The following is a 115343-nucleotide window of genomic DNA, read 5'->3' as shown; positions in this document are numbered from 1 at the left end:
GCATTGTGAAGATCCCCCTTGTGTGCCTGTATGCCCTACTGGGGCAAGTTATAAACGGGCTGAAGATGGCATTGTTTTAGTTGATTACGATAAATGCATTGGCTGTAAATATTGTGCTTGGGCCTGCCCATATGGCGCACGCGAGCTCGACGAAGAACGTCAGGTAATGACTAAATGTACTTTATGCGTTGATCGCATCTATAGCAAAACTTTGCCCGAAAGTGAACGTAAACCTGCCTGTGTATTAGCCTGCCCCACCAGTGCGCGTATTTTTGGTGACGTGCATGATCCCCTATCAGAAGCCAGTATCGCCATTAAAGAACGCGGTGGATATTCGCTAATGCCCGAATGGGAAACACAACCAGCCAATCAATATTTACCCCGCTCAATTATGGACACCATTCAAGCTGTAATGGATGAAAACTAATGCAACCTAATTTTTCTCTCATTTTTTTTACTACCTTAGCGGGAATGGCTCAAGGTTTAATTATTTCTATTGCCCTTATCAATTTGCGCACTGTAATATTGCCGAGTGAATTTCTTGCTTGGCTTGCTTTGCCAGTAGCCTTAGCACTACTATTGATTAGCTTACTAGCCTCATTTTTTCACTTGGGTCACCCCGAGCGCGCTTGGCGGGCTATGCTAATGTGGCGTACTTCATGGCTTTCTCGTGAGGTGCTAGTTTTACCCCTATTCATTGCCGTTACCGGCTTAGCTTGGCTCTTTACAATTAACCAGCAACAACCAACTTGGTTATGGCTTGCTCTAATTATTCTGGCTATTGCCTTGTGGGTTTGTACTGCGCAAATTTATCAATGCATTCGCTTTATTCAAGAGTGGGCCAGCCCCCTAACCTTGGTTAATTTCATGGCGCTAGGCCTCACATCGGGCTGGCTCTTATTCGCCAGCTTAATTGCTATTTGGCCCTCTGTCATTCCAGCAATCGAGCCATCACTTCTAGCGGGCTTTGGTTTCATTTTACTTTTCGCCTGTCTCAACATTAAGTTATGGATTTGGCGCCGAAATCAACGCCTAAAGCCTATTTCGAATTTAAATTCTGCTACAGGAATTAAAAATCCTCAACTTCGGCAAACTTCCATGGGCTTAATGGGTGGCAGCTTTAATACCCGCGAATTTTTTCATCAGCAAAGTAATTTAGTAATCAGTAATTTACGAAAAATTATTTTCTTTAATGCCTACTTTGTCCCGATGATCGCCTTAGCATATGCTATTTCCGCACAAAGCTATAGCTGGATCATGGTCGCTTTTATCATTCACTGTAGCGGTTTAATTGCGGAGCGTTGGATGTTTTTTGCTGAAGCAAACCATCCGCAAAATTTATATTATCAACGGGTTTCATAAAAATAATTAACGCTGTCATTAAAACAAAGCTTAAAAAAAACCGCCAGCAGATGGCGGTTTTTTTATTAAGAATTTAAATTTACTTACGCTTATTAACCGCATCTTTAAATGCTTTACCTGCTGAAAATTTGGCGGTCTTCGCAGCGGGAATCTTAATTTCTGCACCAGTAGCAGGGTTACGCCCTAGTCGAGCCGCTCTTTTACCCGATTTAAAGGTGCCAAAACCAATCAGTTGCACTACGCCACCTTTAGTAACCGCTTTAATAATATTGTCGATAACCGAACTTAGAACACGGTCGGCAGATGCTTTAGATAATTCGGCATCTGCGGCAATTTTTTCCACTAATTCTGATTTATTCAATTGAAACTCCTTTATTTAATTTTTGGCGCGCTGAAACAGTAAATATCGTATCACTAGCTAGGGTTATTAACCCTAGGGAATATCCCTAAGCGATAACTCCCTAGAAAGCTTAGCTTTTAAGGGCTAAGCCTGCATCGATACCGCTAAACTTACACGTAATCTTGGTATTTTTCCAATAAACGGACCGGTTTTGATAAAGCATCGCGACGGAATGGATCACCTAATTCACGGGTGCACATAATTTCTATTACGCAGGTTTTCCCTTCCTTCATTTGCATCTCAATTGCTTGCTTTAGGGCTGGCCCTACTTGATCTAAGCGATCGACCACAATACCTTCGGCGCCCATCGACTTAGCAATTTCAGCAAAACTGGGGCTCTCCAATTCACCCGCAACAAAACGCCGATTATAGAAATCGACTTGATTTTTCTTTTCAGCTCCCCACTGGCGATTATGAAAGACGATTGCTGTTACAGGTATGTTGTGCCTAACCGCTGTTAAGATTTCGACCATACTCATCGCCCAGGCACCATCGCCAGCATAGGCAATTGCGGGGCGATTGGGCGCAGCAGTTTTGGCGCCCATAATAGTTGGCAGAGCGTAGCCGCAGTTACCAAAACTCATTGGCGCGAAAAAACTGCGTGGCTTTTCAAAGCGTAAATAGCTGTTGGCAACCGAATTAATATTACCAATATCGGTTGAAACCATCACATCTGCGGGCATTGCTTTCTCTAATTCACGCAGTACCTCACGTGGATGTAAATATTCCCCGCCCAGCGGTGTCTTTTCTTTTTTCTGCTCTTCAATCATGTCAAGGCTAAAGGCATCTTTTTCATGAGTCCATGCGTCTAATTCTTTTTCCCACGCAGCCTTTTCGGCCGCAATGATTTTCGCCCGCTCTGCTTTATTGGCATCAGCTACTAAGGTTTTCTTTTCTAAACGCTTACTTAAGGCAATCGCTGCCGCTTTGGCATCGCCACAAATACCTACGGAAATTTTCTTCACTAAACCCAGCATCTTATTGTCTGCATCGATCTGAATAATCTTGGCATGCTTGGGCCAGTAATCCATGCCATGCTGGGGCAAAGTGCCAAAGGGGCCCAAGCGTGAACCTAAAGCCACCACCACATCAGCCTGAGAAATTAATTTCATCGCCGCCTTAGAACCTTGATATCCCAAAGGACCACACCACAGCGGATGACTAGCAGGAAAGGAGTCATTGTGTAAATAGCTATTCACCACCGGCGCACCAAGGCGCTCAGCTAAGGCTTTACATTCTTCAACGCCATCGGCCATAACCACACCACCACCCGAAATAATCACGGGAAACTTGGCATTTGCTAAAAGCTCGGCGGCAGCATCTAAGCTAGTCTCTCCACCGGGCCCACGATCTAAGCGATTGGGCTGAGGAATCTCGACTTCAATTTCACCATAAAAATAATCGCGGGGAATATTGAGTTGAGTTGGCCCCATTTCCGACATGGCCCGATCAAAACAACGCCCAGTAAATTCAGCCATCCGCTTGGGATTATTCACATGCCCTTGATATTTGGTGAACTCTTCAAACATCGGTAATTGGTTCGCTTCCTGAAAGCCACCTAAGCCCATTCCCATCGTGCCGGTCTCAGGGGTAATAATCACCACGGGGCTGTGTGCCCAATAAGCTGCTGCAATTGCAGTAACGCAATTACTAATGCCTGGGCCATTTTGACCAATGACTACCCCATGCCTGCCGCTGACTCGCGCATAGCCATCTGCCATATGCGCAGCACCCTGCTCATGCACTACCGGAATTAAACGAATGCCTGCAGGCGCAAAGATATCCATCGCATCCATAAATGCCGAGCCCATAATGCCAAAAATATCCTTGACATCATTGGCAGCCAGCGTCTCGACAAAGGCCTCTGAGGGCGTCATTTTGTGGGGGCCACTACTTAAATTGGGCATATTTTTAGACATGGGGATGATTTCCTATTCGATTAAATGGAACAATTTGTTCTATAATTTGCATAATAATCAGGGATTTTAGCTTAAGTCAAGCGATTAAACCATTATATGGAATATATTGGAGTAGAAATTTGGATCGATTCGATGATGGTCTTTTGGAGAAGGAAGCATGTCCAGCCCCAGTGTTTTAGCAGATTTAAGTCTACTGCAACCCGATCGGCAAGTGGAAGCAAAAGAGGCCTTTCCTGAATGCGCATTGAGGGCTAATTTTGTCGTCCCCGCTTTCAGTCAGCCGAATGAATTCGTGCCCCCAATTGATCCAGCCTACTGCCTGAATGCAGACGTCACACTGGCGGTGCTGGCGGGATTTGCTTTTAATCGGCGGGTTTTATTGCAGGGGATGCATGGCACAGGGAAATCAACCCATATTGAACAAATTGCTGCGCGACTCAATTGGCCTTGTTTACGAATTAATCTCGATGGCCAAATTAGCCGCATGGATTTAATTGGCAAAGATGTGATTGCTCTCCGTGAGGGTAAACAAGTAACCGAGTTTCAGGAGGGCTTAATCCCTTGGTCCTTACAGCGCCCTATGGCGTTGGTGCTAGATGAATACGATGCGGGGCAGCCCGAGGTTATGTTTGTAATTCAGCGCATGTTAGAGCGCGAAGGGCGGCTGACTTTATTAGATCAAAATCGGGTCATTGCACCCCACCCCGCGTTTCGTATTTTTGCGACGAGCAATACTGTTGGCTTAGGTAATTGGAATGGCTTATATCATGGCACGCAATTGCTCAACCATGGCCAAATGGACCGCTGGGATATTGTTGCTGCACTCAATTATCTTTCGCCTGATCAAGAGGCTAAAATTGTCTTAGCTCGCGTACCAGAAATGGCTTCTCACCCCATGCAAAATGTAGTCGACTCAATGGTGCACCTAGCAAGTCTCACGCGTAACGGTTTTGCGGCAGGCGATTTATCAACCCTCATGTCTACCCGTACATTAATTACGTGGGCTGAAAATTGGCGCATTTTTAACGATTTGTCGATGGCTTTTCGTTTAGCATTTTTGAATAAATGCGCTGCTGAAGAGCAATCTCTAGTAGCCGAGTACTATCAACGTTGTTTTGATGCTGAGTTACACAGTTAAATAAATTTAAATTGTGCAAAATCAATCGCATCATGATTTTCAGCGCCAAGACCAATTCGCGGCAGTTATCCGCTCCTTATCTGGCGATTTAAGTACAGAAATACGTAATTGGCAGCTGTATCAAGCCGCCAAACCTTTTGGCCAGTTAGCGCCCCATCTGCTCTTAGAGCATCAGCAGCCATCGTGGTTTCAGGCGCGCGGCATACTCGATGGAATTGCCTTGCGTTTACGGTATTCCGATCATGCTTTACATCGGTCCCTGAGCCCAGAAGATCAATTGGGATCTTTTATTTTCGAAGTTTTAGAACAAATACGGGTAGAAAGTATTTGTCCTAATTACTTAGTTGGCAGTAAAAAAAATTTACGTCAACAATTTATTGCTTGGCTTACCCAATGGATGACATCGGGCCAAGCTGAAGGCAGCATTGGCTTACTCTTACTAGCTATTTTTAGTATGGTCTGGATGCGGCTGAATAATCAAGAGTTACCGCAACTGATGCAAGATACGGTAGAGGCAACCCGTGCCGGCTTATCTACAGATACTGGCCCCATTCTTAAACAACTTAAAGCCTGTCAAACCCAACAGGAAGCTTATGCAGAGCAGGCCCTCTTATTAGTAGCTATGGTCTGCACGCTCGTACGTAACGAATATCAAAGTCAACCTAGCTTGCGGTCAAAACGCAAACAGGCCAATACGACTGCTTTATTAATTGATTGGCTACCACCGCAGGAAACTAACACTAGCATCACCGAGAAACCGCATACTAGCAGTAGTAAACAAGCCCAATTCAGAGAAACTCAGGCAATACTCAATCAGTATCACATTTATAACTCTGCTTATGATCTTGAAATAAAGGCAGAAACTGCGGTGCGGATGGCGCAATTACACAGTTATCGCACTGAAATAGATCAGTGTATTCAGGCTTGGCAAATTCCTTGGGGGAAATTTATGCGGATCTACACTGCCCTCCTAGCTCAGCCCCAATTGAGTCAGTGGCAAAATACAGTCAATGAAGGACTGCTCGATCGTCGCCATCTCATTCGCGTCATTTCTTCACCTTTGCAAGCGCCCGTCCAAAAGCAACAGATTACAAAACCGCTGGCGCGCACTCAAATTACCTTTCTATTGGATTGCTCAGGCTCAATGAAAGCACAGCGTCTCGCACTGGCTAGTTTTATCGATGTCATGGTGCGAATACTAGAGTCTGCCGGTGTAGCTACAGAAGTCTTAGGCTACAGCACACTGGCCTGGCAAGGTGGCAGGCCTTTTAAAGAATGGCAAAAAGCAGGCTCTGGCGCAAACCCAGGGCGCCTCAATGAACGTGCGCATTGGATTTTTAAAGATCATCAAACCAGTTGGCGTAAGGCCCGTTTAGGCATGGCCGCCCTATTAAAGCCCGACCTCTATCGCGAGAGCTTAGATGGCGAAGCTTTGCTCTGGGCTACAAATCGCATAGCTAAGAGCGTCTCAGCTATTCACGATAAAAAAATAATTCTGCTATCAGATGGTTGTCCAATGGATCGCGCAACCCAGCAGGCTAACGGTGAAGCATTTTTGCTCGACCACTTACTTCATGTCTTGGCGTGGACCCAGCAAACAAAAATTCAAGTCTGGGGCTGTGGTATCGGTGAAGAAATGCGTAGCGCATTTAAACAACGCTTAAGTTGGGAACTTCATACAAGCAAAGACAGTCAGCTCCCTGCAGCTGCGCTAGTCGTTACTGCAATTAGTAATTGGGCTCAAGAGTTAGCAGATCAAACTAAACGGTAGACCCTAAACTACTAGCTCATTAAAGTATTCATGCTGCGTGGTATTTACGGTTGAAATACGCCACTCAATCGGCTCATCTTGTAAATTAAAAGCGACTCGACGAATCGTAATTACAGGCGATTGGGGTTTTAACTCTAGCCAACTTGCAAATTGCTTGCCTGCTAACCCAGCCCTTAAGCGTTCACGCGTGCGCGCTACCGACTGGCCATACTTCACTTGGTATAACTGATAAATACTGCCTTGGCGATTTTCAAAGATCGTTCGGGTTAAATTTTTAAAGCGTTTTTTATCAAGCGTAATTTGATCAATCATCACGCACTGCTCTTCTAGGTAAAGTCGATTGACAATACGCCAAACGGGCGTTCCCTCTTTAATGTCCAGCTTCATTGCCTCCTCACGACTTGCTAAGGCGCTATTTAATGAGGCCAGCTCAACGCGCGGAGTAATTTTTTTATCGGCATCATGCCGCACAACATGAAAGAAATAATACAGCTGACGCTTCGAGTCATGCTCGGCCTGAAAAGTACCCTTCCCTTGCCGCCGAATAACAATTCCTTCGGCTACTAACTCATCGACTGCCTTGCGTAATGTTCCAATCGAAACATCAAACTCTTGAGACAAATCTTTTTCTGCCGGCAAGGCCTGCCCAATGGGAAAACGGCCCCTGACCAAATCAGCGGTGATTTTTTGCTTCACCTCTTGATAGGCGGTCAGGGACTTCATACCGTTATAGCTTAAGCAGATTCATATAAACGCGTCATCACAAATTCACGGTGACCTAAAATTTCTGCTGCCGTTAATTCGCCATTAGCTGTACGCATTAAAGCATCTAATAATTTATCACCCGCAGAATCTAAGGTTTCTTCACGCCGCAATATTCCCGACACATCAACATCAATATGCTCTGACATGGTACGTACTGTCATTGGATTAGCGCAAAGTTTAATCACCGGTAGAATTGGATTACCAATTACATTACCTTGGCCAGTAGGAAACAAGTGGGCTGCAAAACCAGAAGCGGCACATAAAGTGACCATTTCGGCAGCGGCTGAAGAAGAGTCCATAAAATGCAAGCCCTTCATTGCTGGAACTTCAGCTTTATCCAATACGCCATCTACAATGCATTTCTTACCGATTTTCTGAATATTGCCTAAGGCTTTTTCTTCAATCGTGGTTAAGCCGCCAGCAATATTGCCTTTGGTTGGTTGTGAATCCGATAAATCGCTGGTTTTATTCCGCTCAATCACATCTTGATAGCGATCGAACATAGCGCGAAATTGTTTTTTAACTTCTGGTGTGCGGCAACGTGCCTCAACCAAGTGCTCACCACCAGTTAATTCAGTAGTTTCACCAAACACAAGCGTTGAACCAATTTCATATAATTTATCGAAAGCATTGCCTACTGCTGGGTTTGAAGCGCAACCTGAAGTGGTATCCGATTCGCCGCATTTGGTTGAAACCCATAACTCCGATAATGGCGCTGAGACACGCTGTTGCTTAGAAGCATGCTTCATCATCGCATAGGCGGCTTTACTCGCACTAGCAATGGTAGCCGTATCGCCATTACGCTCGATCCAAAACCCTTCAACTGGTTTGCCCGATTTTTTAATACCCTCAACTACTTTGCCAGTCCATTGGGGCTCGATACCAATTACCACCACGCCTGCTACATTCGGATTACAGCCTGCGCCAATTAAGGTACGGAAATGCAATTCCAAATCGGCACCAAACTGCAAGCGACCATAAGGATGGGGAATGGCAATCGTCCCTTTAATATTGTTAGCCACCGCTTCGCAGGCAGCATTCGACAAATCATCCAAAGGCAGGATGATGACATGATTACGAATACCCATGCGGCCATTTTCACGACGATAACCCATGAAACTTGCGTCTTTTAAATTCATCATTTTTTATCTCTTTCTTTTACTCTGATCAGGCGTTTATCAATTACCAGCGCTTGGTCTTTACATTTTGAACATGGGTATGCTCGCCTTTTTTAATCGGCGCAACCACCTTACCAATATCAACCCCATATTTAATAATGGTGTCGCCGGTCTTTAAATCTTGGAGGGCAATTTTGTGCCCAATAGGAATATCGCTCTCAGATTTAATTGTGACAGTGCTGTCTCCATCCATCACCCAACCAGTTAAGTCGGTACCTGCTTTAACACCCTCAACCACCACTACGCCAACGACGTCTCCTGGCTCATGCACGACGAAATGTATCATCAACTTCTCCTTTAAAAATCATTTAATTATTAAATCTTCCACAACTGCTGAATGCCAGCCTGAATTTCCTCCAGTAAAGCATCGGGTACTTCGGTTCCAACTAAAAATGCTGCTGCACGTAAATTAAAACGGCGCTGCCCTGGCAAGCGCACGGCACGATCTTGTGCTACTTGCGCAAGAAAATTGTTCATGCGGCTTTGAAAAATACCTTTGCCAGAAAGGCCGGGATCAATCGTAATCAGTAGCTGACCAAGGCGCGGACGATTGCCTTTAGCGTTAAAAAAGGAATCAGCCTCGTATGAAAATTGACTGCCAGATAAGCCAACTACCAGTAACTCAATGACAAGTGCTAATAAAGCGCCTTTGTCTCCACCTAAAGGCACCATTAAACCTTGTAAACCGGCCTGCGGATCCGTCGTTGGCTTGCCATCAGCAGTGAGCGCCCAACCTGCGGGTATCGCTTCGCCTTTTTTGGCTGCAAGCAACAATTTACCCCGCGCCACTGCTGAGAGCGACATATCGATGACCAATGGATTGCTGTTGAGTACAGGAAAAGCAGCGGCCAAGGGATTAGTACCAAAAATGGCCTTACTTCCACCTGCCATCGGCATCGCTGCAGGGGTGTTGCCAAATAATAATGAAATATAACCAGCTCGTGCCGCAGCCTCGGTGTAATGCCCTGCCACGCCAAAATGATGGCTATTTGTTACAGCAACTATACCAATACCAAAGTTTGCAGCTAAGTTAACCGATAGGTCAGTGGCAAAGCGTAAGGCAGGAAAAGCTAAGCCGTCGCGTGCATCAACTAAAGCTGCCGCCGATTTGAACATTTGTACTCGGGGACTTGCCTTGAGTGCAATCCGTCCACTCTTCGCATGCCCCGCATATTGCGCTACGCGCGCTAGGCCATGGGACGCTAGACCATCGGCTTCAGCTAGAGCTAAAAATTGCGCAGTTTCATATGCTGATTTAGCATCAATCCCCGCCGCTTGCAAACCTGAAGAGGCTAAATCAACGATTTGCTGAAAAGTAAGTTTCATATCGCCAAAGACCGAAAAAATTGGTTAACTTCAGTAGCAATCAATTGGCTCACCCGCTCATTACTTTCCACTGTCACGCCAGCAATATGCGGGCTTAAAATGAGATTTTCTAAGCTGGAAAAATGGCTTAAATTTTTGGCAGGCTCGCCCTCAAAGACATCGAGTGCAGCGCCGCCTAATTTTCCCGAGCGCAAATGTTCAGCCAAAGCGAGTTCATCGACAATACCGCCGCGCGCGGTATTAATGAGTAAAGCGCCTTGCTTCATCAAGCCCAAGGTTGCATGAGAAAACAAATTTTTGGTAGCGGGCAAAAGTGGTAAATGCAAACTAATGACATCACTACTAGCAAGCAAATCATTCAGGGGTAATAAAGGGATAGCCTGCTGCCCAATTTCAACCGCAGCTCCCGTTAACATCGGATCGTACGCCACACATTGAAAGCCAAAGGCATGCGCCTTATGAAATACCACCCTACCAATACTGCCAAATCCCACAATACCTAGCGTTTTGCCTGCCAATTCGTGGCAAACAGAAAAACGTGGCCGCGGCCACTTCCCTGCAAGGGTTTGCTCGGTAGCTGGTAAAAAACCACGGCCCAAAGCAATAGCTGCCCCCAGCACGTATTCAGCAACCGATTCAGCATTTGCTCCAGTTGCAGGTATGACCTTGATATTGCGCGCAGCGCAAGCAGGTAAATCAATGTTTTCTAGACCCACCCCTAAGCGCCCTACCACCTTTAAGTTTGGTGCAGCAGCTAATAATTCAGCATTCACTTGAGTCAGATTACGCACAATTAATCCCTCAACATGCTGCAGTGAAGCAATTAAAGTTGCGGGCTGTTGATAGCTCTCCGGCTCATAATGGACTTGATGGTGGGTTTTCAGGGCTGCCAAGGCTTGGCTAGAAATAAACTCGGAGATAAAAATAATTGACATATCTAAATCATATAGATGATTTAGATCACTTGCAATACCTAAGGATATAGTTCATAGTTACTGTAAGTGTTAAAAAGTAAGAAAATAAAAAGGTATTAATATAATTTATCCTCATGGAGACATCAAAATGCTGTTAAATCAACTACTTAGCAAACTTCGTACACAGCTTGCTTTTATCTTTACGCTGTTTGGCGGAATTTTTTTACTCAGCTATGGGCCTTTAGGCCAAGCGCAAAGTTGGCCCGATAAGCCGATCAAGTTAATTATTCCATTCGCCCCAGGGGGAACGACAGATATTTTGGGTAGGGCTTTGGCGCAACAACTCTCCATCGTCCTGAAACAAAATGTCATTATTGAGAATCGGGCTGGCGCGGGCGGTAATATTGGCGCTGAAGCAGCAGCAAAAGCTCCGGCCGATGGCTATACCCTGATTTTGGCTTCAGGCAGCATGATGACTGTTAATCCATTTTTATATAAAAAAATGCCAGTTGACTATGCGAAAGACTTAACTTACATCACGACGGTTGCTGGCGGCCCCATGGTCTTGGCCGTCAATCCCAAATTACCAGTCAATAATGTCAAAGAATTAATTGCGCTAGCTAAAACGAAGAACTTAAATTTTGGTTCAGCAGGAATTGGCAGCCAAGTACATATGGCAGGTGAAAATTTTATTTATGCTGCCGGCATTCCTGCTACGCATATTCCTTACAAGGGTGAAGCGTTAGCAATGAACGACCTCATTGCTGGGCAAATTGATTTTATGCTGGGAAATTTTCCAGCAACCAATGGTTTTGTTAAATCCGGACAAGTTAAAGCATTTGGTGTCACTAGCAAAGCGCGCATGAAACAATTGCCTAATGTGCCTACCGTTGCAGAGGCTGGTGTACCTGGATTTGAAAATAATGGTTGGTTTGCCTTAGCTGCACCCATGGGCACACCGAATGTAATTCTTGAAAAGATTTACAATGCCACCGGCAAGGCCCTAGAGTCTGAAGCAATGCAGGCTAGCCTAGAGCAAAATGGTTATGTTGGTTTTCTAACTAAGCCAAAAGAACTTGAGGCGCTAATTAAGGCCGAGTCGGCTACTTGGGATAAGGTAATTAAAGCCCGCAATATTCAGGCGCAATAATTTTGATTAACCCTTTCAGCTAAGCTGATTCATTTATTTGTATAAAGCTTAGCTGAATTACGCCTCTAATTTAAGCTTCTAATAAGATAGTTTCGCCAGGTTGAACACGCGTAAACATCACCTGGCGATTTTCAATATTGAGTTGGCCCTGGCGTAGATTAACTACAGTGTAATAAGAGCCTGCTAAATCACCCGCTTCTGGGAAGTCTTCACGATAATGCGAGCCTCGGGAATTTTCACGAGCGATCGCAGCTTCATTAATAGTGCGACTCACTAAAATTAAATTGCGTAAATTTAGCCAATCTTGCCAAGTCAAATTGAACTCGCGAGAATCGTTACCTACCCCAATGTCATTTAATTCTGCAGCCAATTGATCTAATCGCGTACGCGCCTGCAATAGACTTTCTTTGCTGCGCGAAATACCCACATCGTTCCACATACAATCTGCCAAGGCATCGCGCACCGATTCAATATTGCCCTGCACTGGCCTTAAAGGGGCTTCGTGTTCTTTCATACTGGTGATTACCGCATTCATATCGCAAGGTAATAATGATTTACCCAGTACATATTGCGCCATCGTCTCGCCAGCAATACCGCCAAAGACAGTGGAATTAGCCACCCCATTGCCGCCCAAGCGATTGGCACCGTGAACACCGCCAGTATCTTCACCTGCCGCAAATAAGCCTGGCAAAGCAGTGCTGCAATCGGCGTTAAAGACTAAACCGCCCATCATGTAATGTGCAGTTGGTACGACCTCAACTAAGTCACCCGCCAAATCAAAACCACTATCAGCGCAACGCTCTACCATGCCTTTAAATAGTTTGCGTACATTCTCCGGCCCTAAGTGGCTCATTTGTATATAGACCCCGCCGTGCGGAGTGGCGCGCCCTGAACGAATTTCAGTATTAATGGCCCGTGACACAATATCCCGCGTGGCCCGTTCATTGCGAGAATCGTAATTACTCATAAAGCGCTCTTGCTTGCCATTTAACAAATATCCGCCTGCGCCTCTTAAACCTTCTTCTAAGACCGTCCCCGTCATTCGTGTTCCTGGGCCAGCTAACAAGCCGGTAGGATGAAATTGCACCATTTCCATATCGCGCAATTCAAGGCCAGCACGTAATGCCATAGCTAAACCATCGCAACTCTTGTCACCAGAAGGTGTGTGGTATTTATACATAGTAGGACCGCCACCAGTGGCTAACAAAACTGCCTTCGCGCGCACCAAGATAAATTCACCAGTACGCATATCGAGCATCAATACACCCGCTAACGATGTCCCATCGGCACTACGAATTAACTCGATAGCCCGATATTCTTCGAGGCGGTGAATGCCGCGCTGCCACACCTGCTCAGCTAAACGATTAATAATTTCAATACCCGTTAAGTCACCTTTATGTACCGTACGATCAAAAGTTTGGCCAGCAAAGGCTTTTTGATGAATCGTCCCGTCGGGGTTGCGATCAAAGAAACATCCCAGCTCATTTTCTAACTCATGAATACGTTCAACCGCAGTACTGACTAAAGTCCACGCTAAATCTTGGTCTGAGAGCCATTTACCACCCTCGATCGTATCCATAAAATGCCGCTCTACCGAATCACCTTCGGCTAGCGCAACGTTATAGCCGCCTTGAACCATGCGGGTACAGCCGGATTTTCCCAATAAGCCCTTCACGGCAATCGTAATTTGTAAATTCGGATTTGCTTGATGGGCATGCAAAGCGGCAAATAAACCAGCACCACCTGACCCTAAGATGAGAATATCGGTTTCAATTATTTTCAATGGAAGAGTGGCATTCATCAAGAATCAATTCCCAAACTTTTCAATACTGCTAGCTTATTAATATTTACTTCGCTTTGAACATTTTGATAGATGCTGCCACCATAACTATCCATCGCTACTAATAAAGGGCCAAAATCACGAATCTTAAAGCGCCATAAGGACTCAGGATTTAAGTCATCAAGATCGACATCTTCAATTTGCTCAATCCAGGTCGTTTCTAGCGCAGCGGTGCCCCCAATAATGGCAAGATAAACGCCGCCAAATTCAATAAAGGCTTTTGCTGAGCTTTCACGCAAACCGCCTTTCCCAATGATGATGCGCACGCCATTTTCTGCCATTAATGGTTGGGTGAAGCGCTCCATCCGATCTGAAGTTGTGGTGCCAATGCAAACAGGTTCATAGCCTACGGGAAACTCTGTGCTAACTGCTACCTTACGAACATTGGGTGCAGTATGAATAACTGCATGACCATGTAAATCAAAACGGGTTTTTCGGCCCCGATCAAATAAATGAATTTGCGTAGCATCGCGAATACCGAAGAGCGTATTTTGCAGCGTCACCGTATCATTAATTCGTAGCTGACGAATCGCGGCTTCACTAACGGGAGTAGCTAGTTCGTAATGGGCCATTATTAACTAACCTGCGAGTGTTTAATACCCATATACAAGACCAGCTGGCGTAAAAGTAGCCCGCGCACGACGGGCTGAATGACATTGCATATTTACAGCTACAGGATTCATCGTAATATGGGTTGCAGCTACTTCAACCTGCACTGCAAATGCCGTCGCATCCCCCCCTAAGCCTTGCGGTCCAACTCCCAAATGATTCACCGCAGCGCTTAATTCAGTTTCCAATAAAGCGCCGTCAGTATCACTACAGGCTGTTCCCAATGGCCGAGTCGCAGCTTTTTTTGCCAATGCTACACATTGGTCTGAAGTTCCACCAACCCCTACACCCACAATGGTTGGTGGGCAAGTTTTACCACCAGCGGCTACCACACACTCGATCACAAACGCTTTAACACCTTTCATGCCCTCAGCTGGAATCGCCATTTTCAAGAAGGAATTATTTTCTGACCCGCTTCCCTTGGGAATCATTTCAATCACCAATTTTTCCGCATCCGCCATAAAATCAAGATGAATTGCTGGCATTTCAATACCGCAAGAGGTATGGTTGTTTTTTCGAGTGATTGGATGAACCACTGAAGAGCGCAGTGGATATTCACGGGTGGCACGTTCACAACCTTGTCGAATTGCCGCTTTTAAAGCCATGCCATCAACCTGTACGTTACTGCCAATCTTCACATTATAGATTGGTAAACCGGTATCTTGACAGAGCAAATTATCGTCGCGCTCGGCAATTTGAATATTGGTAACCATCGTTTGTAAAACGACTTGTGCGCGGGCATCGGTCTCGATCGCTTTTAGTTGTGCTATGCCCTGCTTAATATCATCGGGCAGCATCTTGAGCGCGCGAATATATAGCTGCTTACAGGCTTCTTCAACTTCCTTAAGATCAACTTGCATAAAAGACTATTCGCTTCCAAGATATAAAAATAATAAGCCACAGGCGATCGCCAAAATAATGCCCAACTGAATAGAGCCTTTACGTAAGCCCCGCCAAGGACCAAACTCAATCATTAATAAACGAATACCGCCAGTTAAATGTAAAGTTAAAAACATCACTAAAATCCATTCGCCAATTTTAAAGATAGGCATCTCTGTCAGACGTAAATATTGCTCAAGACCAGCCTGGCCTCGCAAGGACTGAGATAAAACAAAAAAATGGAGAGGAATAAACAAAGCTAAAGCTAAGCCAGATAAGCGATGTAATAAATACGCCCAATACGAAAGATGCGTTTTAGAGCGGAAGGAAACAACTGGCCGACTTTGCATTAGCTTGCGCCTCCTACTGCCAAACCCCATACTGCTGCGCTACCTAAAACAAGAATTAATCCGGCTAATAACCAAGCAAAAAAAATACTCCATTTCGACTGCGGAAAATGTTCTTGCAGAATATTAGCTAGGCCAATGGGCGCATGAATAAAGCATGCTAAAACAAAAATTTCATAAAAGATGGCGAACAACCAGTTCCCTTGAGTGCGCCCTAAAATTTCACCTGCCGTAAGACCGCCTCGAATAGCATAAAAAATAATCGCTAGGTGAATTGCAACGCAGATACCTAAAACCATCGCGCTAATACGTTGCAGGTACCAGAGCTTAGCTTGCCTTACCCCGCCAGCTATCGATAACTCCTTGCTTAAGTTTAGAGCTTGCCCCACTGGCTTCCCTTCATCGCCGCACGGCCAACTAATTTCTTTAGGCCAGCAATGCCAGCAGTAGGCTCTAGGGCCTTCGGGCAGCGCTCTGAACATTCTCCTTGGGTATGGCAGACATGACAACCCGCATCCCCAGCTACCGCTCTTAAGCGCTCGAGCTGCGAAGTATCACGCACATCATTGACTAATGTCCAAGCCCGATTCAATGCTGCAGGCCCTAAATAGGCTGGACGCAAGGCAACCACATCGCAAGAGGCGTAACACACTCCACAGCCAATACATTCAATACCGGCATTCGCTAACTGGCGCTCAGGGGAATCAGGTACCACAGTCGCAAAATCATCAAAACGGGATTTATTACCTTTAAAAAATCCGCGCGCATCAGTCCATTTAGTAAAAAACTCGCGCATATCGGTAGCAAGGTCTTTAATCACTGGCAAGTTATTGAGGGGGGCAATTTCTAGGCTATCGCCATCGACGATATGCGAGACATGGGTACGACAGGTCCAACGCGCTTTACCGTTAACTGTCATAGCACACGAACCACACATTCCTACTCGACAAGCAAAGCGATAGCTCAATGTAGGATCAAGTTTACGTTGAATATAGGTAACCACATCCAAAACGGTTTGATTGGGGTTACGCGGCACTAAATACTCGACAAATTCGCCAGTTTCAGCACCACGCCAAACTTTAACTTTCAAGGCTTGCTCAGACATAAAGCAGATTATCGCAAATTAATTACAAAAATGGTTTAAGTAATACCTTTGCAGCGGCAGTTTTACCGGCATGAAGGTCAGCAAAGGCTTGGGGGCCCTCTTGTAAACCCCGTTTTTCTAGCCAACTAAGGTCGCCAAACACCCCATCATGGAGGAATTGCACCGTGGCCTGTAAATCAACGGTGGAATAGGTATAGGTTCCTAGTAAAGTAATTTCTGCGAGCGTGAGTTTACGCATATCGATTTCACTAGCCCAATCTTGTAGACCGACATGCATGACCACTCCACCTGGCTTCACACTGGCAAGAGCCAACTTGCGTGTTGCTGCACTACCAACACAGTCCATCACAAAATGATAATAATTTTCTTGCGCTGGTACTTCGAGTGGATTAAAAGTATTGCATGCCACTTGTTTAGTAATTGAGGCTCTGCGCAAAGCATTCACTTCAGCTAAATCTAAATACAACACACCATCATGTTTTAGAAGCAGTGCTGCTAACATCCCAATAGCACCACCACCGATAATCAGTACGCGCCCCTCTTGAATCGGTCGCTGTAAGGCCTTCACCGATAAATTGATAGCATGTACTGCCGTTGCAGCTGGTTCAGTTAACGCTGCCGCATCAATATTCATATCCACCGGCAAAGAAATTAAAGAGCTTGCGGGAATACTCATAAATTCAGCAAACGCGCCCGGTCTGGTCATACCCACCATCGTACGATTGGCGCATAAATTATTTCTGCCCTGCAAGCAATATTCACAAGTGCCACAGGTAATCAGGGGATTTCCTGTTACGCGTTTTCCCACAGGAAAAGCGGCAGCAAGACTCTCGACTACCGTTCCAGCAAATTCATGGCCCATCACTAATCCAGGATTTCGCCGCGGGTCGTGGCCATGAAAGGCATGCATATCACTGCCACAAATCCCAACAGATTCAATTTTTAATACCACTTCATGCGGCACTAATTCTGGATAAGGGCGCTCTAGAAATTGAATTTCATTTGGCTGGGTATAAACCAAGGCTTTCATGGGAAATCCTAACTTGAGGTATAGCCACCATCGAGCATGATGGTTTGACCAGTTAAATAGGCAGAAGCATCGCTAGCAAGAAAAATGGCTAGGCCATATAAATCTTCTAATTTGCCATTTCTACCGACTGCAGTGCGGCTAGCGTGTAATTGGACTAATTCAGGATTAGCAAATACAGGTGCGGTTAAGGCTGTCGGAAAGAATCCTGGGCCTATGGCATTGCAAGTAATGCCATGCTTAGACCATTCTTGCGCAATGGCACGCGTTAATTGCAAAATACCACCCTTAGCAGCGCCATAGGGAGCGCTATTTGGAAATGCCCGATAGCTTTGCAAGGAAGCAATATTAATAATACGGCCCCAATGTTGCGCTTTCATACTTGGAGCAAAAGCTTGAGTGAGAAAAAATGGTGCCGATAGCTGGAGATGAATTTGTCTTTCCCAGGTAGATGCTGAAACCTGCTCAAAAGATTCCCGTAAATTAATGCCAGCTGCATTCACCACAATATCAACTGTTGGATGTTGAGCCAAAACTGTACGACCTAATTTTTCAGCAGCAGCAATGGTTTCTAAATCGGCCACATAATATGATGCCTTAATACCCGCTTGAGTTAATTTAGCGACCGCCTCAACTAATAAAGACTCGCGCCGTGCTACCAAGATCACTTCTGCGCCCGCTAGGCCAAATGCTTGCGCCATTGCCTCACCAATTCCACTGCTACCACCAGTAATCAGCGCAGTACGATTTTTTAAAGAAAAGAGATCGAGGGGATTCATAATTCGACAGGCACCCCTAAATCATGTTGTTCGCCCGGAAAATATTTCGCCAAGCGGTCATCGGCTGTTCTGGCATGGGCTTCCATGCCTTCTAAGCGACTAATACGTGCAGTTACTAAGGCCATCTCTTTACTTGCGGCACGTGTCATTGTTTGCCAAGTCAAGGTTTTCATAAACTTATGTACCGACAAGCCACCCGAATATCGTGCCGCTCCTTTCGTCGGTAAAACATGATTGGGGCCGCTCGTTTTATCGCCGAAAGCAACCGTCGTTTCTTCACCAAGAAAAAGCGATCCATAGCAAGTTAAATGCTCTAGCCACCAATCAAGCTCTTGTGCGTGCACCTCAAGGTGTTCACTCGCATAGCGATCAGAGATGGAAACCATCTCATCTTTAGAGTCACACAAAATGACTTCACCGTAATCGCGCCATGCGCAAGATGCCGCATCTTTAGCAATGGGAGGCAAGGTATTAATCATTTGTGGCACCAACTCCATGACCTGCTTGGCTAAGACCGCTGAAGTGGTAAAAAGCCAAGCGGGTGACTCATGTCCATGTTCTGCTTGACCAACCAGATCACTCGCAACAATGTTTGGATCCGCAGTTTCGTCGGCAATGATGGCGATCTCCGATGGCCCTGCAAACACGTCAATTCCGACTTTGCCAAACAAAGCGCGTTTGGCTTCCGCCACAAATTTATTGCCAGGTCCCACCACTACATCTGCCGGCTTTCCAGTAAAAAGTCCAAAGGCTAATGAGGCAATGGCCTGCACACCGCCCAAAGTCATGATGACATCAGCACCAGCGGCTTTAAATGCATACAAGACATAGGGATGAATTCCGCCGCCACGAAATGGACTCGAACACGCAATAATATTTTTAACTCCCGCCGCCTTTGCAGTCGCTACAGTCATATAAGCTGAGGCAATATGAGCGTAACGTCCAGCAGGCGCATAGCAACCAACTACATTTACTGGCATTACCTTTTGGCCGGCAGTAACACCTGGATGTAATTGGGTTGAAAAATCTTGAATACTTTTTCTTTGGGCCACGGCAAAATCATGCACCTGCTTCACCGCAAAGTCGATGTCGCGCTTAACCTCAGCAGGCACAGTCTGAATAATGGCCGCAATGGCCGCTTCACTCATTACAATCTCACCAGTCCAATGATCTAACTTCTCTGCATACTCTCTTACCGCCGCTTCGCCCTCCCGCTCAATGCGCGTCAGCATGGCATGAGCCACTTCTTGAGCTGTGGATGTTTCGGTCTCTGGAGTTTTGCTCGCTTTTTTTAAAAACTGGATTGCCATTTCTAAACCCTTAAAAATCAATATAAGACTAATCTCAAAACTAGGGCAAACAACACCCTAGCTTCAAAATTAGCAAATTCAGCGTTTCACCATATTGATCTGGTGAAGATAAAAGATAAATTATTTCGCGTTATTGGCAAACTCACGTAATTTTTTATCTGCATTAACCATCTTCATATACTCATCGGTTATGTATTCACTAGCAGGCGGAACTGCTTGAATTGCACCAGTGGCAAGCATGAAAGCGCCAATTGCTGTGAACCAATCATCCATTAATGAAGGCCCTTTAGCACGATCCATCACCTTAAGCTCACCAGCCAGATCAAAAGTCGGACGTGTATCAAATTCTTTACGCATCGAGGCTTCCGAAATTGTTACACCGCCCTGCTCATAAAATTTCTTCATCAAAGCAATGGCTTGAGGTTTATTAGCATTCATCCATTTCCAAGTGTGCAAATATACTGCTAAAAATTTTGCAACCATTTGGGGATTTTCTTTAGCGTAATCGCCGCGTGCAATTAAAGCCCCGGGAACCACTACACCCCCCTCTTTACCGCTACAAAGAACTTTACCGCCAGCCTTTTCTTCTAGGGTATAAATATTTGGTGCCCATAAGCCGCCAAATTCAGCATTTCCAGAAGACATGGCAGAAATAATTTCCGCCTGACCCATATTCTTAATAGTGACATCAGTTTTACTTAAGCCGTATTTCTTTAAGCAAGATTGCACCGCATAGTCACCGGTGGAGTTACCAGTTAAGACAATTGCTTGACCCTTAAGTGCTTGCTGGGGATTTTTTGCAAAAGCCTCAGCCCCTTTAGCGGTTGCTACTAACGCATTACCCGCAGACTCATCATTCGAGATACCAATGGTTTTAATGCCGAAGCGAACAAAGCCAAGGACAGCTGGAACGGATCCTGTAGCGCCAACATCCCACGATTTCGATGCCGAAGCAGCAATTTGCGGAACACCCGCTGGAAAGGTACTAAATTCGGGCTTAAGGCCCATTTCTGCCCACCAATTTTTTTCGCTGGCAATATAAAAAGGTAAGGCCCAATAAACCGCAGGCTGATAACTCACTTTAATTTCAGTTAGTTTTGGTGTCTGCGCTTGCGATAAGGTACTCACCGTCAGCAAGGTGCTACCAATAATGCTCACTGTAAAGCCTAATGCAATTTTCTTCAACTTCATTTTGTCTTCCTCCGTTTACTTTTTAAATTAATGATCACTGCCTAAATTATGTTCCCGCAACAACCTCCAAATCGAACTACGTAATTTCACAAAAGAGGGTAAATCCATCACATCTTCAATCCGTGAATGACTATCCCAATTTTCAGCATCACGTATCGATTTAATGTCGATAATCTCTCGAATTAATCCTGGATGCCTTGACATAACAACGACCCGGTCAGCCAAATATACTGCTTCCTCAACCGCATGAGTAATAAATAAAACCGTTTTGGGATTTTTACGGGCCAGCCGAATTAATTCTTCTTGCATCACTACCCGGGTCTGTGCATCTAACGCCCCGAAAGGCTCATCCATCAACAATACCTCAGGATTTAAAACATAGGCTCGGGCAATGGCGACTCGCTGTTGCATGCCACCAGATAATTGATGTGGATAAGCGAGCTCATAGCCATCTAGGCCCATTAATTTAATTGCATCAGCAGTTCTGATGGCTCTTTCGGCTGAATCGACGCCATTTGCTCTAAGGCCAAATTGAATATTTTCTGCTACTGTTTTCCAAGGAAATAATGCAAATTGCTGAAACACCACAGCGCGATCTGGTCCAGGGCCTTTTACTTCCTTGCCTCCTACCAAGACTTTGCCTTTAGTAGGCATATCCAGTCCCGCTACCATGCGCAAACAGGTGGTCTTACCGCAACCAGACGGTCCCACTATGGCAACAAACTCTTTATCGGCTACGGTTAAATTAATTCCACCAACGGCTAATACTTCTTTACCGCTTTGCTTGAAACTGCGTTGGGTGTCTTCAAAAACAATATTTGCCATAACTCAAATCTCTTGGTAACGGGTCGAAAATTTTTCAGCCTGACGTAACAAAATATCAATCACCAGACCTACTAAACCAATCGCAATCATGCCACTCATCACAATATCGGTACGAATATTCGATTGGCCATTGACCATCATGTAGCCTACGCCACTAGAGGCGACAATTAACTCAGCGCCTACCATTGCCTGCCAGCCCGTTCCCGTCGAAATACGTAAACCAGCCACAATCGCTGGAATGGCTGCAGGAAAAAGGACCTGCGTCATCAGTCTAATTTTGCCCGAGCCCAACATTCGGGCTGCTTCAATATATTTTGGCTCAACATAGAGGGCGCCGCGATATGTATTAATTAAGACCGGTGGGAATGCGCCCATAAAAATAATTAGGATCGGTCCACCTATACCAGTTCCAAACCATAAAGCAGCAAATGGGATCCAGGCAATTGGTGCAACGAAGCGGATGCTTTCAAAAAATGGCGTAATGATGCGATCAGCCCATTTAGACAGCGCCATTAATAAACCCAGTGGAATGCCAATCGCCACCGCTAATAAAAAACCATACAAAAACCGTTTAAAACTAGAAACAATATGGGTTAAAAGTGTGTAGCCAGAAAAGGGCTCATGAAGTAGCTTAATAAAAGTCAGTAAAACCTCATGAGGGGCAGGCAAAAATTGCCGAGGAGTTACATTGGCTGCCACTACTCCATACCAAAAACCAAAAAAACAGAGCAGGCCGACAATGGTATAAAACCACCACTCGCCTCGCCCTAGGTACTGAGTCATTTTCATACGGGCTTCCAAGGCATCGCCCACCGCTCTGCTTTAGCTAAGATCAGGGTCATTAACCAGCCGCATAGTGCCACAGTAAACATGCCTACTAAGATCATGCCTGGATAAATATCTTGCGCAGCTTGGTGCAAAATCGAACCCAGACCAAAAGTGGCGCCAATTAATTCAGCAGCTACTAAGGTTGTCCAGGAGGCTTGCAACGATAAGCGCAGTCCTGTAAAAATCATGGGGAGCGCCCCTGGTAATATCACTTCGCGGTAATAGGTTAATTGCTTGATGCCTAACATTGCGGCTGCTTCACGCTGCGGCACCTCAATTGAGCGAACCCCAGTATAGGTATTAATCACTGCAGGAATAAAAGCGGCAATAAAAATCACCATTATTTTGGCCGCATCGCCTAAGCCTAACCAAACAATTGCCAAAGGAATCCAAGCCAATGGCGGGACGGGTCGTAGAGTTAAAAAAATCGGATTGACGAAAGCTTCAATGCGCTTATTAGCTCCCATCAAAATCCCCAACAAAACACCTAAAGATGATGACACTAAAAAACCTAAGGTTACCAAGAGGACACTCTGCAATATATGCTGATAAAGCAAGCCATCGCCATACCCCTTAAAGGTAATAATATTTAAAGAGTTCCAAGTTTCAGTGGGCGATGGAAAACGAAACGGCGCGATCAAGCCAGACCATTCAGTCAAAGCGAACCAAGCCACTAAGACACCTGCTATAAATAAAATAGGCCTAAGCAACTTTTTATAAATTTTGCCAACCCCCAAAAACAGAAAAATAGAAAATAAATGTAAGCGCTTTCATTTTAAGCATAAAAATGCTATAAATTAGCTCTATTCCTTAATAAATTACTTAGTATTTTCCCTAATACTCGTCTTCACTTGTACTTTCTAATAGCGTACGTCTGGCATGAAAAAACTGGCTAAGTCGATCACCATAAACCATGTGGCTAAAGCTGCGGGGGTCTCTACCGCAACTATTTCGCGTGCCTTAAATCAGCCCGAAGCTGTACGTCCAGCGCTGAAAGAACATATAGAAAAAACAATTAAAAAACTAGGCTATATACCCAATGCAAGCGCCCGCTCTTTAATGTTGCGCCGCTCAGGCACGATTGGCATGATCGTTCCAACTTTAGATAATGCAATTTTTGCCCAAGGTCTAGCTGCCTTCCAAGAACAACTGCTAGAGTCGCACTACCAGTTACTAGTGGCGAGCAGCAACTACGACCCTTATATTGAAGCCAATCAAATTAATAATTTATTGCTACGTGGTGTTGAAGGCATGGCTTTTTTTGGCATTAGTCAGCAACTCGAAACACTGCGGCTATTACAAAATCGGGGGGTGCCCTATATTCATATTGGCGCTTTAAAGGCGCCAATTTCAGGATTTTGTTCGGGCTTTGATAATCAGCAAGCGATTCAACTCGGTATCCAGCATTTATTGGACTTAGGACATATCAAATTTGGCATGATAGCGGGAATTACCGCAAATAATGATCGCGCCCGCGATCGCGTAAAAGGGAGCGTCAGTCTTTTAAAGAAAAATAAAATTGATTTATTGCCTAGCTTAATTATTGAATGCCCGTACACCATTGAAGCAGCACGCGATGCATTAAAGCAATTGCTACGGATTGAGCCAAAATTGACTGCCATTATTTGTGGTAACGACGTTTTAGCCCTCGGCGCCTTACTAGAGGCAAGTAAACAAGGGATCGCTGTCCCTAAAAAATTATCTATCATGGGCTTTGATGATCTCGAGCTTTCGCGTCACCTCATGCCCAGCCTAACCACTATGCATGTAAATGCAAATTCAATGTGGCGAGAAGCAGCAAAGCATTTAGTTGAACAAATTAATGGCGTTCATGGCCTACCAAAAGAAATTAAAACGCCAGTTAACTTAGTCATTCGTGAATCGACTGGCAAAAGCCCAAAAAGCTATAAAAATTAGTGGTTTTCTTTAGCGTGATTAATAGAGTATTTAGGTATCTCAATCACTAAATCTTTTTGCCCCACAATGGCCTGACACGATAAACGGGACTGACTACTTAAACCCCACGCCCGATCTAACATATCGTCTTCATTATCATCAGGTGGATTCAAGCTATCAAGACCTTCACGTACGATCACATGGCATGTAGTACAAGCACAAACCATGTCACAAGCATGCTCAATTTCTACGCCGTTTTCCAATAGCGCTTCACAAATACTCGTACCAGGAACAGTTTCGATCACTGTACCAGCTGGGCAATATTCACTATGCGGTAAAACCACAATTTGCGTCATCGCGACCTTTTAAATTTCAGTAACATTTTTGCCTTTAAGGGCTTTTTGAATGCTCGCATTCATTCGCTTTTCTGCGAAGCCATCACTAGCCTTTGCTGCTCGATCAATGGCTTTACGCAAAATATCGCTATTCAGCTCTTGGCTTGCTGTTATTTTTAAGAGTTGCAATTCCACTTCCAGAGCAGCTCGCTCAGTCGAAGATAATAAATCGCCATCGCTTATCAGCGCAGCTTCAATTGCCTCAAACAGGCGTTGCGCACTAACCTGCTCTTCACGTAAAGCGCGGGCTTGAACGTCAATTTTGGCTGAAGAAAAGCCATCTTGTAGCATCCGCGTAATTTCACTGTCTGTTAGGCCATATGAGGGTTTGATATCAATCGCCGCATGAGCGCCTGAGCCCTGCTCAACCGCCCTCACAGCTAAAAGACCGTCGGCATCAACCTGAAAGGTTACCCGAATACGTGCTGCCCCCGCGACCATCGGCGGAATGCCACGCAATTCAAAGCGACCTAAGGAGCGGCAATCTTGCACCAAATCACGCTCACCCTGGACGATATGTAAAGATAGGGCAGTTTGACCATCTTTAAAAGTTGTAAAGTCTTGGGCGCGCGCAACGGGTATTGGCGTATTACGGGGAATAATTTTCTCTACTAAGCCCCCCATGGTTTCAATCCCTAAAGATAAGGGAATGACATCCAACAATAACCATTCGTTATTTTTCGTTTGATTGCCTGCTAATAAATCCGCTTGCATCGCAGCACCTAGCGCTACGACTTGATCTGGATTTAAATTATTTAATGGCGCGGTACCAAATAGCTCGCCCACGGCGCGTTGCACATTGGGCATCCTAGTGGCTCCACCTACCATGACCACGCCTTTAACTTCATCTGCTTTTAAGCCAGCGTCACGCAATGCTTTGCGTACAGCAACTAAGGTTTTACTCACTAAATTTTGGGTCATTTCAAAAAATTGGGCTTGGCTCACACCCACATTTACCACCGCGCCATCACTTAATCTCAGATGTACTCTGGTTAGAGCCGCATGACTCAAATGCTCTTTTGCTGCTTTACAAGCCAATAAGAGTGCCCGTTGATCATGCAAAGATAATGGTGGTAATTTAGCCTGTTCAATAACCCAACAAAATAAGCGCTGATCAAAATCATCTCCACCCAAGGCGGTATCACCACCAGTCGAAAGCACCTCAAAGACCCCTTTACTCATGCGCAAAATCGAGATGTCAAAAGTACCGCCGCCTAAATCGTAGACCGCATAAACACCTTCCGCACCATTATCTAAACCATAAGCAATCGCTGCTGCAGTAGGCTCATTCAGTAAGCGCAACACCTCAAGCCCAGCCAATTTAGCGGCATCCTTGGTAGCTTGGCGTTGTGCCTCGTCAAAATAGGCGGGTACCGTAATGACAGCACCCACAATGGGCTCAGCAACAGAATCTTCTGCTAATTGCCGTAACCTTGCCAAAATTTCTGCCGATACTTCAATCGGGCTTTTATCACCTGCAATGGTTCTCAACTTGAGCATGCCAGGTTGATCGACAAAGTCGTAAGGAGCATTTTCTAAATGAGCTATATCAGTCAAACCTCGCCCCATATAGCGCTTAACCGACACGATGGTATTTTTAGGATCTGTAATCAAGTGCTCTAGGGCCTCGAAACCCGCTTGAGTTTGCCCATTCGGCAAATAACGCACGACTGATGGCAATAATTCACGCCCTTGTGTATCGACTAAAATTTGTGGCAAAGCATTTCGCACCAAAGCCACTAAGGAATTAGTAGTACCCAAATCGATGCCAATGGCAATGCGCCGCTGATGCGGTGCAAGCGACATCCCAGGTTCAGCGATTTGTAAAAGTGCCATAATTGATTGTCAATAGACTGAATTAAAAATATGCTCGCTTATGCTAAATCAGCAGTTGCATCATCGAGCTCGGTGGCAAATTTATCAATAAATAATAATCCACGCAATAGCTCAGCTGCGCGTACAAAATTACCTGCCCGATCAATTGCCTCAGTAAGCTCAGCCATCGTGTCTTGATACGATAAACGCACTTCTTGACTCAAAATAGCTAATGCAGCTAAATTGTCTTCGTGCTCTTCTAAATTTTCTCGCCAAGCAATTTGTTGTAATAAAAAAGCTGCTGGCATTGCGGTATTGGTTTCAAGCTGAGCATTTACTCCATGTAATTCGCATAAGTAAAGTCCCCGCTGAATTGGATTTTTTAAAGTTTGATATGCCGTATTGGCTAAGGTGGCTAACTGCATGGCAAGCCGTTGCTCACTTTCGGTACCGCGGGCATGCCGATCAGGGTGAACCTCTTTTTGCACAGCTAAATAGGCGCGATCAAGCTCAGCCACATTCACTTGGAATTGCGGATTTAGCCCAAAAAACTGGAAGTAATCTTCAGACGCGGAAAGATTCGCCACAACCACACTCGTCTTTTACGTTTGGATTTTGGAACTTAAACCCCTCGTTCAAACCCTCACGCACAAAATCAAGCTGGGTACCATCGATATAAGCCAAACTCTTCGGATCTACAAATACCTTCACGCCATTCGATTCAAACATCTGATCTTCTGGCGCTGCTTCGTCTACGTACTCCAACTCATAAGCCAAACCCGAACAACCCGTAGTACGCACACCTAAACGCAAGCCGCAGCCTTTACCGCGCTTTTCAATATTATGAGCGACGTGAGCTGCTGCTTTTTCAGTGAGAGTGATTGCCATTTACTTTTACCTTGCTTATGCGGGATGTTTATCTTTGTAATCTTTAACAGCCGCTTTAATCGCATCTTCAGCTAAGATCGAGCAATGAATTTTAACGGGAGGTAAAGCCAATTCTTCAGCAATCAAGGAATTTTTAATTTCAAGCGCTTGGTCTAAAGTCTTTCCCTTAACCCATTCGGTTACCAAAGATGAAGAGGCGATAGCCGAGCCACAGCCATAAGTCTTAAACTTCGCATCTTCGATGATGCCCTGCTTATTTACACGAATTTGTAGCTTCATCACATCGCCGCATGCTGGCGCGCCAACCATCCCTGTGCCCACTTGATCATCGCCCTTGGTAAACGAGCCCACATTGCGTGGATTTTCATAATGATCAATTACTTTATCGCTATATGCCATGATATTTCCTTTATTAGTGAGCAGCCCATTGAATGGTGCTGATATCAATACCGTCTTTAAACATTTCCCATAAGGGCGAAAGTTCGCGTAAACGGGCAATTTTTTCTTTCACTAATTGAATCGTGAAATCAACTTCTTCTGCAGTGGTAAAACGACCAATCGTAAAACGTATTGAGCTATGGGCTAATTCATCATTACGACCAAGAGCACGTAAGACATAGGAAGGCTCAAGCGAAGCTGAAGTACAAGCTGAACCCGAAGAAATGGCAATATCTTTTAAGGCCATCAACATCGATTCCCCTTCAACATAATTAAAACTAATATTTAAATTATGGGCAACTCGTTGATCCATATCGCCATTCACATACACTTCCTCAATATCTTTCAGCCCTGCTAATAAACGATCGCGTAAAGCCCGAATACGTTTATTTTCTGCCACCATTTCAATACGCGCAATTCGAAAGGCCTCGCCCATGCCTACAATTTGATGCACGGGTAAAGTGCCAGAGCGCATGCCACGCTCGTGTCCACCGCCATGAATTTGTGCCTCGATTCGCACGCGGGGCTTACGCCGCACAAATAAGGCTCCCATTCCTTTAGGTCCATAGGTTTTATGGGCTGAGAAACTCATTAAATCAACCTTTAATTTCTCTAGATCAATTTCAACCTTACCAGTTGCCTGTGCCGCATCGACATGCAAAATAATGCCGCGTGAACGCGTTAAGTCGCCAATGCGGGGAATGTCTTGCACCACCCCAATTTCATTATTAACAAACATCACCGAAACCAAAATCGTATCAGGACGCATGGCTGCTTCTAATTGGGCAAAATCAATTAACCCGCTGGGCAGAACATCTAAATAGGTAACATCAAAGCCTTCGCGCTCAAGCTCACGGCAGGTATCTAAAGTGGCCTTATGCTCCGTTTTCACCGTAATGATGTGCTTGCCTTTTTCTTGATAGAAATGGGCTGCACCTTTTAGGGCTAAGTTAATACTTTCGGTTGCGCCACTAGTCCAGACAATTTCACGCGGATCGGCATGAACCAACTTAGCTACCTCAGCACGCGCCTCTTCAACCGCCTCTTCAGCAGCCCATCCAAATGCATGGCTACGCGACGCGGCATTCCCAAATTGCTCCCGCAAATAGGGCAGCATCTTGTCAACCACACGGGGATCAATCGGCGTAGTTGCTGAGTAATCCATATAGACTGGGAAGTGCTTTGGACTAAACAAAGAAACGGGTTGTAAAACTCGACTTTCTGGGGCATTCATGGCGTTTATATGTTCTAAAAATAGTATGCGTTAGATAAATTGAATGTGAGTTATGGGTTTATTAATTTTGTCCTGCTAAATTAAAAACGGAATTCACAATATGTCGCTTGGGGGCAACCTCGGTTTTAAGTGCTTGCGCAGGAGCTAGCTTGGTGGGCTTAGTCACGTTAAGCTTGATTTTCTTATCACGCAAATCGTGCAAGACAACTCCGCGACCTTCTTGTTGCTGCATCAGATCACGCAAGCTAACCGAATTCAGGTACTCAACCATTTTGGCATTCAGGTTAGTCCATAGATCGTGCGTCATGCAACGGCCCAGATGGTCCTCTTCATTATGGCAATTGCCCTTGCCACCGCATTGCGTTGCATCTAGAGGCTCATCAACTGCAACAATAATATCGGCGACACTAATTTGTTCGGCCTTCAGCGCCAAGGTATAGCCGCCACCGGGTCCACGCGTACTTTCAACAATGTTGAAGCGACGCAACTTACCAAATAGTTGCTCTAAATAAGAAAGCGAAATTTTCTGTCGTTGACTGATGCCAGCCAAAGTCACAGGGCCGTGCGCTTCACGCAAAGCCAAATCAATCATCGCGGTTACTGCAAAACGACCTTTAGTTGTAAGTCTCATAAATCACCTATGTTGTGGGTTGCTATGGACAGCTCATAGCCGGACGGATAATATCCGACTAATCCACTCAAGTTTAGCAGATACCCGACTAATTTGCTCAAGCTTTGCCTTCTCACTGAAAGGGTTATTTTACTAGGGCGTTCTTACTAAGACAGGGCTAGAGAGTTAAAGCCTATCATGAGAAAAGGCGCCAAAGGCCATTTCTTTCACTTTAGTTAAGCGATCGCGGGTGGCAGCGGCCTTTTCAAACTCTAGATTTTTGGCTTCTGCATTCATTTGCTTCTCTAAGCTCTTGATTTCTAAGGATAATTGCTTTTCACTCAAGCTTTCATAGCGGGCTCGCTCTTCCGCGACCAAATATTCACTACGCTTTTCACTCACGTCATAAACCCCATCAATAATATCTTTAATGCGCTTGCTCACGCCCTTGGGTTCAATCCCATGAAGGGCATTAAAGGCCACCTGCTTTTCACGGCGACGATTGGTTTCGCCAATAGCTCGACGCATCGAATCGGTCATTTTGTCGGCGTACAAAATGGCCTTTCCCCGAATATTGCGGGCTGCTCGGCCAATTGTTTGTATCAAGCTACGCTCAGAACGCAAAAAACCTTCTTTATCGGCATCCAAAATGGCTACCAATGACACCTCAGGAATGTCTAAGCCTTCGCGTAATAAATTAATCCCCACCAACACATCAAAAGCGCCTAAGCGCAAATCACGAATAATTTCTACCCGCTCTACCGTATCAATATCCGAATGCACATACCGCACCTTGACCCCGTTATCCCCCAAATAATCGGTTAACTGCTCAGCCATGCGCTTCGTTAATACCGTAACTAAAACTCGCTCGCCGACTTTAACGCGCGCCGAAATTTGCATTAATAAATCATCTACTTGTGTGCTAGCTGGTAAAACTTCTATCTCGGGATCAACCAATCCTGTTGGTCTAGCAACCTGCTCAACCACTTGTCCAGTTTTGCCTTTTTCGTAATCAGCTGGGGTTGCCGAAACAAAAATGGCTTGCCGCATCTTGGTTTCAAACTCAGGAAATTTCAACGGTCGGTTATCTAGCGCTGAAGGCAAACGAAAGCCAAACTCCACTAAAGTTTGTTTGCGTGAGCGATCACCGTTATACATACCATTAAATTGGCCAATAAGTACATGGCTCTCATCTAAAAACATGAGTGCATCAGGCGGCAAATAATCTACCAAGGTAGGTGGGGCTTCGCCCGGGGCAGCGCCAGATAGATGGCGCGAATAGTTTTCAATACCTTTGCAAAATCCCAACTCGCTTAGCATTTCTAAGTCAAAACGCGTGCGCTGCTCAAGTCTTTGGGTCTCAACCAACTTACCTGCCTGCACAAATTCTTCAAGACGCTCACGTAGCTCGACTTTAATTGTCTCAATGGCTTTCAAAATAGTCGCTCGCGGCGTCACATAATGAGAACTTGGATAAACCGTAAAGCGCGGAATTTTTTGCTTTATACGCCCGGTTAAAGGGTCAAAAAACTGCAAGCTTTCAACCACATCATCAAAGAGCTCAATGCGCACGGCTAGTTCATTATGTTCGGCCGGGAAGATATCAATCGTGTCGCCACGGACCCGAAATACGCCCCGCTGAAAATCCACCTCATTACGCTCATACTGCATCGCAATTAAGCGGGTGACGATATCGCGTTGACTCATTTTGTCGCCAGGCCGCAAAGTCATGACCATACTGTGATAATCGCCTGGGTTACCAATGCCATAAATTGCCGAGACTGTTGCCACAATGATGACATCACGTCGCTCTAATAAACTCTTGGTTGCCGACAAACGCATCTGCTCAATATGTTCATTTATTGAAGAATCTTTTTCAATAAATAAATCACGCTGGGGAACATAGGCTTCAGGCTGGTAGTAATCGTAATAACTAACAAAGTATTCCACCGCGTTGCGGGGGAAAAATTCGCGGAATTCACTATACAGTTGCGCCGCTAAGGTTTTATTGGGTGCAAACACAATGGCTGGGCGCCCCATTCTGGCAATGACATTGGCCATCGTAAAAGTTTTACCCGAACCAGTAACGCCCAATAAGGTTTGAAATGACAAGCCATCCTCGATACCACTCACGAGCGCCTCAATTGCTTGAGGCTGATCGCCGGCAGGAGGAAAAGGTTGATACAACTGATAGGGAGAATTGGGGAAAGTCACAAACTTGGCGGGATCTAGCTCATGGCTGGCATCGACAAATGCCATACTTTTGCCTTTTTCCAGCAACAAGGCGCTCTCAGGCTCTGGCTTGGCTAATTTAGGCGGTTTAGGGAACTTGGGGGGCATCTCAGCTATCATTTCATTTGTGAAGCGTTTCAACACAAATTTTGCACAAACGGTGATTTTGCCGTTTTTATTTCAATTTGGGCGAAATGCTTTGAAAACTTGTTTTTGTTGCCCCCTTACCCAGAGCCCTTAACCCGAACTATAGCGATCCAATGACCCTGTTTTCCTCTGTTGAGTTAGCCCCAAAAGACCCTGTTTTTGGCACAACCGAAGCCTATACGGCCGATAAAAATCCCACTAAAGTCAATTTAGGCGTCGGTGTTTACTACACTGATGAGGGGAAAGTACCTGTCCTTAAAGCAGTCGTTGAGGCAGAAGCCACTCACGTAGCCAAACGCACCCCCCGGAGTTATGTTCCTATCGAGGGTCCGCTAGCTTACAACTCCGAAGTGCAAAAATTACTCTTTGGCGCAGATTCCCCTCTCCTTAAAGAAGGTCGAGTGGTCACCGCAGCATGTTTAGGCGGTACGGGCGCCCTCCGAGTGGGAGCTGAATTTATTAAGCGTTTAGAGCCCAACGTACCAGCGGCAATTAGTGCCCCGACCTGGGAAAATCATCGCGGTATTTTTGAGTCGGCTAACTTTAAAGTGCTGGAGTACACCTACTTCGATAGCAAAACCCGTGGCGTTGATTTTGCCGGCATGGTGCAATCCCTTGAATCTTTCCCACCACGCACTGCAGTCGTCTTGCATGCCTGCTGTCATAACCCTACTGGTGCCGATCTGACGCTTGAGCAGTGGCAACAACTGGTCACCATTTTTAAAACACGAGACTTAATTCCATTTTTAGATATTGCCTATCAGGGTTTTGCAGCCGGCATCGAAGAAGATGGGCTGGCGGTACGATTATTTGCTGATTCAGGCATGTCATTTTTTGTATCGAGTTCCTTTTCAAAATCATTTTCCTTGTATGGCGAACGAGTTGGAGCAATCTCAATCGTCACCCAAAGTCGCGATGAAGCGGCACGCGTTCTCTCCCAACTAAAACGGGTCATTCGGACGAATTATTCAAACCCGCCAACCCATGGTGGCGCAGTCGTTGCGACCATTTTAAGTTCACCAGAGTTAAGAAAAATGTGGGAAGATGAGCTGGCGGAAATGCGTCTGCGCATCAAGGCCATGCGTACTCAACTTGTTGCCAAACTCAAGGCAGCCGGAGTAAAACAAAACTTTGATTTCATTCAAACGCAACGGGGTATGTTCTCGTACTCAGGGCTTACCCCTGAACAAGTTCATCGCCTGCAAGTAGAAGATAGTATTTATGCTTTATCCACTGGCCGTATTTGCGTCGCCGCCCTCAATACAAAAAATATTGACAAAGTAGCGCAAGCCATTGCTAAAGTTTTAGCAGCCTAAGCCTTAATATTAGTCGCCAGGAGGCCCTATGCTCTATCAAATGTACGAATTTCAAAAAGCGCTTTTACTACCGATGAGCTCTTGGGCCAAAGCGGCCGCCGATACTTTCATGAATGTATCGAACCCCTTATCAAAAATCCCTGGATCTGAACGTTTAGCAGCCAGCTATGAATTGCTTTATCGACTTGGTAAAGAATATAAAAAGCCCGAATTTGGTATCCGCTCCGTGCATGCTTATGGTAGCGAAGTGGTCATTCATGAAGTCACTAAAGTTGCTAAACCATTTTGCAAATTAATTCAATTCAAACGCTATTCAGATGATGCGCAAGTAATTAATCAGATGAAGCATGATCCGACGATTTTATTGGTTGCACCGCTATCGGGCCATCACTCCACCCTTTTACGTGACACCGTGCGTACTTTATTGCAAGATCACCAGGTCTTTATCACCGACTGGGTCGATGCTCGCCAAGTTCCCTTGAGTGAAGGGGAGTTTGGTTTAGATGACTATGTTCATTACATCCAAGACTTTATGCGTGATATTGGCGTTGCAAACCTACACGTCATTTCAGTTTGCCAACCAACCGTACCCACCTTAGCAGCAGTTGCTTTAATGGCTTCTCAAGGTGAGCCATTGCCGCTGTCAATGATTATGATGGGCGGACCAATTGATGCACGTAAATCGCCTACCGCGGTGAACTCATTGGCTGATAAAAAATCGTATGAATGGTTTAAGAGTCATGTCATATATAAAGTACCCCCACCCAATCCGGGGGTTGGACGTAGTGTCTATCCTGGTTTCCTACAGCACTCTGGCTTTATTGCGATGAATCCACAGAATCATCTGCAATCCCATTGGGATTACTTCCAAAATTTGGTGCGTGGTGACGAATTAGATGCTAAGCAACACATTCATTTCTATGATGAATATAACGCGGTCTTAGATATGGATGCCAAGTATTACCTCGACACAATTAAGACAGTTTTTCAAGACTTTGCTTTACCTAATGGGACGTGGGAAGTGGCCGGAAAACGCGTTAAGCCAGAAGACATTAAAACTACAGCCCTTCTCACGATTGAGGGCGAGTTAGATGACATATCTGGAAGCGGCCAAACTCGAGCAGCACATAAATTATGTAAAGGCATTCCACTGGAGCAAAAAGATCACTATGAAGTATCGGGGGCAGGTCATTATGGTATTTTTTCTGGCCGCCGTTGGCGCGAAAAAGTCTATCCACGCATCCAAGCCTTTATTCGAGCACATGAAGATACCCGTCGTACGACACCTCCACGTGCTAGCAAAGCGCCTGCTAAATTGGCTTAACTTGCCCTCCCTTGTCTCACTATGAATGCAGTGGAGTTGGCAGCGCTTTTAGAAAACGCCTTGCCACAAACCCAATGCACTAAATGCAGTTATCCAAATTGTCGTGGCTATGCAGAAGCGATGTCTACAGGGGCTGCTCCCCCCAATCAATGCCCGCCAGGGGGTGCTGAAGGTATTACTCGCTTAACTCGTATTTTAGAAATCAATCTTCCTCAAGCCCACTTTCCGCAGCTCGAACTAAATCCAGTCAATGGCATAGAACGTCCGCGTGCCGTGGCATACATTCATCCCGAACAATGTATTGGCTGTACCTTATGCATTCAAGCCTGTCCTGTCGATGCGATTGTTGGCGCATCAAAACAAATGCACGTGGTACTTACCGAATGGTGTACTGGCTGTGATTTATGCATTCCACCGTGCCCAGTCGATTGCATCAGCATGGTAGACGTGACTGGCGAAAGGACAGGTTGGGACGCCTGGTCACAACCCCTCGCTGATTTAGCCCACAGCCGCTATTACCAAAGGGAAACACGCTTAGACCGCGAGCAAAAAGATAATCAAGTGCGCCTCAGCTTAAAGGCGCAAGCAAAGTTGGCTGAATTAGATTTAACTAAGGCACAGTCTAGCGCTGAGCTCACTGAAATTGAACGTAAACGCGCCATCATTGCTGCTGCTATTGCACGTGCCCAAGAACAAACGAAGGCCGCTGGCAACCCATGATGAATCGAACGCAACGCGAAACATTTTTTCAGCAATTAAAAAACAACAATCCACATCCAGAAACTGAGCTTGAATATAGCTCGCCTTTTGAACTGCTTGTAGCCGTATTGTTGTCAGCACAGGCTACTGATATTTCCGTTAATAAAGGTACACGCCAACTCTTTAAGGTAGCTAATACACCCCAAGCCATACTAGCCTTGGGTGAGGCCGGCGTTCAGCCCTACATACAACATATCGGCTTATTTCGCACTAAAGGAAAACACTTGCAAGCGACCTGCCAACTACTGCTTGATCGGCATGCTGGGGAAGTGCCACGTGTTCGCGCAGATCTTGAAGCTTTACCTGGGGTGGGTAGAAAAACGGCTAATGTCATTCTCAATACGGCGTTTGGCGAACCCACTATTGCAGTTGATACCCATATTTTTCGAGTCTCGAATCGTACTGGCTTAGCTCCTGGCAAAGATGTGCAAGCCGTTGAACAACAATTACTCAAGCGTGTACCAAAAGAATTTTTACTCGATGCGCATCACTGGCTCATTCTGCATGGTCGTTATATTTGTAAAGCCCGTAATCCCGATTGCGCGCATTGTCTGGTAGAGCCACTCTGCCAATATCCCCATAAAACGAGTCAAGGAAAAATCCGTGGCGCTCTTTAATCCAAGCCGAGAAGAAGTACGGCGCTTCTTTTGCGAAACGTGGCAAAAACAAACTCAAAGCCAAATCTTGACGCCCTTGGAGACGCTGGCTACTCAATGGATTGCACAACATCCTGAATACCACTCCCTCTTGAGTAATACAGAAGCAGCACTCCAGAAAGACTACACACCTGAAGGTGGGGTTACTAATCCTTTTTTGCATCTTTCCATGCATTTATCGATTAGCGAGCAAATTTCCATCGATCAGCCGCCAGGGATTCGCGACATTCAACAACGCTTAGTGCAAAAATTGGGCTCAGAACATGAAGCCCAACACCAAATCATGGAGTGCCTTGGTCAAGTGATGTGGGAGGCCCAGCGTCTTGGTGGAAACCCTGATGCGCAAGCATATTCATTAGCCTTGCAGCACTTACTTTAAACAATTTCTCGCAAACCCTAATTTGGTGCACTTCATTTAGCCAAATGGCTCAGTGAAAATGTTACTATTTTGAATCGCGGCTTAATATAGGCGCCCTAGAGGAGACTTTAATCATGAAATCGTTGCAATGGTTTTTTAAAATTAGCTTAGCAGCATTACTTATTGCGCCGTTGGGCTTAACCCAAGCGCAAACTAAATGGGATTTAGCTAGCGCTTACCCAGTGAGTAATTTCCACACCCAAAATTTACAAGCATTAGCAGCTGATATTGAAAAAGCGACTAATGGCAAACTCAAAATTGTGGTTCATCCTAACGGCTCACTCTTTCCTGCCAATGGCATCAAGCGCGCAGTTCAAACGGGTCAAGCGCAAATGGGTGAAGTTCTCATTTCTTCTTTAGCAAATGAAAATCCCATTTTTGGAGTCGACTCCATTCCGTTTTTAGCGACAAGTTATAAAGAGGCAGCCAAGCTTTGGGCTTTATCAAAAGAACCTACTGAAAAAGCTTTACAAAAACAAGGTATCAAAGTTCTTTATGCAGTTCCTTGGCCACCCCAAGGTCTTTACTCTAAAAATCCTATCACTACGGGTGCTGATCTCAAAGGCTTAAAATGGCGCGCCTATAACCCTGCTACTTCAAAGATCGCTGAATTAGTCGGTGCCCAACCCATTACTGTGCAAGTTGCAGATTTAGCCCAAGCATTAGCAACAGGTACCGTCAATGCCATGATGACTTCTGGCGCAACGGGCGTGGATATTAAGGTTTGGGAAAGCTTAAAGTATTACTATGAAGTAGATGCATGGCTGCCAAACAATATCCTTATGGTTAATCAAAAAGATTTTGATTCTTTAGATAAACCCACTCAAGCGATTCTGGTTAAATTAAGTGCGGAGGCACAAAAACGGGGCTGGGATGTATCAGAAAAGAAGAATAAGAGCGATAAAGAAATCTTGGCTAAAAATGGCATGATCGTTGGTCCACCCTCTCCTGCACTCAAAAATGATTTAGATCGTGTTGGTCGCATTATGGTGGCCGAATGGATTAGAGCTGCAGGCGAAGAAGGGCAAAAAATTATTACTGCCTTTAAAAAATAATGCGCCTAAGCCAACCCAATTGAGTATGACGGAGACTAGACGAACTCGATTGGGTCGCTTACTTGATGTCATTATTAACGGAGCCGCCATACTGGCGGCTTTGTGTATTTTGACCGTTGGCGCATTAATGATGGCGATGTCACTATCACGTGAATTTGGTATTAATTTACGTGGCGCCGATGATCTGATCGCTTGGCTCTGCGCCGCCTCTGCCTTTCTCATTTTGGCGCAAACCTTTCAGCATGGCGGTATTGTGCGTGTCGAAATTATGTTGAATCGCCTTAACCCCTTGTGGCGTTGGCGTATGGAGTGGATCTCGTTGCTCTTCTTATTAGGATTTTGTCTTTTTGCGCTCAGCGCATTTACTTTATTTACGTATCAAAGCTGGGCATTTGACGATGTCTCACAAGGTCAAATTGTGGTGCCTTTGTGGATCCCGCAAATTTTTGTCGCAATCGGTAGTCTTATTTTTACACTTGCCGTAATAGATGAGTTAATCCGTGTTCTGCGACATCAGAAACCACGTTATCAAGCGCTCCAAGAAGAGCGTTTAGCAGCTGGTGATTTTGGAGAAACCTTGTGAGCATTGTCACTATCGCGCTTTTGCTGTTGGTGCTGATGACCGTGTTATTGATGATGGGTATTTGGATTCCGGCTGGCGTAGCCATTACCGCCTGGATTGGTTTGGGGCTTTTTTCCAACAAAGACACCATGATTAATTTAGCCAATGCTTGGTGGAATTCGAGCTCCTCCTATACTCTGGCCGCTTTACCCTTATTTGTATGGATGGGCGAAATTTTATTTCGCACCAAGCTCTCAGAGCAAATGTTCACTGGTTTGGCGCCTTGGCTTAATTGGCTACCTGGCAGACTTATGCATGTGAATATTTTAGGCTGCGGTATTTTTGGCTCAGTCTCAGGCTCATCTGCAGCAACATGCGCCACGATTGCTAAATCGGCCTTACCTGAATTAACCAAGCGCGGATATGACCCAAAAATTACTTTGGGCTCATTATCCTGTGCGGGCACACTCGGTATTTTGATTCCACCCTCAATCATCATGGTGGTCTATGCTGTCGCAGCCGATCAATCCATCATCCGAATTTTTTTAGCGGGCTTTATTCCTGCGGCGATTTTGATGCTTTTGTTCTCTGGCTACATTGTCGTTTGGGCACTGCTCAACCCGACTAAAACACCAAAGGCTGAAAAATATTCTCTGCGCCAACGCATCCATTCAATTGGTCAGCTGTTGCCGTGTACAGCACTAATTGTTTTCATTACTTGGGTCATGTTAAAGGGCTACGCAACAGCCACAGAAGCTGCAGCCTACGGAGTCGTTGGCTCGCTAATTTTAGCTGCGCTGGGTAAAAGCCTCACCTGGAAAAACTTTTGGGAGAGCCTTTTGTCGGCAACCCGCTTAACCGCAATGATTATGTTTGTGTTGGGTGCAACCTCATTTTTATCGATCGTCATGAGTTATACCGGCATCCCACGCGGCCTAGCTGAATGGGTGGCGAGCTTACATTTAAGTCCTTGGGCGCTGATTGCAGTATTAACTGTGATTTATATTTTATTGGGCACTGCGCTGGATGGCATTTCAATGATTGCACTGACTACAGTAACGGTATTACCAATGGTGCAACTTGCTGGCTTTGATTTAGTCTGGTTTGGGATTTTTATTGTGCTCTTAGTGGAAATTGCCGAAGTAACCCCACCAGTCGGTTTTAATCTTTTTGTGCTGCAAAGTATGACAGGCAAAGATAGTAACTATATTGCTAAGGTATCCTTTCCTTTTTTCATGATGATGGTCATTGCAGTGGGCTTAATTACGATTTGGCCTGAATTGGTTACTTGGTTGCCAGATCAAGTGATGCAAAAAGAAATAAAGTAGCGCAATTAGCCACTAATTTTTTCCTGAGTTTAGATAATGGTCTCGGTAAATAAAAACCAAGTCAATCATACTGCTGCATCGATTCCCTATTTTAATCTGGGAGATAGCTGTCTTTTGCTGGATTGTTCACAGACCAGCACACCCATTAAAGCGGTGCATGCACTCACCCAGACGCTCTTTAAAAATCATCCTGAGTGGGCACTTGATATTATTCCAGGTATCGAAACTCTACTCATTCGCTATCACTTTAAGCAGCGCGCTCCCGAGGAGGTGCGAGCCCTTGCCAAACTCGAAATGGATCTTTTATTGCAAAATTTTTTGCCCACACTGGAAAATAAACCACCAACAAACAATCAAGTACATACCATTCGAATTTGTTATGACGAGCGCGTAGCGCCTGATTTAGTAACCAGTGCAGCGCAATGCAAATTAACTACGCGTGAGTTCATTGAATTACATCAGCAGTCTAATTTTACGGTCGATATTGTCGGTTTTATGCCTGGCTTTGCATATTGCAGTGGCTTAAATCCGCAACTTAAATTACCACGGCTGAAGTCGCCTCGTGCTGCAGTTCCTGCTGGTTCAATCGCTATTGCCGGCTTGCAAACAGCAATTTATCCCCAAGCTACACCAGGTGGTTGGAATTTAATTGGTAAGTGCCCCGAGACCTTATTTGATGTCAATCGTAATCCTCCCGGGCTCTTCATGCCTGGCGATCAGATCCAGATTGAAGAAATTACCTTTGCTGAACTGCTAGAAATTGAGGCGGTAGAGGCGACTGCTAACAAACACAACATTGCCCTTGTGCAAAGTCATGAACCCAAGCCAATTGATCTTGAAATCATGAATTCCGGCACGCTCACCACGATTCAAGATGCTCCTCGATATGGTTTGATGCATTGGGCTGTAAGTCCTGGTGGTTCTGTAGATCAAGCCGCCATGCAGTTGGCGAATGCTTTAGTTGGTAATGCTCCCGATACTGCTGTACTGGAAATTACTTCCATTGGACCCCGCCTTATTTTTCACAACGCAGCCATCATCGCTTGGATTGGTGGTATCTGTGAGGTAAAAATTAATGGACAACTCACTCCCGGTAACCGTCCCATTTCGATCAAGGCGGGCTCAAGAGTCGAATTTGCTGAAATTGCATCAGGCTACCGGCTGATCTTGGCTATTCGTGGCGGCATCGATACGCCAACAATTCTCGGTCGTAAGGGCTCCTACTTAAGTGCCAATATTGGCCCTAAAAGACTGCAGAAAGGCGACGTTCTGAGCTTAATACAGTCGTCTCAAGTTGATATGGAGCATGCGCTGCAGGCCTTAGTTGATCAATCCAAGCCGCAGCACTATCCCAAATGGTCGATCCAATCACCCTATATCGCTAATCAAAAAATTGCTGTAATTGATGCTTTACCAGGGCTACATTTGCAACAACTGAGTAAAAAGGAGCAAGCGCTATTCTGGCAGACAGTCTGGACTATTTCCCCCCAAAGTAACCGAATGGGGATGCGCCTACAAGGTGACTTTGCTTTGAAAATACCTTTTCCTGAAATTGCTTCGCAAGGCATGATGCTAGGCACCGTGCAATTACCTGCATCTGGTGAGCCCATTATCATGATGGCTGAGCACCAAACGACTGGGGGTTATCCCCGTCTTGCTGAAGTTATTCGTAGTGCCCAAACTAAATTAGCTCAGTTAAAGCCTGGGCAGCAGATTCGCTTGAACCCAGTTACCTTAAATGAAGCAGATGCAATAAACTTACATGCTGATGAAGAGCTACAAACGACGCTTGCAGCAATTAAAATAGCTCTTGGAGGCAAACCATGAATAAAAAAATTGATCTGAATAGTGACATGGGCGAAGGCTATGGCGTATGGAATATGGGCCATGACCTAGAATTGCTGAACTATATTAGCTCGACCAACATTGCCTGTGGTTGGCATGCTGGTGATGCGCGGCGAATGCGTAATTTAGTGACGGCAGCAGTCGAAAAAAATGTGCGCATTGGCGCTCATCCTGGTCTACCAGATTTAAATGGTTTTGGGCGACGCGAAATGGCCATTACAGCTGAAGATGCCTACGATTTTGTGATGTACCAAACCGGGGCGTTGCAGGCATTTGTGCTCGCTGCTGGGGCTAAGTTGCATCATGTTAAGCCGCATGGTGCTTTGTATACTCAAGCAGCTAAAGATCTCGAACTAGCGCGTGGTATTGCTAGAGCTGTCCATGATCTTGGTGACGACATCATCTTGTATGGCCTAGCATCAAGTTGTTTTGTACAAGCAGCCGCAGAATTTAAAGTGCCCTTGTGGCAAGAAGTCTTTGCCGATCGACGTTACTTAGCTAGCGGCTTATTAGTTCCTCGTAGTAATCCTCGCGCGGTACTATCGGATGAAGCTGAAGCGCTAGCACAGGCTATCGCGATGGCCCACCAAGGAACCGTGCAAACGATCGATGGTACTACTATTCAATTGCAGGCAGATACGCTGTGTATTCATGGCGATAACCCGCATGCATTGGTATTTGCCAAGGCCATCGCTAAACAATTACTCGCATAGAGAGGGGTAGTATCGGGATTGCTTAACTAGTGCAAATTAGCGATCGTTTCGCGAATCATTTTAGGTAGTTGTAAAGCCAATTGCTGTCTAACTAAAAGCGGATTATTTTTTTCACCCCGCTTACGCTGCGACCAAACAGAGTCAGGGAAAAATGGATCATCCTCATAACGCGGAATAATATGCCAGTGCAAATGAGGCACTTGATTGCCTAATGATGCTAAATTAACTTTGTTTGGTTGCATCACCTGACGCATTGCTTCTTCAACGGCAAATACAATGGTCATCAAAATTTCCCGTTCGGAATAACTTAAGTCGGTCATTTCAGCGACGTGGCGATTCCAAATCACACGGCATAAACCAGGCAAATCAGGGTCTGCTACCTGCACTACGCGGCAATCATCACCACTCCAGATGACGATACCGCCGTCTTGTTCACATAAGTTGCAATTAGCCATAACTAAGAATGTAATAGAAAAAGGCGCTCAAGTCACCCTTGTAAGGTTTCTTGAGCGCCATCACAACAACTTTAGGCGCTTTTATGGTATTTGCGCTTACTTTAGGAAGCTAAATTTAGTGAAATTGCTCTTCTTCGGTTGAGCCTGTTAAAGCGGTTACCGAAGACTTTCCACCCTGAATGACCGTTGTTACATCATCGAAATAGCCTGTACCCACTTCTTGCTGATGTGAGACGAAGGTATAACCCCGCTCACGCGCAGCAAATTCTGGTTCTTGTACTTTTTCTACATACGCTGTCATGCCGCGGGTTGCGTAGTCTTGTGCTAAATCAAACATGTTGTACCACATCGAATGAATGCCAGCTAAGGTTATAAATTGGTACTTATAACCCATTGCACCCAACTCGCGTTGGAACTTGGCAATTGTCGCGTCATCTAAATTCTTTTTCCAGTTAAATGAAGGTGAACAGTTGTAGGCCAACATTTTTCCGGGGAATTTAGCCCGCACCGCTTCAGCAAACTTACGGGCAAAATCCAAATCGGGCGTACCTGTTTCACACCACACCATATCGGCATAGGCAGCGTAAGCTAAACCTCGGGATATTGCTTGATCTAAGCCTTTGCGGGTTTTATAAAAGCCTTCAGGCGTACGTTCACCAGTTAGGAAGGGTTGATCATTTTCATCGTAGTCAGAAGTAATTAAATCGGCTGCTTCAGCATCAGTACGCGCCAAAATAATTGTTGGCGTACCCATCACATCGGCTGCCAAGCGCGCTGAAATCAGTTTTTGAACTGATTCTTGAGTGGGCAATAAAACTTTGCCACCTAAGTGTCCGCACTTCTTCACTGACGATAATTGATCTTCAAAATGGACGGCGGCTGCACCACTTTTAATTAAGGCCTTACTTAATTCATAAGCATTTAACACGCCACCAAAACCAGCTTCAGCGTCGGCAACAATCGGCGCATAGTAATCGATATAACCCGGATCGCCAGGATTAATTCCCTTTGACCACTGAATCTGATCAGCCCGCTCAAAGGTGTTATTAATGCGTTCTACGACTTTGGGTACCGAATCAACTGGGTATAAAGACTGGTCTGGATACATCGCTGCATACGAATTATTATCGGCAGCTACTTGCCAACCTGATAGGTAAATGGCTTTAATGCCTGCCTTCACTTGTTGCATGGCCTGGCCGCCAGTTAATGCCCCCAAAGTACTGACATAGGCTTCGTTATTAACTAGATTCCATAATTTCTCAGCACCAGTCTTCGCGAGGGTGTGTTCAATTTTGAGTGAGCCACGTAAACGCACGACATCATCAGCGGTATAGCCACGCTTAATACCCTGCCAACGAGGGTTGGTATCCCAATCCTTTTGAATTGCTGCTGCCTCTGCTTTGCGTGTACTCATCATGCTCTCCTTGGATAAATAAAATCAGTCTTATGTCTTATATAAGAGTGTAGAGATTACAAGCCAAGTTGCAAGCCTTATAACAACAGAATATAAAAATATTTAAGCCAACATTATCAATAACTTACAGTTATTAATTCACTATATGAAATGATAATTCAGTGCTTGAAATAAATTCGAGCAAGTTTGTTGCGCTGCATTTTAGCCAGGGAAATGCCATTCCATATGATGAAATGGCACCATCAAGCTTAATGCACTTGCCGCTTAAAGCTAAATTCACCTTTTTTATCGACATCCACTGGCACTACGTCCTTCGGTCCAAAGGTGCCTTCCAAAATCATTTTTGAAACTGGGTTCTCAATGTATTGTTGAATGGCCCGCTTTAATGGTCGCGCACCATAGACTGGGTCAAAACCTACTTCAGCAATCTTATCTAAGGCGGCGTCACTCACCTCTAGTTGCATATCAACCTTTGCCAAGCGATCGGCTAAGTTTTTCAAGAGAATCTTGGCAATGGAAGCAATGTTCTTTTTATCAAGTCCATGGAACACCACAATTTCATCGATGCGATTCAGAAACTCAGGGCGGAAATGATTTTTCAATTCACCAAAGACAGCTTCTTTGATGGCTGCTTGTTTTTTACCTTCGCTGGACATCGATTGAATTAAATGCGAGCCAATATTACTTGTCATCACAATCACGGTATTTTTAAAGTCAACCGTTCTGCCTTGCCCATCAGTTAAGCGACCATCATCCAATACCTGTAACAGTACATTGAATACATCAGGGTGGGCTTTCTCAATTTCATCAAACAAAATCACGCTATAGGGCTTGCGTCTTACTTGCTCGGTAAGGTAGCCGCCCTCTTCGTAACCCACATAGCCAGGGGGCGCACCAATTAAGCGGGCCACACTGTGTTTTTCCATGAACTCACTCATATCAATCCGAATTAAATGATCTTCACTATCAAACAAGAAACCCGCTAGTGCTTTACAGAGCTCGGTTTTGCCTACGCCGGTGGGGCCTAAAAATAAGAATGACCCATAGGGCCTATTCTCTTCTGATAAACCTGCACGTGAACGACGAATGGCATCAGAGACAGCTCGAATCGCTTCTTCCTGGCCCACGACGCGATTGTGTAATAACTCTTCCATTTTTAATAATTTATCGCGCTCACCTTGCATCATCTTCGATACGGGAATGCCAGTAGCGCGCGAGACAACTTCAGCAATTTCTTCAGCGCCAACCTGTGTACGTAGGAGTTTATTTTTAACTACGCCGTCTTTATCGCCCTTTGCCTCTGCTGCTGCGGCGGACTTTAGCTTTAGCTCTAACTCGGGCAATTTGCCATACTGCAGCTCGGCCACTTGCTCTAATTTACCTTCACGCTGCAGTTTCGTAATTTCCGCTTTAATCTTTTCAATTTCCTCTTTCAGGGTAGCGGCGCCTAAAACTGCTCCCTTTTCGGCCTTCCAAATCTCTTCTAAATCGGCATATTCAGCGCCCAAACGTTTGATTTCTTCTTCAATCAAATCTAGGCGCTTTTTGGATGCCTCATCTTTTTCCTTCTTCACCGCTTCGCGTTCAATTTTGAGCTGAATCAGGCGGCGCTCTAATTTATCCATTACCTCTGGTTTGGAGTCGATTTCCATACGAATGCGTGAGCCTGCCTCATCGATTAAATCGATGGCCTTGTCTGGCAAGAAACGGTCGGTAATATACCGATGTGACAACTCAGCCGCAGCAACAATGGCGGGATCGGTAATTTCAATACCATGATGCAATTCATAACGCTCTTGTAAGCCGCGCAAAATTGCAATCGTTGCCTCAACACTTGGCTCATCCACCATCACTTTTTGGAAGCGACGCTCTAATGCAGCATCTTTCTCAATGTATTTACGGTATTCATCGAGGGTAGTTGCGCCAATGCAATGCAATTCACCGCGCGCTAAAGCCGGTTTAAGCATATTGCCTGCGTCCATTGCCCCATCGGCCTTGCCTGCTCCTACCATCGTATGAATTTCGTCGATGAAGATAATGGTATTACCTTCATCCTTGGCAACATCATTTAGCACAGCCTTCAAACGTTCTTCAAATTCACCACGATATTTAGCGCCAGCTAATAACAAAGCCATATCTAACACTAATACGCGTTTATTTTTTAAAGTTTCTGGAACTTCACCATTGACAATACGCTGTGCCAAGCCCTCAACAATGGCAGTCTTACCTACGCCTGGCTCGCCTATTAAGACGGGATTATTTTTGCCGCGGCGTTGCAAAATTTGAATCGTGCGACGAATCTCATCATCGCGCCCAATTACTGGGTCAAGTTTGCCAAGACGAGCTCGCTCAGTTAAATCTAAGGTATATTTTTTTAAGGCTTCACGTTGACCTTCAGCATCGGCACTATTCACAGACTCTCCTCCTCGGACTACATCAATTGCGGCTTCTAAGGCTTTACGGGTTAAACCATTTTCGCGAGCAGCTTTGCCTAACGGACCCTTATCATCAGCAATCACCAATAAAAAAAGTTCGCCAGCAATAAATTGATCGCCGCGCTTATTCGCTTCTTTTTCAGTGAGATTGAGCCAGCCCGATAAATCACGGCCAACCTGCACTTCTCCATTAGTCCCCTGCACTTCCGGAAAACCATCAATGATTTTTTGAGTCGCTTTTTCTAATCCGGCAACATTGACTCCAGCGCGGGTTAATAAGCTTCTTGCTGCGCCATCTCGCTCGCGTAACATGGCCATGAGCAAATGCGCTGGCTCAATGTATTGATTATCTTTCGATAAAGCAATGCTTTGCGCCTCGTTGAGCGCCTCCTGAAATTTACTAGTTAATTTATCGATTCTCATGATTTACCTTAAAGCGACAAAAATTAATATCATATGAGAATATAAGGGCAAATCCCCTAATTGCAAGCTGAAATATGCCTAAAACTACCCATTTTTCTTGGTATGTCTACCTCTTAGAGTGTAGCGATGAAACCTACTATGCCGGCATCACCAATCGCCTTGAGCATCGCTTAGAGGCCCATAATTTAGGACTTGGTGCTCGGTATACCCGCTCCCGCAGACCAGTGATTTTGCTCGCCAGTCAACCCCATCCTGACCGCTCCAGCGCCTCAAAAGCAGAAATAGCCCTCAAGCGCTTACCTCGGTCAAAAAAAATAGCGTTTTTTAAGCTTTAATCGACGCCCTACTATAAATCCTACAGGTGGAATGTTGATAATATTATCTAATGTAATTGAGGCACGTCAAAAATAACTGGCAAGCTTACTGTAGCACCTGTAAGCTTAGTTGCTAATTCGTTTCTCGCATTTGCAGCTTCAGCTAAATTAGAAAATGTGGCTGAGACAATCTTTAAGTTGTCATAAACTTTAACTGAAACAATTGAAGCTTGATACGGATCGAAAGCCTTCTTGGCTAGATCAGTAGCAATACCTGAAATAAGCACTACTCCATCGCATTTGCCAACTTGACCCCGATCATCGATGACATAGCCACCGCCACCACTACTGGCCGACACAATACGATAGGTTGCCTGACGTGCTGAAATAGATCCTGCTGCACTGATCTTGCGGGTCGGGTCATTCTGATTAGCAGCAGCAACCGCAGACGCAGAAGATGTGCCCGAACTCACACTAAACGATTTTAAATTACCTAAGGCACTAATCTCTGCAGGGCTTAATTTTGTGCCTAGTTCATATTTACTTTGAGCAAAAACCAAGCCAGAAAAACTCAAACCAATTGCAGTAGCGATTATTATTATTTTGTGCATGATATTAAATTCCCGATTTATTCTGCGTTATAGATACGATATTCCATAGCAAGCTGTGGATTGGGTGCGCATTCGGAATCTGCTAATGGTGTGCCGCTCACTGCGTACACCGTCCAATCGCCTTTAGGGTTTTCGCCATAAAACGCATATGAGCCTAAAGCATAAAGAGTCTGTGAGCTAATCTTGCCACCGTCCCGCTTATCTTTTGGATCGCCTGTGTCGTCATAAAACATGTTGTAGGGTGTGCTTAGAATAGAGACGGTACCTTGAGGCGACTTTAAGAAAATACCAGCGCTGCCCATACAAACCTCCGCGCTTCCTACTGCTTGCATCTGAAGTTGCACCATATCGATGGCGCCTTCTGTTGATGTCCTAAATTGCCCCAACTTTTTGACTTTTCCGTACTCCACTGCACTAATAATCTCAACACTTTTCCATTCTGGTTGAACTAAGGCGGAAGGCTTGTAGCTTGTATAGTTCCTAGCCATTTCAACCGCTGCCCTAGCATTGACTAGTCCAAATCCATACCAATTCGAATAGTAAATTCCGGCTTGGTTCTTTTGCCAACCATAGTCAATTCTGGCTGAGGTTTGTCCATCAACCAATTCCTTACTGGTTTGATTTGAAATCGTCGGGTTTAATGTCAAATTGACCTGATGATTGCGATACCCTTGATTGCCGTAATCAACATCGATAAGCCGTGCTGTTTTTCGCAAAATATCGCGCACATCTCGCCAACCCAAATTTGGATTAGCGCTTAACATTAATGCTACAACTCCGGTAACAGTGGGTGCTGCAGATGAAGTGCCGTTCATTTGATCAAAATCACAATTTGGGTTTTTTTCTTTATTAATGGGCGAGCCACCAATCATGAATTGAGCAGTATCAACTGCAGACAACCCATTCTTGCTATCGCCTCGCTCACAGCCCATTAAATCCGTAGAATAAATCTGTGGCCCCTGCTTATTGGCTGCGCTACCTGCCTCACCGTAATTACCAATTGACGAATCCTCTCCACCAAGCCCTGTAATCCAGATCACTGAGCCTGCCGAGGAATAGCTTGATTTGTAACCCATGGCATTAGCCGCTGCAGTGACAATGACCGGGAAAGTAAGCCTCTCGGTATCAGAAGATGGATTTACACAACTGACAAGGCGATAGAAAGAGTTGCCGTATTGAAATTGTGGGCAATTGTAAGTGATTCTGAGTCTGGTATTCTCATAATCCTCGTACGCATTGCCCGCAGACTTAACCACCACAGCACCTTTGCCGCCCCGCAAATTCGGCAAGCTCTCAAGCCATGACGAACGTCCGAAATTTAGTGGTAATGGTGGTACACTTCCAAAGGACGCATTAAATACATCCGTATCCTTTGACCATTCTGCGCCACCGTAAGCGTCAAGGATATTATTTGTAGTAGTCACAAAACCCACGAATCTTGCTCCGCCCAGCGTAGCTCTAGGGGCGATTCCCATGACACCAATCCCATTTTGGGCGGCTGCAATCATCCCGGCAACATTAGTGCCATGGGCATCGTCTGGATTTGAAGGCGTTGAATCGGAAGTGCCGGTTTCAAAATTCCATGTCATTGCCGGATTGATATTGGCTTTCAGATCAATATGATTGATCTCCATCCCATCATCCAAGACCATGACATTGATGCCTTGCCCTTTAATGCCTAGCTTATGTACTGCCTCAACATTTAAATCTGTAAAACCATCGGCAACAAGGGGAAATCCAGCAAAGAAACTTTGCGCAGCATTTAAGGCCCATTGATAGGTATATAGGGGTTCTGTAGCTCCTGTTTGACAGGCATAGGGACCAGATTCAGAGCAAGATGAAGTACTATTGTTATCTCCGCAAGATACGAGCTGTGTTCCCAGCGTAACAATAACGAGCAACGCTAAAAAAGTCTTTATCAATTTATCCTCCGCCAAGCTAACAGACTAGTTCAATAGATAGGCATGATTTATCCTTTAACTATTTGTTTACTAAAACTTATAGCCAATACCTACTAATAGGTTATAGACATTGGCACTAAAGGTGGTTGAAAGAGACGCTGCTGTTCCGCTAACTTGGGCTTTGCTAGTAGAGGTTAAATTTCCATAAGTAAAGTAGTTAACTTCACCAAAGCCATACCAATTACCCATAAAGAATTGTTTATAGCCAAGGCCTAATGAATAACCTGTTAAGGTGTCGGTCGAGGTGTCACTTTGTAAAGTATATTTAACCGAACTGCCCGTGTAGCCAACTTTGAAATATCCCAAACCATCCTTACCGATATTCATACCCGGGGCTAGGTAAATGTTATAGACATTTTGTTTTTGGTAGGTACCATTAAAAGTATTACCAAGTGCGGTGGCAGAGAAGTTACCCGACTGACTATTCACGGGATAGTACTCAACCCCAAGGGCTAAAGTGAAGTCCTTATTAACTGCGGCGGTATAACCAACGGCGACATTTCCGGTAGCCCCTGATGTTGTACTAGCAGAAGTAGAAAGGGGAATGGTGCCAGTATTAGCTCCGCTAATTACCAAGGGAGAGTTTGTCAGGCTAGGATTAATGCCTTCAAAGCCAACGCCGACCTGACCATAAAAGCCTTCAAATTTAGACTGAGCAAAAGATGGTGCTGTAAGGCTAATTAATCCAACAGCTAGTATCAGTAATCTAACCTTCATATAACCTCCATTAGTTATCATTTTTATGAAATATGGTAAATCCACGACTAAATCCTAGTATAGGTTAAAGAGAATAAAAAGACGGAATTTCACTAGATTAGCCAAGGGCCTACACCAAAATATTAAATAATTAGAAAAATATCACCACCTTTTTTTGCTTTGAAATATTGAAGGGGGAGGTGTTGCATCTGAAAGTCCTTTCAGATGATCTTGGGAATTTGCACCCCCTGAGCAAAATACTATGTATAGGTTGGCTTAGTGAAGTGGTCGATTTAGGCTAGTGGGGGTACGGTGGGGTCTTGGTTACGGCAAAGCGTTAAGGGGGGTGCGCTGTCACCTTAACATTGTTAGAGTGAGGAAAATAAGTTGCTACTTCAAGCTCACAGGTGAATGATGTGTGAATTACCGCTTTAAAATTTATGGGCTGTTGGCGGAGAGAGCGGGATTCGAACCCGCGGTAGGTTTAACCCTACGCACGCTTTCCAGGCGTGTGACTTAAACCGCTCATCCATCTCTCCGGAACCCGTAATTCTATACGCTTATCGGAATCCCAAGAGAATGGATGGCACTTCTTGCCTGATCTTCTGCCTTTATATCGGCTCTTTTAGCTGATCCAAAATAGCCGGATTTTCTAAAGTCGAGGTATCTTGGGTAATCTCCTCTCCTTTCGCAATCACCCTGAGTAAGCGACGCATAATTTTGCCCGAGCGAGTTTTAGGTAAATTATCGCCAAAACGCACATCTTTTGGTTTAGCTATCGGCCCAATTTCTTTGCCAACCCAATTACGTAGCTCAGTCGCAATCATTTTGGCTTGGTCACCAGTCGGCCTGCCACCCTTGAGCACTACGAAAGCGCAAATGGCTTCACCGGTCATTTCATCGGGGCGCCCTACGACTGCAGCTTCGGCAACTAAGGGGTTAGCCACTAAGCAAGATTCAATCTCCATCGTGCCCATGCGGTGACCAGACACATTAAGCACGTCATCAATCCGTCCGGTAATAGTGAAGTAGGTCGTCTCTTTATGGCGTATCGCGCCATCGCCAGCTAAATACAAGGTACCACCCAATTCTTCAGGGAAGTAGGCTTTGACAAAACGGTCGGGGTCGCCCCAAATGGTCCGAATCATTGCGGGCCACGGCCGTTTTACAACCAAAATTCCACCGTGGCCATTGGGTACATCATGACCAGCCTCATCCACAATCGCCGCCATAATGCCGGGCAATGGCAAAGTGCATGAACCAGGTACCATGGGTGTAGCTCCGGGCAGCGGAGAAATCATATGGCCCCCGGTTTCAGTTTGCCAGAAGGTGTCTGCAATGGGACAACGCGAACCACCGACTTGTTCGTAGTACCACATCCATGCCTCAGGATTAATCGGCTCACCAACAGAGCCCAATAAGCGTAGTGAGGATAAGTCATATTTATTCGGATGTATTTTCTCGTCAACGCTTGCTGCTTTAATTAAAGAGCGAATTGCAGTTGGAGCAGTATAAAAAATACTAACTTTATGTTTTTGAATCATTTCCCAAAAACGGCCGGCATTGGGATAAGTGGGGACGCCCTCAAACACTATCTCAGTCGCACCTACCGCTAAGGGGCCATAGGTAATATAAGAATGTCCTGTCACCCAACCGATATCAGCGGTACACCAAAAAATATCATTTGGCTTAATGTCAAAAGTCCATTTCATGGTGAGAATTGCCCACAATAAATAACCACCAGTAGAGTGTTGAACGCCTTTGGGTTTCCCAGTGGAGCCCGAGGTGTAAAGAACAAACAAAGGATGTTCTGCACTAACCCATTCAGGCTCACAGCTAGTGGGTTGGCCGGCCATCGCATCATGCAACCAAGTATCGCGCCCAGCCTGCATAGGAATGGTTCTGCCAGTGCGTTTATAAACTATGACATTTTTTACTTTTTCACAATCGCCCAGCGCTAATGCTTCGTCAACAATCACTTTTAAAGGCAACTCTTTACCGCCGCGCATTTGCTCATCAGCAGTAATCACTGCGACAGCGCCCACATCAACAATGCGCTCTTGTAATGATTTTGCTGAGAAACCGCCAAATACCACCGAGTGGGTTGCACCAATTCGTGCGCAGGCTTGCATTGCAATCACGCCTTCAATGGACATCGACATATAAATAATGACGCGATCGCCAGATTGAATTCCCATCTTGCGTAAGGCATTAGCCAGTTGGCAAACCCGCCCGAGTAAATCCTCGTAACTTACTTTGGTAACAGTACTATCGTCCGCTTCAAAAATAATCGCTGTTTTTTTACCATCACCTTTTTCAATGTTCCGATCGAGGCAGTTATAAGAAGCGTTGGTTAAGCCATCTTCAAACCATTTATAAAATGGTGCTTTTGACTCATCAAGAACTGTAGTAAAAGGTTTTTTCCAATACAAATTTTCTCTTGCTAAGCGCGCCCAAAATCCCGCGTAATCTGCCTCAGCCTCGGCACATAATTTCTGATAGGCGGCCATCCCGGAAATTGCCGCATTTTTGGCAAAATCGACTGGTGGTTGAAAAACGCGGTTTTCATTGCTCATTGCTTCCATTGGTGCGGCCATAGTTGCATTACCCCTAAAAAAACTCTGATGAAATTAGTACTAGTTTTTGTACTATTAGTAGCTATTGTATAAATAAAGCAAAATACCTTGAAATCTGACTTACATAGACCCTCGAAGATAATTCAAATCAATTTGGATTTGCCCTATGGCAAACCCTTAAAATAGGCTTTTAGTAAAAAATTCACCTCAATTTGGGCCCCAAACCATGACTAATATCAAGCAAGCCGACCTGATTAAAAGCGTTGCCGACGCCTTTCAGTTCATTTCCTATCTGCATCCCAAAGACTTCATTCAGGCAATGGGCAGGGCTTATGAGCTCGAAAAAGGCGAGGCGGCGAAAGATGCAATTGCCCAAATTCTGACCAATAGTAAGATGTGCGCGGTCGGAAAACGCCCGATTTGCCAAGATACAGGTATTGCGGTGGTCTTTATTAAAGTTGGTATGAATGTGCAATGGGCTGATGCCACGATGAGCGTAAGCGATATGATTAATGAGGGTGTACGCCAAGCCTATTTGAATCCTGATAATCCTTTGCGTGCTTCGGTACTAAGCGACCCAGCCGGTAAACGTAAAAATACCGGTGATAACACCCCTGCTGTTATCCATTATGAAATCGTACCGGGCGATGGTGTTGAAGTCACCTGCGCAGCTAAAGGTGGTGGCTCAGAAAACAAAGCGAAGTTTGTAATGTTAAACCCCTCCGATTCAATCGTCGATTGGGTAATAAAAACAGTGCCATCCATGGGCGCTGGCTGGTGCCCCCCAGGCATCTTGGGAATTGGCATTGGCGGTACACCCGAAAAAGCCATGATCTTAGCCAAAGAATCCTTAATGGGTCCGGTTGATATTCAAGAATTAATTGCGCGTGGACCCAAAAACCGAACTGAAGAATTACGGCTTGAAATTTATAAGCAAGTAAATAATTTAGGTATTGGTGCGCAAGGCTTGGGCGGTTTAACCACGGTACTTGATGTGAAAATTTTAGAGTACCCCACCCATGCGGCGTCTTTACCAGTAGCGATGATTCCGAATTGTGCGGCTACGCGCCATATTCATTTTTATTTAGATGGAAGCGGTCCAGCTATTTTAGAAGCACCTACCCTTTCGGATTGGCCAGACGTTTTATGGGTGCCGGATATTGAAAAATCCAACCGCATCAATCTCGATACCCTTACCGCTGCAGAAGTGGCTAGCTGGAAACCGGGTCAAACTTTATTACTCAATGGCAAAATTTTGACAGGTCGCGATGCGGCCCATAAACGTATTCAAGATATGTTGGCAAAAGGTGAGCCTTTACCAGTGAGCTTTAAAAACCGCGTTATTTATTACGTTGGTCCCGTTGATCCCGTGCGCGAGGAAGCAGTTGGTCCTGCTGGTCCCACTACCTCAACGCGGATGGATAAATTTACCGAAATGATGCTTAGTCAAACTGGCTTAATTGCGATGATTGGTAAAGCAGAACGTGGGCCGGTGGCAATTGAGGCGATTAAAAAACATAAATCGGCTTACTTGATGGCAGTAGGCGGGGCAGCCTATTTAGTCTCTAAGGCAATTAAACATGCAAAAGTAGTTGGCTTTGCAGACCTAGGCATGGAGGCAATTTATGAATTTGATGTCGAAGATATGCCTGTGACGGTTGCTGTTGATTCTACGGGGGTATCTATGCATCAGGCAGGTCCACGTGATTGGCAGACCCGAATCGGCTTAATTCCGATTACCGAACTGCATGACGCAGCCGAGTCGCATTAAACCCTGAATCCAGAGATTATTTTCAGTGGCGCTGATTGGCGTATTCGATTCTGGTGTGGGTGGGTTATCTATCTTGGATGAAGCGCTAAGGCAATTACCCCAAGACAATTTTATCTATTTAGCCGACTCAGCAAATGCGCCTTATGGCGAAAAATCAGCCGAGTGGATTGCACTACGCAGCCTTGAGCTATGCCGCTATTTAGTCGCGCAAGGCTGTGAAGCAATTGTAGTCGCTTGCAATACCGCGACCGCTGAAGCGATTGCACATATTCGGCTGGCTTTGCCGCAAATTCCGATTATTGGTGTCGAGCCAGGTATTAAGCCAGCAGCGATGCAAACCCAAAATGGCATTGTGGGCGTGTTGGCAACTCAAGCAACCTTAAATAGCGATAAATTTAATGCCCTACTTGCAACCTTACCAGGGAATTGCCAATTTATTAAACAGGCCGGCGCTGGCTTGGTGCCCCTCATTGAAGCTGGTCAAATTAATAGTGCCACGACCTTAACTTTACTCGAGCAACATCTTACGCCCATTCGTTTAGCAGGTGCTGATACTTTAGTATTAGGCTGCACCCATTACCCTTTTTTAAGTCCATTAATTCGAAAAATTATTGGCAATAAAATTAATTTAATTGATACAGGTGATGCGGTTATCAAACAATTAGCGCGGCAATTATTATTGCTAATACCAGGCCGAAATAGTTCAAGTCAAGCTAATGCTACAAACTTAGGTACGCTTACCCTTATCACTACAGGCGATCGCAATAAACTCCTTCACATGAGCGAACAACTACTCCAGTCGCCATTGCTGCGGCGTCAAGTCAGTACTCTACAGCTGCTGGTGCAATAACTCGGTCTCTATGAGAGCCTCTACTAATCCCTCAGCTAAGCGCCGCTTTTTACTCATTAGTCGTGATGAGTGGATCATCATTGCGATTGTGGTGTTGGTGCACGTATTATTTTTCGTGGTGCCATACCTTGAATTTCCTTACGAAAAAAAAGCGCCACCCGATGACACTCGGGTTATGGCTAATTTAGTCAGCCCCGAGCCCACTAAAGCCGACACCCCCAAACCACCCGCTCCACAACCCAAACCCAAAAAGGAAGAGCAAGCCAAAAAACCGGTTGAACCTAAAGTTGCAGAAGCGCCATCGCCCAAGCAAGCCGAGCAGCCTCCCTCACCCCAGAATAAGGCGAGCGATTCACCTATAGCAAATACGGCTGTAGCTCCCTCATCTAGCGGCGGGGCAAGTGGCACGCCGATTCAGACTGATATTGGTAAACTAGTCGTTTTATATCAACCTGATGCCGACCCCTACTATCCCTCATTCTCAAAGCGCGCAGGTGAACAAGGCGCGGTAGTAGTGCGACTCATTATTAACGAAAGCGGGGAAGTTTACGAAGTAGCCTTATTACAATCAAGCACCTTCCAACGCTTAGACCGTGCAGCAATTGAAATTGGTCGACGTTATCGTTTTAAACCTTTTTTAGTAAATGGCGCACCCGTAAAAATTTCTACTAACTTACTCATTAAATTTAACTTAAAGTAATTAACATTATGAATACTGCATTTGGCATGGCAAATCTCTGGCTCGAAGGCGATGCAATTACGCGCTTTGTCGCGGTTCTTCTAATCGCTCTGTCGATAATCACTTGGGTGATTTTATTGTCGCGCTACTGGAGTTTGCGCAAATTAGGTCAAGTAAAATTACAAACTGAACAGTTTTGGCGCGCGACTTCATTCGACGATGGGCTTAATAGCTTTACTGACCCCGCCATCAACCCTTATTACTTTATTGCTAAAGGCGGCGCCAATGCCTCGACCCACCATCAAAACCAAATGTCGAGCCGCCGTGAATTACTGCAAACCTTGAATTATTCTGAATGGATGGCTCGCTCGATTAAGACCAGTGTTGATCGCTGCGCAGGGCAATTACAAAAGGGCCTCACCTTCCTTGGTTCAACTGGTGCAGTAGCCCCGTTTATTGGCCTCTTTGGTACAGTCTGGGGCATTTACCATGCTCTTATAGCAATCAGCAGCTCTGGTAGCGCGCAACTTGATCAGGTAGCGGGCCCCATTGGTGAATCACTCATCATGACTGCCCTTGGTTTGGCAGTGGCAATACCAGCGGTTTTAGGTTTTAACGCCATTAATCGGGCTAACAAGTTAGTTATGGCTGATCTCAATCGATTTGGCAATGATTTGCTGGCTTATTTCGTGACCGGTGCACGTGTTATTAACCCAGAAATTGAAGCTTAATCATGTCATTTAATCAACTCTCCAACGAGGATGATGATTCCAACATCATGGCGGAAATTAATATGACGCCCATGGTCGACATCATGCTAGTTTTGTTGATCATTTTTATTATTACCCTGCCCGTGATCCAACAGGCTGTAAAAGTCGAGTTACCGAAAGCCAATAGTGCTCGCAATGAAGTTAAGCCTGAGTCAGTCCAGCTCACCATTAATGCAACAGGGCAAATTTTTTGGAATAGCGCACCCATCGACTTAAAAACCTTTACAGGCTACGCTGAAAACGCTGCCAAGAAAGAGCCGCAACCTGAAATTAATTTACGTGCAGATAAAGCGGTACGTTATGAAACGGTTGCCCAGGTCTTAGCTGCCTCGAGACGTGCGGGTTTAACTAAATTAGGCTTTGTCACTGAGCCTGATTAATTAGATTGCTTTACACTCACACCTTAATTGTGAAGAGATCTATTTTTAGCAACTAAACTGGGGCGCTGCCATGGCAAGACAAAAGCTGCTGATCTTTACTGCCGTATTTGTTACTAGTTTTGCGGCCAATGGGCAAAGCTCTCAATTTATTGGCGCCTATGGGCAAATTGGCGTTGGTTATCAAAACGCCTCTCCCGCCTTTTCTAATTCTTCCCTCTCTGCTGGTGGTCAAACGCTCACACCAAATATTTCTGCGACCAATGCGACTGGTTTTACTGGAGCTGTTAGCGCTGGCTATAACTTTCAAATAGCACCCCAATTTCTGCTGGGGCTCGGGCTCGACTTCAATCCGATTGCTACCCCAAATGCGACAGCGACTGCAAGCTATAAAGGAATACAGGGCAGCTACCAGCAATCTGCATCAGTGCACATCAATAACTCACTTAACCTTTTTGTGATGCCGGCAATCGCCCTTGATCCCAGCAAATTACTTTATGGCAAAGTTGGGTATTCAGGCGCCAGCGCCAATGGAGTCGATACTGATTTTTATATGGCCGGTTACTCACTCGGACTTGGTTACAAGCAAATGATTAAAAATGGATGGTATGGTTTTGGTGAATTTAACTATGCCAATTATGGCAGCCTCAGTCGCTCGATTACTGGCACGCTGGTAAGCCCTACTGGTCTTCGCACTCCAGCAACTTTGAGCTCTACTGTCAGCGCAAGCTCTTCAAATCTTCTGTTTGGTATTGGGTATCAATTCTAAGATTTATTGCTTAGCGGGCATCTCTCTCACTAATTTATAGGCCACCGAGTATTTATAAATATTACTCACATACTGCACCGTTTCACTCCCAATCCGGTCTGCCACCACTCTTTCGACATTATCAAACCAGACATTAGGATCTAGCCCTCGTTTGGCGGCCTCCAAACGCATTTGCTGAATCTTACTAGGCCCTGCGTTATAAGCCGCAAATGCAAATAGCACCTTATCGAGCTCGGTCATTGGCTCATTGACAAAATACTTTTCTATTAAGTAGCGGACATATTTAACGCCGCCATTAATATTATTATTGAGGTTATGAATATCACCAACCTTTAATTCTTTTCCAGTTGCTGGCATCAACTGCATCACGCCTACTGCGCCCACTCGACTTTTCACATTTTGATCAAGTCTAGATTCCTGATAGCCCTGCGCCGTCATCAATAGCCAATCAATCTTATATTGATCGCCATATTGTTGAAAAATACTAGCCATCGAATTAAATTTTTCAATTTCTTGGGGATTTGTTGCCGCCTTAACCCACTTTACCGTCTTTAAATAAGTCTGTAATTTTTGATTACCAAAACTAGTGCCAATTTTATGATTATCAGTAAAGGCATCCAGCGCAAGCTTTAACTGTGGAGATTTTTTACGAAATGCAAAAGCAATATCACCCCCACTACGAATCACTAAATCCTCGTGGATTTGAATATTAGGAAAAATATTTTTCCAAAATTGAGCCAAATAAAGGTCACTCACCGTAATTTGCACTAAACCAGCCTGGACCATTTCTAAGATATCGTCAGTCTCAAAAATGCCTGGTGCTTCTTTAATGTTAATAGGTGCTAATTTTTCTTTAGCAAAATCGGTATTAACTTGTTTAAGGCTCTGGTAATAGCTCGAAGTGGGATTAACAAATACCATTTTTCCTGATAAATCATCAAGCTTATTTAATACTGGACCTTTTGCCGAACTGACAATGACTTCTTTAACTCCCTTAGCAAGCGGTGTTGAAAAATCGACTTGCGCTTCACGCTCGGGGGTAACTGTAAAGTTGGCAGCAATAATATCGCCGCGACCAGCAATTAAGCTGGGTATTAGCTGATTACGGGTGGTGGGTATAAAAATAAAATGAAGCCGTAAATTTTTCTTTGCATACTTTGCATTTAATTCCTTTTCAAATTCCGTCATCATGTCGTACATGAGTCCGCGTTGCTGGCCGCCTTTATCGAGAAAATATAAAGTTTTGTTATATGGCACTAATACCCGAATAATGCGGCGTTTCACCATGGCATCTAAATCACCTAGCCAAACTTGATTAGGCGAGCTAATCGTTAGGTGATCGCCAGGCAAAGGCTTTGCCAGTGCTAAATGGCAAATAAGTATGCCGCTGATGAATAAAGCAGCAAAGGAAAATCGCGGTAAAGTCATATAAGCGAACAAATGACAAAAAGATGGTGCCCGAGGCCGGAATCGAACCGGCACGACCGTTTTATGGTCGGCAGATTTTAAGTCTGCTGTGTCTACCGATTTCACCACTCGGGCTTGATACGAAGATACGAATACTAACATTTTCGGACCATCATCCTCGAAAACTGGGGCTTTTCGAGCCTAAAATAGAGGGATGATTCAGTCTTACCAACGTTCCCGTGCCCAATCCTTCTGGCGCATCACATTATTCAGTGCCCTAGCCCTAATTACCGTATTGGTCATTATTGTTGCCACTTACTTATTATCTGCCCACACTGAACTCAGCGGCAAGCGGGTGATTCAGGGCTTAAATGAGGCCGTCTCAATTCAATTTGATACTAACGAAATTCCCCATATCAAAGCAAAAAATCCCAGTGATGCTCTCTTTGCCCTAGGCTATTTACATGCCAGTGAACGCTCTTGGCAAATGGAAATAAATCGGCGCCTGGCGGCTGGGCGTCTATCTGAAATTTTGGGGGAAGAAACCGTCAAAATTGATCGCTTTATGCGCACTCTGGGTATTAAGCGTGCCGCAGAAAATCAACTTGAGCGCTATCCGATTGAAGCCAAACGGCTTTTACAGGCCTATGCTGATGGCGTTAATGCGGGTAATACCAATTTAGGTTGGGCTTTACCTCTTGAATATTTTTTGACGCGCTCTAAACCTGGTTATTTTTCCGCTGCAGATAGTGTCGCTTGGATGTTAGTAATGGCACTGGATTTGGGAGGTAATTGGCAAAAAGAATTGCAGCGCCTAGGGCTAGCCCAATACCTTACGACTGCCCAAGTATGGGAAGTGATGCCGCCTTATCCTGATACAAAACCGGTCAGTAATGTCGATTTTTCGAAACTCTATCAAGACCTACAAGTTTACCCAGCAACTAAAACTGCACAGACTAATGCGGCGACGGTTACGCAAGATAAAGCGAATTTACAACTCAGTCATTTTTTACCTGGGGGCAAAGATGGCATCGGCTCAAACAACTGGGTAATCAGTGGTAATAAAACTGCTAGCGGCAAACCACTCTTAGCCAATGATCCCCATCTAGGTTTAAGCGCCCCTTCAGCCTGGTATTTTGTCCATATTGATGCGCCTAAATTACAAGTGATTGGCGCAACCATGCCCGGCATCCCTGCTGTCATAATTGGCAGAACCAAGCAAATTGCTTGGGGCTTTACCAATACCAACCCCGATGTACAAGATTTATACCTGGAGCAATTCGACCTAAAAAGTAGTGGTCTCTACCGCGGACCAGATGGACCACTTCCATTTCGGGTGCGCGAAGAAATTATTGATATCAAAGGCGAAAATTCCTTCCGTTTTATCGTTAAAGAAAGCCGCCATGGGCCAATTATTTCTGATGCCTATGAACTAGCTAAAAATACTATTGATGCCAAGCGCTATGCCCTTGCACTGCGTTGGACTGCACTCGATTTAGAAAATCAATCTCTGGCAACTCTGCTAGACATGAATCGCGCTGAATCGATCGATGAACTTAAAAATAGTCTGCGTCATTTTTATGCGCCGATGCAAAATATTGTTATGGCGGATACCTTAGGTAACATTGCTTTGCAGGTTGCTGGAGTTGCCCCCAAAAGAACCTTGTATCAAGGTTTATATGGTATTGCGCCTGTGCCAGGCTGGGACCGCCAATACGACTGGACAAGCTACATCCCTTTTGATCAGTTGCCAGCGATTACGAACCCTACTGAAGGCTGGCTGGCAAGTGCGAATCAACAAATTCTTGCTGACTATAATTCCAACCCCCTCACAGCGGATTGGGAACTGCCGTTTCGCTACGACCGCATTAAACAACTACTAGAAGCACAAAATAAACACGATCTGAACTCGATGCGCGCGATACAAGGAGATACTTTGTCACTTGGGGCAACGCCGCTACTGGAACTATTTAAGAGCGTGCAATCGACTCATCCATTAAGCAATAGTGCCAAGCAAATTACCAATACCTTTGCTGGTGACATGGTGGCTAATTCAGCAGCTCCCACTATCTTTAATGCTTGGGTCGATCAACTGACCCGCTTACTGTTCTCGCGCTTAGGTGACTTATTTAAGCAGGAATACGGTAAGCGGCGACAATTTCGTGAAGCCTTAATTTTACAACTTGCTAATCCAAATAGTCCTTGGTGCGACCAGCCCTCAAGCACCACGGTTGAAAATTGTGCCGAGACTGCAAAGCTTGCTTATGATTTAGCCTTAGATCAACTAAGTAGCGCTTACGGACCAGACCCGCAAAAATGGCTTTGGGGTCAAGCCCATTTAGCAGTTGCTGAACATCGTCCCTTTAGTAAAGTACCCTTACTCAATAAAATCTTTAATCTCGTGAATCCATTTCCAGGTGATAGCTTTTCGGTAAACGTGGGACGACTCGAATTAGGCAAATCAGCGTCGCCATTTAATACGAAACAAGCAGCTAGCATGCGGATTATTTTCGATTTTGCTAATTTAGACCAATCAACCTTTATTTATCCTACGGGCCAGTCGGGCTGGGTGCAAAGTAGCCGGTACCGCAACTTGAACGCGTTGTGGGCCAATAATGAGGCTTTACCCCTCACTAGTAAGCCAACCAGCTATTCGCGTCAGCTCGACCTCGCCCCTAAATGACAATGCTGTATAAAATAACTCGATTAAAATATCCCCTTAATAATAGAAAGATTCTAATGAAAAAAATACTTGCTCTAGCCGCTGGTTGTTTTGCTTTCATGTCCTGCGCGCCCGCATTTGCTGCTTGGCAAGAAATTGGCTTTAATGATCAAGTGACTATTTATGTTGATCCTGAAACGATTAAAAAAACGGCTGGCGACAATCTGCAAATACTGTCAATGCTAGATTTAAAAACCCCTGGCAAAGATCCAAAAACCGATAAAGCCTTGAGCTCGATTATTGGACTTAATGAATTTGCTTGTGGTAAGCAGCAATATCGTCCTTTGGAAGTGAAACTATTTACGGGGAATAAAGGGGGTGGCAGCCTTATTTCTGATGAAAAATTAAGCAATAGCCCTTATGAGCAGATTGTTAGTGGCTCGTGGGTGGTGGGGGTTTATAAAACCGCCTGTGGTATTAAATAAGAACCAAGCACGGTCTTGCTGTCGCGCTTTGCTGCTGCTAGGCTTTTTGCTGCAAGGCTCTGCCTGCGCCCTACCAGCAACACTGTTTGCTAGTGGCACTACCTCTGCCACTGCCACCGCGACCGCCTACCCCATTACTACTGCAGGTGTAGCTACTACCGTAACTACCGGAAAATCACCTACTGAACATGCGGTCTCTCACTTAACTCAAAAAGATTGCAGCCTTTTTCATCTTTTTACTTTTGATAAAGACTTCTGTATCGAGATACCGGCCGTTATTATGATTGATAAAAGTGCCCCTTATCAACTGCGCTAACGTCATTGAGCTTGAACCTTGATTTAGCACTATCATCTAAAAAATTACCAGCCTAAGAAAGAGATGAGTTGAAGATCTATAAAATTGCATCAATTCCCGGTGACGGCATTGGCAAAGAAGTGATTCCTGAGGGTGAAATTGTTTTACAAGCGCTAGCTGTAAAACAAGCACAAATTGCCTTCGAATTTGAGCGCTTTGATTGGGGTGGTGATTACTATCGCCAGCACGGCATCATGATGCCCGTTGATGGCTTAGAACCCCTGCGTAATAAAGATGCCATTTTATTTGGCTCGGCGGGCGACCCCAATATTCCAGACCACATTACCTTATGGGGGCTACGTCTCAAAATTTGCCAAGGGTTTGATCAATACGCTAATGTGCGACCGACCCGAATTTTACCGGGCATAGAAACACCATTACGGAATTGCAAACCGAATCAACTGGATTGGGTTATCGTACGTGAAAATTCGGAAGGTGAATACGCAGGTTTAGGGGGCAGAGCGCATCAGGGGCACCCCATTGAGGTAGCTTCTGATATGAGTATTCTGACCCGCGTTGGGGTTGAACGCATTCAACGTTTTGCTTTTAAGCTTGCCCAAGCTCGCCCCCGTAAACACCTTACGGTTATTACTAAATCTAATGCCCAGCGCCATGCAATGGTCATGTGGGATGAGATCGCCCGTGAAATTGCCCGCGAGTTTCCCGATGTAACTTGGGATAAAGAACTAGTTGATGCGGCTACTGCCCGAATGGTTAATCGCCCTGAATCGCTCGATACCATTGTTGCCACCAATCTTCATGCCGATGTTTTAAGTGATTTGGCAGCAGCATTAGCAGGCAGTTTAGGAATCGCGCCAACAGGCAACATCGACCCCGAGCGCCGCTATCCATCGATGTTTGAACCGATTCATGGTTCGGCCTTTGATATTATGGGAAAAGGCTTAGCTAACCCGATAGGTACTTTTTGGTCTGCAGTAATGATGCTCAACCATTTGGGTGAGCCAACACTTGCACAGAAACTAATGCAAGCAATTGAAACAGTTACCGCTAATCCTAAGTTACACACCCGCGATTTAGGCGGCAATGCCATGATGAAAGATGTCACTAACGCAGTTTGCGAGGAAATATCAAAATGAAAATACGTCGCTGGATTCCGCTATCTGTACTATGCACCTTTGCTCTAATTAATCTAAGCGTATGGGCGCAACCGTTGCCTGATAAAACCATTCAATACATTATTCCGTTTCCAGCTGCAGGTGAATCAGATTTAGTGGCACGTTTACAAGCCGATGTTTCTGCTAAAAAATATAATCAACCGATGATTGTGGTCAACCGTGCTGGCGCAGGGGGCGCCCTTGTGTGGTCGCAACTCAATACCTATGCAGCCGATGGCACAATCGTAGTGGGCGTCAATATTCCGCATATTATTTTGCAACCGCTCGAGCCCAGCACCCAATATAAAACCGATGATATTAATGCAATTTATTACTATCACTTCACCCCTGATGCATTAATGGTCTCGGCTGATAGTCCATACAAAACGTATCAAGAATTTATCGCTGCTGCCAAAAAGAATCCAGGAAAAATGACCTTAGCCGGCTCAGCCCAATTTTCTGCCAATCATATGGCGACTGAACGCCTCAATAAATTAGCTGGCGTCAATGTACAGTACATTCCTTTTAAAGGCACGGGTGATTTAATTTCCTCGCTCATTGGCATGCATGTGGACGGTGCAATGGGCTATTTACCTTTAGCAATTCAACAAAAAGGGAAGGTTCGTACGCTCGCAGTAGCTACTGAAAAGCGTCATCCCTCGCTACCCGAGGTGCCAACCTTCAAAGAATTAGGCTTAAGTTGGATTGATGGTGCCTATCGCGGAGTGGCGATGCCCAAAGCAACGCCGAAAGCATTGCAACAGAAAATGTCAGATTATTTTGCGCTCTTGAATGCCGATGCAGACAACAAAAAGCGGCTTGAAGAAGCTGGATTTGTCTTGGTTGACATCCCCCTCAACAAAATACCCGCATTCATGAAAGAAAAAACACCTGGCGCCCTAGAAGACGCGAAGAATGCGGGCTTACTTAAATAAAAAAACCTACAGTAACTAGATCTTAGCTGCCTTGATAACGCATTTAGCCATTTGATCGAAATAGTTACAGGTCTTTTGGGTTGGCTCAATATATTTTCTGCGGCCATCACTAGAATCGAGAACTATTTTTACCATGCCTTTTTTCTTTAATTGTTTTAAGCGACCATGTAAGGTTGCTTGTGAGGCAATCTCTTTTAAAGAAATGGCATCGGCAATTAAAATTGGTTGATCTTTATTCCAGCGCAATGCCAACGCACTTAGCACCTCACGTTCAATTAAGTCAAGACTGGGAGCTGCAGGCGTTGCTTCAATGCTCTTAGTTAAGTTTAGGTATCGAAGATAGGCTACGCTTGATTTCATAGTAAGTAATAATCCAAAGTTGTTGTTAAGGTATTGCACTATAGCATTATCTTGCTATTTTTTCTGCGTGCGCCATTCAAAGTTGTCTAACAAATGTCATCTAAGAATTATTATTTTTAATATTTTTGGTAGATATGGAAAATAGAATCATTTTTGCCCGCCTCAAATCGTGATTCAAAGCAATTGCTTCTCTAATTAACCCTATTGCAATCATTAGTATTTTTTTCAAGATCCTGCCAGAGGATTAAGCCCAATGCGGAAGGTAATGTATTGGAAAAAATTGCTCCAAAGAGCCCGCGATCAGTAGCCCCTCCCAGTCGAGGATAATATTTTTACGTCAGCAACAGAGTTAGCAAACTACACATAACCCTAGTATGTATTTCTGCTTAAAAAATATTTTGAGAATTTTAGGTAATTTCCACTTTATTACTAAATTCATCACAAGATAGTATTTAATTTAATAAGCACAATAAATAGACTATAGTACACGCATGGCTTTACAAACAACCCACCCCTCTTCAGGTCCGGTCGGCGATACCGAGCTGGTAAGCCTAAGCTATGTGAGTGAACTGAAACAGCCCCTCGAAACTCTTGAATTAATGCAATTAGTCGACCTGGCTATTGCGCGAAATATCAGTCTCAATATTACGGGCGTTTTATCTTGCGAGGGAAATCGCTTTTGTCAAATTATTGAAGGGCCAGCTGCTGCAATTGAGACGCTATGGAGTTCAATTAAAAATGACCAACGTCATTACAATATTTTTACTTTAGGTACTAAAAAAATTAAGCAACGCGCTTTTGCAAATTGGTCGATGCGTTTAATCGATAGTAAAAAAATGGCGACATTCAACCCTAAATTAAAAAATGGCGACTAAATTGATTTGGGGTGGCTGACGGGACTCGAACCCGCGACAACAGGAATCACAATCCTGGACTCTACCAGCTGAGCTACAGCCACCATCGTAGAAATCAAATTATAGGGCAGTTTCTAGGTCAAAGGCAGCCCAATCGCCAAGCTCAAGGCTAGCCTCAAGGAAAAAGTCGGCAATGGCGGCTTTACTCTGTACCCGCGCTAGCGCATGATGATCTGATAAACGCTGTCGCCAATATCGTGAGCCTGCTCTGCCGTGTGCCAAGCCAATAATATGGCGGGTTATTGCCCCCAAATAAAAGGGTTTATTTGCCTCATTGCACCAGTCAAACCAAGCTTGAGATTGGCGCACTAAACCGATTTGAATGCGGTGCCACTCGGTTTCGCAAAGTAAATATCCGGCAGCCTCCCCATTGCTCTCAAGTAAATCATCCCAACCCAATAACATAGCGGGAAAGTGATAGGCGGAGCGCCCCACCATAAAACCATCAAAGTCTTGCCAATGCCCAGCGATTTGTGCATTATTTTCAAGCCCCCCATTTAGTAAAACCTTGAGCGCTGGAAAATGTGTTTGGGCATCGCGCCGCAGTTGCGCTGCTACCGCGTAATGTAGTGGCGGTTTGGTGCGATTTTCTTTAGGCGATAAGCCTTTTAATACAGCATTGCGCGCATGAATCGTCACTTGCTGAGCCCCCGCATCAGCCACGGCCAAAATGAAGTTCAAGGCAAATTGATAATCATTTGGCGAGGTAGAGGCATCCATTTGATTTAAACCTAAGCGCTGCTTTACCGAAATGGGTAAATGTGTAGCCTGGCTCATAGCCCGAACACATTGAGCCACTAATTCAGGTTCGGCCATTAAGCACGCGCCAAACGAGCCCCGCTGGACTCGCTCTGAAGGGCAACCACAATTCAAATCAATTTCACTATAGCCCCACTGCTCGGCCAAGACTGCGCACCGAGCTAAATCATCTGGCTCACTACCGCCCAATTGCAAAACGAGGGGGTGTTCTGTAGCAGAATAGTCAAGATGGCGCGGAATATCGCCATGCAATAAAGCACCCGTTGTGACCATTTCAGAATACAGCACTGCTTTTTTTGAAAGTTGACGATGAAATGATCGACAATGCCGATCAGTCCAGTCCATCATCGGGGCAACCGCTAAGCGTTTACTCGCGGGAGGCTTTCTTACGCTCATGCTCTTTAAGATACCGTTTACGTACCCGCACACTTTTGGGAGTCACCTCTACTAACTCATCATCACTAATAAACTCAACTGCATATTCCAAAGTTAAATCAATTGGGGTAACGAGGCGCACGGCCTCATCAGTTCCTGATGAGCGCACGTTGGTTAATTGCTTGCCCTTAATGGGGTTGACCACAATGTCGTTATCGCGACTATGAATACCAATTACCATACCCTCATATACAGGGCTGCCATGGCTAACAAACATCCGCCCACGATCTTGTAGTTTCCAAATTGCATATGCCACAGCCTCACCATCATCTTGGCTAATTAATACCCCATTATGACGCTCGCCTAGAATGCCATCTTTAGCAGGATAGTAGGCATCAAAGGTATGACTCAGCAAGCCATTGCCGCGGGTCATTGTCATGAAATCGCCTTGAAAGCCAATCAGGCCACGTGCGGGAATGCGGTACTCTAAGCGGGTGCGGCCTTTACCATCGCTTACCATGTCGAGTAATTCACCTTTACGCTTTCCCAACTCTTCCATGACGCTGCCCTGAGTCGCATCTTCAACGTCAACGGTTAGGTTTTCAAAGGGCTCCATTTTTACGCCATTTTCTTCGTGAAAGACAACACGCGGGCGAGAAACGGCCATTTCAAAGCCTTCGCGGCGCATGGTTTCAACCAAAATCGTTAAATGCAATTCCCCGCGACCTGAAACTTCGAACACCGTGTCGTCATCGGTTTCCCGGACCCGTAAAGCCATATTCGATTTTAATTCGCGATCTAAGCGCTCACGAATTTGGCGACTCGTCACAAACTTGCCTTCGCGACCCGCTAATGGGCTGGTATTTACCATAAAGTTCATAGTTAAAGTAGGCTCATCAATTTTTAGCATCGGCAATGGGTCCGGGGTATCCGGTGAGCAAATCGTCGTACCAATGGCTAACTCATCAATGCCGTTAACTAAAGCAATATCGCCAGCAATCGCTTCATCCACAACCTCGCGCTCAAGCCCCTTAAATTTCAGCACCTGATTTACTTTGCCCTTAAATGGCAAGCCATCTGGGCCATTCATGCAAATGACCTCCATACCTGGCTTAACACGGCCACGATTAACCCGACCAATACCAATCTTGCCAACATAGCTGTTGTAATCAATTGACGAAATTTGAAATTGCAAGGCGCCGTCGGGATCATCATCGCGCACTGGCACATGCTCTAATACGGCATCAAATAAAGGGCGCATGTCGCCCGAGCGTACATCCTCAGTAAGACCAGCGTAGCCATTTAAACCCGAAGCAAAGATTACTGGAAAGTCGAGCTGCTCTTCAGTGGCGCCCAACTTGTCAAACAACTCAAATGTGGCATTAATTACATAATCGCAACGGGCGCCAGGGCGGTCGACTTTATTTACGACCACGATTGGCTTTAATCCTAGTGCCAGCGCTTTCTTGGTCACAAAGCGGGTTTGTGGCATGGGGCCCTCAACCGCATCGACTAACAACAACACGCCATCCACCATCGAGAGCACGCGCTCTACTTCGCCGCCAAAGTCTGCATGGCCTGGCGTATCGACAATATTAATATGCGTACCATCGTATTCAACTGCACAATTCTTCGACAAAATCGTAATACCACGCTCTCTTTCAAGATCGTTCGAGTCCATCACCCGTTCAGTCATTTTTTCATTGCTACGGAAAGTGCCAGACTGACGCAGCAGTTGATCTACTAAAGTAGTTTTACCGTGGTCAACGTGAGCGATGATGGCGATATTACGAAGGGCGCGTTTGGTCATGTAATGCTTCTATCTAAGGAAAGGGAAATAAATTAAGAAACTTGGGAAATCAGGCGTCGTGGATGAAGGACGCCAGAGCGCCAATCAGCAGTGCCAATAAAATTATGGGGCGCAGAAGTAGCACGATAAATGCGCACTAAAACATCGGCCCAAGGGATGGCATGGCTTAGTGCTAACGGGACGCGCTGGCCAAGACCGAGACGTTTTGCCTGAAACTCATCGACCGTTAATTGTGGCAAGGTTTGTAACAAAGCGTCAATGGGAAGTAAGTCAACTCCTTTTTCAGCTCCTTTGGTTTGCAAGGCATCTAAAGTAATCGATTGTTGTAACGATAAATGACCCACAGCGGTGCGACGTAAGCCGACTAAATGCGCCCCGCAACCCAACATCGCGCCAAGATCTTCAGCCAAAACGCGAATATACGTACCCTTACTACAACTTACTTCTAGAGTCGCTTCAGGCCATTGAATTGCAAGCCAGCGAATGGAATGAATGGTAATATCGCGCGCAGTGCGCTCTAATTCAACCCCAGCGCGAGCATACTCATACAAAGGCTTGCCATCCCGCTTAAGCGCAGAATACATGGGCGGAACTTGTAAAATAGGTCCAGTAAAGCGGGGCAAAAGCGCCTCTAAAGCCGCTTGCAAAGCTGCCGCATCAGCAAATTCCGGTAAGACTTGCTGTTCAATAATGTCGCCTTCCGCATCGCCCGTGCTGGTACGAATACCAAAACGAATTTGGGCGATATAGGTTTTATCGGCATCTAATAAATCTTGTGAATATTTAGTCGCCTCTCCCAGACAAATCGGTAAGAGTCCGGTAGCCATTGGATCGAGGGTGCCCGTGTGGCCGGCTTTCTCAGCCTGCAAAGCACGCTTCACCGCAGTGACCGCGCCTTGGGAGCTAAGACCCACAGGCTTATCTAGCAATACCACTCCATCAACCCGTTGTGACATAAGAATCTCGGTCTTCGCTTAGTCTTTAGTCTCGCCAGCTTGATCACTTTGCACAGCTTGATCAATTAAGCGCGACATCTCAATACCACGCTCAACGGAAGTGTCGTGTACAAAATGCAAAGTAGGAATAGTGTGAATATGCAGGCGTTTAAATAAGATGGAATGCAAGTAGCCAGCTTTTTCTTGCAAGGCGGCTAAAGCATGATCGGGCTCAGCACCTAATACAGTAAAAAAAACTTTGGCATGGGCTAAATCGGGTGATAACTCAACCCCTTGCAAGGTAATTAAACCCAAAGATTTATCACGCAGTTCACGGGGAATCAGCTCAGCCAAATCACGTTGAATTTGGTCGGCTAATCGTTCATTGCGATGCGGGCTCGTTTTATGCATAGTATTGGCTGGAACTTAAAGTGTTCTAGCGACTTCAGTGACTTCAAAAACTTCGAGTTGATCACCCTCTTGAATATCATTTTGGTTTTTGAGTGACAGGCCACATTCAAAGCCGCCTTTGACTTCTTTCACGTCATCTTTAAAACGTTTAAGCGAATCTAATTCACCAGTCCAGGTAACGACGTTATCGCGCAGTAAACGGACTTTTGAATTGCGTTTAATTACGCCCTCTAAAACCATGCACCCTGCAATCGACCCAACCTTAGAAACGGTGAAGACTTGGCGAATTTCTACTAAACCGGTTATTTCCTCTTTCTTATCAGGTGTGAGCATGCCGCCTAAAGCCAATTTAACTTCATCGACTGCGTCATAAATAATGTTGTGATAACGAATATCAACACCATTGTTTTCGGCCAATTTACGCGCTAAGGCATCGGCGCGAGAATTAAAGCCAATAATGACGGCTTTCGAAGCTACCGCTAAGTTCACATCGGTTTCAGTAATGCCGCCTACACCTGCGTGCACAATTTGCACTTTTACTTCAGGGGTAGATAACTTTTGCAATGATTGTGATAAAGCCTCTTGTGATCCTTGAACGTCAGCCTTAATAATAATGGGCAAGAGCTTAGCCTCAATTGCGCCTTCACCCATATTTTCCATTAAGGTTTCTAACTTAACCGCTTGGGCTTTAGCTAACTTCACATCGCGGAACTTGCCTTGACGGAACAAAGCAATTTCGCGCGCTTTGCGCTCATCAGGAACAACTTGGACCGCTTCTCCAGCATCGGGAACTTCTGACAAGCCTTGAATTTCGACTGGAATCGATGGGCCGGCCTCATTACAAGGCTTCCCGTTTTCGTCTAACATGGCGCGCACGCGGCCAAACGATGAACCTGCTAACAACATATCGCCGCGACGTAAGGTACCCGATTGCACCAAAATTGTCGCTACCGGGCCTTTACCTTTATCTAAACGTGCTTCAATGACTAAGCCTTTGGCTGGTGCATCACGTGGTGCTTTGAGTTCGAGCACTTCAGCTTGCAGTAATACGTTTTCAAGCAAGGCATCGATACCTTCACCCGTTTTGGCAGATACCTGAATAAAAGGTGAGTCGCCGCCATACTCTTCGGGAACCACTTCTTCAGCAACCAATTCGGTTTTCACCCGATCAGGGTTTGAGTCGGGCTTATCAATTTTATTAATCGCGACGACTAAAGTCACTCCAGCAGCGCGAGCATGGTGAATCGCTTCTTTGGTTTGCGGCATCACACCGTCATCAGCTGCAACTACCAGAATAACAATATCCGTGGCCTTGGCGCCACGGGCGCGCATCGCTGTAAAAGCTTCGTGACCAGGGGTATCAAGGAAAGTAATGACGCCACGGGGCGTATCAACGTGGTAAGCACCAATGTGTTGGGTTATGCCGCCTGCTTCGCCAGAAGCTACCTTTGCTAAACGAATTTTATCGAGCAGTGAAGTCTTGCCATGATCAACGTGACCCATTACCGTTACTACTGGAGGGCGAGGTAATAATTCAGCGTCTTGCCCAGTAATACCTAAATCGAGATCAGGATCATCGAGTTTTGAGGCAATTGCTTTATGACCCATTTCTTCAACCAAAATCATCGCTGTATCTTGATCAAGCACTTGGTTAATGGTAACCATTTGACCCATACCCATCAACAGCTTAATTACTTCCGCACTCTTCACTGCCATACTATGTGCCAACTCTGCAACCGTGACGGTTTCTGGAACGTGTACATCGCGCACGATAGGCTCAGTGGGCGCTTGAAAATTCGTTTCGGGATTGCTCTCAGCAGCTGGAGTTGCGTGATGTTGCTTCCTGCGACCACCTCCGGAACGCCACCCACCACCAACACCACCCGAACTATCGCCGCGAGTTTTTAAAGTTGTTTTGCGTTTAGCTCCTTCTTCTTGCCAAGTTGAGGAAGTTTCGGCGGATTTAATTAACTTGCCGCCTACTTTAGCTGGCGTTTTTTTCTTGTCGTCCGCACCATCAGCTTTTAGGGGTTTATGTAAAGTGCCTTTTTTATCTTCTTCAGCGGCAATTTCACTGGGGGCTTTTAGTACGCGAGCTGGGGTACTCATCATTTCGCGAATGGCTAAAGCCTCGGTTTCGGCAGCCGCACGCCGTGTACGTAAATCGGTCAGCTTTGCTTCGGCCGCATCATGCAATTCTTTGGCAACCTTTTTGGCGGCCTCTAATTTCACTTTAGCAGTGGCAGCCTGTACACCGGGAGTCGCTTTTTCTTCGGCTTCAAAAGCATCTTTTTGACGCTTTTCTCTTGCCTCTTCTGCCGCCTTCATTTCATTTTCTTGCAAAGCCAAGAGTTCAGCTTGACGAGTTGCTTCAGCGGCGCGTTTTTCTAACTCTTCCTCAGAAAGAATCGATTTTTTATCTCCGCCAGTAGGTGATGCAGACTTTACGATAGGCTCTTCAACTGCCGCTTTAGCAGCCTCATCACCGCGCTTTACTAAGACTCGCTTTTTGCGCACCTCAACTTGAACGGTACGGGTACGACCAGCAGAATCGGCCTGACGAATTTCGGACGATTCACGCTTAATTAAGGTAATCTTTTTACGATTGCCTGTATCGGCATTACCATGCTCTTTTTGTAAATGCTCTAACAAGACGGTCTTATCCTTTTCAGTGATCTTATCGTCCACTGATTCTTTCGTAATTCCAGCCGCGTTTAATTGCTGCAAGAGCTCAGCTGCCGAGCGTTTGAGCTCTTGAGAGAGTGCTTTTACTGTGGTTGTTGCCATACCCTGCTTCCTCTCATGAAGTAAACCAATGTTCGCGCGCTTTCATGATGAGCGTTTTCGCAGTTTCTTCGTCAATCTGGGTTGCCTCTACCAGTTCATCTACCGCCAGCTCAGCGAGATCATCACGAGTGTGGACATTGTTTTGAGCTAATTTAGCAAGCAACTCTGGCGTAACGCCATCGAGCGACAGTAAATCTTGAGATACTTCGCCCAAGCGTTCTTCTTTAGCAATTTCCATGGTTAATAAAGAATCGCGCGCACGGGTACGAAGCTCATTAATCGTATCTTCATCAAAGGCTTCGATTTCTAACATTTCAGTGAGAGGAACATAAGCCACCTCTTCTAAAGTATTAAAGCCTTCTGCGATCAAAATCTCAGCCACCTCAAGGTCGACGTCGAGTTTATCGATAAACAATTGACGCGTGACAACTGCCTCTTTCTCGGTTTTCTCAGCCGACTCTTCAGGCGTCATGATATTGATTTGCCAAGCTGTTAATTCGCTGGCTAAGCGCACGTTTTGGCCGCTACGGCCAATAGCAATGGCGAGGTTCTCTTCGTCAACCACCACATCCATGGCATGGCGCTCTTCGTCAACCACAATAGATGAAACCTGTGCTGGTGCTAATGCGCCAATGACAAATTGGGCCGGGTCTTCGGACCACAAAACAATATCTACCGCCTCACCAGCAACCTCGTTGCGCACCGCAGTCACGCGCGTACCACGTACGCCAACGCAAGTGCCAATTGGGTCAATTCGTTTGTCGTAAGTTACGACCGCAATTTTGGCACGAATACCAGGGTCACGAGCAGCGCCTTTAATTTCCAATAAGCCCTGCTCCATTTCAGGAACTTCGTTTTCAAATAATTTTATTAAAAACTCGGGACAAGTGCGTGAGAGTTCAATTTGCGGGCCCCGTGCCTCACGGTCAACTTTGAGAATATAGGCTCTAACTCGGTCGCCCGAGCGTAAATTTTCTTTTGGAATCATTTGATCGCGACGTAATAAGGCTTCTACTCGACCAGACTCAACAATCAAACCATTTTTATCAGCACGCTTAACTGTGCCCGTCATAACCTTTTCGCCACGCTCGAGATAATCATTCAAAATTTGTTCGCGTTCCGCATCACGAATGCGTTGCAAAATAACTTGTTTGGCAGCTTGCGCACCAATACGCCCAAAAGCCATCGATTCAATTTGCTCTTCAATGAAGTCGCCAACTTCCATTTCAGGAATTTGTTCTTGCGCTTCAAAATGCAGAATTTCTTTATCTGGCTCTTGCAATCCAGCTTCGTTGGGCACAACTAACCAACGACGAAAAGATTCATACTCGCCACTTTCGCGATCAATGGATACGCGAATATCGACACCTTCGTCGTACCGTTTTTTTGTTGCTGATGCTAGCGCTAATTCAAGGGCCTCGAAAACAATTTCGCGATCCACATTCTTTTCGCGCGCTAGCGCATCTGCCAACATGAGAACTTCTCGACTCATGATTTTTTTCCTTTGAAATCAATAACAGGGACTAACCGAGTTTTTTCTACCTCGGCCAATGAAAAAACCAACTCTGATGGCGTACCATCACTTGCTGCAAAAATTAAACCAAATTTGGCATCGGCAGAATTCAATTCACCACTCACCAAACCTTGCAATACCCCTTGGAAATGCTTACGGTTCGCAACCGCTACCCGTAATTTCAAATCGACTTCAAAACCCACAAACCGCATAAAATCAGCGGCTGTTTTTACTGTGCGATCGAGACCTGGCGAGGAAACTTCCAAACGCTCGTACGGAATGTTTTCCACTGGCAGGGTGTAAGTCAATTGATGACTTACCTTTTCGCAATCTTGCACTGAAACTAAACGTTCAAAATCGGGGTTTTCAATCGTGATGCGCAGCAAACCGCGGCCCTCACGCTCAATATCAACGAGCGTATAGCCTAAATTTTCCACCTCGGCAGCAATAACTTGCTGTTCTTTCACGCGATTCCCCAAAAAAAAATGGGCTTCAAAGCCCATATTCTTAAATTCAGAACAGGCCAGCTTACGTTGATCGCAACATCGGCTGGTTACTACAAACAAACTACGAGAGCGAAATTATAGCTGATTTAGGAAAACCTGAGTGAAATCAGAAGCTTTCGCTGGGGGTGCGTGGCTTTCTGGGGCCTTTATGAAAAGGCTTGCGTCCTTTAGGGCCGGTTCTTTTAGGGCCATTTCCAGGTGAACCACCGCCTAGTTTGCCTCCTCCCCCAGTACCTGGTGGATTAAAGGCATGCCCATGGTGCACCTTTTTCCCTTTGTATTTACTGCTGCCGTTACTGGCTCCATGGCTATTACCGCCATTACCCGAACGACCTTGATGGGTTAAGCCGCGATGTTGGCTCGCTAACTGTAAGGCCTCTCTTGAACCCCAATAAGAAACTGAGGTTTGCATTGGATCAGGCTGAAAATCAGGGCTATCGACTGAGTTTGCGCCGCCAATGCGGCCGTGGGAACCTTGACCAGCCCCCTGGCGGTGACCTTGCCCAGAACGACCTTTGTCTTGACCGCCCTGTGGCACCTTTAAACCCGCCGCTTTCATTAATTGGGTAACGCCTTCAGGGGGAACCTCCTCCCATTTGCCCCGTCGTAAACGGGGTGGCAAGAGAAAAATACCGTAGCGCGTGCGAAGTAAACGCGACACAGTATGTCCCGTAGCTTCAAACATCCGGCGTACTTCACGATTTTTACCTTCAGTTAAGGCCACGTGATACCAGCGGTTAGCGCCCTCGCCTCCACCAGCAGAAAGGCGTAAAAAGCGAGCCTGCCCATCGTCAAGTTGAATGCCACTTTTCAGCTCAGTTTGTTGCTCATTACTCAGTTCGCCCAAAATGCGCACAGCGTATTCTCGCTCAACCCCATAACGTGGATGCATTAAACGGTTAGCTAGCTCACCGGAAGTGGTAAATAGCAATAAGCCTTCAGTATTAAAGTCTAGGCGCCCAACCGCAATCCAGCGACCCTGTCGGGCTTTAGGCAAGCGGTCAAAAACAGTAGGACGACCCTCAGGATCAGATTGACTCACAATTTCACCAGCGGGCTTGTGATACAAAATAACGCGCGGTGGTTTGGTATGAATTTTGCGATGTACCGGCTTGCCATTAATTCGGACTTGATCGGTAGGGCCCACCCGCTGGCCAATATGCGCCGGCATACTATTGACTGAGACGCGCCCTTGCACAATCAAGTCTTCCATTTCGCGACGGGAGCCCATGCCAACATCAGCTAAAACTTTATGTAATTTAATCGTATCTTCGTCATCCGCATCATCATCTAAACCGTCTAGATCTGACCAGACTTCATCGCGCATGCTTAAGGGCAAATCATCCACATTAGAAAACTGCAGATTACTTAAATCGTTGTTTGCGCTGTCTTCATCCTCAGAATCATCGCTGATATTTAACTCATTACTTTTTATTTCGCTAGCTTGATGTGAAATTGCAGATTCATCCTCATCATTTAATAAGGGCGTAGCAACGGTTTCCAATTCAGGGGCATCTAGAGCAGCATCAAATTCTCCCGATACAACTGCATTAAATAGGGCTGCGCTTTCTGCGGCCAAAGCTGGATCAGCTTTCGCTACCGCATGATTGGGTTTGTGGTTAGACTGATGATTAGGCTGGTGGCCACCTGAGCGATCGCCTTCGCGCTTCGCTTTATCACGAAAATTGCGTGATTTAAATGGATGCTTACTCGGGCGTCGAGGACGAACTGCTGAACTCGTATCACCACCTTCGCTATTTACTGCAGTTGCGCTAGCAGGGGTGGAATCAGCGGGCGCTGCATTCGCGGGTACTGCACTGGTGGGCGCTGATCCTGCTGCGGCGTCGTTGTTATCACTACTCATTGGGGCGGTCTATTGGGTTGGTTTCAATCACATCGGTAACGCTTAACTTCGTTTCAAACTCAATTACCGCTTGCGCCAAAGGCTCCATAGATGGATTAGCGTCTTCTAGCATCGGCAAGCTTTGTAAATTGCTTAAACCAAGATCATTTAAAAATTGTTTGGTCGTCGCGTACAAGCCAGGGCGACCGATCGTCTCTTTATGGCCAATGACCTCAACCCAAGAGCGGTCTTCTAACTGTTTCATCACATTGGTACTGACGGTAACACCACGAATTTCTTCAATCTCACCACGCGTGACGGGTTGACGGTACGCAATAATCGCCAACGTCTCCATGACTGCCCGTGAATATTTAGGGGGCTTCTCCGGCGTGAGGCGATCGAGGTATTCGCGCATCGATAAGCGGCTTTGAAAGCGCCAGCCGGTAGCAATGCGGACTAATTCCATACCACTCTCTTGCCACTCTCCTTGCAGTTCGAGCAAAATAACTTCCAACTCTTTGGCACTCACCTCTTCGACAAATAGACGGGTTAAATCAACCGTGGTGATGGGCTCTTGAGCACAGAGGAGCGCAGTTTCAACAATGCGCTTAGTTTGAATTGCATCCATAAAATTCTGCCATCAGGGTAGCCTGAAAAGCATTTAAAAAGGTAATCTGTTCAGGTTTATTGGGGGTGATTTTCTTTTACTTCGCGCCACATACACAAAATGCGATGCTTGTAGCTATGTGCTCTAAATTCACCAATTGGTGAGTATAAAGGAGGCTTAGAGATTACGGGTGGTTTTCTTAAGGGCCTTAAATTCTTTCATCAGGGCATTGCGCTCTTCATCACTGAAGGAATCGGAGCCATCTAAACGTCGAGCACCATCAAAACGCTTATCCCAATAGACCTCTCGCATATCGTCAACCCGCACACTGGCATTTTTGGCGGGCGAATGTAAAAACTTGTTATCCCCCACATAAATGCCAACGTGAGAAAAGGTTAAACGCATGGTGTTAAAGAATACCAAGTCCCCAGGCTGCAGTTCCTCACGGGAGACTGGCTTACCCACTCGACTCATTTGGGATGACTTGCGGGGCAGCAAAAAGCTCAACTTATCATTAAAAACATAACTTACGAAGGAGCTAGCGTCAAAGCCAGACTGAGCAAACTCACTACCCCAACGGTAGCGCACACCAATCATTTCCATCGCCTGATTAATGAGATTTTCCGAGTTACCGGTAACCGAACCAACGAGCTTATCTGTGACCCGCGCGAATAGACTTTTACTGCTGTCCTTGCCAGTGTCTTTATACGCGTCTTTCGTCGTCTCGCTAATGGCGTCTTTATTCGCTTCTTTACCGTTATCGGCTAGCGATTGAGCCTGTACCGCGGCCGAAAACACAAAAGCCAAGCAAATTATTCCGGCTAAAGGCTTGAGGCAATTTATAAGCCCTTGATTTGCAAGGGTAATCTGTTCATTTTTCAGTGACATTACTCGATTCTATCAAAAAATAAAGGGGCTGGGGAAGATTAAGTGAGTTCCGCAGCTTTAAACAGATCGCGCGTGTAAGCATGGCGCGGGTTAGCGATGACCATTTCAGTATCCCCCCGCTCGATAACCTTGCCCCCTTTTAGAACCATAATCTCATGCGACATAGCCCGAATCACGGCTAAATCATGGCTAATGATGAGATAAGCCAAATTATATTTGTGCTGCAGTTGGCTGAGCAAGGCCAGAACTTGTTTTTGAATCGTCACATCGAGTGCAGAAGTGGGTTCATCTAACACTAAAATTTGAGGTCGCAAAATTAAGGCTCGCGCTATAGCGATACGCTGGCGCTGACCTCCCGAAAATTCATGGGGATAACGATTTAATACTGAACGATCTAAGCCAACCTCGCGCAAGATATCTACCACCCGGGCCTCACGCTCAGGCGCACTTAATTTTGGAAAATGCACATCAAGACCCTCGGCTACTATTTCCATCACCGTCATGCGGGGAGATAAAGAGCCAAATGGATCTTGAAAAATCACTTGTAAGTTTGAGCGCATTGCGCGGCGTTGGAGCGCGTTTAACTTGCCCCACACTTGCCCCAACACATCCACCTCACCCGAGGTCACGGCACTTGAATCACCTAATAAACCGAGAATAGCCATTCCTAAAGTTGTTTTGCCAGAGCCAGATTCGCCAATCACGCCAATCGTTTGACCTTGCCGTAAGGTCAGACCAACCTGCTTTAAAACCGTATGTCGCGGCGCTTTGGCAAACCAGCCCTTACGCGCAGAGCTGGGATATGAAACGGATAAATCATGCGCTTCTAGCAAAACCGGTGCTAATGGCATCAGTGGTAATAATTCCCGTACAGGTTCGCTATTTACTAAAGCTGCGGTATATGCATTCTCTGGATGCTTAAACACTTGCTCGGTTGGTCCTACTTCCATTAGGCAACCTTGATTCAGTACGGCAACCCGATGCGCAAAGTGGTGCACTAAATTCAGATCATGGGTAATTAATAAAATAGCCATGCCACCATCCGCCTTGGCTTCTTCTTGTAAATCTTTCAACAAATCTAAAATTTGTAATCGCAAGCTCACATCTAAAGCGGTAGTCGGTTCATCGGCGATTAAAAGTCGGGGCTTACAAGCCAGCGCCATCGCAATCATCGCGCGTTGACGCTGCCCACCTGATAACTGATGAGGATAGTCGTAAAAACGCCGCTCGGCTTCTGCAATGCCAGTTTTTTTCAAGAGGCTGATTGCTGCACTAACGCACTGGGCCTTCGAGAGTAGCGGTTGATGAATCAATACCGCTTCTATTACCTGATTGCCAATGGTATATAGCGGATTTAGCGCTGTCATTGGCTCTTGAAAAATCATCGCAATTTCGCGCCCCCGAATCGAGCGAATTTGCTCAATTGGCAAACTTAATAGATTCACTTCGCGGCTGGCATGGGCATCTAACCCAGCATCGCCATGCCACCAAATTTTGCCGCTGACCTTAGCGCCTTCGGGCTCTAATTGCAAAGGTGCTAAAGCAGAAAGGGTTTTACCAGAACCCGACTCGCCCACTAAGGCTACCCGCTCGCCAACGCCAATGGATAAATTAAAGTCGCGGAGGGCAAATTTTTCACGGCGCCCAACACCAAAAGAAATGGACACATTTTCATAGCGCAACAAACTGGTTCGATCTAACTCAGACACCACTCGGTAACCCCGCTAAAGAACCACTTTTCCGCGAATCAAATGCGTCACGTAAAGCCTCGCCCATAAAAGTCAGTAAAAGTAATAGGGCCACTAGCACAATAAAAGTTGAAATTGAAATCCACCAGGCATCTAAATTTCCTTTGCCTTGGGACAGTAATTCACCCAAGCTAGGAGTACCAGGGGGAACACCTAAGCCTAAAAAGTCTAGGCTGGTTAAAGAAAGAATCGCCGCACTCATGCGAAATGGTAGGAAGGTAATAACTGGTGTCAAACTATTTGGCAGAATATGACGCCGCATTATTTGTAAATTGGTGAGCCCAAGGGCCCGCGCAGCACGTACATATTCAAGCGCACGATTACGAAAAAATTCAGCGCGTACATAATCGGAAAGCCCCATCCATCCAAAAGCAGCTAATAAAATAATTAATAACCAAATACTCGGATTGAAGATCGAGGCAAAAATGATAAGTAAATATAATTCGGGCATTGCCGACCAAATTTCAATGAGACGTTGCGACACTAAGTCAAACTTACCGCCAAAAAAACCCATTAAGGAGCCTGTGATAATGCCTACTGAGACACCCACTACCGTTAAAGCAATGCCAAACAAAATGGATAAACGTAAGCCGTAAATTAAACGTGCAAGCACATCGCGACCACGATCATCGGTGCCAAGCCAATTTTCAGCCGAGGGGGCTGCAGGATTTGGTTCGCGGGAAAAATAATTCAGCGTCTCATAGCTATAGGGAATTAGTGGATAGATTGCCCAATTCCCATGCGTCGTGATATTGCGACGAATATCGGGATCTAAAAAATCAGTTGGGGTAGCAAAATCGCCACCAAACACTGTTTCCGCAGGGTTATGGGCAATCGGAAAATAAAACTGGCCTTGATAGCGAACAATCAATGGTTTGTCATTGGCAATGAGTTCTGCACACAAACTTAATCCAAAAAGAATCGTAAAAATCCATAGGCTGGCATAGCCAATACGATTGGCTTTAAAGCGCGCCCAGCGATTCAAGAGCCTCCTCCAGCACCGAACTGAATACGCGGATCAATGAATACATAACAAAGATCAGAAATCAACTTGGTAAATAGCCCAATTAATGTGAAGAGATATAAAGTACCAAACACCACGGGATAGTCACGGCGCATAACTGATTCATAAGATAACAAGCCTAAGCCATCAAGTGAAAATAAGGTTTCGATGAGTAATGAGCCAGCAAAAAAAGCGCCAATAAAAGCCGCTGGGAAACCCGTCACCAATGGTAATAAAGCATTGCGAAATACATGCTTCCACAAAACCTGACGCTCTGTTAAGCCTTTAGCCCTTGCCGTAAGAACGTATTGTTTTCGAATCTCTTCCAAAAAAGAATTTTTGGTCAGCATGGTAATGACCGCAAAACTGCCTAAGACCATGGCCGTAATGGGTAAGACTAAATGCCATAAATAATCTAGAATTTTACTGAGAAGATTTAAATCATTCCAATTGTCAGAAGTAAGTCCTCGCAAAGGAAATATTTGTAAAAAACTGCCCCCACCAAACAAGACTAAGAGTAAAACGCCCAAAACAAATCCTGGAATGGCATAGCCCACCAAAATCAGTAAGCTAGTCACCGCATCAAAACGCGAGCCCTCACGCACTGCCTTCGCAATACCTAGGGGGATCGAGACTAAATAGGTAATAAAAAAAGTCCATAAGCCAATACTGATTGAAACCGGTAGCTTCGTCACAATTAAATCCCAGACCCGTTGGTGTTGGTAATAACTTTCACCCAAATCAAATTGGATAAAGCGTTTTAGCATGGTGAAGTAACGCTCTAGAGGCGGCTTATCAAAGCCATACAAGGCTTTTACTTCCGCTAAACGTTCAGCATCTAAACCTTGACGTCCCCGATAATTACTGCCACCGCCGGATGACTCAGCGCTCACCGCTGCGTCGCCCTTCCCTTTTAACTCCATCATTAATTGCTCAACAGGACCTCCAGGCACAAACTGTACAACTACAAAGGTGAGGGTCAAGACCCCCAAAATTGTGGGGATCATTAACAGTAAGCGCTTCAGAATATAGGCCCAGATTTGTCCGCGCATTATTTTTCCTCTCGCCACCAGTTCGATAAAATCCAGCCCTCAGCCATGTAGTACAAAGGCGGCTTGGGAAAGCGCATCTCTTTACGATAGGCGATCCGATGCGTGGGGTTGTACCACTGCGGAATGACGTAATAACTATTCCACAAGACGCGATCGAGAGCACGACTAGCCGTGGTCAGTTGTTCACGAGTTTCGGCTTTTACAATTGCGTCAATGAGTGCATCGACTACTGGTGATTGCACCCCGATGACGTTATCAGAACCCTTTTCTTTGGCCGCATTACTACCAAAACGATCCCATAACTCATTACCAGGGCTTTGCGAATCAGGAAAACGAATGGTGGTCATATCAAAATCATACTCATCCATACGCTTTTGATGCAAAGCAAAGTCGCTAGTGCGAATTTCAACTTTAATGCCGAGCTTCTCTAAATTGCGCACATAAGCTGAGATGACACGCAAAAAGAAGGGGCCATCTTCAACCATCTCAAAGCGAAACTGTTCGCCTTTGGCATTACGTAAGGCCCCATCCCGATAAGTCCAGCCCGCTTGGGCTAACAAATCACGAGCGCTACGTAAGTTTTGTCGCAAACTGCTTGGCGGAGCAGTTGACGGAGCCGCAGGCATCGCACCAAAAACTGCAGGGGGAACCCACTGGGGATAGCGCGCCTGCAAGGGTAGCAATAATTTCATTTCAGCAGCAGTGGGAACCGTTTCGCCAGCAAAATTGGCACTCAAATCACTATTGGTAAAGTAACTATTAATACGACTATATTGATTATAAAAAAGCTGTCGATTAAGCCATTCAAAATCTAAGGCGTAGCCTAAGGCTTGGCGTACTCGTGCATCTTGAAATAGAGGTCGCCGCAAATTCATCGCGAAGCCTTGCATGCCAGCGCCATTAAAATTCGGAAAATCTTTTTTCAATAAAGTGCCATCATTAAACTTCGGCCCGACAAAACTTTTCGCCCAATTCTTGGCGCGATACTCGACTAATGCATCAAACTCTCCAGCTTTAAATGCTTCTAATCGGACGGCATCATCGCTATACAACTTATAGACCACGCGGTCGAAATTAAAGAAACCGATCCGGACATTGACCTTGAAGTTGGGTTGATCAGCCCAGTAGCGGGGGTTACGTTTAAAGATCATGGTCTTACCCGCTTTATATGACTCAATTAAATAGGGTCCGCTTCCCAAGGGGATTTCAAACGCTAACTTATCAAAAGCAGTTATCGAGCCATCAGGTCGCTTGCCCCAGAAGCGTGAAAAAATAGGTAGGGAGCCAACCATAACCGGTAACTCGGTATTGCGATTTTTAAAATCAAACCGAATCTCGCGCTCCGAAATCACGACTGCTTGTTTTACATCGGCATAGACGGTGCGAAATTGGGGGTTAGCTAGCTTGCTCATTAAAGTGTCGTAGCTATGTTTCACATCAGCCGCCAAAATAGGGCTACCATCTGAAAAACTCGCTTGCGGCCGAATTCGGAAAGTAACTGACATTTTGTCTTTGGCCACCGCAATATCTTCGGCAATGAGGCCATAAGCGCTAGATACTTCGTCGGCACTGCCTACTGTCAGCGATTCAAACATCAGTTGCGCTACGCCTGGAGCGGTAACCCCACGCAGCGTAAAAGGATTGAACTTATCAAAACTCGTGCGCCGGTCCGGATTGGGCAAAGTTAAGGTGCCACCCCGTGGCGCTAGGGGGTTGACATAATCAAAGTGGGGAAACCCAGTGGCATACTTAGGGTTACCGTATTGGGCTATTCCCTCACTGGCTAAGGCTTGGGGCACCGGTAGTAATAAAGCGAAGCTAACTGTCAGATAGCTCGCTAGGGTGCGAATTGGGGGTTTAAGACGAAGCATATGCAACAATTGTAGATAGCAAACCACATTTGATGCAAAGGATCTAAGATGGGCTTTCTCGCTGGCAAAAAAATTCTCATTACCGGACTATTGTCAAACCGCTCCATAGCCTATGGCATCGCCACTGCCTGCAGGCGTGAAGGGGCTGAACTCGCCTTCACTTATGTCGGCGAGCGCTTCAAAGATCGAGCCGTTGAATTTGCTAAAGAATTCGAAACTAGCCTCATATTTGACTGCGATGTTAGTAGCGATGATCAAATAAAAGCCTTGTTTGTGGATTTAGGCAAACATTGGCCCCAATTCGATGGGCTAGTTCATGCGATTGGCTTTGCCCCACGCGATGCAATCGCGGGCGAATTTTTAGACGGCTTTACCCGTGAAAATTTTCGTATTGCCCATGACATCTCGGCCTACAGCTTCCCAGCTTTAGCTAAAGAGGCCATGCCTTGGCTTAGCGCTGATGCCTCTTTACTAACCCTGACTTATTTAGGCGCTTTGCGCGCGATTCCGAATTACAACTTAATGGGGCTGGCGAAAGCCTCCTTAGAATCGTCGGTACGTTATTTGGCAAGTTGCTTAGGACCCAAAGGTATTCGCACCAACGGAATTTCAGCTGGTCCAATTAAAACACTTGCTGCCTCTGGTATCAAAGACTTTAGTAAGCTTCTCAATATCGTTGCTAGCTCGGCCCCCTTACGCCGCAATGTCACTATCGATGATGTTGGCAATACGGCAGCCTTTTTACTGTCGAATTTATCGAGCGGTATCACTGGCGAAATTATTTATGTCGATTGTGGTTTTAGTCACACCGCAATCGATTCAGGATCAGTTTGAAGCCAGTCGCACTGCGCGAGGCGCTCAGTTTTTGGCTTAAGCTCGGTTTTATTAGTTTTGGCGGCCCCACTGGACAAATCGCTATCTTGCATCAAGAAGTCGTTGAAAAACGCCACTGGATATCAGAGCGCCGTTTTTTGCATGCGCTAAATTACTGTATGGTTTTACCGGGGCCCGAAGCCCAGCAACTAGTAACTTATATTGGCTGGTTAATGCATCGCAATCTTGGTGGAATTTTAGCGGGTAGTTTATTCGTGCTGCCATCCTTATTTATTTTAATTGCGCTTTCGTGGGTTTACATCCGCTTTGGGCAAGTACCGATTATTGCGGCGATTTTTTTTGGCATCAAACCCGCCGTTACTGCAATAGTCATTCAGGCAGTTCAGCGCATTGGCTCACGAGCGCTTAAACATCAAGCGCTTTGGTACATTGCAGCAGCCTCCTTCATCGCCATCTTTATTTTCAATTTAGCGTTTCCAATAATTATTATTTTGGCTGCGCTAATCGGCATGTGGGGAGGCAAGCGTTATCCCACTGTGTTTGCCATCACAGGAAGTTCCCATGGCAAAAAATCTGACGGGACAACTGTACCGGCCCTAATTGATGATGACACGCCAATACCCGAACATGCCCGTTTCCATTTAAAAAAATTCATCATGCACTCAGTTGTTGGTCTTGGTCTATGGATTGCCCCGATAGCCTTACTCATTGCACTCTTTGATTGGAAATCACTTTACCCGCAACTGGCTTGGTTTTTTACCAAAGCTGCCCTTCTCACTTTTGGCGGCGCTTATGCTGTACTACCCTATGTTTATCAGGGCGCGGTTGATCAATACCATTGGCTTACTGCAGGGCAAATGATTGACGGACTTGCTTTAGGTGAAACCACGCCTGGACCTTTGATTATGATTGTGGCCTTCGTTGGTTTTTTAGCGGGCTACGCCCAACATCTTTTTGGCAGTATGAATGCCTTTTGGGCTGGTGCCTTTGCTGCGACTGTCGTTACTTGGTTTACTTTTTTACCATCTTTCTTATTTATTTTGCTTGGCGCACCGCTCATCGAATCGACACATGGCAAGCTGAGTTTTACAGCGCCCCTAACTGCAATAACCGCAGCAGTCGTTGGCGTGATTGCCAATCTTGGCCTGTTCTTTGCCTACCACGTCTTCTTTCCCCATGGTTTAGCAGGTACGATTTCTTGGTTCAGTATCCTGATCTTTATTGGCGCAGCCATTGCCCTGTTACGCTATAAAAAAGGGGTCATGCCAGTTCTGGGTTGCGCAGCACTAGCGGGGCTGGCAAGCTTACTATTGCCGTAGCACAATAGCGTATGCGCATCGAACCGAATACCATCAAACACCTGCAAGAGTGGGTTGGCAAAACTGAAGTCGTCCATGATCAAGTTACCGTAGCGCCAATCAATTGCTTGGCTGCCACACTCGATTACCCCGATCTCGTCAATTCCTCTGAGCCTACAGCTTTAGCGTTACCCGAACTATGGCATTGGCTTTATTTTTTGCCGCATGCACGCCAAACAGAAATTGGTCCTGATGGTCATCCCCAACGCGGTGGTTTTTTACCGCCCGTGCCATTGCCACGACGGATGTGGGCAGGTGGGCGCCTCGACTGGCCTAACCCTCTTAACCCATTACTTGTCGGCGATCAAATTGAAAAGGTATCAACTATTGAATCAGTAACGCATAAAGCAGGCCGCAGCGGCGATCTTATATTTGTCTTGGTACGCCATACCATTTCAAATCAAGCGGGTTTAGCTTTAATCGAAGAGCATGATATTGTTTACCGCGATTCGCCTAGCGCTAACGAAAAACCGATCGTTCCTACCCCCGCACCCCAAAATGCGCGCTGGACTAAAACAATTACCCCGACCGATGTCCTTTTGTTTCGTTATTCTGCCCTTACTTTTAATGGCCATCGAATTCATTACGATCGACGCTATGTCACTGAGGTTGAGGGCTACCCTGGCTTAATCGTGCATGGGCCCTTAATTGCAACTTTACTAGTTGATTTAGTGCGGCAAAGTATTTCAAATTGCACCCTCAAGCATTTTGAGTTTCGTGCCATCCGACCTAGCTTTGACCTTAACCCATTTACCGTTTGTGCGGTTCCAGATATCACTAGCGATCCTAGTGGTAAAACCATTCAGGTGTGGGCACAAGATCATGAAGGCTGGCTCACCATGCAAGCTACTGCAGTTTTAAATTAAATATCTCCCCTTTCAACCATGAAAAATTACTCAGCTGAATTAGCCCACTTCGCGGCAAACTTATCTGCTCAAGCAATTCCTGCCAGCGTCATGAATCGCGCCGAGGATTTATTAGTTGATTGGTTTGGTTCAGTAATCGCCGGAAAAAGTGCTAAGCCAGTAGAAATCATCGCGCAATTTGCCCAACAAATGGGGCCCCATTTCAGTCATTCCCAAACTAATCTTGCAGGTACTGCAGAAATACTCTTGACGCGTCAACCCTCTAGTCCCTACTTAGCAGCCATGGCTAATGCTGCGGCTTCACATGTGGCCGAGCAAGATGATGTGCATAACGGCTCAGTTTTTCATCCCGCCACCATAGTCTTTCCAGCAGCGCTAGCCTGTGCTCAGGCCTTAGGTCGGTCAGGCGAAGAATTGTTAGTGGCGGCAGTAGCAGGTTATGAAGTCGGCATTCGGGTGGGAGAATTTTTAGGTCGATCGCACTATAAAGTCTTTCACACTACGGGCACTGCTGGCACCCTCGCCGCGGCAGCAACCGTAGGTCGCTTACTCAATCTCTCTACTGCGCAAATGCTGCATGCCTTTGGCTCTGCAGGAACCCAATCGGCTGGTTTATGGGAATTTTTACGCGATGCTGCAGATTCAAAACAATTACATACCGCGCATGCCGCAGCGGCAGGCCTCATGTCTGCCTATCTAGCCCAAGCCGGCTTTACTGGAGCGCAACATATTTTGGAAGGGCCGCAAGGTTTGGCGGCAGGCACGTCGAGCGATGCCGATCCTAAAAAATTATTAGATGGCCTCGGACAACGGTGGGCCTTAGCAGAGACCAGCTTTAAATATCATGCCTCGTGCCGCCATACGCACCCTGCGGCTGATGCCCTTCTTCAGGTCATGCAGAGGTATCAACTGCAAGCGAGTGATATTCAGCGCATTGAAGCATTGGTGCATCAAGGTGCCATTGATGTTCTCGGACTTGTAATTGATCCAAGCTCAGTCCACCAATCCAAATTTTCAATGGGCACAGTCTTAGCTTTAGCGGCTTACTATCAATTTTTAGGCTTATCTGAATTTGCCACCCACTATCACGATGAGGCCATTTGTAATTTACGTGATCGTGTAACCATGATTTTAGATGACGAGGTTGATCAAGCTTACCCCCAACGTTGGATTGGCAAAGTCAAAGTCTTTTTGACCGATGGTCGATGCCTTGAGGGGCGCGTCGATGAACCCAAAGGCGATCCTGGCAATACCCTTAGTCGCCCCGAAATAACCGCAAAAGCCATGCGCTTAGCACAATTTAGTGGCGGGGCAAGTGCAGCTGAAATGACTGCAGCGATCGAAGCCCTTTGGCACATTCGTAGTTGTCCTAAAATAGGTTTTTTATTAAAGCCCTGTGATCATGAGCCCTCTTGAAACTTCGCTCGCCTTTTGTACCAACTTTTTGTTTGTCCCTGGCACTAGGTCTGATCGCTTTCTTAAAGCCCTTAATAGTGGGGCTAGTGGCGTCATTATTGATCTCGAAGATGCAGTTGGTCCAAATGATAAAGAAACTGCGCGAACCCAATTACGGGAAGCTTGGGGCACGTTTAGCGCGGCTCAAAAAAAACAGCTGGTCATCCGTATTAATGCCCCAGGAACAAAATATTATGGTGCCGATTTATCCCTGGCACAGGAAATCTATGCGCCCTGTTTACTAATTCCAAAAAGTGAATCGCTCGACCAAATTAATGGTGTTGCGCAAATTTTACCCAACACTGCCATTATTCCTATGATAGAAACTGCGCTCGGCCTTGATCGACTCAAAGAAATTGCCAATGCCCAACAAGTTTTACGTTTAGCTTTGGGTAATTTAGATTTACAAGCTGATTTAGGAATGGTGTGTGATGAGCAAGAAAGTGAACTACTCACTGCCCGTTTCCAATTAGTCTTTCAATCACGGGTGGCCGAAATTGCACCCCCAATTGATGGCGTAACAACTAGCACGACCGATGAAAACAGGATTAGCGCTGACGCTGCCCGGGCTAAACGCATGGGCTTTGGCGGTAAATTATGTATTCACCCTAAACAAATTGGCTTAGTACGCCAAGCCTTTGACCCTAGTAGTGCCGAAATTGAGTGGGCTAAACGGGTTATAAAAGCGGACTATGAATCCCACGGAGGAGCTGTCAAATTGGATGGGCGCATGATCGATCGGCCAGTCGTAATATTGGCGCAAAGAACCCTCAATCAAGCCAAATAGCCCTTATTTTGGCGCTGAATTGCTGGTAAACACCTATCTTTTCAAATCATTGCTAGTGGCAGAATAAACGAGTTATCTATCGGAGGCCTGCCCAATGAAATTACTAAAAATGCGCCACCATTTTGCGAAGCCAGTCTTTTCTCTACTTTTAGGTATTAGCGCCCTATCATGCCTAAGCTTGGCCTACGCCCAAAGCAAAGCCGATGAAAAATTTCCTACTCGGCCCATTAGCTTAATCGTCCCCTTTGCGGCAGGTGGGCCAACGGATATTGTGGCGCGCCTAATTGCAGTGCCAATGGGTAAGTCACTGGGCGAAACCATCATCGTTGAAAATGTCTTGGGGGCTGGCGGTACGGTTGCTGCTAATAAAGTCGCCAAAGCTAAACCGGATGGCTATACCTTATTTATTTATCACATCGGCATGGCTACTGCGCCTGCTCTAAATGATAAATTAGCGTATGACCCAATGAAAGATTTCGAATACATCGGTCAAGTAGTCGATGTACCCATGGTGCTATTAGCACGTAAAGATTTCCCTCCTAATAATCTCAAAGAACTCATTGCTTATTTGAAAAAGAATGAGAAAAAAGTCACCATGGCTAATGCTGGCCCAGGAGCAGTTTCACAATTATGTGGCTTAGTCTTTATGGATGCAATTGGTGTAAAACTCACAACCATTCCTTATAAAGGCACTGGCCCCGCATTCAACGATCTTTTGGGAGGGCAAGTGGATTTATTATGTGATCAAACTACCCAAACCTTACCGTTTATTAAATCCGATAAAGTCAAAACCTATGGGGTCACCACACCAAAACGGTTACCCAGCATACCCAATATCCCTACTTTAGATGAGTCTGGATTAAAAGGCTTTGATGTCAAAGTGTGGCACGGTATCTATGCACCTAAGGGCACGCCTGCGCCCGTACTAAAAAAACTCAATACGGCTTTGAAGGCGGCTTTAAGTGACCCCACCATTAAAGCGCGCATGGATGAATCGAGTATCGATATTGTGCCAATGGCAAAAGTATCTGAGCAGGGCCTAAAAGATCACCTTGAGAAAGAGATCAATCGCTGGGGCCCACTGATTCGGAAAGCCAATATTCCTGATTAAGCTTCATCTGTAAATCCCTTTATTGGGTTTGGCCGGTAGTAGTTAATTGCCAAACTCAATAAAGCCCAAAGGCACAAAAAGGGGTCGATTAAGTAGTCCCATAAATTGCTCGACTCATGCCATTGAAATGCCCACGCTGCTAAAGCCAGTGCGATTGCCAATACCAAGCCATAGCTACGCGCCCACCAAACAATTAAGGCTACTAGTAGCACAGCCAGCAAAAAAATCCACGACCCATATCCCCATGCATACGGGTCAAACATACTTAAACCTAGGGCGAGTGGATAAAAAACCAGTGCGATAAAAACTAAGCCTAATTTGAACTGCAGCGGTAGCAATAATTTCTCGCGCAAGAAAAAACTAGCCCATAATAAAAAGAGTGTAAGCACACTCAAATCACCAACCATACCCCGTACATATGCAACTAAAGGTAACTCGAGGGGAGCGCCTAAATAATTCCAATACTCGCTGGGCAAAAATAAAGTCCCGGTTAAGCCACAAAGCAATAAGCTACGCATGAGTAATGAGAAACTTTGCGCAAAAATCAACTCACTAAACCAAAGTAAAATGATTGAACAAGTGATGGCCATTTCTAACAAAGCGAGTAATTGCTGTCCTGACAATGCGTTAATGGTATTGATAAGTGTGCTCATGATGGGCTGAGGTCACTCCGCCGATTTTTAAGCCACTCTGCAGGCAGCTGTAAGTGACGAATTTTTTTTCTATCCCAGGTGTAAACCAAATGCGCATCGCCATTGCTGGTCACAGTTAAAAATGGATAGGAAAATTCGCGGCGTTCGGCTTCAGGTAATTTGCTATCGTCTTCAAGCACAGAAATTAAGCGCCATGAAGAATATCGAGTCTCTTGCGGAGTCGCCATCAATAAGACTAAGCGATGCCGACCCACTGCCAAATCATTTAATACCAATAATCTAGTGCCATCGGGTAATTGCACTCCGGCAATCGCAGAATTGGGATTAGGCAACAGCAGGTCACTAGCCTGCTCCCACCAATAACCAGCGGAATGGGTCATACTAATTGGAATTTGGGCTGGCCCAATGCTACGCGCTTGTCGAAAAAAAGCTGTAGCTTGTTCGGTCGACTCAATAAAAACAAGCGGCTGTAGGCTTGTTCTTCCCGAGCTCATACGACGCTTATCAATGACTCGGTGCGCATCAAGACGCAGGAACTCACCAAACTTACCCAGCAATTCATGATAAGAAGGTAAGCCTAAACGACCATCAGCAAAACGGATAGCAGATGATTTCACTAAAGAACTGAGGTTTAAGAAAGGCGAAGTAATTAAGCGGTTTGGCCGCTCCCAATTAATACCTTCATCATTAGATACGATCGTGCTAATTGAACTACCAGCCCAACCACCCACAGATACTGTGACAAAAAATAGTCGTAAGCGTCCATCGGTATCCCATGCTGGAACTGGGTTACCCAATTTAGCGATATAACGCGATAGCCCTTTTTCGGCAGTAACGCGATCCATTACTACGGTTGGCTCACTCCAATGACCCGTTTTGGTATTGAGCATCGAAGAAAGAATCACTACATCAGCCGCCCCCTCACGGCTTCCAGCAAACCAAAATGCCCTTAAATTACCATCACTTAATGGAATTAAAGATGCTGCGTGCACAGAGGCTGCCATTGAGCTAGCAACCCAAGCACCAGTCTGCTGAGGATCAAACGCGTTCCACATTAGATTCGCAGCTACATTACTAGGCGTTTTTTCTCTGACTGCTGCCCCAACATCAAACAAGGGTGGCCTAAACTCAGACCAAACTGGTAAGCCATTCAGATAAAAAATGGCATAAGCAGCAGCAAGCAATAAAGCCGTTAAACTAAAAATTCGCTTCATCGACAAGCTTCCTTTAGTCGCAGGCTAGTTGATAAATCAACAGCAGGTGCGGCAATCAGGTATTCGTTCAAAAATAAATTTTGGTTAATTTGACCTAACAGAATCGCCAAAATTTCATCCTCGCTTTGCCGTGCGCGCATTTCACTACGCTGTCCAATAATTTTACAACCCTCGCACAAAACCAATTGTTCTGCAGGTGATGAATGCACGGCAAATAAAGGATATTGGCTGCTGAGCTTAGCTATATTGTGGGCTGCATCTTGTTGATAGCCATGAATTCGAGCGCCAGGCATAAGCAAGCGATATTCTTCATCTTTAGCCCGATAATCACACGGTACCCATACATCTTGATTCTCGATTGCTGCAATTGTTGTCGGACTATAACGCCCTAATTGCGACTCTAATGGCCCAAGGCTGCTAGCTAGCAAGGTGCAAGCAATAAAACTGCTCACTAAAGCGCTTAGTTTAGTTGCCTCCCGGCGCCAGAGCCCGATTAACACAGTGCCTAACGCGGCAGCCAATAGAACCCAATGCCAAAAAGCAAACGGCCATGATAAATTCCACCCAAACCAAACGAATGCCAGCACTATCAAGAGCTCAAGCAGTAAGGCAAGTTGAAATCCCCAGAGCGGCAAACGATTCCAATGTATAGCAATGAGGGCAGCAACAGCTGGCATGACCGGCAATAAATATCGACCGGAGCGTTGACTTGGCAAACTAAAAATTAAGAGGAAAGTAAGGATGAGTAACCAGAGGAGCACTTCTTCCATGCTGCTACGATGGCGCTCGCGCCAACTTTGCGCCAAGGTAGAAAGCAAAACAAAAATAAATAAACCCGTGTTCGCGAGGAAAGCCACTAGTAGCATCCATAGGCTATCTCCACCCCATAGCAAATCCTGTAGATAGGCAAAATTACGTATCTCAAATTTACCCGCATTTTCGCCGACCACGAATTCACGCCAAACTGCTGCCGGCTCTGGATCAATTACAAACCATAAAGAAAAAATTGCTAGCGCTAGAATGCCAATGCCGATGATCTTTAAGCCATCGCTACGCATGACTTGAGTAATAGAACGATGTCGAAAACGCCAATACCAAAGGCTTATAGCAAGGCATACCGGTACAACATAGGCAAATGACTTATAAAGAAAAGCAATGCCAAAACACCCCGCTGCGCAAAATGGAAAAAGCCATTTTGATTCAAACGCTGCGCGACCCCAATACAACAAAGCAAAGAACGGTAAGGTAAGCCAAAAGACTTCGGGTGGATCGGTGAGAAAGGGGCGCCCATATCGATAGCTCGCAAAAAAACTGAGCCAAATGAAGGCTGCCAAACAGCCAGTACGCCAGTCGCGGGTAAAGCGCCGCACCGCTAGGAATAGAAAAAATGCGGTAAGGCCAGTATATAAGACACTCGGCCAGCGCAAATTCCATAAAGACCAATGATTACCCCAGCCCGCTGTGGCGATGCCTTGCCAAAATAATAAGGGGGGCTTAGTATTTTGCATCCCCTCTAGGGCCGATTGCAGTGGCAACCAGGTCTGCGCTTCTGCAGTCATACGCGTAATATGCATATACACATATTCGTCACCATTTTTGGGGGCAAAGCGACTATCTAAGCCAAAAAGGTAGGTGAAAATAGCCAGAGCCAGTATCAGCCAAGCTACTCGAATCGATATTTGTCCCCGCATCCCCCTAGTTTATCTAGTTATCGCTTGTGCCTCTTTTTAAGCGGTTGTCATACCCGCAAAATACCCCTAGTAAGAGTCCAAATAACAACGAATAGGACTCAATTAAGGAGAAACTGCGTTCTATTAGCAGTTTTTGGCCGAATCGTTTAGCATCATCAATGCCCAATATAAATTCAACCAGGCACCATGAAAGGAGTCTTCATGCAATCCGATACACCACGTGAGGTTTCAAAGCTAGAACGCAATTTTGAGCGCTGGTCGATTCCGTTTGGCAACCTACTGGTCTCTATTTTTCATCGGCTGGCTTTATTTGCTATTGGTATGGCTACGGTTTGGTCAGCGGGAGACGCCTTTATTGCCATGTTCCAAAAAGGCTTTGCCACTGTTGGTGAACTCATTTTGCTATTTATCTATCTAGAAATTGGCGCCATGATTGGGGTTTACTTTAAAACCAACCGGATGCCAGTTCGCTTTCTCATAGCCGTGGCAATAACGGCAGTGACCCGTTTGATCATCGATATAGTTAGCACTAATCATGAAGCTAATCTGCAGATATTAATTATGGCGGGAGCGATTTTATTATTAGCTTTTTCCAGCGCAATCATTCAATACTCTTCAACTACATTTCCTGATAAAGTCGACCCTAGTTAAAGCATGCAATTACTCCGTAAGTCAAACGAACGTGGTTATGCAGATCATGGTTGGCTAAAAAGTTTTCACTCTTTTTCTTTTGCGGGGTATCACGATCCCCGCTTTATGGGCTGGGGCAATTTAAGGGTGATTAACGAAGATTGGGTGGCAGCTGGCAAAGGTTTCGGTAAACACGCTCATCGGAACATGGAAATTATTACGTATGTACTCGAGGGTGTGCTTGCACATGAAGATAGCATGGGTAATGTCGAAGGCATTCCACCAGGTGACGTACAACGGATGAGTGCAGGCACAGGAGTAACCCACAGCGAGTTTAATCATGCGCACGATACCACCACCCACCTCTTACAAATTTGGCTTGAGCCAAGTACAGCAGAAATTACCCCTAGTTATGAGCAAAAAACGATTCCCACCCTAGGAAAAGAGGGTCAGCTGCGCTTAATTGCTTCGCCTAATGGTGCTCATAATTCAGTAGTTATGACGGCTGACGCCAAACTCTATGCTGGTTTATTTTCTGGTGCGCAAACTGCTGATCTCAAACTTAATCCTCAGCGTAAAGCTTATGTTCATTTAGTTCGGGGAACATTAATGGTTAATGAACAGCTTCTACAGGCAGGTGATGCCTTACTCATTGCCGAGGAAGAACATCTCCACCTTAGGCAGGGGCAGGCTGCGGAAGTGCTAGTGTTTGATCTGGCACCTTAAAAATTATCTGTAAAATCAAACCATGAAATTTCAGGACTATTACGAAACGCTTGGTGTTGCCCGCACCGCAACTCAAGATGAGATTAAACAATCCTACCGTAAACTGGCGCGCAAATACCATCCCGACGTAAGCAAAGAAGCAGGCGCCGAAGAGCGCTTCAAGCAAGTTGGTGAAGCCTTTGCGGTACTCAAAGACCCAGAAAAACGGGCAGCCTACGATCAAATGGGCAGCCAATGGAAAAGCGGTCAAGACTTTACTCCGCCACCCGATTGGAATTCAGGCTTTGAATTCAACGATGGCAACTATGGTGGTGACCAAAGTGAATTTTTTGAATCCTTATTTGGGCGACAAGCACGTGGAGGTCAACGTCAACAAAGACGTAGTGCCAATATGAACTTTAAAGGCCAAGATCATCACGCCAAAATTATGATTGATCTCAACGATGCCTTTCAGGGTGCTAAGCGCAGCATTAGTCTGCAAATGCCTACTTATGATCAGAATGGTAATTTAGTCGCACAGGAACGCAAACTTGATGTCACTATTCCCAAAGGTATTCGCGCTGGGCAAAGTCTTCGCTTAGCGGGGCAAGGTGGGCCAGGCATGGGTGAAGGTGGAGCTGGCGATCTCTACTTAGAAATTGCTTTTCATCCTCATCCGCTTTATCGCGTTGATGGCCGCGATATCTATATGGATTTACCGCTTACGCCATGGGAAGCTGCGCTGGGCGCTAGCGTCACCGTACCCACTCCTGATGGTCCAGTAGCGATGAATATTCCCGCCAACTCGAGTGGTGGTCGTAAACTCCGCCTCAAAGGTCGCGGCATTCCTGGTAAAGAAGCGGGTGATCTTTATGCCGTGCTCACCATTACTTTGCCGCCAGCAGATAGCGAAGCCCATAAAGAGGCCTATAGTAATTTTGCCAAAGCATTTGACTTTAACCCACGTGCGTAGAAAAAGGGGAAGATGCCATGATTCAGACTAATATCACTATTTTTCAAACCAGTGTGGTCGAAGAAGAAGTACACATGACCATTGTGGAATTATGCCAAGCAGCAAGCACGCCTGCAGATCAAATTATGTCTTGGGTTGCTGAGGGCGTTTTAAGTCCAGCAGGCTCTAGTCCGCAAGATTGGCGTTTTAGTGGCAACTCCCTCCGTCGTGCTCGCTTAGCCGCTTCGCTTACTAAAGACCTAGAACTCAATACCCCAGGAGTTGCCTTGGCGCTCGATTTATTAGAAGAAATTGCCGAGTTGCGCGCGCGTATGCTACGCAGTAATTTACTTTGATAAGGCTTTCTTTTTTGCCATGGATGGTGCGGCAGTTTTGCTCGCCAAAATAGCATCAGCACGGGCTTTCTGAATCTTCCAATCCTCATAACCACCCTCGTACTCGCGCCAAAAGCCTTCGCCTTCGTTCGCAATAATGCTGGTGACTACGTTGTCTAAAAAATAGCGATCATGGCTGACAAGAAAAACTGTACCTTGGTAATCTTGTAATAATTGTTCCAACAAATCTAAAGTATCAATATCTAAATCATTCGTTGGCTCATCTAACACCAATACATTGGCAGGTCGAGCAAATAAGCGCGCCAATAATAAGCGATTCCGCTCGCCGCCCGAAAGTGTACTCACGGGTGAGTTCGTTCTTTCGGGGGAAAATAGGAAGTCATTCAAATAGCTCTTGACATGTTTGCGATTACCGTTAATTTCTACCCATTCACTTCCAGGGCTAATGTAATCTTCCAGTGAAGCATTCAGATCAAGGGCTTCACGCATTTGATCAAAATAGGCTACTTCAATTCGGGTTCCCATTGTTACCGTTCCAGAGTCTGGCGTAATTTCTCCTAAAATTAACTTGAGTAAGGTTGTTTTACCAGAACCATTAGGGCCCAGTAAGCCCACTTTATCGCCGCGTAAAATCGTCGCAGTAAAATTACTCACAATCGGCCGCTCATAGGCTTTAGAAACAAATTGCAGATCGGCGACAATTTTGCCACTGCGCTCACCTGCCGATACCGCTAGCTTCACTTGGCCCATCGCATCACGACGTTCTGCCCTACTTGCGCGCAATTTTTCCAGACGCACAATGCGGCTCATGCTCCGAGTTCTGCGCGCCTCAACCCCTTTGCGAATCCACACTTCTTCTTGGGCTAATAACTTATCTGCCCGCGCATTAGCAAGCGATTCAGACGATAACTCATCTTCTTTCAGTTTTTCATAAGCCGTGAAGTTGCCAGGATAAGTACGAATAATGCCTCGATCGAGTTCAATAATTTGGGTACAAACGGCATCCAAGAAAGCCCGATCATGTGTCACTAACAAAATGGCGCCATTAAAATCGTTTAATAAACTTTCCAGCCAGCTAATGGAATCTAAATCTAAATGGTTGGTAGGTTCATCCAAAAGCAAAACATCGGGCATGGCCACTAAGGCTTGTGCTAAAGCAACCCGCTTTTTATTCCCGCCCGATAAAGTCGCAATTTGTGCCTCGGGATCTAAATGCAAGCGATCCAGAGTTTCATATACCCGTTGCTCCCAATTCCAACCACTAATAGCTTCAAGCTTCGATTGCAATTCATCAAGGCGGTGATGTGCTGCATCATCCCATTCGCCTACACTCAATTCTTCGTACTCTGCACGCAAGGCCTTGGCGATAGCCACGCCTTCTGAAACAACAGTAAACACTGATTCATGAGCTTCAAAAATAGGTTCTTGAGCAACATAAGCCATGCGTAGACCTTGTTGATATTGCAAGGTACCATCATCAAGCTTCTCTAGGCCAGCTAGAATTTTTAGTAAGGATGATTTGCCAGTGCCATTGCGGCCAATTAATCCTACGCGCTCTCCTACTTCTAAGGAAAAAGCGGTGTTTGCTAGTAAGTCCACATGGCCAAAAGCCAGTTTTGCATCAGTGAGTACGATTAAAGCCATGGCGCATTATCGTCGGTTTACCAAATCCAGCGCTAAAGCTTCGGCAACCCGAATACCATCTACTCCAGCGGATAAGATTCCGCCAGCATAACCAGCCCCCTCCCCTGCAGGATATAAGCCCTTGATGTTAACACTTTGATAGTTAGTGCCACGCGTAATACGTAGAGGAGCTGAAGTCCGCGTTTCAACGCCAGTCAGAACAGCATCGGCCATGGCAAAGCCTTTAATTTGCTTTTCAAATGCCGGAATTGCTTCCCGAATTGCTTCGATTGCATAGACTGGCAAACTCGTCGATAGATCAGTGAGATGAACACCCGGCTGATAGGACGGCAAAACAGCACCGAACTCTTTAGATGGTCTTGCAGCTAAAAAATCGCCTACCAACTGGCCCGGTGCCTCATAAGTCGAGCCACCCAGAGCATAAGCCTGAGACTCTAGAGTGCGTTGAAATTCTATCCCCGCTAAGGGGTGGACTGGCCCAGAACCTGATGCGTTAGCTGGTAAAAAATCAGTGGGAGTAATTCCAACGACGATGCCGGCATTGGCATTGCGCTCATTACGTGAGTATTGACTCATACCATTCGTAACAACACAGTGAGGCTCTGAAGCGGCAGCCACCACCATGCCGCCTGGGCACATACAAAAACTATAAACCGAGCGCCCATTTTTGGCATGGTGAACTAATTTGTAATCAGCAGCACCAATTAAAGGATGACCAAGATGCGAACCTAAGCGGGCACGATCAATGACAGACTGTGGGTGTTCAATACGAAACCCCACCGAGAATGCCTTAGCCTCCATAAACACTCCTGCTTCATACAATACCTTGAAGGTATCGCGAGCACTATGACCTAAAGCTAAGATAACATGATTTGCTAATAGCTCCTCACCGCCTTCTAATTGCACTGCCTGAATCGCCTGAGCTTCGATACGAAAGCCCACAACTTTGCTTACAAAACGAATTTCGCCGCCTAAGCGAATGATTTCTTGGCGCATTTTTTCCACTACACCCACTAAGCGGAAGGTACCAATATGAGGTTTAGCCACATATAAAATTTCTGCAGGCGCGCCAGCTCTCACAAACTCTTGCAACACTTTGCGCCCGTAAAATTGAGGGTCTTTAATTTGGCTGTATAGCTTTCCATCTGAAAAGGTTCCTGCACCCCCTTCGCCAAATTGCACATTCGATTCCGGATTTAAACGATTTTTCCGCCATAAACTCCAGGTATCCTGAGTGCGCTCGCGAACTGGCTTCCCGCGCTCAAGGACAATGGGCTTAAAGCCCATTTGCGCCAAAACTAGTGCGGCAAAAATACCGCAGGGCCCAAAACCAATGACTACCGGGCGCTCAGTATTAGCTGCTGAAGCCTGCGTTACAAAGTGGTAACTGGTATCGGGTGTTAGTCGAATCTGCTGATCACCCTTAAAGGTCTTTAAGATTATCTGCTCATCACCCACCGCAACATCAACGGTATAGATAAATGCAAGGTCAACATTTTTGCGGGCGTCATAACTACGTTTAAAAATGGAGAATTCGGGCACCTCAAATGCATGCAGTTTAAGCCGTTGAATAATTTTCTTAACCAGATCCTCGGGGGAATGGTCAATAGGCAGGCGCAGTTCAGTAATTCGAATCATTAGGGGGTATTTAACCATTCTTTGGCATACTCAAAAGATGAAACTGCTAATTCAATCATGGCAAGAGGCGGAAGCCCTTGCGGCTCCAATACGCCGTGAGGTCTTTGTAGAGGAACAACACGTGCCAATTGAATTAGAGCTAGATAGCATCGATTCTCATGCTTGGCATGCCCTTGCCTTCCTCAATGGGGTCTGTATTGGCACGGGTCGCCTATATACAATAGATGGTATCGGCCAGATTGGGCGCATGGCGGTATTAGCGGCTTGCCGTCGACAAGGCGTAGGAAGTGCGCTATTGTCGACACTCGTGCAATACGCCCAATCGCTTAATATTCATTCCATTTACTTAAACGCCCAAATAGCGGCTATACCCTTTTATGCCAAATTCAATTTTATTCCTGAGGGAGCCATTTTTAACGAAGCTGGCATTCCCCATCGCACCATGCGCTTAGATTAACAACTATGGCCCTACGCGCAACGATCCATAAAGTTGAACTACACCTGGCCGATGCCGATCGCAATTATTATGCGAGCCATACATTAACGATTGCCAAACATCCATCGGAAACCGATGAACGTATGATGGCGCGTTTAGTTGCATTTTCACTGCTTGCACAAGAAAATTTAGTCTTTAGCAAAGGGCTAAGCGATACCGATGAACCAGATATTTGGGTCAAAGATTTAACGGATGCAATTCAATTATGGATTGAAATTGGTCAACCTGAAGAGCGCCGTATTCTCAAAGCCTGTGGTCGATCAGATCAAGTCGCGATCTTTTGCTATGGCGGCCAAGCAAGTAAAATTTGGTGGCAAGCAATTCAACATAAAGTGACGCGTGCGCAAAATTTAAAGGTTATCGCGCTACCTAAGGAAGCAATTGAAACACTTGGTAAGTGGGTTGAACGCGGCATGACTATGCATGTTAATGTACAAGATGGTGAAATGCTCATCTCAACAGAGCAAGGCCAAATTACCTTAAGCCCTGAACTTTGGTACCAAGCAAAAGAAAAGTAATCTGCTGCTTAGTGTGCCAAAAACTTAACGATCAACGTGCTTATCGAGCTGCAGATTCAATTCTCGAGCAGTTTCAAGTAAACCCTCATAGCCAGAGCGTACATGGGCTGGCAAATCGACGTCACCAATCATCGAACCAATAGTTTCAGTCAAGCTATACAAAATACCTTTCGCGGCACCAAGAGCAATGCTCTGACTAGCAATTAAATCGCCAACATGGTTAACAGCGGCATCGAGTTGTTCAAATTTGGGCTTTAAATTTTGCACAGAATTCCTTGTTGATTTGCTTTTGCCTAGTTTATCAGCGCCAGCCGATAAAATACAATAACTAACCTTCAATTACCTTGCTGAGCCCCACCTCATGAACTTTACCCTTGTTTAAAGCCCAAAAACAGTATCTTTCCAGTATTGTGATGGCGAGCATAGGAGCTGTACTCTTTTCTGGCAAAGCCATCATCATTAAATATGCCTATCGCTATGGTGTTTCGCCTGAAGCCCTATTAGCCCTTCGCATGCTGATTGCATTACCGCTATTTTGGTGCGTCTACTGGTTTGTATCTCGCAATAACAAAAAACCAGCGCTTTCCAAAACAGATTATCTTAAATTGCTCGGTTTAGGTTTTATTGGTTATTTTTTTTCGAGTTACCTTGATTTTTTAGGACTGCAATTTATTTCGGTAGGGCTAGAAAGAATTATTTTGTATCTCACGCCAACTATTGTCATCCTCATATCTTATTTTTTTCTGCATAAAAAAATTACTCGTCTGCAGTGGTATGCAATGATTGTTGGCTATCTCGGGGTGATTCTGGTCTTTTTGCAAGATGCCGGCTCCAAGGGAGAAAATGCGTGGCTCGGGACGCTACTAGTCTTAGGTAGCGCCTGCATGTATGCTGCATATTTAATTGCTGCGGGCGAAATGGTAAACCGCATTGGAAGTATGCGTCTTGTTACTTACGCTACTTCCGTTTCTGCTCTCTTTAGCGCAATCCAAATTGGCTTCCATGAACCAAGCGCCCTATTTACGCAAATGCCACAAGTTTATTGGTTGAGTTTAGTGAATGCCAGTATTTGTACGGTCATTCCCATGTTTTTAGTGATGCTGGCAATTCAACGGGTCGGCTCTTCAGTAACGGCACAAGCAGGTATTTTGGGGCCCCTAGCAACTATTTTAATGGGCTGGTACTTTTTGGATGAAACCATGACCCTCATGCAAGTTTTTGGTATGGCGCTAGTCGTGGCTGCCATGTGGTTACTAGTTCGTAACCGGGAAACTATCACCAACTGAAATCTACTTGAATTTATTAATCTACTTTAGCGCCAGATATTTTGACTACTTGCGCCATCTGCTCATAGTTGCGGCGCAAGAGTTGATTCAATTCTTCTGGCGTCATGGTACCAACCTCAATACCTTGTGCTTTAAAACGTTCGCTTATCTCAGGCCGCTTTATGAGCTGGGAAATATCGGTCGAAATTTTATTAATCACCTCTTTCGGGGTAGCTGCTGGCGCCAACAAAGCAAACCAGCTATCAAAAACATAACCTTTAAGGGTATTGTTAATTGGCTGTACCCCAGGCACAAAGGGAGTTAATTTTTCTGAAGTTACCCCCAGAAAACGAATTCGGCTATCTTTAGCAAATGGCAAAGCAGAAATATTCGCAGCTATCACAGCTTGAGAGCGACCCGCTAATAATTCATTAATCGCTTCGCCAGTTCCCTTGGTTGGAATATGCGTCATCTCCAAGCCAGCTAACCCAGTAAAATAAGCCATCGCTAGATGTGAGGCGCTGCCATTTCCAGCGCTAGCATAATTAAATTGTCCAGGCTTCGATTTCACTAAAGCAATGAATTCGGCTACTGTCTTGGGTGGAAATTCGGCATTTGTCATCAATACATATCCCGTATTTCCTAGATACGCTGCCCCCGTAAAATCTTTCAAGGGATCGTAAGGCATTTTAGAATAAAGTGAGCCATTGATATTGTGGCTTGCAGCTGCAACCACTAAGGTATAGCCATCGGGTGCAGACTTCGCAACCAAGTTGGTGCCAACTGTACCGCCTGCACCAGCCCGATTTTCTACTATCACCGATTGGCCAGAAACAGTAGCTAGCTCATTTGAAAATGAACGTGCCAATAAGTCTTGCACTCCGCCAGCAGAAAAGGGTACGATTAGCTTAACAGGCCGAGACGGCCAAGCGTCGGCAGCATTAACTTGGAGGCTAAAAAAAGCCAAAATAACTAGTAGAAAAGTACGCATAGCCTCTACAGTAGCAGAAATTACCTGAGCTGTAATGATTATTGCCCTCAATTCTTAGGCCTTAAATTAGTCGACCCCTTTTTGCTGGGCGTTTTTAACTGAGAAGAAATCACAATGCCCGCGACAATTAATCCAAACGCAGCCGCATGAAATAAATGGGGCATATCCCCCAGCAAAGCGGCGGCAAAAAGTGCCGTGAATAAAGGAATTAAGTTGCCAAAAAACCCCGCTATATTAGGCCCGGCAATTGCTACCCCTGCACTCCAGCATCGATAAGCAATTAAGGCTGGGCCAAGGCCACAAAAAATAAGTAAAGGCCAAGATAGACTCGGGCTTAAATCAATTTGCGATAAGCCCAAACTAAATTCAAAGCCCGCAAATACTAGTGACCAAATTAGACCCAAGACAATTTGCGCTAATAAAAATTCAGTCCACGGCCATTGCTTTTCTGGGCTTTTACCAGGCTTGCTTAGCATCCAGCTATAACAGGCCCAAAGCAAGGTGGCTGCAACCATCAACATATCGCCAGGCACAAACTTAAGCATCAAAATACCATCTAAATTGCCTCGGGATAAAACAACCGTCACGCCAATGATAGACACTACCGCGCCAAGCATTTGCCAAGGGTTGACTCGATTTTGATAAAAAATAGAACCAATTAACAACATCCAAATGGGCATACTTGCGCCAATTAAGGTGACATTAATCGGCGAAGAAGTTTCGAGAGCGATATATAAAAAAGCGTTATAACAACCTACGCCCAATAAGCTTAAGGTCAAGAAACGTTTTTTATGCTGCCACAATAGACTTTGGGGTAATAAAATTTTCCACGCAAATGGCATCAGAACTGCTGCAGCGATTATCCAACGAAATAAATTAAGTAAGGCTGGTGACAGATGCCCAACAAACCATCGCCCCACTATTGCATTTCCGCCCCATAAAATCGTCGCCAAAATTAAGTAGGCTGCCGCATTTAAGGTTAAGCGCTGATGGGTTGAAGACATGTTAAAAACCGCCATTAGGCGGTTCAATTACTTTCAAAATCAAACAAATTTACGGTTTTATTTGGCTAATGCTTTAGCAGCCGAGCCAATAATAACCAGCGACCAACCCTGCAATACAAGCTCAATGGCAATTAACATGCCCGGAACCCACAGGCTCGAAGAAGGCCAACTACTCATAATTAAAGCAGCCAGAATAATAGAAATTAAGCCCGAAATTGCGGCCCAAACCCAGCCATTCATCAGCCGATGCTGAAATGCTGTAAAAATACGCAGCAGGCCAGAGAAGAAAAAGAATACTGCTAACCAAAGCGTTAAGCCCGCCAAACTAGCTAGGGGGAAAAAGCATACATATAAGCCTGCAGCAATATAGAGTAGCGACATAATCAATTGAATACTTACAGATTTCCAGCCATGTGATTGCAGCGCATGGTAGCCTTGTAGCAAGCCTGCAGCGATCGCAAAACCGCCCAACACACTAACCGAAATCAGCGAAAATACCGTTTGCCCAAAAAAACCGATTGTGCCTAAAACCAACATCATCACACCAAGACCAATGAGTAAATTAGCATTATGCGCAACCTTGCCTAAGACAAGGCCTTGTAATGCAGTAAGTTCTGGGATTTGAGATGATGACATGGTTTTCCTTGATGAAGTGGGTAAAACAAATATCTTACTCGGTATTTGTGAACCCAATTTAATTAATCGGCTTCAAGCGTTTAGAGCGATAAACTTCTCGACGCGAGCGTTTACTTAAGACTAATTGCCACAATTGACCTTGGCGTGAACGAAAAAAACCAGCGCAGGACAGCAGATAGTATGACCACATCCGATAAAATCGCTCACTGTATTCGCTTGCTACCTGCGGCCAAGTTTGCACAAAGTTAGCATGCCAAGCAAGTAAGGTTTTATCATAATCTTGGCCAAAATTATGCCAATCCTCAATTAAAAAACGGCCATCTAAAGCTTTAGTTAATTCAGCTGAGCAAGGAATCTTGCCATTCGGAAAAATATAACGATCAATCCATGGGTCAGTACGCGTTACTTCTACATCACTGCCAATGGTATGCAATAAAAATAAACCATTGTCTTTTAAAAGTCGCTTGGCAGCATCAAAATAAGCCAAGTAATTTTTTTCACCGACATGTTCAAACATGCCAACCGAAACAATTTTATCGAAGGTGCCTTGTAAATCACGGTAATCAATTAACTCGATCGTTACCGGTAGGCCCCTGCAACGCTCTTGTGCCAATGCTTGCTGCTCTTTAGAAACCGTAATACCAAGCACCTCTACACCATAGTTTTTAGCTGCATAGGCAGCTAAGCCACCCCAGCCACAGCCAATTTCTAATAATTTTTCACCTGCCTTGAGTTCTAATTTACGACAAATCATTTCTAATTTATCGTCTTGTGCTTGCGCCAAATTATTAGCCTTCTCCCAATAAGCGCAGGAATACATCATGCGGGGATCTAACATCCGCTCAAAGATATCATTGCCAATATCATAGTGTTGCTCACCAACCTGAAAAGCACGCTCTTTTGATTGCAAATTAAATAATTTGGCACGTATTACTTCGCCAACCATTCTAATTCGTGCAAACCCATGGACCGTTTCATTAAGGTCTTGACTAAGTAGGCGACAAATCATTTCATCGAGTTGGGCACAATCCCAATAGCCGTCCATGTACGACTCACCCAAGCCAAGCGACCATTTTGATAAAATCGCGTCATACGTCTTTGGGTTGTGTACCTGAATATCCCATGGCTGCGGACCATTAATTTCGATACCGCAATTGGCAAATAACTCCACCAAAATAGGGGGAGGGACATTCCGCTCGCTTAAGTAGGGCTGACTAATAGAATTCATTGTGAAATCAATAGATTAGACTAGACAAGTTGGTTTTCCATAATCATTCTACAATTGATCTTTGGATTTTTAAAGTAAAACTGTGAAACAGCGTTATACCCATATTGCTATTGCCCTACACTGGATTATGGCAATAGTGGTGCTCACGACTTGGTCGATCGCCCTTATTGCAAACGATATGCCCGTGAGCCCCGAGCGTATTTTGGCGATTAGTTGGCATAAATGGCTTGGGCTGACTGTTTTATGGCTGGTTTTTGTGCGCCTCTTTTGGCGTGCGACCCATCCCGCACCAGAATTAGCCGTTCGGCTACCAGCCTGGCAAGAACACATCATGCAACTTACCCATTTAGCCTTTTATCTACTGATGATTGCCATACCTATCTTGGGCTGGCTAATGAGCTCGGCGAAAGGCTATACCGTTAATTATTTTGGGCTCTTTGAATTACCCGATTTAGTACTTAAAGATAAAGCTACGGGCCGCTTACTGAAACAAATTCATGAAGTGCTCGCTAATCTTCTCATTAGTTTAGTGGCCTTACATGTACTCGCTGCCTTAAAGCACCATTTTTGGGATAAGGATGGCTTACTTAAACGCATGTCTTTTTTTAAATAATTTTAGAGATCAATTCAAGATGCAAATTTTGCGAGCATTAACTGCCAAATCAACTCTATTAATAAGCGCCATTTGTAGCTTAATAAGCTTATTTTCTGGGCCTGTTCTGGCAGTGGATTTTAATTCGCTTGATACCGCTAAAAGTAAAATTACCTTCACCTGCAAACTAATGGGCTCGAGTATTAATGGTAGCTTTGACCAATTTGGGGGGATAGTGAGTTTCAACCCAGATAGCCCCGAAAAGGCGAAAGCAGATCTATGGATTGCGTTGGCAAGTTTTAACGCTGGGGGCGATGAATTGCGCGACGAGGCTCAAGGCAAAGAATGGTTCAACAGTAAAGCATTTCCCAAAGCGCAATTTGTATCTGAAAGTATTAAAAATTTGGGGAATGGTAAGCTCGAATTAAAAGGTAAGCTCACGATTAAAAATAAAACCCAACCCCTTACAATTATGGCAAGCTATCAGGCCCAAGGTAAGCAAATGACCTTTAATGGTAGTTTTGAGTTACTGCGCCTGAATTACGACTTAGGAGCAGGGGCTTGGGCTGATACCAAGTCGGTTGCCAATGAAGTACCAGTAAAAATTTACCTCGTTTTAAATTCAAAATAAACTGACCGAATTTTTTATTACTTACGGAGAAATCAATGCAATCAAAATTATTTATCAATCTATGTAGTACCGTTACCTTCATTTGCAGTTTGAGTTTCAATATGCAGGTTATGGCAGCAGCCGAAAATTACGTCACAGAGCCTAATCACACCTTTGCTGAGTTTTCTTATAACCATCTCGGTTTATCTAACCAAACTAGTCGCTTTAACACGGTTAGTGGCACTATTACGATTGACCCCGTTGCCAAAACGGGGAAAGCAGATATTACGATCGATACTAAGTCGGTTGATACAAGCTCTAGCGCGTTCAATAACCATATTCAAGCTGAAGACTATTTATCCACCACGCAGTTTCCCACCGCAACATTTAAATCCGATAAATTTACTTTCTCAGGTGATAAATTAACGGGGATGCAGGGCGTTCTTACTTTAAAAGGTGTTAGCAAGCCTGTAACGCTTGAGGTTTCTAACTTTGATTGTAAAAAACATCCCATGATTGGGGTTGATTTTTGTGGCGCAAATGCAATCACAAAAGTAAAGCGCTCGGAATTTAATATGGGCAAAAATGTCCCTGCGGTAGGTGATGATGTCACGATTCGAATTGCTATTGAGGCTAAAAAGAGTAGTTAATAGCCAAACAAAAGCCGCTGACCTATTTCAGCGGCTTTTTTTATCGACGGGTTTAACTCCCTATTGCGACCATCTACCAGGTACTGTCTAAAAAAAATCCCTAAGCAGGGGCTGTCGTAAGCTGTTCAACTGCTCTCACTTGTTCGATCGCAGACTCCAAATGAGCGACAGTGCGCTCAATATGTTGCAATTTTTCTAGGCCAAATAAACCCACTCGGAAGGTCCGAAAATCGCTACGTTCATCACATTGCAAAGGTACCCCTGCGGCAGTTTGCATGCCTAGGGCCATAAACTTTTTTCCATTCTGAATTTCAGGATCAGTGGTGTAACTAACCACTACCGCTGGAGCTTGAAAGCCTTCTGCAGCAACTGAACTAAAACCATTTGCTACCATTAAGGCGCGTATCTTTGCGCCTAACTCAATTTGTTTCGCCTGCAGGTTGGCAAAACCTAAGGCTTGGGTCTCTTGCATTACATTGCGCACTAAACGTAAGGTATCTGTTGGCATCGTGGCATGGTAAACATGAGCCCCTTTTTCATAAGTCTCCATCGTAACTAACCACTTCTTTAAATCAAGTGCAAAACTATTACTTTGGGTTGTCTCTATTTTTTGACGAGCGCGTTCGCTCATACCAATTAAGGCGCAGCATGGGGGCCCGCTCCAGCCCTTTTGTGGCGCACTAATGAGAATATCAACATTACAGGCTTTCATATCGACCCACATCGCACCAGAGGCAATGCAATCCAATACAAATAAGCCGCCCACTGCTTGCACCGCTTTGCCTACAGCTGTTAAATACGCATCAGATAACATTAAACCAGCCGAAGTTTCTACATGGGGAGCAAAAACAACTGCGGGTTTTTCCTTCAAAATAAGGGCAACTACTTGATCGATTGGCGCAGGCATAAAAGCCCCATCAATCTGATCGGCTACTTGACGTGCTTTAAGAACCTGTAAGTCAGTTGTGATTTGCGCCATTTCAAATATTTGCGTCCAGCGATAACTGAACCAACCGTTACGCAAGATAAAGCATTTTTGATTCACGGCAAATTGACGTGCAACAGACTCCATGCCGAAGGTGCCGCTACCCGGAACAATTACAGTTGAATGGGCCTGGTAAGCACATTTGAAGATGCGCGAAATATCGCGCATCACTTGACCAAAATCATGCGACATATGATTGAGTGAGCGGTCGGTGTAAACCACTGAAAATTCGAGTAATCCAGCTGGATCAACGTTGGGAAGTAAGCCTGGCATAGGAATTCCTTGAAAATAAGGGAAATGCGGGTTAATTAAGGTTCATTTTACTGGTGCCCAAAAGCAAGAGCCAAACTTCTATAATGCACCTATGAATCTAATGCGCCCAATTCTTGATCACCCCTTATGGGTACTACTCATCACCTTTTCCGTACTTTCTGCAGCCGTTTCGCTTGGCGCCGCCTTGCGTCGCATCGAAGTGAAGCGCAATCCCCAAAGTACGGCCGATGCATCGATTGTGCAAAACGCCACACTTACCTTATTAGCCCTCATGATCGGTTTTACCTTTTCCATGTCGATTAACCGCTATGACCAACGTAAATTGTATGAAGAGGCTGAGGCCAATGCAATTGGCACCGAATATCTGCGCGCCGATCTATTGCCGACCGCCTATGCTACAGCGACAAAATTAAACCTCAAAAAATACTTGCAATATCGCATTGCCGAATATCAAGCACTCGCTCCCAGCGACATTCAAAAACTCGATATCGAACTAGAGCGCCAACAAAATCTACTATGGACCACTGTTTTACCCGCACTGAAAGAGCACCAAACGCCCATTCATGCCTTAGTGGCTGCTGGCATGAATGATGTCATTAATTCTGCTAGTTATACCCAAGCTGCCTGGCTCAATCGTATTCCTGCTCCCGCCTGGGCTTTATTGTTTATTATCGCTATCTTTGCGAGCATTGCTGTGGGTTTTAGCGCCAATAGCTTTAAAGCGAATCGCACGCTTTTTTTATCAATTCCGCTAGTGGTTTCAGTATCGTTTTTTCTGATCGCGGATATTGACGGCCCTCGTCACGGCATCATCAAAGTTTTGCCCGTTAATTTAATTGGCCTTGATCTGCAACTCAATAAACCTTAATCATGAATCTGTCCGAAATCGATTTCACTCGCATGCAAAATATCATTCTTACTGCGGTAACTGATATTGGTCTAAAAATTGTTGCGGCGATTTTATTTTGGTTTATTGGACGAGCTTTAATTCAGTTTACTGTTAAATTAGTTCGCGCTTGGATGGAAAAAAAAGTTCTAGACCCAACCGTCGAGAACTATGTGGCCGCAGCAATTTCAGTAATTCTGAATATTCTGCTAATCATTGGCATCTTAGGTAATTTTGGCCTCCAAACCACGAGCTTTGCCGCGCTATTTGCCACCCTTGGTATTACCATTGGCGCCGCCTGGGCGGGGTTGTTAGCCAACTTGGCAGCGGGTATTTTTCTCATTGTGCTTCGTCCATTTAAGGTGGGCGACTACGTGGTAGCGGGCGGCATTAATGGCAATATTACGCAAATTGGGCTCTTCTCTACTACCATTACTACGGCTGATAACGTCGCAACGCTAATCGGGAATAATAAAATTTTTAGTGATACGATCCAAAATTTTAGTAGCAATGCTTATCGACGACTTCACCTTAAGGTGCAGCTCACTAGCGGAGTAGATTATCAAGCGGCGATGACTTTATTACGTGAAAAAGTTGCGGCCATACCTGGTGTTCTGGCTAACCCAGCGGTAGTAATTGATATCGGCGACCTGAATTTAGTTGGACCCGTTTTAGTCGTGCGTCCTTGCTGTAGTGCGTTTGATTACACCCCGGTGCATTTTGCCACCAACCGAGTCATACTTGAAACATTAGAGGCCGCTGGTTTCGCCCCCAAGATGACAGGCCAAAATCTCTTGATCAATCAATAAAATTAATCTAATTTTGCCCCAGCCTGCTTCACTACTTTAGCCCATCGAGGCGTTTCAATAGCTAAAAACTTCGTGAATTGTTCAGCACTTAAAAAGGCGGGGTCTGCCCCTTGCGCTATCATGCGCTCTTGAATTGTCGGTGTTTCAAGCGTTTGTTTAAAGGCATTACTCAATTTTTGAATCGCCTCTGCGGGCGTATTACGCGGTGCAAGTACACCGTAAAATCCGACCACCTCTAAGTTAGCTACACCCGTTTCAATTACCGTTGGTACTTCAGGTAAAGCAATACTTCTAGTTTTACTAGTTACTGCTAATACTTTAATTTTGCCTTGTTTTGCATAATTTGCTACTTGAGGAATCGATTCCGCCATAAATTGGACGTGTCCAGCCATCAAATCAGTAAAAGCGGGTGCACTACCTTTAAATGGAATATGCACTATATCAATTCCAGTTTCCTGTTTTAGCATTTCTGGTACTAAATGAGAAATCCCGCCGTTGCCTGCAGAGCCATAATTTAATTTGCCTGGGTTCGCTTTTGCGTAGGCAATAAATTCTTTAAGGGTTTTGACTGGCACATCATTATTGACAATTAAACCAAGGGCTTGTTGTGCAGTACGAGCGACCGGCTGAAAATCATTCAATAAAATATAAGGTGGTGGCGTGTAAATAGCAGGGTTAATGACCATCGTACCAGTATTACCGAGCAATAGGGTGTAGCCGTCTGCAGGCGACTGAGCCACAAAGAGTGCCCCAACCGTTCCTCCAGCACCTGCTTTGTAATCAACCAAAATAGGCTGACCCAAAATGGCCTGTAACTTATCAGTTAAGAGTCGAATATGAGTATCTAAAGGGCCGCCAGCAGGAAAGCCGATCACAATTTTGATCGGTTTATCCGGATAAGCGGCTTGCGTATGGCAAGAAAGCCCCAGCAAAAAACTAGCTAAGCAAGCGCAAAGCAAAGGTCGTAAGCGGTAAGTAGTCATCATAGATGCTATCTTACCTAAAATAAGCTTAGGGGTGGTTAAAATGACTGATGATTTTTAATGCCGATGAAGAAGAGCTAGGGCCCAGCAAATCCGCGCTTAAACGCCAAATGACCCAACGTCAAAAATTGGCTGAAGTTCTTTCTGAACTCAGCAGCGATGCGCTGGCTAGTATTCCAATCGAAGAAAGCCTACGTGCTGAAATTGCCGAAACCAAAAAGATTAAAACTTTTGGGGCAATTAAAAGACACAAACAACATTTAGGCAAACTCATGCGCTTTTTAGATGAAGCTGAAATTGCCGCTATTCAGTTACGCCTTGATGCAATTCAAGGCCTTAGTCGGGCTGAAACGGCAAAAATGCATCGCTTCGAAGCCATGCGCGATAAACTCATTGCCGATGATGGCGCACTAACTAAACTGATTGAGCTCTATCCTGCCTTAGACATTCAAACGATGCGGAATTTAATTCGCAGTGCCCGCAAAGAGAAGGAGTTAAATAAACCACCCAAATCATATCGGGAAATTTTTCGTCTACTGAAAGAGTTAAGCGAGCCCTAACAAAGGGCTGCTTACTGTGTTTCCATTTTACTGCTGCTCAATTCCCGCATCTTTAATGGCCTTGGCCCACTTGATGGTTTCAAGTGTATTGCGCTTAGCCAAGGCAGACGGTGGTCCTGGCTCAACCTCAAAACCTAATGAAGCAAAACGTTCTTGAACGTCCTTGTTACGAGCAGTTTGATTCAAAGCCTCATTTAGCTTTTGAATAATTGCTGGCGGAGTTTTAGCTGGGGCATAAGCAGCAAAGTACGCAATAATTTCATAGCCTTTAATACCTAAGGCTTCATTTACGGTGGGTAATTCAGGAATAGCTTTAGATCGTTTTAACGAAGTTACGGCTAAGCCCCGAATTTTGCCAGCCTGAACTTGGGGCAAGGTTACTGCAAAGTCGGCGGTAAACATCATCACCTGCCCACCAATTAAATCGGTCATCGCATTGGGGCCGCTTTTATAAGGCACATTAATCATCTTCACTCCAGTCATCGAGGCTAAAACTGAGCTCGAAACTAGCTGTGAACTGCTTGCGCTTGCAAAAGTGACTTTACCAGGAGAATCTTTAGCGATCTGGATAAACTCTTTGAGTGTTTTAGCAGGAATTTCATTATTAATCGTCACAATAAGGGGTACTTCACCCATGAAACCAATGGCCTCAAAAGCAGTATCTTGATCGTAAGGCAATTTCTTCATTAAACTTTTTAATGCTGCATTGGTACTATTGGTGCCAATTAAAATCGTATAGCCGTCAGGATCAGCCTTGGCTACCGCATCAGCGCCTAACATGCCGTTAGCGCCCGGTTTATTCTCAACCACTATCGGCTGACCTAAAATCTCCGACATCTTGGCTGCAAAAGCACGGCCAATCTGATCAGTAGCACTACCAGCAGCAAAAGGCACAATCGCTTTAATCGGTTTATTGGGATAGTTTTGCGCTGTTGCTTGTGCATTAGCGTCTTGAACTCCAGTTGTCAATCCGATCAACAAGCTGGTAATAACTATAAAAAACGGTAAACGCTTAAATAACTTATCTTTAGTCTCGAGCATGGCTTTTCCTTTTTTTAATGGTTTATTTTGACTGAATTTCCATGGTAAGTAAATGAAATGATAGGGCTTTACCGTGCATATCTAAATTCAGGGAATCATTTACACCACCATCTAAAACGCCTTCGAGCACAAAATTCATAGCACCCAGCTTTGGTAGCAAATACCGTACGACCTGAGTGGGGTGGCGAAAGGCAAAATGGGTAGCAACCCGCTCTACTGTAAGCTGTTCTACTAACCATTCATAGTCCGCTAATTGATAAGCAATAACGCTAATATTAGAGCAGTTACCTTTATCGCCCGTACGGGCATGCGCTAATTCATATAAGGTGATCGAGTTCATCAGCAGTCTGACAAAAAATAAAATGTAGCGGGAACGTGCTCACGCTCAATTAAGCAAGATTGGATAGAAAGTCTTGGTCTTTTCGCTACGCGAACGCCGCCGCCACCTGCAGGACCACCGGTCCACAATGCTGTTACTTCGCGGAGGAGTAAATCAATCATTTTCAAATCACAGTGTTGCCCTGCAACGCGTAAACGTACATCATGAATTTCACCATGGGTAGGATTTTTTATTGCATTTTTGAGAAAACTATTGGCATCATCACCAAAAATGCTGCTGATACCAATTAAATCAAAACGTAAGGTCATCGCTGAACCCAAACGATTTTGTAGTATTTCCATTGCAAGTCTTGCCCTGCCTTTTGCATTTGGCCCGGCATACGAAATCTCCCCCTCGCCAAACCAACCGCCATCAAAAAAAACATTTGTTTTTAATGTATTAGTGCGCGGGTGACCCAAAACACCAGATAAGCGCACTCGATGCGGGGCGATTTCAGTTACTGTAGCCTGAGTAATATCAGCCACCACATCAGGCGTAATATAGGCAGCAGGATCATGGAGTTCATATAAAAGTTGTTCTTTTACGGTCCGTTCATCAACCAAGCCGCCGGTATTGCTTGCTTTGGTTATCACACAGCTACCATCAAATGCAATTTCTGCAATTGGAAAACCAATGTTATGAATCTCGGGCACATCCTTCACTCCAGGATCAGCAAAGTATCCTCCAGTCACTTGCGCACCACATTCCAACAAGTGCCCAGCCATCGTTGCACCTGCAAGCGCATTCCAATTATTGTCACTCCAGCCAAAATATGCCATGGCAGGCCCTAGGGTAAGCGATGGATCA

114 protein-coding genes and 3 tRNA genes (2 of these 117 cut by a window edge) are annotated in these 115343 nt (G+C 45.3%); 48 read left to right on the top strand and 69 right to left on the bottom strand.

What is annotated here, in order from left to right:
- Positions 1 to 427, top strand: partial view of a 4Fe-4S dicluster domain-containing protein gene (locus tag LZT22_RS07120; RefSeq protein ID WP_233924368.1) — the 3' portion only. The gene continues 230 nt to the left of window position 1, outside the view; the window shows 427 of its 657 coding nt (coding positions 231-657); its start codon lies beyond the left edge, outside the window; its stop codon occupies positions 425 to 427.
- Positions 427 to 1362 (top strand): DmsC/YnfH family molybdoenzyme membrane anchor subunit, encoded by a 936-nt coding sequence (locus tag LZT22_RS07115; protein ID WP_233924367.1) that lies wholly within the window; start codon positions 427 to 429, stop codon positions 1360 to 1362. The genes LZT22_RS07120 and LZT22_RS07115 overlap by 1 nt, the downstream gene beginning before the upstream one ends.
- Positions 1363 to 1441: 79 nt before the next feature.
- Here the strand turns inward: LZT22_RS07115 and LZT22_RS07110 are convergent, their stop codons facing one another.
- Positions 1442 to 1723 carry an HU family DNA-binding protein gene (locus tag LZT22_RS07110; RefSeq protein WP_233924366.1) on the bottom strand — a complete coding sequence of 94 codons (282 nt, stop codon included), beginning with the start codon at positions 1721 to 1723 and terminating at the stop codon, positions 1442 to 1444.
- A gap of 149 nt (positions 1724 to 1872) precedes the next feature.
- Positions 1873 to 3681: a sulfoacetaldehyde acetyltransferase gene (gene xsc / locus LZT22_RS07105; protein ID WP_233924365.1), complete on the bottom strand. Its 1809-nt coding sequence runs from the start codon at positions 3679 to 3681 to the stop codon at positions 1873 to 1875.
- A gap of 157 nt (positions 3682 to 3838) precedes the next feature.
- On the opposite strand from xsc, the gene LZT22_RS07100 reads away from it, so the two are divergent.
- Both LZT22_RS07100 and LZT22_RS07095 read left to right on the top strand, forming a co-directional pair.
- Positions 3839 to 4819, top strand: coding sequence for an AAA family ATPase (locus tag LZT22_RS07100; protein ID WP_233924364.1), 981 nt, complete (start codon positions 3839 to 3841; stop codon positions 4817 to 4819).
- Between the two features lie 13 nt (positions 4820 to 4832).
- Positions 4833 to 6590, top strand: a complete 1758-nt coding sequence (locus LZT22_RS07095; protein WP_233924363.1) for a hypothetical protein — start codon at positions 4833 to 4835, stop codon at positions 6588 to 6590.
- 3 nt (positions 6591 to 6593) lie between these two features.
- Here LZT22_RS07095 and LZT22_RS07090 read toward each other — a convergent pair whose 3' ends face one another.
- From LZT22_RS07090 to LZT22_RS07070, 5 genes are read right to left on the bottom strand one after another with little or no spacing between them, the layout of a single operon-like run.
- Positions 6594 to 7313: a GntR family transcriptional regulator gene (locus LZT22_RS07090; RefSeq protein ID WP_233924362.1), complete on the bottom strand. Its 720-nt coding sequence runs from the start codon at positions 7311 to 7313 to the stop codon at positions 6594 to 6596.
- A gap of 11 nt (positions 7314 to 7324) precedes the next feature.
- Complete coding sequence (locus tag LZT22_RS07085; protein ID WP_233924385.1) at positions 7325 to 8494, bottom strand: UxaA family hydrolase; 1170 nt, start codon at positions 8492 to 8494, stop codon at positions 7325 to 7327.
- 43 nt (positions 8495 to 8537) lie between these two features.
- Positions 8538 to 8819, bottom strand: a complete 282-nt coding sequence (locus LZT22_RS07080; protein WP_304610428.1) for a UxaA family hydrolase — start codon at positions 8817 to 8819, stop codon at positions 8538 to 8540.
- A gap of 29 nt (positions 8820 to 8848) precedes the next feature.
- Positions 8849 to 9859 (bottom strand): Ldh family oxidoreductase, encoded by a 1011-nt coding sequence (locus LZT22_RS07075; protein ID WP_233924360.1) that lies wholly within the window; start codon positions 9857 to 9859, stop codon positions 8849 to 8851.
- Complete coding sequence (locus LZT22_RS07070; RefSeq protein WP_233924359.1) at positions 9856 to 10794, bottom strand: hydroxyacid dehydrogenase; 939 nt, start codon at positions 10792 to 10794, stop codon at positions 9856 to 9858. Before LZT22_RS07070 ends, LZT22_RS07075 begins: the two co-directional genes overlap by 4 nt.
- Before the next feature lie 127 nt (positions 10795 to 10921).
- On the opposite strand from LZT22_RS07070, the gene LZT22_RS07065 reads away from it, so the two are divergent.
- Complete coding sequence (locus LZT22_RS07065) at positions 10922 to 11923, top strand: tripartite tricarboxylate transporter substrate binding protein (protein WP_233924358.1); 1002 nt, start codon at positions 10922 to 10924, stop codon at positions 11921 to 11923.
- A 70-nt stretch (positions 11924 to 11993) separates the two neighbouring features.
- Here LZT22_RS07065 and LZT22_RS07060 read toward each other — a convergent pair whose 3' ends face one another.
- From LZT22_RS07060 to LZT22_RS07000, 13 genes are all read right to left on the bottom strand, one after another.
- Positions 11994 to 13724, bottom strand: coding sequence for an L-aspartate oxidase (locus LZT22_RS07060; protein WP_233924357.1), 1731 nt, complete (start codon positions 13722 to 13724; stop codon positions 11994 to 11996).
- Positions 13724 to 14335, bottom strand: a complete 612-nt coding sequence (locus tag LZT22_RS07055; protein WP_233924356.1) for a fumarate hydratase C-terminal domain-containing protein — start codon at positions 14333 to 14335, stop codon at positions 13724 to 13726. Before LZT22_RS07055 ends, LZT22_RS07060 begins: the two co-directional genes overlap by 1 nt.
- Before the next feature lie 21 nt (positions 14336 to 14356).
- Positions 14357 to 15232, bottom strand: a complete 876-nt coding sequence (locus tag LZT22_RS07050) for a fumarate hydratase (RefSeq protein ID WP_233924355.1) — start codon at positions 15230 to 15232, stop codon at positions 14357 to 14359.
- 6 nt (positions 15233 to 15238) lie between these two features.
- Positions 15239 to 15601: a succinate dehydrogenase, cytochrome b556 subunit gene (gene sdhC, locus LZT22_RS07045; RefSeq protein ID WP_233924354.1), complete on the bottom strand. Its 363-nt coding sequence runs from the start codon at positions 15599 to 15601 to the stop codon at positions 15239 to 15241.
- Positions 15601 to 15987: a succinate dehydrogenase gene (locus LZT22_RS07040; RefSeq protein WP_233924353.1), complete on the bottom strand. Its 387-nt coding sequence runs from the start codon at positions 15985 to 15987 to the stop codon at positions 15601 to 15603. Before LZT22_RS07040 ends, sdhC begins: the two co-directional genes overlap by 1 nt.
- Positions 15972 to 16703, bottom strand: a complete 732-nt coding sequence (locus tag LZT22_RS07035; RefSeq protein ID WP_233924352.1) for a succinate dehydrogenase/fumarate reductase iron-sulfur subunit — start codon at positions 16701 to 16703, stop codon at positions 15972 to 15974. Before LZT22_RS07035 ends, LZT22_RS07040 begins: the two co-directional genes overlap by 16 nt.
- Positions 16704 to 16725: 22 nt before the next feature.
- Positions 16726 to 17733 carry a galactitol-1-phosphate 5-dehydrogenase gene (locus tag LZT22_RS07030; protein WP_233924351.1) on the bottom strand — a complete coding sequence of 336 codons (1008 nt, stop codon included), beginning with the start codon at positions 17731 to 17733 and terminating at the stop codon, positions 16726 to 16728.
- Positions 17734 to 17741: 8 nt separating this feature from the next.
- Positions 17742 to 18509, bottom strand: coding sequence for an SDR family NAD(P)-dependent oxidoreductase (locus tag LZT22_RS07025; protein ID WP_233924350.1), 768 nt, complete (start codon positions 18507 to 18509; stop codon positions 17742 to 17744).
- Positions 18506 to 19819: a histidinol dehydrogenase gene (gene hisD / locus LZT22_RS07020; RefSeq protein ID WP_233924349.1), complete on the bottom strand. Its 1314-nt coding sequence runs from the start codon at positions 19817 to 19819 to the stop codon at positions 18506 to 18508. The genes LZT22_RS07025 and hisD overlap by 4 nt, the downstream gene beginning before the upstream one ends.
- A 120-nt stretch (positions 19820 to 19939) precedes the next feature.
- Positions 19940 to 21010, bottom strand: a complete 1071-nt coding sequence (locus LZT22_RS07015) for an ABC transporter substrate-binding protein (RefSeq protein WP_233924348.1) — start codon at positions 21008 to 21010, stop codon at positions 19940 to 19942.
- Between the two features lie 27 nt (positions 21011 to 21037).
- Positions 21038 to 21835 carry an ABC transporter ATP-binding protein gene (locus LZT22_RS07010; protein WP_233924347.1) on the bottom strand — a complete coding sequence of 266 codons (798 nt, stop codon included), beginning with the start codon at positions 21833 to 21835 and terminating at the stop codon, positions 21038 to 21040.
- A 3-nt stretch (positions 21836 to 21838) separates the two neighbouring features.
- Positions 21839 to 22624: an ABC transporter permease gene (locus LZT22_RS07005; protein ID WP_233924346.1), complete on the bottom strand. Its 786-nt coding sequence runs from the start codon at positions 22622 to 22624 to the stop codon at positions 21839 to 21841.
- On the bottom strand, positions 22621 to 23337 hold the full coding sequence (locus LZT22_RS07000) for an ABC transporter permease (RefSeq protein WP_233924345.1): 717 nt from the start codon (positions 23335 to 23337) through the stop codon (positions 22621 to 22623). The genes LZT22_RS07005 and LZT22_RS07000 overlap by 4 nt, the downstream gene beginning before the upstream one ends.
- A gap of 205 nt (positions 23338 to 23542) precedes the next feature.
- On the opposite strand from LZT22_RS07000, the gene LZT22_RS06995 reads away from it, so the two are divergent.
- Positions 23543 to 24580 carry a LacI family DNA-binding transcriptional regulator gene (locus LZT22_RS06995; RefSeq protein WP_233924344.1) on the top strand — a complete coding sequence of 346 codons (1038 nt, stop codon included), beginning with the start codon at positions 23543 to 23545 and terminating at the stop codon, positions 24578 to 24580.
- Here LZT22_RS06995 and fdx read toward each other — a convergent pair.
- From fdx to uvrB, 8 genes are all read right to left on the bottom strand, one after another.
- Positions 24577 to 24915: an ISC system 2Fe-2S type ferredoxin gene (gene fdx, locus LZT22_RS06990; protein WP_233924343.1), complete on the bottom strand. Its 339-nt coding sequence runs from the start codon at positions 24913 to 24915 to the stop codon at positions 24577 to 24579. The genes LZT22_RS06995 and fdx overlap by 4 nt on opposite strands.
- A gap of 9 nt (positions 24916 to 24924) precedes the next feature.
- The gene (hscA, locus tag LZT22_RS06985) at positions 24925 to 26790 is read right to left on the bottom strand and encodes a Fe-S protein assembly chaperone HscA (RefSeq protein ID WP_233924342.1); all 1866 of its coding nucleotides are present in this window, start codon (positions 26788 to 26790) and stop codon (positions 24925 to 24927) included.
- 38 nt (positions 26791 to 26828) lie between these two features.
- Positions 26829 to 27356 carry a Fe-S protein assembly co-chaperone HscB gene (gene hscB, locus LZT22_RS06980; RefSeq protein ID WP_233924341.1) on the bottom strand — a complete coding sequence of 176 codons (528 nt, stop codon included), beginning with the start codon at positions 27354 to 27356 and terminating at the stop codon, positions 26829 to 26831.
- Positions 27334 to 27657, bottom strand: coding sequence for an iron-sulfur cluster assembly protein IscA (gene iscA / locus LZT22_RS06975; protein ID WP_233924340.1), 324 nt, complete (start codon positions 27655 to 27657; stop codon positions 27334 to 27336). Before iscA ends, hscB begins: the two co-directional genes overlap by 23 nt.
- A gap of 15 nt (positions 27658 to 27672) precedes the next feature.
- Entirely contained in the window at positions 27673 to 28056 is a 384-nt protein-coding gene (iscU, locus tag LZT22_RS06970) for a Fe-S cluster assembly scaffold IscU (protein WP_233924339.1), read from the bottom strand.
- Positions 28057 to 28069: 13 nt separating this feature from the next.
- A complete protein-coding gene (locus LZT22_RS06965; protein ID WP_233924338.1) occupies positions 28070 to 29329 on the bottom strand; it encodes an IscS subfamily cysteine desulfurase in 1260 nt (419 codons plus the stop codon).
- Between the two features lie 61 nt (positions 29330 to 29390).
- A complete protein-coding gene (iscR, locus tag LZT22_RS06960) occupies positions 29391 to 29960 on the bottom strand; it encodes a Fe-S cluster assembly transcriptional regulator IscR (protein ID WP_233924337.1) in 570 nt (189 codons plus the stop codon).
- A gap of 165 nt (positions 29961 to 30125) precedes the next feature.
- Positions 30126 to 32198 (bottom strand): excinuclease ABC subunit UvrB, encoded by a 2073-nt coding sequence (uvrB, locus tag LZT22_RS06955; protein ID WP_233924384.1) that lies wholly within the window; start codon positions 32196 to 32198, stop codon positions 30126 to 30128.
- A 233-nt stretch (positions 32199 to 32431) separates the two neighbouring features.
- Here uvrB and LZT22_RS06950 point away from each other — a divergent pair, with 233 nt between their 5' ends.
- The 10 genes from LZT22_RS06950 (at position 32432) to LZT22_RS06905 (ending at position 42294) form a co-directional block, all read left to right on the top strand.
- Positions 32432 to 33634 carry an amino acid aminotransferase gene (locus LZT22_RS06950; protein ID WP_233924336.1) on the top strand — a complete coding sequence of 401 codons (1203 nt, stop codon included), beginning with the start codon at positions 32432 to 32434 and terminating at the stop codon, positions 33632 to 33634.
- Between the two features lie 28 nt (positions 33635 to 33662).
- On the top strand, positions 33663 to 34958 hold the full coding sequence (locus LZT22_RS06945) for a polyhydroxyalkanoate depolymerase (protein WP_233924335.1): 1296 nt from the start codon (positions 33663 to 33665) through the stop codon (positions 34956 to 34958).
- 21 nt (positions 34959 to 34979) lie between these two features.
- The gene (rsxB, locus tag LZT22_RS06940; protein ID WP_233924334.1) at positions 34980 to 35678 is read left to right on the top strand and encodes an electron transport complex subunit RsxB; all 699 of its coding nucleotides are present in this window, start codon (positions 34980 to 34982) and stop codon (positions 35676 to 35678) included.
- Complete coding sequence (gene nth, locus LZT22_RS06935; RefSeq protein ID WP_233924333.1) at positions 35678 to 36334, top strand: endonuclease III; 657 nt, start codon at positions 35678 to 35680, stop codon at positions 36332 to 36334. The genes rsxB and nth overlap by 1 nt, the downstream gene beginning before the upstream one ends.
- Positions 36321 to 36752, top strand: coding sequence for a DUF1841 family protein (locus LZT22_RS06930; protein ID WP_233924332.1), 432 nt, complete (start codon positions 36321 to 36323; stop codon positions 36750 to 36752). Before nth ends, LZT22_RS06930 begins: the two co-directional genes overlap by 14 nt.
- 113 nt (positions 36753 to 36865) lie before the next feature.
- The gene (locus LZT22_RS06925; RefSeq protein WP_233924331.1) at positions 36866 to 37846 is read left to right on the top strand and encodes a TRAP transporter substrate-binding protein; all 981 of its coding nucleotides are present in this window, start codon (positions 36866 to 36868) and stop codon (positions 37844 to 37846) included.
- Positions 37847 to 37871: 25 nt separating this feature from the next.
- The gene (locus LZT22_RS06920; RefSeq protein ID WP_233924330.1) at positions 37872 to 38429 is read left to right on the top strand and encodes a TRAP transporter small permease subunit; all 558 of its coding nucleotides are present in this window, start codon (positions 37872 to 37874) and stop codon (positions 38427 to 38429) included.
- Entirely contained in the window at positions 38426 to 39736 is a 1311-nt protein-coding gene (locus LZT22_RS06915) for a TRAP transporter large permease subunit (RefSeq protein ID WP_233924329.1), read from the top strand. Before LZT22_RS06920 ends, LZT22_RS06915 begins: the two co-directional genes overlap by 4 nt.
- 36 nt (positions 39737 to 39772) lie before the next feature.
- The gene (locus LZT22_RS06910; RefSeq protein ID WP_233924328.1) at positions 39773 to 41563 is read left to right on the top strand and encodes an urea amidolyase family protein; all 1791 of its coding nucleotides are present in this window, start codon (positions 39773 to 39775) and stop codon (positions 41561 to 41563) included.
- Positions 41560 to 42294: a 5-oxoprolinase subunit PxpA gene (locus LZT22_RS06905; RefSeq protein ID WP_233924327.1), complete on the top strand. Its 735-nt coding sequence runs from the start codon at positions 41560 to 41562 to the stop codon at positions 42292 to 42294. The genes LZT22_RS06910 and LZT22_RS06905 overlap by 4 nt, the downstream gene beginning before the upstream one ends.
- A 26-nt stretch (positions 42295 to 42320) precedes the next feature.
- Here the strand turns inward: LZT22_RS06905 and LZT22_RS06900 are convergent, their stop codons facing one another.
- From LZT22_RS06900 to clpB, 3 genes are all read right to left on the bottom strand, one after another.
- Positions 42321 to 42749 carry an HIT family protein gene (locus LZT22_RS06900; RefSeq protein WP_233924326.1) on the bottom strand — a complete coding sequence of 143 codons (429 nt, stop codon included), beginning with the start codon at positions 42747 to 42749 and terminating at the stop codon, positions 42321 to 42323.
- A 115-nt stretch (positions 42750 to 42864) separates the two neighbouring features.
- Complete coding sequence (aceA, locus tag LZT22_RS06895; RefSeq protein WP_233924325.1) at positions 42865 to 44163, bottom strand: isocitrate lyase; 1299 nt, start codon at positions 44161 to 44163, stop codon at positions 42865 to 42867.
- Positions 44164 to 44411: 248 nt separating this feature from the next.
- Positions 44412 to 47021: an ATP-dependent chaperone ClpB gene (gene clpB / locus LZT22_RS06890; RefSeq protein ID WP_233924324.1), complete on the bottom strand. Its 2610-nt coding sequence runs from the start codon at positions 47019 to 47021 to the stop codon at positions 44412 to 44414.
- A 74-nt stretch (positions 47022 to 47095) separates the two neighbouring features.
- Between clpB and LZT22_RS06885 the strand changes: the two genes are divergently transcribed.
- Positions 47096 to 47356, top strand: coding sequence for a GIY-YIG nuclease family protein (locus LZT22_RS06885; protein WP_233924323.1), 261 nt, complete (start codon positions 47096 to 47098; stop codon positions 47354 to 47356).
- Positions 47357 to 47403: 47 nt separating this feature from the next.
- Here the strand turns inward: LZT22_RS06885 and LZT22_RS06880 are convergent, their stop codons facing one another.
- From LZT22_RS06880 to acs, 5 genes are all read right to left on the bottom strand, one after another.
- On the bottom strand, positions 47404 to 47946 hold the full coding sequence (locus LZT22_RS06880; protein ID WP_233924322.1) for a hypothetical protein: 543 nt from the start codon (positions 47944 to 47946) through the stop codon (positions 47404 to 47406).
- 17 nt (positions 47947 to 47963) lie between these two features.
- The gene (locus LZT22_RS06875; protein ID WP_233924321.1) at positions 47964 to 49868 is read right to left on the bottom strand and encodes a S8 family serine peptidase; all 1905 of its coding nucleotides are present in this window, start codon (positions 49866 to 49868) and stop codon (positions 47964 to 47966) included.
- Positions 49869 to 49937: 69 nt separating this feature from the next.
- Positions 49938 to 50624, bottom strand: a complete 687-nt coding sequence (locus LZT22_RS06870) for an outer membrane beta-barrel protein (RefSeq protein WP_233924320.1) — start codon at positions 50622 to 50624, stop codon at positions 49938 to 49940.
- A 428-nt stretch (positions 50625 to 51052) separates the two neighbouring features.
- A tRNA-Ser gene (locus LZT22_RS06865) sits at positions 51053 to 51142 on the bottom strand.
- Positions 51143 to 51214: 72 nt separating this feature from the next.
- Entirely contained in the window at positions 51215 to 53188 is a 1974-nt protein-coding gene (gene acs, locus LZT22_RS06860) for an acetate--CoA ligase (protein WP_370634819.1), read from the bottom strand.
- A 217-nt stretch (positions 53189 to 53405) separates the two neighbouring features.
- Between acs and LZT22_RS06855 the strand changes: the two genes are divergently transcribed.
- The 6 genes from LZT22_RS06855 (at position 53406) to LZT22_RS06830 (ending at position 58395) form a co-directional block, all read left to right on the top strand.
- Complete coding sequence (locus LZT22_RS06855; protein WP_233924318.1) at positions 53406 to 54950, top strand: fumarate hydratase; 1545 nt, start codon at positions 53406 to 53408, stop codon at positions 54948 to 54950.
- A 25-nt stretch (positions 54951 to 54975) separates the two neighbouring features.
- Entirely contained in the window at positions 54976 to 55800 is an 825-nt protein-coding gene (gene murI / locus LZT22_RS06850) for a glutamate racemase (RefSeq protein WP_233924317.1), read from the top strand.
- 10 nt (positions 55801 to 55810) lie between these two features.
- On the top strand, positions 55811 to 56500 hold the full coding sequence (locus LZT22_RS06845; RefSeq protein ID WP_233924316.1) for an energy transducer TonB: 690 nt from the start codon (positions 55811 to 55813) through the stop codon (positions 56498 to 56500).
- An 8-nt stretch (positions 56501 to 56508) separates the two neighbouring features.
- Complete coding sequence (locus LZT22_RS06840) at positions 56509 to 57210, top strand: MotA/TolQ/ExbB proton channel family protein (RefSeq protein WP_233924315.1); 702 nt, start codon at positions 56509 to 56511, stop codon at positions 57208 to 57210.
- 2 nt (positions 57211 to 57212) lie between these two features.
- Complete coding sequence (locus LZT22_RS06835; protein WP_233924314.1) at positions 57213 to 57629, top strand: biopolymer transporter ExbD; 417 nt, start codon at positions 57213 to 57215, stop codon at positions 57627 to 57629.
- A 70-nt stretch (positions 57630 to 57699) separates the two neighbouring features.
- Complete coding sequence (locus tag LZT22_RS06830) at positions 57700 to 58395, top strand: outer membrane protein (protein WP_233924313.1); 696 nt, start codon at positions 57700 to 57702, stop codon at positions 58393 to 58395.
- A gap of 3 nt (positions 58396 to 58398) precedes the next feature.
- On the opposite strand, the gene LZT22_RS06825 is transcribed toward LZT22_RS06830, so the two are convergent.
- Positions 58399 to 59823, bottom strand: a complete 1425-nt coding sequence (locus LZT22_RS06825; protein WP_233924312.1) for a transporter substrate-binding domain-containing protein — start codon at positions 59821 to 59823, stop codon at positions 58399 to 58401.
- A gap of 24 nt (positions 59824 to 59847) precedes the next feature.
- Positions 59848 to 59937 (bottom strand) — tRNA-Leu (locus tag LZT22_RS06820).
- A gap of 79 nt (positions 59938 to 60016) precedes the next feature.
- Here LZT22_RS06820 and LZT22_RS06815 point away from each other — a divergent pair.
- The 5 genes from LZT22_RS06815 (at position 60017) to LZT22_RS06795 (ending at position 65354) form a co-directional block, all read left to right on the top strand.
- Entirely contained in the window at positions 60017 to 62485 is a 2469-nt protein-coding gene (locus LZT22_RS06815; RefSeq protein ID WP_233924311.1) for a penicillin acylase family protein, read from the top strand.
- Positions 62486 to 62541: 56 nt separating this feature from the next.
- On the top strand, positions 62542 to 62949 hold the full coding sequence (locus LZT22_RS06810; protein ID WP_233924310.1) for a surface-adhesin E family protein: 408 nt from the start codon (positions 62542 to 62544) through the stop codon (positions 62947 to 62949).
- A gap of 28 nt (positions 62950 to 62977) precedes the next feature.
- Complete coding sequence (locus LZT22_RS06805; RefSeq protein WP_233924309.1) at positions 62978 to 63265, top strand: hypothetical protein; 288 nt, start codon at positions 62978 to 62980, stop codon at positions 63263 to 63265.
- Between the two features lie 68 nt (positions 63266 to 63333).
- Entirely contained in the window at positions 63334 to 64401 is a 1068-nt protein-coding gene (locus tag LZT22_RS06800) for a tartrate dehydrogenase (RefSeq protein ID WP_233924308.1), read from the top strand.
- Positions 64398 to 65354 (top strand): tripartite tricarboxylate transporter substrate binding protein, encoded by a 957-nt coding sequence (locus LZT22_RS06795; protein ID WP_233924307.1) that lies wholly within the window; start codon positions 64398 to 64400, stop codon positions 65352 to 65354. The genes LZT22_RS06800 and LZT22_RS06795 overlap by 4 nt, the downstream gene beginning before the upstream one ends.
- Before the next feature lie 15 nt (positions 65355 to 65369).
- Here LZT22_RS06795 and LZT22_RS06790 read toward each other — a convergent pair whose 3' ends face one another.
- The gene (locus tag LZT22_RS06790) at positions 65370 to 65714 is read right to left on the bottom strand and encodes a hypothetical protein (RefSeq protein ID WP_233924306.1); all 345 of its coding nucleotides are present in this window, start codon (positions 65712 to 65714) and stop codon (positions 65370 to 65372) included.
- Between the two features lie 491 nt (positions 65715 to 66205).
- Here LZT22_RS06790 and LZT22_RS06785 point away from each other — a divergent pair, with 491 nt between their 5' ends.
- Positions 66206 to 66589, top strand: coding sequence for a BLUF domain-containing protein (locus tag LZT22_RS06785; protein ID WP_233924305.1), 384 nt, complete (start codon positions 66206 to 66208; stop codon positions 66587 to 66589).
- Between the two features lie 7 nt (positions 66590 to 66596).
- On the opposite strand, the gene LZT22_RS06780 is transcribed toward LZT22_RS06785, so the two are convergent.
- From LZT22_RS06780 to LZT22_RS06710, 15 genes are all read right to left on the bottom strand, one after another.
- A tRNA-His gene (locus LZT22_RS06780) sits at positions 66597 to 66672 on the bottom strand.
- A 16-nt stretch (positions 66673 to 66688) separates the two neighbouring features.
- Positions 66689 to 67783 carry a tRNA dihydrouridine(20/20a) synthase DusA gene (dusA, locus tag LZT22_RS06775; protein WP_233924304.1) on the bottom strand — a complete coding sequence of 365 codons (1095 nt, stop codon included), beginning with the start codon at positions 67781 to 67783 and terminating at the stop codon, positions 66689 to 66691.
- The gene (typA, locus tag LZT22_RS06770; protein ID WP_233924303.1) at positions 67755 to 69572 is read right to left on the bottom strand and encodes a translational GTPase TypA; all 1818 of its coding nucleotides are present in this window, start codon (positions 69570 to 69572) and stop codon (positions 67755 to 67757) included. The genes dusA and typA overlap by 29 nt, the downstream gene beginning before the upstream one ends.
- 32 nt (positions 69573 to 69604) lie before the next feature.
- Complete coding sequence (gene truB / locus LZT22_RS06765; protein WP_233924302.1) at positions 69605 to 70528, bottom strand: tRNA pseudouridine(55) synthase TruB; 924 nt, start codon at positions 70526 to 70528, stop codon at positions 69605 to 69607.
- 18 nt (positions 70529 to 70546) lie between these two features.
- Positions 70547 to 70918, bottom strand: coding sequence for a 30S ribosome-binding factor RbfA (gene rbfA, locus LZT22_RS06760; protein ID WP_233924301.1), 372 nt, complete (start codon positions 70916 to 70918; stop codon positions 70547 to 70549).
- A 15-nt stretch (positions 70919 to 70933) separates the two neighbouring features.
- Positions 70934 to 73705: a translation initiation factor IF-2 gene (infB, locus tag LZT22_RS06755; RefSeq protein WP_233924300.1), complete on the bottom strand. Its 2772-nt coding sequence runs from the start codon at positions 73703 to 73705 to the stop codon at positions 70934 to 70936.
- Between the two features lie 13 nt (positions 73706 to 73718).
- A complete protein-coding gene (nusA, locus tag LZT22_RS06750) occupies positions 73719 to 75197 on the bottom strand; it encodes a transcription termination factor NusA (protein WP_233924299.1) in 1479 nt (492 codons plus the stop codon).
- Positions 75194 to 75685, bottom strand: a complete 492-nt coding sequence (rimP, locus tag LZT22_RS06745) for a ribosome maturation factor RimP (RefSeq protein WP_233924298.1) — start codon at positions 75683 to 75685, stop codon at positions 75194 to 75196. Before rimP ends, nusA begins: the two co-directional genes overlap by 4 nt.
- 145 nt (positions 75686 to 75830) lie before the next feature.
- Positions 75831 to 77588 (bottom strand): pseudouridine synthase, encoded by a 1758-nt coding sequence (locus LZT22_RS06740; RefSeq protein WP_233924297.1) that lies wholly within the window; start codon positions 77586 to 77588, stop codon positions 75831 to 75833.
- A complete protein-coding gene (gene scpB, locus LZT22_RS06735; protein WP_370634814.1) occupies positions 77581 to 78195 on the bottom strand; it encodes an SMC-Scp complex subunit ScpB in 615 nt (204 codons plus the stop codon). Before scpB ends, LZT22_RS06740 begins: the two co-directional genes overlap by 8 nt.
- 156 nt (positions 78196 to 78351) lie before the next feature.
- Complete coding sequence (locus LZT22_RS06730; RefSeq protein WP_233924296.1) at positions 78352 to 79062, bottom strand: C40 family peptidase; 711 nt, start codon at positions 79060 to 79062, stop codon at positions 78352 to 78354.
- Between the two features lie 38 nt (positions 79063 to 79100).
- On the bottom strand, positions 79101 to 80771 hold the full coding sequence (locus LZT22_RS06725; RefSeq protein WP_233924295.1) for a dipeptide ABC transporter ATP-binding protein: 1671 nt from the start codon (positions 80769 to 80771) through the stop codon (positions 79101 to 79103).
- Entirely contained in the window at positions 80764 to 81795 is a 1032-nt protein-coding gene (locus LZT22_RS06720; protein WP_233924294.1) for an ABC transporter permease, read from the bottom strand. The genes LZT22_RS06725 and LZT22_RS06720 overlap by 8 nt, the downstream gene beginning before the upstream one ends.
- Positions 81792 to 82853 (bottom strand): microcin C ABC transporter permease YejB, encoded by a 1062-nt coding sequence (locus LZT22_RS06715; RefSeq protein WP_233924383.1) that lies wholly within the window; start codon positions 82851 to 82853, stop codon positions 81792 to 81794. Before LZT22_RS06715 ends, LZT22_RS06720 begins: the two co-directional genes overlap by 4 nt.
- Positions 82854 to 82864: 11 nt before the next feature.
- Positions 82865 to 84736: an extracellular solute-binding protein gene (locus LZT22_RS06710; RefSeq protein ID WP_233924293.1), complete on the bottom strand. Its 1872-nt coding sequence runs from the start codon at positions 84734 to 84736 to the stop codon at positions 82865 to 82867.
- 48 nt (positions 84737 to 84784) lie between these two features.
- Between LZT22_RS06710 and fabI the strand changes: the two genes are divergently transcribed.
- The 6 genes from fabI (at position 84785) to LZT22_RS06680 (ending at position 91147) form a co-directional block, all read left to right on the top strand.
- The gene (fabI, locus tag LZT22_RS06705) at positions 84785 to 85570 is read left to right on the top strand and encodes an enoyl-ACP reductase FabI (protein WP_233924292.1); all 786 of its coding nucleotides are present in this window, start codon (positions 84785 to 84787) and stop codon (positions 85568 to 85570) included.
- Positions 85567 to 86889: a chromate efflux transporter gene (gene chrA, locus LZT22_RS06700; protein ID WP_233924291.1), complete on the top strand. Its 1323-nt coding sequence runs from the start codon at positions 85567 to 85569 to the stop codon at positions 86887 to 86889. Before fabI ends, chrA begins: the two co-directional genes overlap by 4 nt.
- Before the next feature lie 11 nt (positions 86890 to 86900).
- Positions 86901 to 87794 carry a MaoC family dehydratase N-terminal domain-containing protein gene (locus LZT22_RS06695; protein ID WP_233924290.1) on the top strand — a complete coding sequence of 298 codons (894 nt, stop codon included), beginning with the start codon at positions 86901 to 86903 and terminating at the stop codon, positions 87792 to 87794.
- A gap of 18 nt (positions 87795 to 87812) precedes the next feature.
- Positions 87813 to 89210: an MmgE/PrpD family protein gene (locus tag LZT22_RS06690; protein ID WP_233924289.1), complete on the top strand. Its 1398-nt coding sequence runs from the start codon at positions 87813 to 87815 to the stop codon at positions 89208 to 89210.
- Positions 89197 to 90036, top strand: coding sequence for a CoA ester lyase (locus LZT22_RS06685; protein ID WP_233924288.1), 840 nt, complete (start codon positions 89197 to 89199; stop codon positions 90034 to 90036). The genes LZT22_RS06690 and LZT22_RS06685 overlap by 14 nt, the downstream gene beginning before the upstream one ends.
- A 94-nt stretch (positions 90037 to 90130) precedes the next feature.
- The gene (locus LZT22_RS06680; protein WP_233924287.1) at positions 90131 to 91147 is read left to right on the top strand and encodes a tripartite tricarboxylate transporter substrate-binding protein; all 1017 of its coding nucleotides are present in this window, start codon (positions 90131 to 90133) and stop codon (positions 91145 to 91147) included.
- Here the strand turns inward: LZT22_RS06680 and LZT22_RS06675 are convergent.
- From LZT22_RS06675 to LZT22_RS06665, 3 genes are read right to left on the bottom strand one after another with little or no spacing between them, the layout of a single operon-like run.
- Positions 91144 to 91800 (bottom strand): hypothetical protein, encoded by a 657-nt coding sequence (locus LZT22_RS06675; RefSeq protein ID WP_233924286.1) that lies wholly within the window; start codon positions 91798 to 91800, stop codon positions 91144 to 91146. The genes LZT22_RS06680 and LZT22_RS06675 overlap by 4 nt on opposite strands.
- Positions 91797 to 93014: an exo-alpha-sialidase gene (locus tag LZT22_RS06670; RefSeq protein ID WP_233924285.1), complete on the bottom strand. Its 1218-nt coding sequence runs from the start codon at positions 93012 to 93014 to the stop codon at positions 91797 to 91799. The genes LZT22_RS06675 and LZT22_RS06670 overlap by 4 nt, the downstream gene beginning before the upstream one ends.
- Positions 93011 to 94705 (bottom strand): glycosyltransferase family 39 protein, encoded by a 1695-nt coding sequence (locus tag LZT22_RS06665; RefSeq protein WP_233924284.1) that lies wholly within the window; start codon positions 94703 to 94705, stop codon positions 93011 to 93013. The genes LZT22_RS06670 and LZT22_RS06665 overlap by 4 nt, the downstream gene beginning before the upstream one ends.
- A gap of 201 nt (positions 94706 to 94906) precedes the next feature.
- On the opposite strand from LZT22_RS06665, the gene LZT22_RS06660 reads away from it, so the two are divergent.
- Genes LZT22_RS06660 through LZT22_RS06645 form a run of 4 tightly spaced genes read left to right on the top strand, consistent with a single transcriptional unit; the run spans position 94907 to position 97348 of the window.
- Complete coding sequence (locus LZT22_RS06660) at positions 94907 to 95356, top strand: phosphate-starvation-inducible protein PsiE (RefSeq protein WP_233924283.1); 450 nt, start codon at positions 94907 to 94909, stop codon at positions 95354 to 95356.
- Positions 95357 to 95359: 3 nt separating this feature from the next.
- Positions 95360 to 96061, top strand: a complete 702-nt coding sequence (locus LZT22_RS06655) for a pirin family protein (RefSeq protein WP_233924282.1) — start codon at positions 95360 to 95362, stop codon at positions 96059 to 96061.
- Positions 96062 to 96083: 22 nt separating this feature from the next.
- Positions 96084 to 97013, top strand: coding sequence for a DnaJ C-terminal domain-containing protein (locus LZT22_RS06650; RefSeq protein ID WP_233924281.1), 930 nt, complete (start codon positions 96084 to 96086; stop codon positions 97011 to 97013).
- A gap of 17 nt (positions 97014 to 97030) precedes the next feature.
- A complete protein-coding gene (locus tag LZT22_RS06645) occupies positions 97031 to 97348 on the top strand; it encodes a chaperone modulator CbpM (protein WP_233924280.1) in 318 nt (105 codons plus the stop codon).
- On the opposite strand, the gene LZT22_RS06640 is transcribed toward LZT22_RS06645, so the two are convergent.
- Positions 97340 to 98992, bottom strand: coding sequence for an ABC-F family ATP-binding cassette domain-containing protein (locus LZT22_RS06640; RefSeq protein WP_233924279.1), 1653 nt, complete (start codon positions 98990 to 98992; stop codon positions 97340 to 97342). The genes LZT22_RS06645 and LZT22_RS06640 overlap by 9 nt on opposite strands.
- 6 nt (positions 98993 to 98998) lie before the next feature.
- Positions 98999 to 100630 (bottom strand): NAD(P)/FAD-dependent oxidoreductase, encoded by a 1632-nt coding sequence (locus LZT22_RS06635; protein ID WP_233924278.1) that lies wholly within the window; start codon positions 100628 to 100630, stop codon positions 98999 to 99001.
- Positions 100631 to 100667: 37 nt separating this feature from the next.
- Between LZT22_RS06635 and LZT22_RS06630 the strand changes: the two genes are divergently transcribed.
- Both LZT22_RS06630 and LZT22_RS06625 read left to right on the top strand, forming a co-directional pair.
- Positions 100668 to 101087: a GNAT family N-acetyltransferase gene (locus LZT22_RS06630; RefSeq protein WP_233924277.1), complete on the top strand. Its 420-nt coding sequence runs from the start codon at positions 100668 to 100670 to the stop codon at positions 101085 to 101087.
- A gap of 5 nt (positions 101088 to 101092) precedes the next feature.
- Complete coding sequence (locus tag LZT22_RS06625; protein ID WP_233924276.1) at positions 101093 to 101644, top strand: YaeQ family protein; 552 nt, start codon at positions 101093 to 101095, stop codon at positions 101642 to 101644.
- A gap of 24 nt (positions 101645 to 101668) precedes the next feature.
- Here LZT22_RS06625 and LZT22_RS06620 read toward each other — a convergent pair whose 3' ends face one another.
- Positions 101669 to 101911, bottom strand: coding sequence for a hypothetical protein (locus LZT22_RS06620; protein ID WP_233924275.1), 243 nt, complete (start codon positions 101909 to 101911; stop codon positions 101669 to 101671).
- A 107-nt stretch (positions 101912 to 102018) separates the two neighbouring features.
- Here LZT22_RS06620 and LZT22_RS06615 point away from each other — a divergent pair, with 107 nt between their 5' ends.
- Positions 102019 to 102930 (top strand): DMT family transporter, encoded by a 912-nt coding sequence (locus LZT22_RS06615; RefSeq protein ID WP_233924274.1) that lies wholly within the window; start codon positions 102019 to 102021, stop codon positions 102928 to 102930.
- A gap of 16 nt (positions 102931 to 102946) precedes the next feature.
- Here LZT22_RS06615 and LZT22_RS06610 read toward each other — a convergent pair whose 3' ends face one another.
- Genes LZT22_RS06610 through cfa form a run of 4 tightly spaced genes read right to left on the bottom strand, consistent with a single transcriptional unit; the run spans position 102947 to position 106768 of the window.
- Complete coding sequence (locus tag LZT22_RS06610) at positions 102947 to 103951, bottom strand: tripartite tricarboxylate transporter substrate binding protein (RefSeq protein WP_233924273.1); 1005 nt, start codon at positions 103949 to 103951, stop codon at positions 102947 to 102949.
- Entirely contained in the window at positions 103948 to 104904 is a 957-nt protein-coding gene (locus LZT22_RS06605) for a DMT family transporter (RefSeq protein ID WP_233924272.1), read from the bottom strand. Before LZT22_RS06605 ends, LZT22_RS06610 begins: the two co-directional genes overlap by 4 nt.
- 57 nt (positions 104905 to 104961) lie before the next feature.
- Entirely contained in the window at positions 104962 to 105540 is a 579-nt protein-coding gene (locus tag LZT22_RS06600) for an HdeD family acid-resistance protein (protein WP_233924271.1), read from the bottom strand.
- Positions 105541 to 105598: 58 nt separating this feature from the next.
- On the bottom strand, positions 105599 to 106768 hold the full coding sequence (gene cfa, locus LZT22_RS06595; RefSeq protein ID WP_233924270.1) for a cyclopropane fatty acyl phospholipid synthase: 1170 nt from the start codon (positions 106766 to 106768) through the stop codon (positions 105599 to 105601).
- Positions 106769 to 106850: 82 nt separating this feature from the next.
- On the opposite strand from cfa, the gene LZT22_RS06590 reads away from it, so the two are divergent.
- Genes LZT22_RS06590 through LZT22_RS06580 form a run of 3 tightly spaced genes read left to right on the top strand, consistent with a single transcriptional unit; the run spans position 106851 to position 108620 of the window.
- The gene (locus tag LZT22_RS06590) at positions 106851 to 107381 is read left to right on the top strand and encodes a cytochrome b (RefSeq protein WP_233924269.1); all 531 of its coding nucleotides are present in this window, start codon (positions 106851 to 106853) and stop codon (positions 107379 to 107381) included.
- A gap of 19 nt (positions 107382 to 107400) precedes the next feature.
- A complete protein-coding gene (locus tag LZT22_RS06585) occupies positions 107401 to 107991 on the top strand; it encodes a YceI family protein (RefSeq protein ID WP_233924268.1) in 591 nt (196 codons plus the stop codon).
- A gap of 35 nt (positions 107992 to 108026) precedes the next feature.
- Positions 108027 to 108620 carry a YceI family protein gene (locus LZT22_RS06580; protein ID WP_233924267.1) on the top strand — a complete coding sequence of 198 codons (594 nt, stop codon included), beginning with the start codon at positions 108027 to 108029 and terminating at the stop codon, positions 108618 to 108620.
- A 100-nt stretch (positions 108621 to 108720) separates the two neighbouring features.
- Here LZT22_RS06580 and LZT22_RS06575 read toward each other — a convergent pair whose 3' ends face one another.
- A complete protein-coding gene (locus LZT22_RS06575) occupies positions 108721 to 109878 on the bottom strand; it encodes an aminotransferase class V-fold PLP-dependent enzyme (protein WP_233924266.1) in 1158 nt (385 codons plus the stop codon).
- Between the two features lie 91 nt (positions 109879 to 109969).
- Between LZT22_RS06575 and LZT22_RS06570 the strand changes: the two genes are divergently transcribed.
- The gene (locus LZT22_RS06570) at positions 109970 to 110746 is read left to right on the top strand and encodes a hypothetical protein (RefSeq protein WP_233924265.1); all 777 of its coding nucleotides are present in this window, start codon (positions 109970 to 109972) and stop codon (positions 110744 to 110746) included.
- Positions 110747 to 110748: 2 nt separating this feature from the next.
- Positions 110749 to 111573, top strand: a complete 825-nt coding sequence (locus LZT22_RS06565) for a mechanosensitive ion channel family protein (RefSeq protein ID WP_233924264.1) — start codon at positions 110749 to 110751, stop codon at positions 111571 to 111573.
- Between the two features lie 2 nt (positions 111574 to 111575).
- On the opposite strand, the gene LZT22_RS06560 is transcribed toward LZT22_RS06565, so the two are convergent.
- Complete coding sequence (locus LZT22_RS06560) at positions 111576 to 112559, bottom strand: Bug family tripartite tricarboxylate transporter substrate binding protein (protein ID WP_370635193.1); 984 nt, start codon at positions 112557 to 112559, stop codon at positions 111576 to 111578.
- Between the two features lie 47 nt (positions 112560 to 112606).
- On the opposite strand from LZT22_RS06560, the gene yjgA reads away from it, so the two are divergent.
- Positions 112607 to 113116, top strand: coding sequence for a ribosome biogenesis factor YjgA (gene yjgA / locus LZT22_RS06555; RefSeq protein ID WP_233924263.1), 510 nt, complete (start codon positions 112607 to 112609; stop codon positions 113114 to 113116).
- Between the two features lie 27 nt (positions 113117 to 113143).
- Here yjgA and LZT22_RS06550 read toward each other — a convergent pair whose 3' ends face one another.
- The 3 genes in view from LZT22_RS06550 to LZT22_RS06540 are tightly spaced (at most 22 nt apart) and all read right to left on the bottom strand, a layout consistent with a single transcriptional unit that may run on beyond the window.
- Positions 113144 to 114157, bottom strand: a complete 1014-nt coding sequence (locus LZT22_RS06550; protein ID WP_233924262.1) for a tripartite tricarboxylate transporter substrate binding protein — start codon at positions 114155 to 114157, stop codon at positions 113144 to 113146.
- 22 nt (positions 114158 to 114179) lie between these two features.
- Positions 114180 to 114497 (bottom strand): hypothetical protein, encoded by a 318-nt coding sequence (locus tag LZT22_RS06545; RefSeq protein ID WP_233924261.1) that lies wholly within the window; start codon positions 114495 to 114497, stop codon positions 114180 to 114182.
- Positions 114497 to 115343, bottom strand: partial view of an acyclic terpene utilization AtuA family protein gene (locus tag LZT22_RS06540; protein ID WP_233924260.1) — the 3' portion only. Its footprint extends 515 nt past the window's final position; the window shows 847 of its 1362 coding nt (coding positions 516-1362); its start codon lies beyond the right edge, outside the window — the gene reads right to left on this strand; the stop codon is at positions 114497 to 114499. The genes LZT22_RS06545 and LZT22_RS06540 overlap by 1 nt, the downstream gene beginning before the upstream one ends.

Source organism: Polynucleobacter sp. IMCC 29146, from assembly GCF_021395195.1.
Taxonomy (GTDB): Bacteria; Pseudomonadota; Gammaproteobacteria; order Burkholderiales; family Burkholderiaceae; genus Polynucleobacter.
This window is presented reverse-complemented; position numbering and strand designations above follow the sequence as displayed.

What these genes read in the sequence shown, in the direction of transcription:
- LZT22_RS06795 (WP_233924307.1), top strand. Translation starts at nt 64,398, where the DNA reads ATGAAAATACGTCGCTGGATTCCGCTATCTGTACTATGCACCTTTGCT.
- LZT22_RS06550 (WP_233924262.1), bottom strand. Translation starts at nt 114,157, where the DNA reads ATGCTCGAGACTAAAGATAAGTTATTTAAGCGTTTACCGTTTTTTATA.
- LZT22_RS06870 (WP_233924320.1), bottom strand. Translation starts at nt 50,624, where the DNA reads ATGAAGGTTAGATTACTGATACTAGCTGTTGGATTAATTAGCCTTACA.
- LZT22_RS06840 (WP_233924315.1), top strand. Translation starts at nt 56,509, where the DNA reads ATGAATACTGCATTTGGCATGGCAAATCTCTGGCTCGAAGGCGATGCA.
- hisD (WP_233924349.1), bottom strand. Translation starts at nt 19,819, where the DNA reads ATGGCAATCCAGTTTTTAAAAAAAGCGAGCAAAACTCCAGAGACCGAA.
- infB (WP_233924300.1), bottom strand. Translation starts at nt 73,705, where the DNA reads ATGGCAACAACCACAGTAAAAGCACTCTCTCAAGAGCTCAAACGCTCG.
- yjgA (WP_233924263.1), top strand. Translation starts at nt 112,607, where the DNA reads ATGATTTTTAATGCCGATGAAGAAGAGCTAGGGCCCAGCAAATCCGCG.
- LZT22_RS06885 (WP_233924323.1), top strand. Translation starts at nt 47,096, where the DNA reads ATGCCTAAAACTACCCATTTTTCTTGGTATGTCTACCTCTTAGAGTGT.
- LZT22_RS07010 (WP_233924347.1), bottom strand. Translation starts at nt 21,835, where the DNA reads ATGGCAAATATTGTTTTTGAAGACACCCAACGCAGTTTCAAGCAAAGC.
- LZT22_RS07050 (WP_233924355.1), bottom strand. Translation starts at nt 15,232, where the DNA reads ATGCAAGTTGATCTTAAGGAAGTTGAAGAAGCCTGTAAGCAGCTATAT.
- rbfA (WP_233924301.1), bottom strand. Translation starts at nt 70,918, where the DNA reads ATGCATAAAACGAGCCCGCATCGCAATGAACGATTAGCCGACCAAATT.
- LZT22_RS06825 (WP_233924312.1), bottom strand. Translation starts at nt 59,823, where the DNA reads ATGACTTTACCGCGATTTTCCTTTGCTGCTTTATTCATCAGCGGCATA.
- LZT22_RS06835 (WP_233924314.1), top strand. Translation starts at nt 57,213, where the DNA reads ATGTCATTTAATCAACTCTCCAACGAGGATGATGATTCCAACATCATG.
- LZT22_RS07115 (WP_233924367.1), top strand. Translation starts at nt 427, where the DNA reads ATGCAACCTAATTTTTCTCTCATTTTTTTTACTACCTTAGCGGGAATG.
- LZT22_RS06640 (WP_233924279.1), bottom strand. Translation starts at nt 98,992, where the DNA reads ATGGCTTTAATCGTACTCACTGATGCAAAACTGGCTTTTGGCCATGTG.
- LZT22_RS07075 (WP_233924360.1), bottom strand. Translation starts at nt 9,859, where the DNA reads ATGAAACTTACTTTTCAGCAAATCGTTGATTTAGCCTCTTCAGGTTTG.
- LZT22_RS06690 (WP_233924289.1), top strand. Translation starts at nt 87,813, where the DNA reads ATGAAAAATTACTCAGCTGAATTAGCCCACTTCGCGGCAAACTTATCT.
- LZT22_RS06810 (WP_233924310.1), top strand. Translation starts at nt 62,542, where the DNA reads ATGAAAAAAATACTTGCTCTAGCCGCTGGTTGTTTTGCTTTCATGTCC.
- LZT22_RS06790 (WP_233924306.1), bottom strand. Translation starts at nt 65,714, where the DNA reads ATGAAATCAAGCGTAGCCTATCTTCGATACCTAAACTTAACTAAGAGC.
- LZT22_RS06910 (WP_233924328.1), top strand. Translation starts at nt 39,773, where the DNA reads ATGGTCTCGGTAAATAAAAACCAAGTCAATCATACTGCTGCATCGATT.
- LZT22_RS06680 (WP_233924287.1), top strand. Translation starts at nt 90,131, where the DNA reads ATGAAATTACTAAAAATGCGCCACCATTTTGCGAAGCCAGTCTTTTCT.
- truB (WP_233924302.1), bottom strand. Translation starts at nt 70,528, where the DNA reads ATGTCACAACGGGTTGATGGAGTGGTATTGCTAGATAAGCCTGTGGGT.
- LZT22_RS06650 (WP_233924281.1), top strand. Translation starts at nt 96,084, where the DNA reads ATGAAATTTCAGGACTATTACGAAACGCTTGGTGTTGCCCGCACCGCA.
- LZT22_RS06660 (WP_233924283.1), top strand. Translation starts at nt 94,907, where the DNA reads ATGCAATCCGATACACCACGTGAGGTTTCAAAGCTAGAACGCAATTTT.
- LZT22_RS06635 (WP_233924278.1), bottom strand. Translation starts at nt 100,630, where the DNA reads ATGATTCGAATTACTGAACTGCGCCTGCCTATTGACCATTCCCCCGAG.
- LZT22_RS06740 (WP_233924297.1), bottom strand. Translation starts at nt 77,588, where the DNA reads ATGAGTAGTGATAACAACGACGCCGCAGCAGGATCAGCGCCCACCAGT.
- fdx (WP_233924343.1), bottom strand. Translation starts at nt 24,915, where the DNA reads ATGACGCAAATTGTGGTTTTACCGCATAGTGAATATTGCCCAGCTGGT.
- iscR (WP_233924337.1), bottom strand. Translation starts at nt 29,960, where the DNA reads ATGAGACTTACAACTAAAGGTCGTTTTGCAGTAACCGCGATGATTGAT.
- rsxB (WP_233924334.1), top strand. Translation starts at nt 34,980, where the DNA reads ATGAATGCAGTGGAGTTGGCAGCGCTTTTAGAAAACGCCTTGCCACAA.
- LZT22_RS07070 (WP_233924359.1), bottom strand. Translation starts at nt 10,794, where the DNA reads ATGTCAATTATTTTTATCTCCGAGTTTATTTCTAGCCAAGCCTTGGCA.
- LZT22_RS07085 (WP_233924385.1), bottom strand. Translation starts at nt 8,494, where the DNA reads ATGAATTTAAAAGACGCAAGTTTCATGGGTTATCGTCGTGAAAATGGC.
- acs (WP_370634819.1), bottom strand. Translation starts at nt 53,188, where the DNA reads ATGGAAGCAATGAGCAATGAAAACCGCGTTTTTCAACCACCAGTCGAT.
- LZT22_RS06710 (WP_233924293.1), bottom strand. Translation starts at nt 84,736, where the DNA reads ATGCTTCGTCTTAAACCCCCAATTCGCACCCTAGCGAGCTATCTGACA.
- LZT22_RS06630 (WP_233924277.1), top strand. Translation starts at nt 100,668, where the DNA reads ATGAAACTGCTAATTCAATCATGGCAAGAGGCGGAAGCCCTTGCGGCT.
- LZT22_RS06585 (WP_233924268.1), top strand. Translation starts at nt 107,401, where the DNA reads ATGCAAATTTTGCGAGCATTAACTGCCAAATCAACTCTATTAATAAGC.
- LZT22_RS07090 (WP_233924362.1), bottom strand. Translation starts at nt 7,313, where the DNA reads ATGAAGTCCCTGACCGCCTATCAAGAGGTGAAGCAAAAAATCACCGCT.
- LZT22_RS06880 (WP_233924322.1), bottom strand. Translation starts at nt 47,946, where the DNA reads ATGCACAAAATAATAATAATCGCTACTGCAATTGGTTTGAGTTTTTCT.
- LZT22_RS06675 (WP_233924286.1), bottom strand. Translation starts at nt 91,800, where the DNA reads ATGAGCACACTTATCAATACCATTAACGCATTGTCAGGACAGCAATTA.
- LZT22_RS06605 (WP_233924272.1), bottom strand. Translation starts at nt 104,904, where the DNA reads ATGTCTTCAACCCATCAGCGCTTAACCTTAAATGCGGCAGCCTACTTA.
- LZT22_RS06670 (WP_233924285.1), bottom strand. Translation starts at nt 93,014, where the DNA reads ATGAAGCGAATTTTTAGTTTAACGGCTTTATTGCTTGCTGCTGCTTAT.
- LZT22_RS06625 (WP_233924276.1), top strand. Translation starts at nt 101,093, where the DNA reads ATGGCCCTACGCGCAACGATCCATAAAGTTGAACTACACCTGGCCGAT.
- LZT22_RS07100 (WP_233924364.1), top strand. Translation starts at nt 3,839, where the DNA reads ATGTCCAGCCCCAGTGTTTTAGCAGATTTAAGTCTACTGCAACCCGAT.
- LZT22_RS07080 (WP_304610428.1), bottom strand. Translation starts at nt 8,819, where the DNA reads ATGATACATTTCGTCGTGCATGAGCCAGGAGACGTCGTTGGCGTAGTG.
- LZT22_RS06565 (WP_233924264.1), top strand. Translation starts at nt 110,749, where the DNA reads ATGAATCTGTCCGAAATCGATTTCACTCGCATGCAAAATATCATTCTT.
- LZT22_RS07030 (WP_233924351.1), bottom strand. Translation starts at nt 17,733, where the DNA reads ATGAAAGCCTTGGTTTATACCCAGCCAAATGAAATTCAATTTCTAGAG.
- LZT22_RS06815 (WP_233924311.1), top strand. Translation starts at nt 60,017, where the DNA reads ATGATTCAGTCTTACCAACGTTCCCGTGCCCAATCCTTCTGGCGCATC.
- LZT22_RS06580 (WP_233924267.1), top strand. Translation starts at nt 108,027, where the DNA reads ATGCAATCAAAATTATTTATCAATCTATGTAGTACCGTTACCTTCATT.
- dusA (WP_233924304.1), bottom strand. Translation starts at nt 67,783, where the DNA reads ATGAGCGTAAGAAAGCCTCCCGCGAGTAAACGCTTAGCGGTTGCCCCG.
- LZT22_RS06570 (WP_233924265.1), top strand. Translation starts at nt 109,970, where the DNA reads ATGAATCTAATGCGCCCAATTCTTGATCACCCCTTATGGGTACTACTC.
- LZT22_RS06995 (WP_233924344.1), top strand. Translation starts at nt 23,543, where the DNA reads ATGAAAAAACTGGCTAAGTCGATCACCATAAACCATGTGGCTAAAGCT.
- LZT22_RS06785 (WP_233924305.1), top strand. Translation starts at nt 66,206, where the DNA reads ATGGCTTTACAAACAACCCACCCCTCTTCAGGTCCGGTCGGCGATACC.
- LZT22_RS06925 (WP_233924331.1), top strand. Translation starts at nt 36,866, where the DNA reads ATGAAATCGTTGCAATGGTTTTTTAAAATTAGCTTAGCAGCATTACTT.
- hscA (WP_233924342.1), bottom strand. Translation starts at nt 26,790, where the DNA reads ATGGCACTTTTACAAATCGCTGAACCTGGGATGTCGCTTGCACCGCAT.
- scpB (WP_370634814.1), bottom strand. Translation starts at nt 78,195, where the DNA reads ATGGATGCAATTCAAACTAAGCGCATTGTTGAAACTGCGCTCCTCTGT.
- LZT22_RS06685 (WP_233924288.1), top strand. Translation starts at nt 89,197, where the DNA reads ATGAGCCCTCTTGAAACTTCGCTCGCCTTTTGTACCAACTTTTTGTTT.
- LZT22_RS07015 (WP_233924348.1), bottom strand. Translation starts at nt 21,010, where the DNA reads ATGAAGTTGAAGAAAATTGCATTAGGCTTTACAGTGAGCATTATTGGT.
- LZT22_RS07025 (WP_233924350.1), bottom strand. Translation starts at nt 18,509, where the DNA reads ATGAATCCCCTCGATCTCTTTTCTTTAAAAAATCGTACTGCGCTGATT.
- LZT22_RS06600 (WP_233924271.1), bottom strand. Translation starts at nt 105,540, where the DNA reads ATGTCATCATCTCAAATCCCAGAACTTACTGCATTACAAGGCCTTGTC.
- LZT22_RS06545 (WP_233924261.1), bottom strand. Translation starts at nt 114,497, where the DNA reads ATGAACTCGATCACCTTATATGAATTAGCGCATGCCCGTACGGGCGAT.
- LZT22_RS06575 (WP_233924266.1), bottom strand. Translation starts at nt 109,878, where the DNA reads ATGCCAGGCTTACTTCCCAACGTTGATCCAGCTGGATTACTCGAATTT.
- LZT22_RS07060 (WP_233924357.1), bottom strand. Translation starts at nt 13,724, where the DNA reads ATGAATGCCACTCTTCCATTGAAAATAATTGAAACCGATATTCTCATC.
- LZT22_RS06655 (WP_233924282.1), top strand. Translation starts at nt 95,360, where the DNA reads ATGCAATTACTCCGTAAGTCAAACGAACGTGGTTATGCAGATCATGGT.
- LZT22_RS07055 (WP_233924356.1), bottom strand. Translation starts at nt 14,335, where the DNA reads ATGGCCCATTACGAACTAGCTACTCCCGTTAGTGAAGCCGCGATTCGT.
- aceA (WP_233924325.1), bottom strand. Translation starts at nt 44,163, where the DNA reads ATGAGTACACGCAAAGCAGAGGCAGCAGCAATTCAAAAGGATTGGGAT.
- LZT22_RS07005 (WP_233924346.1), bottom strand. Translation starts at nt 22,624, where the DNA reads ATGAAAATGACTCAGTACCTAGGGCGAGGCGAGTGGTGGTTTTATACC.
- sdhC (WP_233924354.1), bottom strand. Translation starts at nt 15,601, where the DNA reads ATGCAAAGTCGGCCAGTTGTTTCCTTCCGCTCTAAAACGCATCTTTCG.
- xsc (WP_233924365.1), bottom strand. Translation starts at nt 3,681, where the DNA reads ATGTCTAAAAATATGCCCAATTTAAGTAGTGGCCCCCACAAAATGACG.
- iscU (WP_233924339.1), bottom strand. Translation starts at nt 28,056, where the DNA reads ATGGCATATAGCGATAAAGTAATTGATCATTATGAAAATCCACGCAAT.
- clpB (WP_233924324.1), bottom strand. Translation starts at nt 47,021, where the DNA reads ATGAGAATCGATAAATTAACTAGTAAATTTCAGGAGGCGCTCAACGAG.
- LZT22_RS07065 (WP_233924358.1), top strand. Translation starts at nt 10,922, where the DNA reads ATGCTGTTAAATCAACTACTTAGCAAACTTCGTACACAGCTTGCTTTT.
- LZT22_RS06830 (WP_233924313.1), top strand. Translation starts at nt 57,700, where the DNA reads ATGGCAAGACAAAAGCTGCTGATCTTTACTGCCGTATTTGTTACTAGT.
- LZT22_RS06695 (WP_233924290.1), top strand. Translation starts at nt 86,901, where the DNA reads ATGCGCATCGAACCGAATACCATCAAACACCTGCAAGAGTGGGTTGGC.
- LZT22_RS06645 (WP_233924280.1), top strand. Translation starts at nt 97,031, where the DNA reads ATGATTCAGACTAATATCACTATTTTTCAAACCAGTGTGGTCGAAGAA.
- LZT22_RS06920 (WP_233924330.1), top strand. Translation starts at nt 37,872, where the DNA reads ATGACGGAGACTAGACGAACTCGATTGGGTCGCTTACTTGATGTCATT.
- LZT22_RS06905 (WP_233924327.1), top strand. Translation starts at nt 41,560, where the DNA reads ATGAATAAAAAAATTGATCTGAATAGTGACATGGGCGAAGGCTATGGC.
- nth (WP_233924333.1), top strand. Translation starts at nt 35,678, where the DNA reads ATGAATCGAACGCAACGCGAAACATTTTTTCAGCAATTAAAAAACAAC.
- LZT22_RS06945 (WP_233924335.1), top strand. Translation starts at nt 33,663, where the DNA reads ATGCTCTATCAAATGTACGAATTTCAAAAAGCGCTTTTACTACCGATG.
- LZT22_RS06730 (WP_233924296.1), bottom strand. Translation starts at nt 79,062, where the DNA reads ATGTCACTGAAAAATGAACAGATTACCCTTGCAAATCAAGGGCTTATA.
- LZT22_RS06665 (WP_233924284.1), bottom strand. Translation starts at nt 94,705, where the DNA reads ATGCGGGGACAAATATCGATTCGAGTAGCTTGGCTGATACTGGCTCTG.
- typA (WP_233924303.1), bottom strand. Translation starts at nt 69,572, where the DNA reads ATGACCAAACGCGCCCTTCGTAATATCGCCATCATCGCTCACGTTGAC.
- LZT22_RS06900 (WP_233924326.1), bottom strand. Translation starts at nt 42,749, where the DNA reads ATGGCTAATTGCAACTTATGTGAACAAGACGGCGGTATCGTCATCTGG.
- LZT22_RS06560 (WP_370635193.1), bottom strand. Translation starts at nt 112,559, where the DNA reads ATGATGACTACTTACCGCTTACGACCTTTGCTTTGCGCTTGCTTAGCT.
- LZT22_RS07035 (WP_233924352.1), bottom strand. Translation starts at nt 16,703, where the DNA reads ATGTCTGAGCAAGCCTTGAAAGTTAAAGTTTGGCGTGGTGCTGAAACT.
- fabI (WP_233924292.1), top strand. Translation starts at nt 84,785, where the DNA reads ATGGGCTTTCTCGCTGGCAAAAAAATTCTCATTACCGGACTATTGTCA.
- LZT22_RS06845 (WP_233924316.1), top strand. Translation starts at nt 55,811, where the DNA reads ATGAGAGCCTCTACTAATCCCTCAGCTAAGCGCCGCTTTTTACTCATT.
- iscA (WP_233924340.1), bottom strand. Translation starts at nt 27,657, where the DNA reads ATGGCAATCACTCTCACTGAAAAAGCAGCAGCTCACGTCGCTCATAAT.
- LZT22_RS06950 (WP_233924336.1), top strand. Translation starts at nt 32,432, where the DNA reads ATGACCCTGTTTTCCTCTGTTGAGTTAGCCCCAAAAGACCCTGTTTTT.
- LZT22_RS06855 (WP_233924318.1), top strand. Translation starts at nt 53,406, where the DNA reads ATGACTAATATCAAGCAAGCCGACCTGATTAAAAGCGTTGCCGACGCC.
- nusA (WP_233924299.1), bottom strand. Translation starts at nt 75,197, where the DNA reads ATGAGTCGAGAAGTTCTCATGTTGGCAGATGCGCTAGCGCGCGAAAAG.
- cfa (WP_233924270.1), bottom strand. Translation starts at nt 106,768, where the DNA reads ATGAATTCTATTAGTCAGCCCTACTTAAGCGAGCGGAATGTCCCTCCC.
- LZT22_RS06965 (WP_233924338.1), bottom strand. Translation starts at nt 29,329, where the DNA reads ATGAATGCCCCAGAAAGTCGAGTTTTACAACCCGTTTCTTTGTTTAGT.
- uvrB (WP_233924384.1), bottom strand. Translation starts at nt 32,198, where the DNA reads ATGGCATTTGTCGATGCCAGCCATGAGCTAGATCCCGCCAAGTTTGTG.